We start from the raw sequence: 91,473 nt of genomic DNA, 5'->3' as shown, positions 1-91,473 counted from the left end.
GGATGGAAGAGGCTCGCAATCACCTTGACCGGTTCCAAGCTGTAGTGGCTCTACAGGAACGCGGGCAGAAGCTTGAGTTGAAACTGGCTCCAGGCGCCTCCACATTCGTCGTTCAAAGCTTCGCCGGCTGAGGAGGTGTCCTCGAGGTGCAGGCGGCGTGGCTGGACTGGACAAGAGTCTTACTACGCAAATGGTCCAAGGCTTGTAGCTGAGCCAGAAAAGGCAACATGCCAACTCTTTCCAGGGGCTCGACCCCGTGGCCGCGCGCCGCCTGCTGGCCCAGGCCGGCCTGGCCGACGGCTTCGAGACGACCATCCGTGTCGTCGCCGAGGCGCCCTTCACCGGCATCGCCACCAGCCTGCAGGCCACGCTGGCCCAGGCCGGCATCCGCGCCAGCATCCTGCCGGGCACCGGCAACCAGGTTTACGGCTCCATGCGCGAGCGCAGCTTCGAGATCGTCGTCGGCCGCGGCGGCGGTGGCGCCGAGGCCCACCCGCACTCCAGCCTGCGCGCCCTGGTCTACAACCCCGACAACCGTGACAGCGCACGGCTCAGCAACTTCCAGGGTTGGCGCACTGGCTATGCCGACGCCGAGCTGAACCGCCTCATCGAGCAGGCCCTGCTGACGCCGGACGCCACCGCGCAGGCCGCCCTCTACCGCCAGGCCCAGCAGCGCTTCGACGCGCAGGTCGGGGCCATCCAGCCCATCGCCCAGATGCTCGACACCCAGGTGCTGCGCCGTGCCGTGCACGGCTATCACGGCCACCCCAGCGGCGCGACGCGGCTGCGCGAGGTCTACAAGGAGAGCCACCCATGACGAAGCGGTGGATACGCGGTGGCACGAGCGCGGCGCTGGCCTTGCTCGGCCTGCTGCTGCTGACCTTCATGATCGGCCGCGTGATGCCGCTGGACCCGGTGCTGGCCATCGTCGGCCCCGACGCCGACCGCGCCACCTACGAGCAGGTCTACCGCCAGCTCGGCCTGGACCGGCCGTTGTGGACGCAGTTCGGCCGCTACCTGGGCGACCTGGTGCAGGGCGACCTCGGGCGCGCGCTGCTGACCGGCCGGCCCGTCACCGAGGACCTGGCGCGCGTGCTGCCCGCCACCGTCGAGCTGGCCACGCTGGCCATCCTGCTCGGCGCGCTGCTGGGCGTGCCGCTGGGCGTCTGGGCGGCCAGCAACCACAAGCGCTGGCCCGACCACGTCGCCCGCGTGCTCGGCCTGCTCGGCCACTCCACGCCGGTGTTCTGGTTCGGCATGATGGGCCTGCTGGTCTTCTACGCCTGGCTCGGCTGGGCCGGCGGCATCGGCCGCATCGGCCTGTCGTTTGAAGGCGCCATCCCGCGCGTCACCGGCCTGATGCTGGTCGACACGCTGCTGGCCGGCGACACGGCGGCCTGGCGCAGCGCGCTGCGCCACCTGCTGCTGCCCGCCTGCGTGCTGGGCCTGCACTCCATGGCCTACCTCAGTCGCATGACGCGCAGCTTCATGCTCGCCCAGCTCAGCCAGGAATACATCACCACGGCGCGCGTCAAGGGCCTGAGCCGCCGCCAGGTCGTCTGTGGGCATGCCTTCCTGAACATCCGCGTGCAGCTGCTGACCATCCTGGCGCTGGCCTACGGCGGCCTGCTGGAGGGCGCCGTCCTCGTCGAGACCGTGTTCGGCTGGCCGGGCTTTGGCAGCTACCTGACCGGCAGCCTGCTGCTGGGCGACATGAACGCGGTGATGGGCTCGGTGCTCGTCATCGGCCTGCTTTTCGTCGCCCTGAACCTGACCGCCGACGCGCTCTACCGCGTGTTTGACCCGAGAGCCCGCTCATGACCGCTACCGCCGTTTCCATGGGGGCCTGGCAGGCCTGGCGCCGCGAGACCAGCGCCAGAGCACGCAAGCTGCTGGCCAATCCGCTGACCGCCATCGGCGTCGCCGTCATCGCGCTGCTGGTGCTGGTGGCACTGTTCGCGCCGTGGATCGCCACGCATGACCCGCTGCGCCAGGACCTCGCCGCCGCGCTGCTGCCGCCCAGCCCGGCGCACTGGTTCGGCACCGACGAGTTCGGCCGCGACGTCTTCAGCCGCCTCGTGCATGGCACCCGCATCACGCTGTTCATCGTCGCGCTGGTCACCGTCGTCGTCGGCCCGCTGGGCATGGGCATCGGCGTGGTCTCCGGCTATTTCGGCGGGCGGGTCGACATGGTCTGCATGCGTGTGGCCGACGTCTTCCTGTCCTTCCCCAGCCTGGTGCTGGCGCTAGCCTTTGTCGCGGCGCTGGGCCCGGGCCTGGACCACGCCGTGCTGGCCATCGCGCTGACCGCCTGGGCGCCCATTGCCCGCCTGGCCCGCGCCGAAGCGATGACGCTGCGCAACGCCGACTTCATCGTTGCCGCGCAGCTGCAGGGCGCCTCGCATCTGCGCGTGCTGTGCCGGCATCTGGCGCCGCTGTGCATGCCCTCGGTGCTGGTGCGGCTGACGATGAACATGGCCTCGGTCGTGCTGACAGCCGCCGGCCTGGGCTTCCTCGGCCTGGGTGCTCAGCCGCCGTTGCCGGAATGGGGGTCGATGATCTCCGAAGGCCGCCGCTACATGCTGGACAGCTGGTGGACCGTGGCCGCCCCGGGCGCCGCCATCCTGGCCGTCAGCATGGCCTTCAACCTGCTGGGCGACGGCCTCAACGACGCGCTCGACCCGCGCCAAGCGTCATGACGACTGAACAACAACCGCTGCTCCAGGTCCAGGGCCTGCAAGTGGCCTACGGCAGCCCGGCAGCGCCCGTGCCGGTGGTGCACGGCGTGTCCTTCAGCCTCGGCCGCGAGAAGCTCGCCGTCGTCGGCGAGTCCGGCTCCGGCAAGACCACCGTCGGCCGCGCGCTGCTGAAGCTGCTGCCGCGCCAGGCCCGCATCAGCGCCGAGCGCCTGCAGTTCGACAGCATCGACCTGCTGCAGGCCGGCGAGCGGGACATGGCCGCCCTGCGCGGCCGCCGCCTGTCCATGATCATGCAGGACCCGAAATACTCGCTGAACCCGGTCATGAGCATCGGCCGGCAGATCGGCGAGGCCGTGCAGCGCGGCGCCAAGCTCTCGCGCGCCGAATGCGACGAGCAGGTCGAGGCGCTGCTGGCGCGGGTGCGCATCCGCGAGCCGCGGCGCGTGGCGGCCCAGTACCCGCACGAGGTCTCGGGCGGCATGGGCCAGCGCATCATGATCGCGATGATGCTGGCCCAGCGCCCGCAATTGCTGATCGCCGACGAGCCGACCTCGGCGCTGGACGTGTCGGTGCGCCAGGAGGTGCTGGGCCTGCTGGACGAACTGGTGGCCGAGCAGGGCCTGGCGCTGCTCTTCATCAGCCACGACCTCAACCTGGTGCGGCGCTTCTGCGACCGCGTGCTGGTCATGTACGCCGGCCGCGTCGTCGAGACGCTGGCGGCGGCCGATCTGGCCCACGCGTCCCATCCCTACACGCAGGGCCTGATGGCGGCCCTGCCCAGCCTGCAGCAGCGTCGCGCCGTGCTGCCGGTGCTGCAACGCGACGCGGCCTGGAGCGCGGCATGACGGCGATGTTGTCGGTCCGCGACCTGCAGCTGTCCTTCGGCGAGGGCAAGGAGGCGCGCGTGGTGCTGCACGGCGTGAGCTTCGACGTGGCACGCGGCCAGGCCTTCGGCCTGGTCGGCGAATCGGGCTCGGGCAAGACCACCGTGCTGCGCTGTCTGGCCGGGCAATACCACCACTGGCGCGGCGAGGTGGCCATAGCCGGCCAGGCCTACCGGGGTGAGCGCAGCCTGGCTCACGCCAGCCGCGCGCAGATGGTCTTCCAGGATCCCTACGGTTCCCTGCACCCGCGCCACACGGTGCGCACGGCCCTGGCGGAGCCGCTTCATGTGCACGGGCTGGATCGCGTCGACGAGCGCATCGACGAGGTCCTGCAGCAGGTCGGCCTGCCGCTCGCCTTTCGATTCCGCTACCCCCACCAGATCTCGGGTGGCCAGCGCCAGCGCGTCGCCATTGCCCGCGCCCTCATCCTGAGGCCGCCGCTGCTGCTTCTGGACGAGCCGACCTCGGCCCTCGATGTGTCGGTGCAGGCCGAAGTCCTGAACCTGCTCGCCGACCTGCGGGTGCAGCACGGCCTGACCTATCTGCTGGTCAGCCACGACCTGGGCGTCGTCGCCCATCTGTGCGATCGCCTGGCCGTCATGCAGCAGGGCCGCATCGTCGAGACGCTGAGCCGCGAAACCCTCTGCGAGGGCGGGGCCGAGCATGCCTACACGCGGGCCCTGGTCATGGCCGCCGAGGGCTGACCCTGTTCGATGTTTTGGACCTGAACGTCGATATCGGCGCTAAGTGCAATCCTCGGTGACTGTTCGCAATTCGTTCGCCGGCAAGTTCCACACCGCGCCGCGGTCGCTTAGGCGCTCGCCTCCGTTCGAGTTGCGCGGTGTTTGACGGGCCCAGACCCGACTACACGCGCGTCCGCATCCCCACGTCCCTTGCGGTTGAGGAGGGTTCACCGTCCACTTCTCAGCTCCACTATCTCTTCTCGACGCGGTCAGCCATTCCGTTCGCTGGCGACCGTGAATCCTGGCGCCCCGCTTCCTTGATGGCGAAGTCCGCAGCTTCAACCCCTTGGTTCCTCTCTACGAGCTGCATCACGCGTTCCTTGTCGATGGTCCATTCCTTGAACGGCGTGTCTGGCGGTTGGCTGAGGCGCATCTCCGCAAGAATGGCGCCACGGCTAACGCCACTTTCGAGCCGGCTTTGCCACAGCCTCGCCCATTGGGCAACGGGCTCGTCCGGCATGCTCTGCGCCAGTGAAACCAGCAATTGATGTGCCGCGTCCGCCTGTCCGGCAAAGGCATAGGCCAGCGCCGCGGCGCGGGCGAGCGCGTCGACTTCGCGTGTGGCCTGCCAAGCTGTTGTGACTCCCTCAAGCGCCGCGCCGCCCGGGTCATCGGTTGCGGCCACTTCAGCTCTGAAGGCAGCCAAGGCGGCTTCGGCCGATTGAGGGGACAAGACCCGGGCGCGTTGAAGCTCACTCAGTGCAGCGTGAAGATGGGAGCGCCTGGCGTCGCCCTGGCTCCGCTGGGCAAGGCGGAAGTTCGCCACGCCAAGCAGGTACCGCGCCTCGAAGTTGGCGTCGTCAGCCTGCAGGACGGCATTCAACTGAATCAACGCATCGTGCGGGTCCCCCCAATCGATCTGTGCCCGGCTCAAGGTGAGGCGGGCAAGATCGTCGGTCGGGAATTTGGCCGCCAGGAGGGCGACCTTTTTCAGCAGTGACTCCCCGACCTGCGGGCTCGGACACGACTTCAAAGCGGCATTGGCCAACACGAACTCACCCGCTGCCAGGGGCAGGCTGCGGATGCTCACCCGGGCGTCAGGCAGGGACGGGAGTGCCACCCGGACGGCTTGAAAGCCGCGCAGACCATATCGCCACATCGTTTTACCGATGTCGCTCGTCTTCACGTCGAAGGCGCGTTCGAATGCCGTCGACGCGGAATCCCCATGGCCGGCGATCATGAGGAATCGGTTCAGACGCTTTCGGTTGTCTTCCGACGAGAACATGAAATGAGTCAACAACCAGGATTTCGACTCGAATTCGAGGCGCACACCAGCGTCGCCTGCGTAGTTGCGGGCGTTGGCGATGTGGTGCTGCAGCACGTCGTCGTACTCCAGGCTGTACTGGTGACCGTCGTCGATGAATTTCAGGTACCTGGCAATGCTCTTTGGCACACGGCCAATCACCATTTGCTGTTCTGAAAAGCGCACCGCCGAGAAGTACTGCGCGAAGCCCTCGATGAACATGGTGGGCGTGCGGATGTCGGTGTGTCGGTATAGGAAGTGCCGCGCGTACGCCTCGAAGGCATAGGACAGGCTTTCGTTCAGCGGGGCCTTCTCGAGCTGCGCATCACTGGTTCCGGATATTCGTTCCAGATCGGCCCCGAACCCCTGAACGCCAGACGGGCAACTGCTGTACAGGCCGATTGCATTGGCTGGCAGGCTGCCGTCGACTTCACGCAGCGCTGCGGCCTGGCTGTAGTACAGCGTGAGCTTCGGCCCCTCCTGCTGAATCTGACGAATGGGCAGCGTGTAGATGCGCAGCAGATGATCCAGCTTTTCCAGGTTCTTCAGCAACGCGATGACGTCCTCTTCCCTGGCGTCGGAATAGACGACGAGGTGCGGGCTTTCAGCTCGGAACCATTTGGAGACGTCACCCTTGCGGGCGGCCACCGTCACGCGTTCCAGAGTCTGCGGGGCGGCTTGCTGGGCGCTTGCTGAAGCGCACACCAAAAAGAGGGCGGCGGCGAGTGCGTTCGCCCAGGACCAGTTGCGCATGAAGTTCCTTCCAGATGGTGATTCGGGTGGCTGCCGGCACGGGCTACATCGGCTTGAAGCGCGGCTGGAAGCTCTGGCTCACGGGCAGCGTTGTACGCCCGTCCTTGAGCCGCACTTCCATGCCGCCGAGGCTTCGGTCGACACGCGCGACGTGAGTGAGGTTGATGACGACGGCGCGGTGGATCTGCCAGAACTGCTCCGGGTCGAGTTGCAGCAGCAACTCGCGCAAGGACAGGCGCAGCAGGTATTCGCCTTCCGCAGTGACGGCGCAGGTGTATTTGTTGTCGCTGCGGAAATGGCTCACATCAGCCACCATCACGAGGTGCAGGCGTTCGCCCTGGGAGGCCTGCAGCCAGCGCAGCGGTGCGCCGGGCACGGCCGGCGCTGCGGTTGGCAAGGACGGCGGCGTCCACTGCTGCAACCAGCGCGCGAGTTCGGCCGGCGGCAATTGCAGTCGCTGCTGCAGGCGCTGCACCGTCTCGCGCAGGCGCTCGGTGGCCAGCGGCTTGAGCAGATAGTCCACCGCGCCCTGGTCAAAAGCGGTGACCGCATGCGCGTCGTAGGCGGTGACGAAGACGACGTGACACAGGCCCTTGACGCGCCGCGCCAGCTGCAGGCCGTCAAGCCCGGGCAGGCGGATGTCGACGAAGACGATGTCGGGCCGCAGTTCCAGCACCAGCGCCAGGCCTTGCTCACGGTCCTCGGCCTCGGCCAACACCTGCAACTGCGGCCACAGCTCGGCCAGCCCCTCGCGCAGGCGCTGGCGCGGCAGGGCTTCGTCTTCGATCAGCAGGGCAGTGGGGTGCTTCATCGGGTTTCGGAGCTTTCCCAGGCCAGTTCGATGCGCGCGCAGACGCCGCCTGCGGGGCGCTGTTGAACACTCAGGCGTGCGGCCTCGCCATACAGCCCGGCCAAACGATCGCGAACATCGGCCAGGCCCAGCCCTTGGCCCTGCGCGGGCAACGCCACGGCCGCTTGCAGCCCGACGCCGTCGTCGCGCACTTCAAGCACGAAGCGTTCGCCCTCGCGTCGCGCCTCCAGATCGATGCGTCCGCCCTGCGGCTTGGGCTCGATGCCGTGGCGTACCGCGTTTTCAACGAGCGTCAGCACCATCAGCGGCGGCAGCTTGTGGTCGTTGCAGTCTGGGTGCGCTTGAAGGCCGAAGTGCAGGCGTGCACCCAACCGCGTGGCCATCACGGTGAGGTAGGCGCTTGCCAGCTGGAACTCGCGTTCCAGCGTGCTCATGGGTTGGCGCAGCGAGGGCAAGGCCAGGCGCAGGTAGTCGTGCAGTTCGCCGAGAAAGCGCTCAGCCGTGGCCGGCTGGCTGCGGATGAGCTGCTGCAGGCTGGCCAGCGCATTGAACAGGAAGTGCGGCTCGACCTGGGCCTGCAGCGCCTTGAGTTCGGTCAGGCTGACCTGGCGCGACAGCTCGGCCATCGCCGCCGTGTGCTCGGCGTGCGCCAGGCGCAATGCCAGGGCCTGCTCCTCGCGCCAGCGCCACCAGCGGGTCGGCAGATGCATCAGCAGCGCGAAGGCGAAGGCCGGTAGCCAAGGCTGCCATAGCGCGAGCGGGCTGCGCCATTGCGCCAGGCCGATGCCGGGCAGCAGCAGCGTCCCCGCCGCCGCGCCCAGGGCGGCGGCCAGCGGCACCGCCAGGGGCCACCAGCGCCAGTTGAGCGTGAACCACGCGGCGCTGTAGGCCAGCCAGAGCTGGGCGGCCAGAGGCAGCCAGCGCGCCTGGGGCCAGGCCCAGTGCAGCAGGGCCCAGGCCGCCCAGAACAGCAGGGCAGGGAGGAGGGCGCGGCGCAGCACCTCAGTCCAGCGCGGCATTCTTCAGCGGCGCCGGTGGCAACTTTGCCGTTTCTGCCAGCGCCTGCGCGTAGACGCGCCGCGCCCGCTCCAGGTCGATGCCGATGGGTGTCGTCGTCGGTGCCACTTCAGGGCCGACAACCTCGAAGCGCAGGCCACGCGCCCAAACCTGGCCTTCGCCCACCAGGCCCAGGCCCAGCCCGAGGTGCGTGGCGTCTGCGGGCACGTCCATCACGACGTTCACGTCATGCCAGCCGCCATCCGCCGGTACGCCGCCGCCCATGGGTAGCGGCTTCATTTTGTCGCTTGAGACATTCATGTCGCCGCTCAAATCGCCGAAGCCGTCGCGGAGGTAGAGGCCGGCCCAGCCGCGGACGGCTTCGGCCCTCAGCTCACCGCTGAAGCGAACCCGCTTGCCGGCATAGCCCAGCACCGCTTGATGAGCCGAGGCTGCGCTGATGGGCCCCGGCGTTTTCGGGTAGACCGAACGGATCGTCAGCGTCGGCGCGCCGCCTGCGGCTGGATCGATGCCTACTTCGTAGCCGTTCAGCGCCGCCGCAGCCGTCTTGGTGTCAGTGGGATGGGACATCTGGTGGGCAAACCAACCCTGGGGCATGCGGAGATTGGCGGCGTTGACGCTGAGCACGACGGCGGCCAGCGGCGCGAGCAGGAGGATGCGGAAGTTCATGTCGGTAGTCCTGGGTGACGTCGCTGCGCTTATTGCAGGGACAGGTTTTGGGGAGGCATAGGCGGCCGGTCTTGCGGCAATGCCCTCAACATCTGCTGCACCTTCTGGTGCAGCTCCCGTGCGGCGATGGCTGCCTCGACGCCAAAGCGCTGTGTGCTCAACGGCACGTCCCGGCCCACCACCTCCAGCCGCAGGCTTCTTGCCCAGACCTGGCCGCTGCCGGCCAGGGCGAGGCCGACGCTGACCGAACCGGGGCCATCGGCGGGGATGTCGGCCACCACGCTGACGTCGCACCAGTCCGGGCAACCGGCCGCGCCCAGCGGCGGCGTCTTGTCGAAGTCCGGGTCGACGTGGGCCATGTAGAGCAACTTGAAGCCCGTGGCCACGACCAGGCCGCCCCAGCCATCAAGGCCTGCGGCCTTGACCTGGCCGGTGAAGCGCACGCGCTGCCCGGCATAACCGACGACGAACTGGCCGATGCTGCCGATGTCGCTGCTGGATCCCTTGCCAATGGACTTGACTGTCAGCGCGCGCTGGCCGCTGGCTTCGGTCTCGGGGGCGACGCCGGCTCCATGCGTCATGCCGTCGGGCCACCGATGGCCGGCGCCCGACACCCAGCCGTCGGGCTGGCGCAGGGTTTCGGCGCCGCTGGCGCTCAAAGCCAGCGCCGCCAGTGGCACGGTAAGGAGGGCTCGATAGTCCATCTGTTTGTCCTTGGAGTTGAAGAGGCAGACGCAGTGTGGGCGGGTGCTGCGAAGCCCGCTCGGGCGATGCGACGAGCCAGCGTCGGCGCCGACGAGGCAGGTGCGGCAGCGACAAGCGACTTCGGGGAGCGCCGCGCGCGTCAGTCCTTCGGCGGCGCGGTGATCCTGTCCAGGAAGTCCGCGTGCGACGGCATGGATGACACCGTACGCGAGATCGCGCCGTGCACCGATTGGAGGTGGCGGCGGATCAGCTGCGGGTCCACCAGGTCGACGTACGGGTCGTACCGCTCGGGGTAGACGCCCAGGCCCAGCAGGATCGACGCCCACGACGGCTCGGCAAAGCCTTCCGGTTCGATCACGGCGACGCGGCCGGTCTTGCGGAACAGGTCGATCTGGTGGGCAATATCGTCGGGAATGGGCATGTCGGCGCAGTAGCGCCAGAACTCGCTGTCGCGCCGCTCACCCAGCTTGTAGTGAAGGATGATGAAGTCGCGCACGGACTCGTAGCGATAGGCCATCTGCCGGTTGAACTCGTCCGCCAGCGCCGGCTGGAACGACAGGTCCGGCAGCATGGCCGTCAGGCGGCTGACACCGTCCATGATGAGATGCAGGCTGGTGGATTCCAGCGGTTCCAGGAAGCCTGACGACAGGCCGATGGCCACCACGTTCTTGACCCAGCTCTGCTTGCGTCGCCCGGTGACGAAGCGCTGCTGCCGAGGCTCGTCCAGGGGCTTGCCGTCCAGGTGGCCGAGCAGCGTGCGCTGCGCCTCGTCGTCGCCCAGGTAACCGCTGCAATAGACCAGCCCGTTGCCCGTGCGGTGCTGCAGCGGGATGCGCCATTGCCAGCCGGCGGTGCGGGCGGTCGACCGCGTGTAGGGCGTCATCGGGCCAGCGCGCTCGCACGGCACGGCCAGGGCGCGGTCACAGGGCAGCCAGCGGCTCCAGTCCTCGTAGGGCGACTTCATCGCCCCGTCGATCAGCAGGGCGCGAAAGCCGGAGCAGTCGATGAAGAGATCGCCTTCCACGCGGCGCCCGTCGTTCAGGCGCAGCGCCGTCACAAAACCGTCTTCGGGGCGCGTCTCGACCTGCGTGATGGTGCCTTCGATGCGCTTGGCGCCGTGCCGGAGGGCGTACTCGCGCAGGTAGGCACCGTACAGCGACGCATCGAAGTGGAAGGCGTAGTTGAAGGCATTGGAAGCAGCTGGCTCGCCCGGCGTCGGCGGCATGAAGCGCATCTGCCGGGCCATCACCGTCGCGGTCGACCATTCCTCGTAGGACGGCAATTTGTCGCCCATTGCCTGCAGACGCAGCCAGTAGGCCCACAGCGGCCGGTTGTGGATGGCCGGGCCGAAGCCGCCGAAGCCGTGGAAGAAGCGATTGCCGATGCGGCCCCAGTCCTGGAACTCGATGCCGAGCTTGAAGGTGGCGCGCGTGCGCCGGACGAAGTCGGCCTCGTCGATGCCCAGCATCTGGTTGTAGAACTGGACCGTCGGCAGCGTCGCTTCGCCGACACCCACGGTGCCGATGTCCGCCGATTCCACCAGCGTCACCTCGCAGTGTTGGTCGGGTTGGTCGGGTTGGTCAGGCCGGCACAGCATCCGCGCCAGCGGTGCGGCGGTGATCCAGCCGGCGCTGCCGCCGCCCACGATGACGATCCTCTGCAGTGGACGATTTCGCACCAACAGTCTCCAAAAAAAATACAGATCTGGTCAGTCCAGGAGTTTGCCCTATGTCTCTTTGGTCTTACCAGTTGTACTCTAGTCGCACGGCATCGGAATGCATTCCTGACACACACGGCGCGGTTACCCGTGCGCTCGCCAGCCCTGAAACGCAGTGATCACAGACGCAACGGGGCGGTTTTCTCACCGACCAATAGTTGGTGCAACGGACGAACAAAAGCCGCTGTCAGCGAAGCAAGGCGAGCCCGATCACAAGGGCGCAGGGGCGTTGCAGATGAAGGTCTGCGCCCGGCTGCCTCAGTCAATTCAGAACAGGAGACAAAACGTGACGAAAAAGTTGATTCCGCAAGCTCGGAAGTTGACCGTTGTAGCAGCGTGCGCTTTTTTGGCCGCCTGCGGCGGCGGTGAAGGTGGCGGTGGCGGGGGTGCTGCCGAGGGCCGCTTTCAGGCCATCAGTTTCAAGTATCCGGGCGGCAACACGCTCTTGAATGGGCCGACCACGTTGTCGGCTACCGCGACTTCAGGGCTGCCAGTCAGCTTCCGCAGCGGCACGCCCGCCACCTGCACGGTCGCGGACAACCAAGTGACGCTGGTGGCCGCAGGCGAGTGCCAGGTCATCGCGAGCCAGCCCGGTGGTGCTGGCACGGACGGCACCAGATGGGCTGCTGCAGACGATACGAGCCAGCTGTTCAACGTGTTGAAGCATGCGCAACGCCCGGTGACGCCACTGGGCGTCGTTCTGCGGGCGGCTTCCGCAAGCGTCACGCTGTCAGGCAAGACTGACGCGGGTCTTCCGGCGACTTACAAGTCGACGACGCCCGAGATCTGTACCGTGAGCGGCACGACGCTGACCGTGATGAGCACGGGCACTTGTCAGCTTGGCGTGACGGCGCCGGCCGATGCCTCATATGCGGCCATGGCCGAGACGCCGGCCTTTATTGCAGTCAGTCCACTGCCGCCTTCGGTGGCCCAGTTGCAGGGTATGACTCAGACAGTCGCGCTGGCTTCGGTCGATGCCGGCGGCAATGCCCTGACGTATGCAAGCACCACCCCCGCAGTTTGCACGGTGGCGAGCACCGAGCTCCGCCTGAACGCCAAGGGAATCTGCGCGGTGACCCTGTCCAAAGCAGGAGGCGCTTCCGAGAACTTCCAGGTGATCGTTGATCCGCGTGTGTTCGCCGCCGGCTTTGATTCGGCGGCGAAGCGCACTTCGCAGTTTGGTGAACTCAACTACTCCGCGGGCTTCCCGCTCGCTTGGTGTGGTGGTGGGCCAAATCCGCCGAACTGCAACCTGACGGTGACGGGTTTCTCCGCGACCTTCGGCGTAGACATCAGCAAGGCGTCGAACCCCAACTGGGACGGCTCTACCAAGGACTGGTGGTCTTTCCTCACGGCCGAGATCGGCGCGCCAAGGAAGAAGACCGACTCCGGCTACGACTGGCTTCCTTTCGATGTGAAGACCGAGGACTCGCTGTACATGTTGTTGGCAATAAACCAGCCCGCACTCGACGTAGGAAGTTCTGACAACGAACGTGGTGTGTATGTGCGCATCAAGACCAATCACTTGGTGAAGAAGGGCAATGATGACTGCTATGTGACAGTCTCGGCGCACTTGCGTCCGACATCTGCAGCGCCTTCCGAGTACGTGATCCCGTTCAAGGACTTCGCGGTGACGGACAAGTGCGGCAGCCCTGATCTTCCGCAGACCGAAGGGTGGATGTACGACTGGGGTGTGTCGGCCGAATCGAAGGCAGCTGCGCTCGCCGAAATCCGGGCGTATGGCATTCGCGCGTTGCAGTTTGCGCCTGGCACGGTGAATCTCAAGCGGCCGACGCCGAACGCTGACGGCACTTTGCCCAGCCCGACGGACGCCGGCTACACGCTGAGCACCGACATCACCGTCTATGGCCTGATCACCGTGCAGTGAACACACCGTGGCTTCACTTCAAACAATTGAGAGAGACAAGTCGATGAGAAAGTTCAGAACGACCGCCATCCATCGCGGCATGGTCCACATGATGCTGCTCACCGTGGGCAGCGCAGCTTTGGCGCAGTCGACTGCTGAAAAGCCGCCGAACAACCTGGAAACCGTCGTCATCACCGGCCAGCGCGCGGCACTGCAGTCGGCCCAGAAGATCAAGCAGAACGCCGAGGAAATCGTCGACTCGGTCGTCGCGGAAGAGGCCGGCAAGTTGCCGGACAAGTCGATCACCGAAGTGCTGCAGCGCGTCGTCGGCGTCATCATCGACCGCAACAAGTCGCGTGGCGATCCGGAGCACTTCTCCGTCGAAGGCTCGGGCATCAGCGTGCGGGGCCTCAGCTGGGGCTCGTCGCTGCTGAATGGCCGTGAGTCGTTCTCCGCCGGCTGGCCGGGCCGCGAGCTGAGCTGGGGCGATGTCCCGCCCGAGTTGATGGCCGGGGTGGACGTCTACAAGAACCCCTCCAGCGAGATCATCGAAGGCGGCGTCAGCGGCACGGTGAACCTGCGCACGGCCTTGCCCTTTGACTACAAGGGAACCAAGGCCTACCTGTCGGTGGGCAACAACTACACGCAGCGCTCGGGCAAGAATTCGCCCAGCATGTCGGGGCTGTACACCACCCAATGGAATACGGACATCGGCCGCGTCGGCGTGCTGCTGGACCTGTCGTACAACCACTCCAGCTTCCAGAACGAGAGCATCCAGCTCGATGCCTACTACCCCCGCACAGACCTGATCGCTGGCAAGGTGGCGTGGGCGCCGAAATCGGCCTCGTTCCGCAACAACACCGGCGACAACGAACGCGCCGGCTTCTATGGCGCACTGCAGTGGAAGCAGGGCAGCATGGACTCATCGCTGACCTATTTCGTGTCGGGTGCACGTGAGACGGGCAGCGAGCAGGGCTTCTACACCGGTGTGGAGAATGCCTACAAGTCGACGATCAGCGATGCGAAGTACGACGCCAACAACGTGCTGACCTCTGGCACCTACACCTATCTGACCGGCGCCGGAGCGAACACCTCCCCGCTCGGCGGGCTGGGCCTGCAAATCACGCGCGGCTGGAATCAGAGCAAGTCGCAGACACGTGAACTGGCGTGGAACTTCAAGTGGGCCGTCAACGACAAGTGGCTGCTGCAGAACGACGTCCAGTGGGTTCATGCGAAGAACGATTCGGTCGGCCGCAACCTGCAGCTGGGAACTTTCGCGCCGAGCATGCACATCGACGTGCCAGGAAAAAGCCCCGTGCGCATCGGGTTCGACCAGACCAGCAAGGAGTACCTGGCCAATCCGGACAACTACTACTGGAATCTGGTCATGCCGGGCATGAGCAAGGCAGATGCCGACCTCTACGCCTGGAAGGCAGACGCACGTTACCGTTTTGACGACCCCATCCTGCGTGACATCCGTGTCGGCGTGAGAGCCACCTACCGTGTCGCGCGCCACTACGACGCGTCGGGCCAGACCTGGACGTCCATTGCCGAGCCCTGGGCCGTCAAGCCGAACGTGACGCCCGGCCAGATGCCCCCAGACGATGGCTCATGGCAGTCGCGCGGAAGCTTCGCCTACCTGAAGGACCCACGCTACCAAGGCGTGCCGGTCGAAACGTTCAACTTCGGCAACTTCTATGGCGGCAAGGCGGGCGCCCTGCCCAATATCGTCATGCCGACGATCGGCGCCGTGCGCGACTATCCGAACACGTACAAGACGCTGCTTACCGACTACCGCTACCAGCAATGCCTGGATGGCAAGAAGCTGTACCCATCCGTGACGTGCAATGAGGCGGATTTCAAGAACTACTTCCAGCAGCTGGTTTACGACAACGACCCGTCCAAAACCAGCACGCACAGCGAACAGACCGACGCGGTCTACGCCACGCTGCGCTTCGGTTTCGACGACCTGAAGTTCCCCATCGAAGGCAATGCCGGCGTGCGCGTCGTGCTGACCCGCGACGTCTCGCACGGCTACTCGGTTTTCGAGACGAAATACAGCCAGGACACGCCGCCCCATCTGCCGCGCTTCGACCTCACCGAACCTCTTGACGTGCAGAACCAATTCGTCAAGGTGCTGCCGTCGCTCAACCTGAAGATGAATTTCACCGACAGGTTGCAGGCCCGCCTGGCGATGGCCCAGAGCATGAACCGGCCTGGCTTCAACCAGCTGGGCGAGTACATCAAGCTGTGGCAGGACTACAACTTCGACAAACAGACGGTCACCTACCGTGGAGAGAACACCGGCAACGTCAAGCTCAAGCCCATCACGGCCAACAGCTATGACCTGGCGCTGGAGTGGTACCCGCGTGACGGCCAGTCCATCACGGCCACGGCGTTCCATAAAGACGTCAAGAACGTCATCATGAACTCCGCCTACTCCCGTACCTACAACAGTGAAGCTGGCAATCCGCAGATTTTCCCCATCACGGGTCCCGACAACGTGGGGAAGGCGAAGGTCAGCGGCCTCGAGGTTGCGGGCATGACCTACCTGGACAAGCTCCCGTTCCTGGAAGGCGTGCTGCCGGAATGGGCCAAGGGCATCGGCGTGTCGGCCAACTACACCTACATCGACGCCAAGCAAAGCCTGTACAAGCAGATCTACAACCCCTATTGCGATGCGGGCAGGGCGACGACGAATGGCACGCTGCACCTGTTCGGCTGCGACACCAACGGCCTGCCGTTCAGTGCTCTGCCGCTGCCCTACATGGCCAAGAACGCGTACAACTTCGTCCTGATGTACGACCGTGGTCCGCTGTCGGCGCGGCTGGCCTACAACTGGCACAGCCGCATCCTGCAGTCGGCGGACGCCAATGGCACGCGTGGCGAGGACGCGACGAGCGCCGACCCGGCGCGCCCGGGTGCCCAGGACGTGGGCTGGGGCCTGCCAACCTGGCAGGAGGCATTCGGCCAGTGGGACGCCGGCATGAACTACAGGTTCAGCGACACGCTCAGCATGTCGCTCAACGTGACCAACCTCAACAACGTCATCGTCCGCCAGACGCAGCAGCAGCACATCGGCACGATGGGACGCGCGTGGTTCTACCCTGGCCGCAGCTACTCGCTGAGCGCACGCTACGAGTTCTGACGCGCCCCTGACGCGGCGTCACCTGCATGCCGCCCGGACGGGCTGTCCGGGCGGCATGCCCACTTGTGTGGATCGACGCCGTGCGTGGCCAGAGACGGAAATGATTGAACTCGGCGCAGGTCGTTCAATGCGCCCAAGAACTTGGCAGAGTCTCTATGCAGAAGGTTGATCGCATCGTCGTCGTGGGCGGTGGCAGCGCCGGCTGGATGGTGGCCGCGGCGCTGGTCACCGGGCTGAAAGGCCGCGCCACCGTCGAGGTGGTCGAGTCCGAGGACATCGGCATCATCGGCGTCGGTGAAGCCACCTTCCCGTCCATCCGCAACTACAACCAGCTGATCGGCATCGACGAGCGCGATTTCCTGCGCGCCACCAACGGCACCTACAAGCTGGGCATCCGCTTCTGCGACTGGCGGGACGTTGGCAAGGACTACTTCCACACCTTCGGCCATTTCGGCAACCTGTTCGGCTCGCAGACGTTGTGGGCCCAGCACCGGCGCATGGGCCTGGCCGAGCCGCTGGGCGTGCAGTGCGTGCCCACGGTGATGGCGATGAAGGGCCGTTTCGTGCTGCCCAGCGAGCAGGCGCAGTTCAAGTACGCCTACCACTTCGACGCCGTCCAGTACGCCGCCTTCCTGCGCAATCTGGCCGTGCAGCGCGGTGCCCGCCACACGCTGGGACGCATCACCGACGTGTCACGCCGCGCCGACGGCGGCGTGGCCGCCTTGCAACTGGAGGACGGCCGGCGCATCGGGGGCGACCTGTTCGTCGACTGCTCGGGCTTTCGTTCCCTGCTGTTGGGCCAGGCGCTGGAGGAGCCCTTCGTCGACTTCAGCCACTGGCTGCCCGTCGACGGCGCGTGGGCCTGCCCCACGGAACGGGTCGGCGAGGAACTGGCGCCGTACACCCAGGCCACGGCGCTGGAAGGGGGTTGGGCGTGGCGTATCCCGCTGCAGAGCCGCACCGGTCATGGCCACGTGTTCGCGAGCCGCTTCATCGACGCCGACCGTGCGCGCGAACAACTGCTGGCGCGGCTCGACGGCAAGCCGCTTGGCGAGCCGCGGCTGCTGCGCTTCACGACCGGCCACCGCGAGCGCTTCTGGGTGCACAACGTCGTCGCCATCGGCCTGTCCTCCGGCTTCCTGGAGCCGCTGGAGTCCACCAGCATCTACCTGATCCAGGACGGCATCAGCCGCCTCATGACCCTGCTGACGGCCGGCTGGCCGGTGGACGAGAACGACCGGGCGCTGTTCAACGACGGTGCGGCACGCCGCTTCGCGCGCATCCGCGACTTCATCATCCTGCACTACTGCCTGACCCGCCGCCGCGACAGCGAGCTGTGGCGTCATGTCGCGACGATGGAGCTGCCCGAGACCCTGGCCTTCCGGATGGAGCTGTGGCGTCGCTACGGCGTGCTGCATGAATACGACGAGGAAGGCTTCGACGCCACCAGCTGGCTGGCCATCCACGCCGGCATGGAGCACTGGCCGGAGCGCAACGATCCGGTCTTCGCGGAGATCCCGCCGGAGCGGGCGTTGGCGGCGCTGAATCAGCGTCGCAAAGCCATCGAAGCCTCGGTGGCGCGCATGCCGCAGCACCATTGCACGCTGCTCGAGATGCTGGGCTGATGTCAGCCCGAACTGATCAACCTGAAAGGTGAAGCGCCATGTGGCAGGGGTCGAAATCGCCCGTAGTTTTCCCAGCGGATGGCCGTTTCGCCGTCCCGCATCCTTCCGAATCGAGGCTTCCATGATTGCGCGCGTGCTTGCGCTCCTGGCGCTTGTCCAGGCCTGCGTCTGGTCGCAGCCGAGCCAGGCCGAGAACCCCGTTGTCCAGACCAGCTTCACCGCCGATCCGGCGCCGTTGGTGCACAAGGGGGTTGTCTACCTCTACACCGGGCAGGACGAGGACGAAGCCCGCGACTTCAAGATGCGCAACTGGCGGCTCTACACGTCAACCGACATGTCGAACTGGACCGACAAGGGCGTCGTGGCGTCGCTGGCGACCTTTCCCTGGGCGGTGCAGGACAACGACGCCTGGGCTTCCCAGGTGGTCGAGCGCGCTGGCAAGTTCTACCTCTATGCGTCGGTGAGCGTACCGGGCTGGCCCAAGAGCGTGATTGCCGTCGCGGTGGCCGACAAGCCCGAGGGGCCGTTCAAGGATGCGCTGGGCAAGCCGCTGATCGACAAGGGCGTCGGCTATTTCGACCCCACGGTCTTCGTCGACGACGACGGGCAGGCCTATATGTACTGGGGCAACCCGAACCTGTACTACGTGAAGCTGAACCCGGACATGATCTCCTACAGCGGCGAGATCCAGCAGGCCGAGGGCAAACCGCGCAACTACCAGGAAGGCCCCTGGTTCTACAAGCGCCAGGGCAAGTACTACATGGCCTACGCGTCGGCCTGCTGCCCCGAAGGCATCGGCTACGCCATGAGCGACAAGCCCACCGGCCCTTGGGTCTACAAGGGCGACATCATGGACCACAACACCAACTCGACCGGCAACCACCCGGGCATCGTCGACTACATGGGTGGGTCCTACCTGTTCGGGTTCAACTACCGGCTGAACTTTGCCGACACGCCCATCCATCGCGAACGCCGCTCCGTCACCGTGACCCGGTTCGACTACAACGCGGACGGCACCATCAACATGCTCCCCTGGTGGGACAACGCCGGCGTCGCTCCTCTCAAACCCTTGTCGCCCTACGAACGCGTGGAAGCCGAGACCATGGCGTGGACGTCGCGCCTGAAGCGGGATCGGGATCACCAGTTCGACTGGGCACCTGGCATCAAGACCGCGCGCAATGACAAGGTCGGCATGGTCGTCACACGCATCACCGATCTCAGCTACATCAAGGTCAACGGCGTCGACTTTGGCAGCAAGGGCGCGGCCCGTTTCGTCGCCAATCTGGCCAGTGAGACGGAAGGCGGCAAGATTGAATTGCGGCTCGACAGCGTCGATGGACCGCATCTCGGCACCCTGGCGGTGGCCCGCACCGGCGGCCGCGATCAGTGGCAACAGCAAAGCGTGCCGGTCTCGGGCGCCACGGGCCTGCACGACCTCTACCTCATCTTCAGGGGTCAAGGCGAGCCGACGATGTTTGAGTTCGATCACTGGCGCTTTGAGCGCAAGTGAAGCCTGTGACCCTTAAGCCGCCCCTGATCTCCGTGGTAACCGGGTATCCCGGCGCGAAGCGATTACAGCTGTGACCGGTGGGCGCTCAGCTTTGCAGCCCAATCCAACGATTTCGTGAAGTTTTAGTATGCGCGACCTTTCCTTGCCGGTTATATGTCTGCTATTGATTGTCGGATCAAACAGTGTGCTCGCATCAGCGTCGGAGCAGTGCATTACGCTGCAAGGCGACGCGGGCGGGAAGCGTTTTGACGGCATTGGCATCGTCGATGGGGGCGGGGCTACCTCCGTCTTGTTGAAGGATTATCCGGAACCCCAGCGCAGCCAGATTCTTGATTTGATGTACAAGCCCAGGTTCGGTGCTTCCGTCATCGCGCTGTATGTCGAAATTCCCGGCGACGGCAACTCTACGCAGGGCTCCATGCTCAGTCACATGCACAAGCGCGATGACTTGAACCATTCGCGCGGTTATATGTGGTGGGTGATGCAGGAGGCCAAGAAACGCAACCCGAAACTCTCGCTGGATGCCACTGCCTGGAGCGCGCCCGGATGGCTGGGCGATCAGGGTACGCTGTTTGCAAAAAATGCCGGCAGCGACGAAAAGGGCGACCTCGATTTCTTTTCACAAGACACGGCCAACTACTATGTGAAGTGGCTTCAGGGCCTGCGCCAGGTGTATGGGCTGGAATTGGACGCGATCGGCATTCGCAATGAAAAGGGCGTGAGCTATGACTTCAGCAAGGCGCTGCGCACAACGCTGACCGCGAACGGTTTCAAGTCGACCAAGATTCACGCCTTTGACAACTGGCCGGACGATTGGAAATTCAATTTTGTAAAGGACATGCTGACGGACAAGGACTTGCGCGACTCGATCGACATCATCGGCGCCCATATCAATCCGCCCGAATCATTCACGCCCGCATCGGTGCGCGATTTGGCTGGAAGCCTCAACAAGCCGATCTGGAATACCGAGCAGCACGTATACAAGGCTGGCTACGACGGCCTGATATCGATGGTGCAGGGTTTCAACGAGAATTTTGTCCGCAGCGGCGCCACCAAGGTCGTCAACTGGTATGGCATTGCCGGCTTGTACACCATGACCCCATATTCCGGAGAGAAAGAAGCGGCCATCCGGGCCAACTGGCCTTGGAGTGCGCATTACCAGCTAAACCCCGTGCTTTGGGGTTACGCCCATTACGGTCAGTTCAGCGAAATCGGTTGGAGCTACCTCAATGGTGCTAGTGGCGACCTGACGGCGGGCGGCACTTATGTCACCCTGAAATCGCCAACTGGCGACTACAGCGTCATCCTGGAAACCAAAGCTGCCAAAGCCCCGCAGCAGGTCCGTTTCGAAATTGGCGGCGGCCTGTCGTCGAACAAGCTGGCCGTCTGGCGCAGCAATGAGCAGGAGCATTTCGTACGCCAGGATGATCTCGAACCGGTCAAGGGTGTCGTGACGCTCACCCTCGATCCGCATACGGTCTATTCGCTGACGACCACTCGCGGGCAGCGCCAAGGTGGTTTCGACAAGATCCCGGAGGTCAAGGCTTTCCCCTTCCCCTATTACGAGACCTTCGAACAATACGCCGACCCGAAGCAATGGGGATATTTGCCGCGCTACTTCTCCGACATCAGCGGTGCCTTCGAGTTGACCGCTTGCCCGGGCGGGAAAGGACGTTGCCTGCGTCAGATGACGCCAGTGCCAACGATTTCGTGGGGTCCTGATTGGCAGCCATACACCATCGTTGGCGACGACGCCTGGCAGGACTACGAAGTCAGCGCCGACGTGTACCTGCAGCCTGGCGACGCGGCCGCCGTGATGGGGCGTGTGAACCACGTTGGCACGGGTTTCGGTGTCACGCCGAAGGGCTACTTCGCGCAACTGGACGACAGTGGGCAGTTGCGGTTGGTCGTCGTTCGCGGCAAGGTTGACCCGAAGAAGCTGGAAGGCGACGCCGAGCAGCAGGCCTTGATCAAGGCGCAAAACGACAGCAGTGCTGGTGGCGAAAAAGTGCTCGCGACGGCTCGGTTAGCGGGCATCTCGCCAAATCGCTGGCACAAATTGGCGCTGCGTTTCAATGGTCCCACCATCACCGCCGTCGTCGATGGCAAAGCGGTAGTGAGTGCGATCGACACGCTGTACGGGAAGGGAATGGCGGGTCTGATGGCAGGCGCATCGCAGAACAGGGTCAGCACGCCGTACTTCGACAATGTGCTGATCAACAGACTGGATGGCACGTTGCCGAAGCCAGCGACCGCCATCGCTGGGCAGCGTTCGGTTTATCCAAGCTCGGCGCGGTGAAATTCTGGGATCAATTTCTCCATGACTTTTGAACTGCGCGGGCAGCGCTCTACTGGATCGCAAGCCCGGCGTTCTTGAGGCGGGGCGTTGGGCCGGCGTGGTGCCAGACGCACCCTCTGAGCCGCTATGGCGCCTTCGGGGGCAGGGGTGGAACAGACCACCGAACGCACACGGCATACCGCGTGCGGCGGGTCGTGCGGTCCGTCGGTGTCTTGTCCATCTTGTGCTCCCCCTGGGATCGAATCCGCCCGATGTCGTTCGGCCTACTGTGGGGCCGAAGCAGCGGTCGGCGGGCGGCCGAGCAGCCGGCGCGGGATGTATTGGTAGTCCTTGCCGTCCGGCTTCTTCCAACCCAGCATCAGCGCGAGACCAAAGCCAGGCCCCTGAAAGTAGCGCACACGGAAGTGGCGCAGGCCTTTGGCCAGCTTCAGCGTGTCCATCAGCGGGCTCGCCGCATGGATGCCGTCGTTGTTGATCACCTCCACGCCATCCACGGTAAGGATGGCCCCGTCGTCAGACAGCAGCATGAGATCCATGGTGATGTCCTGCGGGATGTTGACGGTGAAGCGGATGTCCAGCCCGAACCATTCGTTGATGTCCAGGCCCGGGAAGCCGTCGCGGAAGTCACGCGGTGTGATGTCGAGCTGGGCCAGGCAAACGGTCTTGATGGGTTTGCGCCGGCGCATTTCATTCACGGACGTGGTGCCTTCGCGCAGGCGGTAAACCTCAGCCACCATCGGCCGGTCCGGCGCGTCTCCACATTCGTCAAACAGTTTGGCCGGCGCCGCGCTGCTGGCAGCCGGGGCGGCCGCCGCAAGCGGCGCAGGGGGCGGCGGCACCGGCACAGGCACAGGCGGCGGGGGCGGAGGCAGAGGCGGAGGCGGAGGCGGGGGTGGCACGGGTTCGACCTTGCGTACCTCGATCACCGGGAGCTCGGGTATGACCGGAGGCGCCAGATCGGGCATCTTGGGCGGCAGCGGCGGGGGCTCGGGAGGCTTCGATGCCGTCTTGGGCTGGATGATTTTCATACCCGTGATGGGGGGCTTCTTTGGCGGCGGCACCTGTGAGCGCCACGACAGCACCGCTATCAGCAGCAGCAGATGGAAGATCACCGCAATGGTCAGCGCGTAGCCGTTGAACCGGCGGCCCCATCGCGGCGGCTGTGCAGGTTCGGCGGTCGGCGGAGCGGGATCGTGAGAGGGCGAGGTCATAAGTTGTTTTGTGACGTTCGGCTGTTGTCCGGCAGCCTGTAAGACTTGTCGGCGCTCAGAAGATCTCGATCACCGTCGCAGCAGGCGCAAGGCCGTCGCTGACGGCGCGCAGCGTGGCGCGGCCGCCGTCCCCGGCCTTGCCGGTGGACTGCAGGATCACCTGGGCCTGGCCGTTGAACACGCTGCGCTGCCAGGGTGCGGCCGGTGTGGTGGTGCGCAGCGTGGCCCAGCGGCGGCCACCCTGCGCGCCGTCGAACAGCGCGCGCGTGCCACCGGCCGGTGTCGGGAAGACGGCGGTCAGCGTGGCCTCGGCGCCCGCAGTCGGGTCCAAATCGATGACCGCCATGCCAGCCTCCTGTCGCACCGAAACCGGGCGGCCGTCGAGATGGAACTGCACGCCCGGCGCGATCTCGCCCAGGAGCAGCACCTGGCGTTCGCCGGCGGGCGCCTTGCATGTGATGGTGGCCTGCACCACGTTCCAGGCACTGTCGGCGGGCTGCTGCTCCGGCGGAACCCAGGCGAAGGGGTCACGCCAGCCGGCGTCGCCGGTGCCACCTGTCCCGGCCATCAGCGCGGCCGCCTCCTCGGGCCGGGCGATGCTGCGGTGGCGCCAGCGCGTGGCGGCTGCGTAGCGATGCAGTTCGGTCGGTCGGTCGGCCTCGTGCGAGCCGGGGTCACCGTTGCCCATGCCGATGAGCCGCACCGGCCCGCTGGCCTCGAACGCGACGCGGTGGGCCGCGGTGGGAACGACGCGGCCCTCGCGGTCGACGACGTTCACGGTGACCACCGCGACATCGTCACCGCCGGCGCGCAGCCGCGCGCGGTCGACGGTCAGCCGCACCGCGGCGCCGTCGCCCGTGGTGGCCACGGTCTGCGTTGTGACGAGTTGGCCGGCTCGGTAGCCGCGCGCCACCAGGCTGCCCGGCGCGTAGGGCACGCTCCACTGCAGGTGGCCGTAGCGTTGCAGCGCCTTGCGGCCGAGCGAGCTGCCGTTCAGCAGCAGCTCGACCTCGTCGGTGTTGGCGTAGACGCGCACGTCGACGGGCTGGCCTTCGCGACCCGGCCAGTTCCAGTGCGGCAGCACGTGCACCATGGGCTCGGCAGTCCAGGCGGCCTTCAGGTACTGGCCGCTGTCCTTCAGCGCGCCGGTCGTGTCCATCATGCCGAACTGCGACGAGACGGCGGGCCAGCCGAAGGGCGTGGTCTCGCCGCGGTAGTCGAAGCCGGTCCAGAAGAACACGCCGGCCAGGAAGGGGCGCTCGGCGTTGAAGCGCCAGGCCTCCTCGATGCTCGAGGTCGAGTCGCCCCCCGAGCGCTTGTCGTAGGCGGCGATGTGCACGCGGGCCGGGTCGTCGGTGTAGATGCCGCGCGTCGCGTAGGTCAGGCCTTCCTCGGTGACGACCGATGCTCGGTCGGGGAAGCGCCGGTGCATCGCGTCGATGTCATGCTGGCCCTTGTAGTTGAAGCCGATGACCTGCGAGCCGACCGATGTGCCCTCGGCCTGGCCCGAGCTGGAGGCGGCCAGCGTTGCGGGCCGGGTCGGGTCCAGGCGGCGCACGATGGCCTGCATCTGCTGCGCCAGGCGCGTGCCGATCTCGGTGTTCTCGATGGCCCATTCCTCGTTGCCCACCGACCACAGAATCACCGACGGGTGGTTGCGGTCGCGCCGCACCATGCGCTCCAGCTCGTCACGGATCTGCGGCGCAGTGCCCATCATGCGGTGCTCGTCGATGACAAGGATGCCGAGCCGGTCGCAGGCATCCAGCAGCTCGGGCGTCGCCGGATGGTGTGCCGAGCGGATGGCGTTCACGCCCATGCCCTTGAGCATCTTCAGCCGCGCCTCGTGCATGGCGTCGGGCAGGGCGATGCCGATGCCGGCATGGTCCTGATGGTTGTTGACGCCGTGCAGCTTGACGTGGCGGCCGTTGAGGAAGAACCCCTCGTTGGCATCGAAGCGGATGGTGCGGATGCCGAAGGGCGTGTCGATACGGTCGACGACCTCGGCGCCGCGCTTGACGAGGGTCGTCAGCGTATAGCGCTGCGGCGTCTCCAGTGACCACAGCTGCGGCGCTTTGACGCTCAGTCGGGCTGTCACGTCCAGGCTGGCGTCGGCGGCCACGCGGCCAGTCGGCACGCTGGCGCGGGCGACGATGCGGCCGGCGGGGTCGCGCAACTCGTGTTGCAGGCTGAAGGACTCGGCCGCATTGCCGCCGTTGCGCACCGTGGTGTCGACGGCCACCTCAGCGTGGTCGCCGGCGACGGTGGCGCGCACGAAGCTGCCCTGGGGCGCCACGTGCAGCGGCGCCGTCTGCGTCAGCCAGACATGGCGGTAGATGCCCGCGCCTTCGTACCACCAGCCCTCCGGCGTGGTGGCGTCCACGCGCACCGCGACGACGTTGCGCCCGCCGAAGTTCAGGTAGTCGGTGATGTCGACGTTGAAGCTCGAGTACCCGCTGGCCTCGTGGTGCAGGTAGTGGCCGTTGACCCAGACAACGCTGTCGCGGAACACGCCATCGAACTCCAGCGCGATGCGCTGGCCGCGCGCCGACGCGGGAACGGCCAGCTCACGCCGGTACCAGCCGATGCTGTTCTCGGGGAAGCCCCGGCCGATGGCCTTGGAGCCGTGCGCCGGACTGCCGTGCGAGCTGAACGGCAGCTCCACGGCCCAGTCGTGTGGCAGGTCGACGCGGCGCCATGGCCGGTCCTCGAAGTCCGCCGCAGCGGGGCCGTCGCCAAMGCCGGCTTTGGCGAAGAAGAACGACCGCGTGCCGTGGTCGAAGTCCTTCGCCGGGTCTTGTGCGTGGCCCAGCGCGAAGCGCCAGCCCTCGTCGATGCGGGTGCGCTGGCGCGCGCCGTCCGCAGCGCTGGCGCTGCCCACGGCGAAGGCCAGTGCGAGGGCCCAGAACACCCAGGAAAAGAGGGAAGCTTGTCTCATGTTGATGTTTGACGTTGGGATCATGGTTTGCTCGGATTCGCTTCGGCGGCCCGGCGCGGCCAATGCAGCAGGACGCGCGCCTGGTTGCGCACGATGGTGAGTTCGACGCGCGGGCCTGCGGCCAGCAGCGACTGCAGGGTCGCGACATCGCTGATCGGTTGCTGGGCGGCGCTGACGATGACGTCGCGTGCCTGCAAGCCGGCGGCCGCGCCGACGCTGCCTGCCTCGACCGCCAGCACGATGAGGCCGGCCTTGTCGCCGAGGCCGGCGGCCGACTGCTCTCCCAGGGTCTCGACGGGCTTGAGGCTCAGGCCCTGCAGTTGCACGGCTTGCAGCGTTGCAACCTGGCTCAGCGCCCGGGGCATGGGGAATTCGGGCTGCTCCGCCAGCGCCTTCAGCCGCGCCGGCCGCACGCCGAAGTCATCCATCGGGAAGTTGACGAAGCCGGCGCGCGCGGCAAGTGCCGCGTTCGTGACCGTGTAGTCGCCACGTTCCGGCGCGGCGAAGCGCGGGTCACCGGCGACCGAATCGGCGTCGGTGCCGCGGGCCTGGGCGGCTCGCAGGTCGGCCTCGGCGATGAAGAGGTTGCGGTTGACGCTGCGCCCCCAACGCTTGATCTCCACCGGCTGGTGCGCCCCCATGACGAGGTTGGACTCGAACACGTCACCGCCGTTGTCGAACCACACATGCGGGTGGAAGCTGCCGCCCACGAGGATGTTGTTGCGCACGATGCGCTGGAAGCCCTCGCGCAGCTTGAGCCCACCGGCCAGCATCAGGTTCTCTTCGATGACGTAGTTGGAGGCGCCGTCGTCCAGGTCCACATCCCAGCCGTGGTCGCAGCGCCAGCGGTTGCGACGCATGACGATGGGCTCCATGGCATCCAGCAGCGCCAGCACGGGGTAGGTAGCCGCCCGGCGGTCCATCTCGGCGCGGTCGGGGTGCCAGAAGCGATCGCGGCCCCAGCTGTTGAAGCTGCCGTGGTCGCCGGTCAGGCGCACGGTGTCGAACACGTCGTTGTGGGTGATGCGGTGGCCGCCCCAGGTGCCGTCGCCGATGTTGATGCCGGCCCGCGGCATGCGGTAGATGCTGTTGTGGTCGACCGTGATGCGCGCGGCCATCGCGATCTGCACGCCGGTGGCCTGGCGGTCGATCTGGCCGATGTCGTGGATGAGGTTGTCGCTCGCCTCGGAGTCCTTGGGATAGGCGTCCGACTTCGGGCCGGGCGTGCGGTCGATGGCTGCGACGTCCAGCTGCTCGTGGTACTCGAACAGCGGTGAACGCACGGCCTCCGCCCGGCCGACGAAGGCCACGGCCGTGCCGCCGATGTCGTGGATGTGGTTGCCCGAAACCGTCACGCGCTGTACGCGCCCACTGACGACGATGGCGTGGCCGCCGAGGTCGATGAACTCGGAGCCCTCAATGCGAACGTCGCCGGCGTTCTCGATGGTCACGGCACCGACGCGATGGAACTTCCAGTCCGAGCGCAGCAGCGGCTCGGTGGCCTTCAGGAAGGTGGGCTCCGTTTCCCGGAACACCAGGTTGAGAACCCGAACGTGCTGCACCTGAGCCTTGCTGCCCTCTATGCGGATCAGGGCTTCTTGCGCGCTGCCGCGAAAGCCTCGTGCCGGCGGCCGTTCGCCAGCCAGTGGCTTGAAATAGAGCCAGCCCTCGCGGCGGTCGTGGAACCACTCGCCAGGCGCGTCCAGCTCTTCCAGCACGTTCTCGACGTAACGGTCCTTGTCGCTCGGCGTCATGACGCGGTTGTTGGCGAGCTGTTCGCCATGGAGGAGGCTGCCGTCGGGTTTCTTGCCGAGAATGGGGATCTGCAGCCCGCCCCAGCCATAACCATGCAGCGCATGCAGCACGGCGCCTTGCGGGTCATGCCAGCGCGCCAGGCGCTCGGGCGACGTGGCATCGGCGGCGCCGCCAAAGCCCGGGTTTGCCGGGTCAACATTGGGGTAGCGGGCGCGCACCAGCGCGTGCTGCCCCAGCCACAGGCGCTGGAACGCTGCGCCAGCGAACCGGGCGCGCCAGAGGCCGTCCTTCCAGCGCTCCCAGCGCAGTGCCGGCAGCGACGTCGCGCCGCTCAGCACGGGCTGGGCACCCGGCGCCGCGGCGAGCACGAAAGGCTCGTCTGCCGTGCCCGACAGCGCCTCATCAATGACGATGGGCGCCGACAGCTGGTAGTTGCCAGCAGCCAGTTCGATGCGGCGGATGCGCTTGTCGGTCCGCGCCCGCTGCAGGGCGGACTCCAGCGACTTGGCGTCCTTCACGGTCAGCGCATCGGCCTGGGCGCCGCAGACCAGAACCGCCAGAGTGAGCAGCAGTGACTTCATCCGCATGACGGACCCGGCAGCGACTCGGTCATCCGCGTCGGGTGGCAGGCATTCACCGTCCCCGTCATGGCGCGGCCTTGATGCGCACCATGATCACGCCATGCGGCGCCACCTTGCCGCCGTAGCTGCCGCGCACGCCCTTCGTGACCTTCTTGCTCCACAGGTCCTTCACGTCGGCCTTCTGGTCGACGGGCAACTGGAGCTGTTCCCAAGCCACCTTCATGTCGGCCGGCGTCTTGCCGCGGTTGAACAGCACTGCGGCGTACTCGCCGCCTGCCAGCGGACGGACCCAGACCTCGAGGTCGCCTTGCTTCAGCGCGCGGCAGCCTTGCTGGCCCAGCGGATCCTGGTCGACGGCGATGACGTCCTTGTTGGTGAGGATGCGCAGCGTGTCGGCGTCCATCTTCGACAGGTCGTTGCCAGCGATCAGCGGCGCGGCCAGCATGGCCCACAGCGAGAAGTGCGACTCGTACTCGGTCGTCGTCATGCCGCCGTTGCCCACTTCCAGCATGTCAGGGTCGTTCCAGGCATTGGGCGCCGACTGGCCACCGCGCGCGGCTTGCATGTCCAGGATGTTGGTCATGCCATTCCCCTTGTCCTTCGTGCTTTCCCAACCGTCGTAGATGTCATGGGTGGTGCGCCACAGGTGGCCCACCGTCGGGCCCCAGCGCTCGGGATGGTCGGTGCCCCATTCGCAGATGGAAAACACGATGTCGCGACCGGACTCGCGCAGGGCCTTGGCCATGACGGTGTAGGCCGCCTCGGCGTTGCGGGTGCCGGTGTTGCACCAGTCGTATTTCAGAAAGTCCACGCCCCATTTGGCGTACTGGCTCGCGTCCTGGAACTCACGGCCTGCGCTGCCCGGGCGACCGGCGCAGGTCAGTGAGCCGGCATCGGAGTAGAGGCCGAACTTCAGGCCCTTGGCGTGCACATAGTCGGCCAGTGCCTTGATGCCCGACGGGAAGCGCTCGGGGTCGGCCTGGATGTTGCCGTCGGCATCGCGGCTCTTCTGCCAGCAGTCGTCGATGACGATGTACTGGTAGCCGGCGTCCTTCATGCCGGACGCAGCCATGGCGTCGGCCTGCTGGCGGATCAATTGCTCGCTGACGTTGCAGTCGAACTTGTTCCACGAGTTCCAGCCCATCGGCGGGGTCGGCGCGACATTGGGCTTGGGAGCCTCCAGCTTCAGCGTCCCGTCGGCGTGGGCGGGCGTGATGGCGATGAAGCAGAGCAGCGCGACGGTACGAGCGGCGCGTCGGATGAGGTGGTGCATGCAGAGATTCACTTGAAGGGGATGGGAAGAGCGCCGTTGAGCGGTGCGTCGAACGGACGTCGGGCTCAGCGCCCGTAGCGCCGCGCTGCCGACTCCAGCGGCCAGTCGTCGGTGCGCAGGGGCGGTAGGGGCAGGCCGTCGCCGCCGACCACATTGGCTTCGCTCGCGTTGTTGACCCAGGCATAGCGCGCAGCGACAGGCGACCGCACAGCGGCGCCGCGCAGCACGATGCGGTCGCCGTCGAAGCGGGCTTCGGCCGGCACCCAGCGCCGATCGGCGCCCGCTAGGTAGAAGCCGCGCAGCGGCTCGCCGGTGCGTGCCGTGCGCAAGCCGCCGGCGGTGGTGTCGAAGCGCAGCTCGAATTCGCCGCCTTTCGACTGATGGCCGATCAGGCGAGGGCCCGTGGCCGGGGCGGTGCGCAGGCCCAGCTCGTGCATCGCCAGCGCGGCCAGGCGTTGGCCCACGGTGCGCTTGTTGCGCGGGTGGATGTCGATCGCATCACCCACGTCGATCGCCGTGGCCATGCCGGTGTGGGGCAGGGCCAGGGCCGCGGCCTGGCTGGCGCGCAGTTCGGCCCAGCCGTTGCCGTCGGGCCGGTTCTCGGCCATGGGCCGCCACGAGGCCAGTTGCACGAAGAAGAAGGGCAGCTTGGCATCGCCAAATTGGTCGCGCCAGTCCTGGATGAGGCGCTTGAAGCCGTCGGCATAGGCCGCCGCGCGCCCGGAGTTTTCCTCGCCCTGATACCAGAGCACGCCGCGCACGGACAGGCCTTGCAGCGGTGCGACGAGGCCGTTGTGGCCCAGGGCCGGGGCGTTGTTCGCCACGGGGCCGCCAGCCACCACGAGCTTCTCGACGCGTGCCCGCCAGGGGCCGACGAGCGACACGGTGCCAGCCGCCGTGTCCAGACGCAGGTCGGCGGCCTCGCCATGGATGCCGCCGCCACCGCCGGTGTCGGTCACCCGCACGGCGATCCAGTTGGCGCCCGCGCGCAGCAGGCCGGCCGGCAGTGTGTAGTGGCGTGCCTGCTCCCAGCCGCACTGGCCGCCGACCTTCTGGCCGTTGACCCAGACCTCGTCGCAGTCGTCCACCTTGGCCAGGTGCAGCTGCGCCGCTCCCGCGGCCTGGGCGGCTTTCAGCTCGACACGCTTGCGCATCCAGACGACGCCGTCGACATCGGCCAGTCCTTGGCCTTCCCAGTTGCCGGGCGCCTGCAGCGTGGGCCAGTCGGCGTCGATGTCGGCAGCGGCAGACCAGCCCGAGGCGTCCGCACCCTCCACCGGCAGACCCTTCTGCCAGGCGGCGATGCGGGGCAGCATGCGCTGGCCCAGCGCCGCGGTGAAGGCAGCGTTGTCGGCCGGCAAGGCGCGCACGGCGGGGGCGAGGTCGGGGTCGCGCAACGCCGCGTCGCGGCTCATCCAGGTCTCCAGCATGGAGCCGCCCCAGGCGGTGTTGATCAGACCGATGGGCACGCCTTGCACGGCCTGCATCTGGCGCGCGAAGTGGTAGCCGATGGCGCTGAACTCGGCCACGCGACCGGGCTCCGCAACGACCCAGGGCGCGGGCGCGATGTCGGCTTCGGGTTGCACGCTGGCGCGCAGCGGCACGCGCAGGTGGCGCAGCTGCGCGTTCTGCGGCGAGGCCATTTCCTGCGGGCCGGTGTCGGTCTGCGCCAGCGGCCACTCCATGTTCGACTGGCCGCCGAGCAGCCAGACGTCACCGACCAGCACGTCGTTCAGTACGACGGTCTGGTCGCCCTTGACGACGAGGCGGTGCGGGCCGCCGGCCGGCAGCGGCGCGAGCTGCACTCGCCAGCGGCCATCGGCGCCGACGCGGGCCGTGCCGCTGCGGCCGCCAAGGTCGACGCTCAGCGTCTGGCCGGGCGTGGCCTGGCCCCAGAGGTTCAGCGGGCGGTCGCGCTGCAGCACCATGTGGTCGCTGAACACTTCGGCCAGGCGCACGTCGGCCTCGGCGGTGGCGGCCAGCAGGGCCAGCAGCAGAGCGGAGGTCTTCTTCTTCATCGGGTTCGTTCTCGTCTCTCGGGGGCCATCTTCAATTCCGGGGTTCCAGCATTTCCACGCCAAGCGCCTCCAGCTTCAGCGTCTTGTCCCAACGCTGGCCGCCCAGCACGCCCTGCATCGCGCCGCTGATCGGCACGTCCACCGGCGTCCAGTTGGTGTTGACGTAGAGCACGCGGCCGTCGACGGCGCGGGCGTACACGCCGTCCGGCGTCTTGGGGCCGGGCGCTATGCCCAGCTCGGTGTAGAGCTGGTGCAGCAGCGGCTTCATGATCGGCGCCTGCGCCGTGGTGGCGACGTAGACGGCCCGGCCCTTGCCGAAGCTGTTGACCGTGATCGCCGGGGGCTGGCCGTCGAAGTTGCTGAAGCGCGCCAGCACCTGGGCGGTAGAGGGCTCAAGCACCTCGAAGTGGTTGACCGTGCCCTTGATCTCCTCGTCGCCCAGCTTGACCGTGCCAACCCAGTCGTAGAACTCGTTGGTGCGCAGGCCGAAGACGTCGGTCAGGCCGGCGGGTTTGGGCGTGGCGTGCCATTGGTTGTTGTCGTCCACCTTGGCCGACTGCGCCGTCATGACGACCGTGCCGCCGTCGGCGACGAACTTGCGCACCGCTTCGGTGGCGGCCTTGTCCAGCAGGTACATGCCCGGCAGGATGATCAGCCGATAGCGGCTGAGGTCCTCGTACGTGAGCTTGATGACGGCCACGTCGATGTTGTCCTTCAGCAGCGGCTCGAAGGCGCCGTGCGCCTGTTTGATGTAGGGCGCCTTGATGTACTGGCGCACCGTGTTGCTCGGGCCGTTGGGGCTGGTGGCATGCACGTTGTCGAAGGAATAGGCGATGGCCACCTTGGGCTCGACCTTGCGCGGGAAGCCGAGCTTCTCCAGCTTGGTGTAGTCGCCGGCAATGCGGGCCCATTCGGCCAGCCGCCACGAGGGTCGGTCGTCATGGTCGATCAGGCCCCACAGCGCCTGCTCCTCGCCGCCGAGGTGGCTGTTGAAGGTCCAGGCGAGCGCGGCCTGTCCGCCCATCAGCAGCACGAAGTGCGCCCACATGCGCGACCAGCCCTTGCTGCCGTAGGAGCCGCCGCCCCCGGCCGTGAACTCGTTGAACCAGGTGGGCACCGTCATGCCGCCCTTGATCAGCGCCGCCTCCCAGCCGCCGTTGATGGCGTCGCCGGCATAGAAGCCCATCGCGCCGAAGGTGGTGTGATCGCGGTAGCTGCCCAGGTAGTCGAAGCCCTTGCGGCCGGACCAGTCCCAGTAGTTGGACAGCACCGGTTTGTCCGGCGTGTGCTTGCGTCGCACCGCCTCCCGGTCGGCCAGCGTGGCGAGGGTCATGTCGGACCAGAAGCGCCGCAGGTCGAGGTAGCGCTCGGCGGGCCCAGGGCCGTCGGCCAGGGGCAGGCGCACCTCGTCCCACTGGCCGACGCGGCGCGACCAACGCTGCGTGGCCCAGGCCTTGTTCAGCGTCTCGATGCTGCCGTAGCGCTTCTTCAGCCATTCGACGAAGCGCTTGCGGTCGGCCTCGGAGTAGGACATGAAGCCGTTGCCGATCTCGTTGTCATAGCCCACGGCGAGCACGGCGGGGTGCTTGGCATAGCGCTTGACCAGCGTGTCGGCCATGCGGGTGGCCAGGCGCCGGTAGTCCGGGTCGGCGGTGTTGTCCATGTAGCGCTCGGCCGGCGCCAGGCGCGTGCCGGCCTGGTTGACGATGTCCACACCGGGGTACTTGTGGTGCAGCCACATCGGTGCCGGCGCGCCTGGGATGTCGAGGATGACCTGGATGCGGGCGGCATGCACCTCGGCCATCACGGCGTCGAAGTGCTTGAAGTCGAACTTCCCCTCCTCGGGCTCGAAATAGTCCCAGGCCAGGTCGCCCATGCGCACGACCCTGAAGCCGGACTGCTTCATCAACGCGACGTCGGACTTCACCTGTTCCAGCGTGCGGTCCACGGGCTGGTAGTTGACCCCGGCGAACAGCCGGCCGGCGCCGGGCCAGTCTGGGCGACCTTGCGGGCTCTTGGCGTCCTGGGCCAGGGTGGGTTGAAGGGTGGCTAGCGCGAGGGCGCAGGCCAGCAGGGTCCTCTTCATGGTGATCGTGTCTCGTGTTCTTTGGAAAAGTGGAGCGCCAGGCCGCGGCCGTCGTACTGCGCGGTGCGCGTCTGCTCGCTCTGGTCTGACGACGCCATCAGGCGAACGTTCAGCTCGCGGCGCGCGACCATGCCGGGGAAGCGACCCTGCCGGACGCCGACATGCAGCGTGCGGCGCGCGTTGTCCCAGCGCAGCGCGGTGGTGGCGCGCTCGCCGCGTTCGTAGCGGTAGGTCTCGCCGTCGTCGTCGTAGAGGATGAAGCTTGCGTTGGCGCCGGGGTAGATGCGGATCTCCCACGGCGCGTCGTGGTCCTGGCCGGTGTGCTCGACGACGGGGCCCAGCGGCACGACCGAGCCGGCGCGCACGAACAGCGGGAACTGGTCCAGCGTGTAGTCGCGCTCGACGCGGCCACCGCCGGTGTGCTGCTTGCCGGTCCAGAAGTCGAACCAGTCGCAACCCGCCGGCAACAGCGTGGCCTGGCTCTGGTCGATCTTGCGCTGGGCCTCGGCCGCCTCGCGCCGCTGGGCGGGCGTGCGCCAAGCCAGGCGCAGCACGCGGCCGCCGCCTGCCTGGAAGAAGTCCACGCGGACCTTCAGCACCTGGCCTTCGCGCAGCATCATGACCTGACCCTTGAAGCGGGCGGCGCCCATGGCCCAGTCGTCGACGGCCAGCTTGTCGTCCAGCCACATGCGGAAGCCATCGTCGCCCTCGACGCCCAGTTCGTACTCGCCGCTCTCCGGCATGGTGATCTCGCCTGTCCAGCGCACCGAGAAGTTGCTCAGGCCCTTCAGCCCCGGTGGGATGCTGCCCAGCGGCGGATCGGGCCAGTGGTGGGCCACGACGGTGTCGACAGTGCGGCTCGCCGGCTTTTCGAAGTTCATGCCGTCGAAGTACTCCAGCACCAGGCCGCGCTGGCCGTCGGGGGTGCGCAACTGCGTGGCTGGCACGGTCAGCGGCGGCGGGGCCTCGGGATGGAACATGGCCCGCGTGATCGGCTGCACCAGGAAGGCGGGGCCGAACATGTAGGTGTCGTCGACCTTGCGCAGCGCCGGCTGGTCGGGGAAGTCCATGGCCAGGCCGCGCATCATCGTGTAGCCGTCCTGCGTGCTGCGCCAGGCCAGGCCGTAGAGATAGGGCAGCAGGCGCATGCGCAGCTGCGCGGCGCTCAGCAGCGAGACGTAGACCTGCGGGTCCATCATCTTGAACAGGTAGGGCTCGCGGTCGACGTTGGTGCCATGGATGCGGTAGACCGGGTTGAAGATGCCGAACTGGTTCCAGCGCGCGTACAGCTCGCGCCAGGACGGGTTGTGCTGGCCGCCGCCGTAGTTGACGAAGAAGCCGCCGGTGTCCTGCGTCCAGTAGGGCTGGCCGGCCATCGCGACGTTGAGGCCTCCGGCGATCTGCGCACGGAACGTGGTCCAGGAGGCCGTCGTGTCGCCGGACCAGGACATGGCCGCATAGCGCTGCTGCCCGGCCCAGGCGGAGCGCGTCAGCGTCAGCACGCGCTTGGCCGCGAGGTCCTTCGCGGCGCGCTGGCCCTCGTAGACGCCGCGCGTCGTCACCAGCGTGTAGACGTTGAGGTAGCGCGTGGTGTCGCCCATCGCGGTCATGCCCAGCTTCTTGATGTCGGCCTCGACCTCGCGCGCGTCGTGGGCGGCGCCGCCAACCTCGACCTCGGTGCCGTCCATCCACAAGGCATCCACGCCGATGTCCAGCAGCCCCTTCTTGGCATGCTTGAAGTAGATGCGGCGACCCTCGGCGCTGAAAGCGTCGTAGATGCGCGCCTTCTTGGAGATCCAGTGCAGCGGCTCGAAGCGCAGCTTCTTGGCATCCAGCTCGCGGGCCAGGTCCGTGTCGTTGCCGACGCTCGGCCAGATGGAGGCCATCAGCTTGACGTTGAGCTTGCCGTGCAGCTCGCGCGCCATGCCGGCGGGGTCGGGGAAGCGCTCGGCGTCCCAGACCATGCCACTCCACTTGCCGTCCCAGACACCGTTCTTCTCGCCACCCCAGTATTGCCAGTCCTGCACGATGTAGTCGAGCGGGAAGTGGTCGGCGCGGAAGCGCTTGACGACGTCCAGCAGTTGCTGCTGGGTCTGGTAGCGCTCCTTGCTCATGAACAGCCCCAGGGCGGCCTTGGGGAACATCGGCGCGCTTCCGGTCAGGTGGCGGTAGCCGCGGATGACGGCGTCCATGTCGGGGCCAGCCGTGAGGTAGTAGTCGGCGCCGGCCGGCGCGCTCTCGGCCGTGAAGCTCATGCCCTCGGGCCGGTCGCGGAACGTCATCTTGGAATAGACGTCCAGCAGCAGGCCCCAGCGCCGCGTGGACACCAGGAAGGGCACGACGATGCCGATGTTGGTCTGCACCATCAGCACGTCGCGGCCGCGGTAGTCCATGTAGGGCTCGTCGTACTGGCCCAGGCCGTAGAGGGACTCGTCGGGCGTCAGCGTGAAGGTCTGCGTCAGCGTGTAGCTGGGGCTGCCGGCGATCTCGACTTGCTTGAGTTCGATGGGTGCCTGCTCGCGCTCGCGCGTCAGCAGCCGGCCGTCGGCGGCGAAGAAGGCCAGCGCCCCGCTGCGCTTGTCCACCGTGATGCGCAGGCCTGCGCCGGTGAGCGCGAGCTGGTCGCCGGTCTCCTGCACGTCGAAAGCAACGGCTTGCGGCCGCGCCACGACGACGAGGCTGGGCTGGGTGGTGTGGGCCTGGCCGAGGTGGGCGGCGACGCGTACCAGGCCCGGGCCGTAGAAGAGCACGCTCTTGGTCAGCCCGCTAGAGCGGAACTGCAGGCCCTCGGCGACGCGCCGCCAGCCGAAGCCGTCAGGTGGCCCGTCCATGGGCAGGGCGCGCAGCTGCCCAGCGGCATCCAGCGCCGAAGGATGGGAGACGGCCTTGCCGGTGGGGGCCGCCTGCGCACCCGCCGCAGTGCAGACCATCAGGCCGAAGAGGTCTCGACGTTTCATGGCAACTCGCAGTCAGGTGTTCAAGCGCAACGCACGAGCCGCGCGCCATGGGGTGGGATGGTGAGCTGGCGGGTGCCTGCGGGCAGGTCCGCACGCGCCCAGCAGTCGCGGCTGGCGTCGGGCAGCCATGCCGGCAGTGGCACCTGCCATGGCGCTTCGCCGGTGTTCAGCCACGCCGCCCAGGTGCCTTGCGGGCCGGTGCAAACGAAGCGATGGCCCCGTGCCACCGAGTGCCACTCGCGTGCCCCGGGCACGCGCAGCAGCGCCAGCACCTCGGGGTTGGTCACCAGGCGCAGCGTCCAGTCGTCGAGCTTGCGCAGATCGTTGCCGAGGATGAGCGGGCTGCGCGCGCAGGTCCAGGCCGTGAGCATCATCAGTTGCTCGTCACGCGTGAAACCGGTTTCGCGCTCGCCGCGGCCTTGCTCGTCGTAGTTGCGCAGGCCGATCTTGCCGACGGGCAGCATGTCCGCATCGGGCCAGGCGCCTGCGCGGGCGTGCGGCGCCCACTTCACCAGGTTCACGAGGTTGTCGCGCAGCTGCGGCCAGGTGTCCCAGAAGTCGTTGCACACGCGCCATTGGTTGGCATGCGCCTGCAGGTGCGCCGCGTGCTCCAGCTGCGACGGGCCGGGCGACAGGCTCAGCACCATGGGCCGGCCGGTGGCGTCGATGGCGCGGCGGATCAGCTCCACTTCCTTCGCCTGGTAGTTCGGGGCGGCGATGTCGTCCACCTTGACAAAGTCCACGCCCCATTCGGCCAGCTGGGCAAACCAGGCGCGGTACCAGTCGAAGGCGCCGGGGTGCTCGGGCTTGACGCCGCACATGTCGGTGTTCCAGGCGCAGGTCGAGCCGGCGTTGGCCACCTCGTTGCAGCGGTACTTGCTGCCGGCGATGGGCAGCTCCAGCCCGACCGCCTGGCGCGGAATGCCACGCATGATGTGCACGCCGAAGCGCAGGCCCATGGCGTGCACCTGGGCGGCGAGCGGCGCGAAGCCACGGCCGCCGGCGGCGCTGGGGAAGCGATTGGGCGCGGGTTGCGGGCGGCCGTTGCCGTCCAGCACCAGCGGCGCGAAGTTCCGGTACCACCCCGACGTGGCGCCTGCCTCGTACCACTGGATGTCGACGGTGGCGGTGTCGTAGCCGAAGGGCAGGAAGCGCTCGGCCAGGATGCGTGCGTTGTCCAGGTACTCGGCTTCGGTGACGCTGGCGCCGAAGGCGTCCCAGCTGTTCCAACCCATGGGCGGCGCGGGCGCCCAGGCGTGGAAGGGCAGGCCGGGCTCTGGGGCGCCCACGGCGGAGGTGTTGGCGGCAGGCGCGGGGGCAGCAGCCGCCGACCCGCCGGCCACGGCAGCCAGACCGGCGCCTGCGACGGTGCGCACGAAGCTGCGGCGGCCGGGTTCATCGGGCACGGTGCCCGTCGACGTTTTCTTGTTCATGGGCGATTGAAGAAAGGAGATGAAGGAGACGGAGGTTCAGTTGCTGTACAGCAGGCCCCGGCCGGTGCCGCTGAAATAGATGCGGCCATAGACGTTCTGGTCGGCCGCCAGCGCGCCGATGCCGCCGAACTGGTGGGCGTCGTCGTTGAAGCGCGACCAGGTGGCGCCGCCGTCGTCGGAGCGGTAGACGCCCCAGACGCCACCCACCACGCCCACCACATAGACCGCCGCCGAGTACGTGGCGCCAGGCTTGGCCTTGCCCAGGGCCACCGCCGAGGCGCCCTGCACGTCGGCCCATGGGTTGCCGACAAAGATCGACGCGAAGTTGCTGAGCTTGGCCCAGGTCGCGCCCGAATCGGTCGAGTGGTAGACGGCGTTGCCGTCGGCCAGCCAGAGGTCGCCCTCGGCATTGGGGTTGACCGCCAGCGAGGTGTTCCCGAAATAGTTGGGCGCCAGCCCCGCGGCCACCGAGCCGGGGCTCAGCGTGAACGTGTGGCCGCCATCCGTCGAGACGTAGACCTTGCCCGGCGTGCCCCACCAGTGACCACCGGAATCGTAGGCATAGACCTTGTTCGGGTTCTTGCGATCTGCGGCCAGGCGGTAGGCGCGGGGGTAGATGCTGTTGATCGCCGGCAGATTGGTCGGCACCCAGGTGGCGCCGTTGTCCGTGGTGTAGGACGGCACCGAATAGCCGGGCGCCCAGACCGCCTTGTTGCGCGCCGTGACGGCGATGCTCGCTTCTCCACCCTTGTTGTCCGCGACGCCCGTCGGGTAAGTGGCGAACTTCGCCCAGGTCTTGCCGCCGTCGCCAGACGAGTAGCCGAAGCCGGTGCTGGTACCGAGGACAACGCCGATGGAGGCGATGTATTGCGGGTCGGCCCACGCCATGTCGGCGGCGAAGCCGTTGCTCCAGCTGGTACCCGGCGTCAAGGTCGGCTTCGTCGCCAGATTGGTGTGCACCCAGGGGCCGACGTCGCCCGAACTGTTGATCAAGGTGTACGTGGCGCCGGCCGGCGGCGTGGCCAGGCCGAGAACGGCAGTCTCCTCCAGACCGTCGATCGCCTCGTTCCAGCTCGGCGTGGCCGAGGAAGCGTTGCGCGTTTCCCAGATGCCGCCGCCATGGACGTGCAGCACGCGGTCGGGGTTGGACGGATCGATCTCGACGTCGTCGGGCCAGCCCCAGAAGGAACCGTCGGCCGGCGTGCGCGGCATGGTGGCCGCGATCTCGCGCCAGGTCTTGCCGGCGTCGCTTGACCACTGAATGGCCTGCTGACCGCTGTAGTTGCCCCAGGTGTTGGTCACACCCAGCGCAATGCGGGTGGTCGAGCCGGTGCCGGAGACGGACAGTCCGCCGAGGCCAAGGCCCGTTCCGGTCCCGCCGCTGTTCGGGTCTTTCAGCAGGGTCCAGTTGTTGCCGTCGAACTTGTAGAGCCGCGCGGGGCCGCCGGCGCCTGGCCCGGAGTCCTGGGTGAACACGACATAGAACATGCCATCCGCAGCGCGCACCATGTGCGGGATGTGATAGCCGGTGACCGGCGTCGAGATCGCGGTCCACGACGTGCCGCCATTGGTCGACTTGTACAGGTTCGAGCCCAGGCCCGCTGCCTTGACGTAGTGCGGGGCGATGGGCGCGTAGATCGTCTGCGTGGCCGAGCCGCTGCCCTTGCTGCCGGTGTCGTAGACGAGCGTCTCGACGCCCATCGCGGTGCCGCCGTTGGCGTTGAGCTGGTCCGCGGTCATCTTGAGGGTCGACAGCGACGTGACCTGGGCCCAGGTGAGGCCCGAGTCGATGCTCTTCCACAGGCCGGCCGTGCGCGAGCCGTAGAACAGCGTCGACGGTTTGTTGGGGTCGACCATCAGGCGTTCGCCGATGGCCCGGCCGGGATTGTTGCCACCCAGCGGGAAGGGCAGGGCGACGTAGGTCCAGTGGTCACCGCGGTCGCTGGAGATGTACAGGCGGCCATTGCCTTCGGACACGTACATGCCGGCGGCCATGTAGACGAGCTGGTCGTTGTTCGGATCGACGGCCATGCTTTCGACGCCGTGGTACCGGGCTTCGGCTGCACCGAAGCCCGGGCCATCAGTGATGGGCACCCAGGACGCAGCGGCCTGGTTCCAGCGGTAGGCGCCGCCGATGTCGGTGCGCGCGTACAGCAGGTTGGCGGTGGTCGGATGGAAGACGAGGCCGGTGACATAGCCGCCACCGCCCCACTTCACGCTCGCCCAGGTGGTGCCGTCGGCCGGAGCAGGAGCGGGTGCAGGAGCCGGAGCCGGAGCCGGAGCCGGGGCAGGGGCCGGAGCCGGGGCAGGGGCAGGGGCAGGTGTGGGCGCGGGTGCTGGCGCGTCGCCACCACCGCCGCCACAACCCGCCACCAGGGTCGCGGTGACGATGGAGAAAACGGAGAGTTGTTTGCTGTACTTCATGGCGAAAAAGGCGTGTGGTTCGTTGACGGGGATGGCGCGGTGGCGCTGATCACGAGGCAGGGCAGGCGTTCATTTCTTGAACAACACGCTGATGGCGTTGGGGGCGGTGGCGGTGATCAGGCCCAGCCGATAAGGCAGCTCGATGTATTCATACGTCTTGCCTTTTTCCAGATCCAGGCCCTGGAAGAGGAACCTCAGCGGCAGGCAGGGGTCGATGCTCAGCGTCTGGTCGATGCCGTCGCGGATCATTTCGCCGTGGGACACGCCTTCGGACCAGATCCGGCCGTCGAACTTGACGTTGTCGGTGCCAGCGAACAGGTTCATCGGGGCGCCGGGAACGGGTTGCCAGGTGCCGTCCAGGCGGTCGGCGGTCCAGGCCCGGAAATACCTGCCCTTGGGCCCCATCGCCTCGATCAGCGTCAAGTACTGGTCGGTGCCGGTGATCTTGTAGGTGTTGCTCGCCTCGAACATGTCCTCGAGCTTTTCCTTCATGACGACGACGGGGTCGGCGAAGCCCTGAGGGAAGCGCTCGATCGTCGTCTCACCGCGGTAGAAGCTGCCGTTGTCGCCCGTGAAGAAGAGATGGCACTTCCTGTCGTCGCAGATGTTCCAGAAGTCCAGCCAGGTCGCATTGCCCTTGGCGTCCTTCACGCTCGCCGGCACGTTTGCATAGAAGGGCTTGGGCGCCGTCCACGACAGGGGGTCGGCGATGTTGCTGCTCGTGGAATACAGCGGGTCGCCGCCCTGGTAGATCAGGTACCAGAGCTTGTGCGGCGCGAAGTAGAAGACCTGGGGTGCTGCGCGATAGCCGGGCCCCATGGGCGACTTGTCCAGCATGAACTGAGGGGCATTGGGAGCCTCCTGCCAGTTCGCAAAGCTCGTGTAGGCCAAGCCCCAGCCGTTCTTCCCGGCCGTGGTCATGAAGACGTGATAGCGGCCGTCGTGATAGACGATGGTCGGGTCTTTGACGCCCAAGATGTCCGTCCGGTCAGCCGGCGGCTTGATCAAGGGCTCGCTGGATTTCCATTCAAAAGCGACGGCCGGTGCCGGTGCCGGTGCCGGTGCCGGTGCTGGTGCTGGTGCTGGTGCTGGTGCTGGTGCGGGTGCGGGTGCCAGGGCCGGCGTCGCGCCACCACCGCCACAGCCAGCCACCACGGTCGCGGTGACGATGGAGAGAACGGCGAGTCGTTTGCTGAACTTCACGGGCGAAGACCGGAGCTGGTTCGTCGATGTCATGGCACTGCGACGCTGGTCACTTGGCAGGCAATGGCTCCAGCACCACGGCGGCGCCGCCAGCCGCGGCCAGCGACAGGCTCAGCACGTCCTTGCGGGTCACCTTGCGCTCCGTGCGGCGCACCTCGCGCACGACCTCGCCGTCCTGCCAGATCTTGGCGCGCCAGTTGCCGGCCGGCAGGAAGCCGAGCGAGACCTTTTGCGTGCGGGCCTGGTCGCCCGTCATCGCGCCGATGTACCAGGTCTTGCCCTGGCGGCGCGCCAGCACGATGCCCTGTCCCGGCTCGCCGGAGAGGAAACGGGTCTCGTCCCAGGCGGTCGGCACGCGCTTGATGAAGTCGAAGCCCGGCTCGCCGCGGTAGTTCGTGGGGTCGTCCGACACCATCTGCAGCGGGCTGTCGTAGACGACGTACATCGCCAGCGCCTGGCCGCGCGTGTTCTGCACCAGCGGCATCTCGGCGCGGACCTCGAAGGTGGCCGGTGTCGCGTTGCGGAAACCCCCGGGCGTGTAGTCCATCGGGCCGACCAGCATGCGCGTGTACGGCAGGGTCACGTTGTGGCTGGGGGTGGTGCGCGTGGTCATCTTGCTCCACTCGGCACCGAGCACGCCCTCCTGCGTGATGTAGTTGGGATAGGTGCGCTGCAGGCCGGCGGGCACATAGGCGCCGTGCAGGTCCAGCAGCAGCTTGCGCTTGGCGGTGGCGGCGGCAATGCGCTCGTAGAAGTCCACCACCTGCTGGTCGTCACGGTTCATGAAATCGACCTTGACGCCCTTGATGCCCCAGCGGACGTAGGTGTCCAGCACCTCGTCCATGCGCGCGTCCACATGCACCCAGTGGGCCCACAGCAGCAGGCCGACGCCCTTGGCTGCGGCGTAGCGCGCGAGTTCGGGCATGTCGATGCCCTTGGCCGGTCGCGTGATGTCGGTCTCCGGGCTGGCATCGCAGCAGCCGCTCGGGCCCGAGGCCCAGTTGGCGTCGATGAGGTAGTAGGGGAAGCCGGACTCGGCGGCGAAGTCGATGAAGCGCTTGTAGGCGCCCAGGTCGGGCTTCATGCCCACCAGCGGGCCGGACCACCAGTCCCATGCCGCCTTGCCGGGCTTGACCCAGCTGAAGTCGCCTTGCGGTGCCGGGTTGAGGTTGCCGACGAGGTGGGACTCGATCAGCTTGCCGGCCTGGTCGGCCATCATGACGGCGCGCCAGGCGGTCGTCAGGCCAGCGGTCGAGACGAAGGCGGGGCCGGCGCGTCCCGGCACGCCGGACAGGTGCAGGCGCAGTGCGTTGCCCTCCTGCCGCAGTGACGCGCCGGTGTAGCCCTGCAGATTGGCCTGCGTGATGGCGTAGTGCGTGCGGCCCGACGGCGTGGCGCAGACCACCGGCACATCGTAGGCGACGCCGGGCTTCAGCTGCGAGACCTTCAGGCGCTCGAACGCCTGCTCGTGCGAACCGTCGGCCGGCGTGACCAGGCACGACGGGTCGCCGGCCGGCGCGAAGGCCGTGCGTTCGCCGCGCAGCTTCACGGGGCCGGTGTCCTCGAGGCGGTAGCGAAAGGCGACGCCGTCGTCGTAGGCGCGGGCATCGATGAAGACGCGGCGGCCGGCGCCCGCCTCGCGGAAGGTGAGCGTCGCGCCACGGTAGTGGTCGCGGGCCGTGGCCGCCTTCGTGGCGACGAGGGGAATGACGCGGTCTTCGGCGACGTCCTGGCGCGACTCCAGCGTCAACGCGCCGAGGGCCTGGCCTTCCAGCTCCAGCCCCAGGGGCGAGGGCGCGATGACGGCTTCGCCGCGGCGGCTGACGCTGAACTGGCTGCCGTCGTCGGTGATGCGCAGCGCGACGCGGCCATCGGGCGAGGCGATGACGGCGTCGGCCGCCTGGGCGCCGGAAGCCGCCAGGGCCAGGACGGCGGCGGCAACGTGGGTGGTGGTCTTCATGGAGGTGTGGGTTGTGTTGGTCTTGTCTTCATGCCGTGAAGAGAGCGTTCATCCAAGGCGTACCTCGGTGGCGCGGCCGGTGTAGATCACCTCGCGCATCGGTGTGGATTGCAGCGTCGGCCCGCCGTTGCCGATGCGGTGGATGCGCAGGCGCTTGGTCGTGCGCATGCCCGCGAAGCGCCCGCTGCGCGACGCTAGGCGCAGCACGCCGCGGCGGTCGTCCCAGGTCATGCGGATCACGCTGAACCCGCCCTTCTCGTAGGCGTAGTCCAGGCCGCCGTCCTCGTAGAGGTCGAAGGCGCCGTCGGCGCCGGGTACGACGTAGAGGTCGAGCACCTCACCGGTGGCTTCGGCGGTGGACTGCAGCACCGGCCCGAGCGGCAGGATGCTGCCCGCGCGCAGGTGCAGCGGCACGCGCTCGAGCGGCGACGCCACGTCATGCGTGCGGCCACCGGCGCGCCGTTCTCCTGTCCAGAAATCGACCCAGCCGCCGGCGGACTGAGGCAGGTACACCGGCCAGCTCGACACCTCGGGCGCCAGGACCGGCGCCACATGCAGGGCGCGGCCGAACATGTAGCTGTGCGCCTGGTCCAGCGCGTCCTGATCCTGCGGGAAATCGAACACGAGCGGGCGCATGATCGGTGCGCCCTTCGCATGGACCTCGTGGGCCAAGCTGTAGAGGTAGGGCAGCAGCTGATAGCGCAGCTCCAGATACTGGCGCGCCACTGCCTCCACCGTGTCGCCATAGCGCCAGAACTCGGTGTTGGTCATGTAGCCATGCACGCGCTGCAGCGGCAGGAAGGTCGCGTACTGGAACCAGCGGATCAGGCGCTCGTGGTAAGCCTTGTCGGTGTACTGGCCGTCGCCCGGGCGGAAGAAGCCGCCGGCGTCGACCGTCCAGTAGGCATAGCCGGCGGCGGCCATGTTGAGGCCCGCGGGGATCTGCCGCTTGAGCGTGTCCCAGTCGTTGCCGATGTCGCCCGACCAGGTGGCTGCCGCATGGCGTTGCTGCCCGGGGAAGGCCGAGCGCGTGAGGATCATCACGCGCCGGTCAGGCGCCGCCTGGCGCTGGCCCTCGTAGACGGTGCGCGTGACGTGCCACGGATAGGCCAGGCGCACGCGCTCGCCGCGGCCTGCCGCTGTTCGCCGGCCCACGAGGTCGTCGTTCTCGGGCTCCGTCGCGTCCTGCCACCAGGCGTCGATGCCGAGCTTGAGCAGGCGTTCGCGCTGGTTGTTCCAGTAGAAGGCGGCGGCCTTCGGGTCGAAGAAGTCGACCCAGTCGGTCTGGTCGATGTAGTGGCCGGCGGCTGCGGTGCTGCGGCCGAGCTCGGTGTCGCGCCCGATCTTGGCCCACACCGACAGCATGAGCCGCCCGTTCAGGCCGTGCACCTCGCGCACCAGCGCGGCGGGATCGGGGTAGTGGGCCTCGTCGAAGCGCATCGCGTTCCAGCCGTGGCGGCCCCAGTACTGCCAGTCCTGCACCATCACGTCGACGGGCAGCTTGCGGCGGCGGAACTCGCGCAGCGTGTCGACGATCTCCTGCGACGAATGGAAGCGTTCGCGGGTGTGGATGTAGCCATAGGCCCAGCGCGGCATCATCGGCGTGGCGCCGGAGATCTCGCGGTAGCCCTCGAACACCTCGTCTGCGCTGGGGCCGGCGATCACGATGTAGTCGATGGCATCGGCCACCGGTGAGCGCCACGCGGTGCTGGCGCGCACGGCGCCGAAGCGCAGGGAGGGAGAGTCGCCGTCGTCGGCGTTGACGCGCACCTGATGCTCGCCTGCCGGCAGCTCGACGACAAAGCCAGCCGTCGGCGGCAGCCAGTGGTTCGCGATCTCGACGCAGGACTTGCCGTCGATCTCCACGGAGTGGCGCGAACCCATAGCGCGGCCGACATCGAGGAGGAATGCGAAACGGCCAGCCACTTCCGTTCGGAATCTGCCTTCAAAGCGCGTCAGGTTTCGCACGACCTGCGCATTGCCCGTGGTCGTCGTCACATCCACGACTTCGGCCCTGTTCTCTGCCTTGACACGACTCATTGCCACCCGCTGCTCAGGCATGTTCAGCTCGGCCATGCCGTTGTTGTGCCAGAGCAGGCCGTAGCCTCGGCTGGACAGCATGAACGGCAGGCTGATCTGCGTGTTCACCTGCGTCAGGCGGCGCGGGTGGCCGCGCAGGTCCATGGCCCCGTCCTGGAAGCAGCCGGTGCCATAGAGCCGCTCTCCCTCAGGTGACTCGAACACCTGCTCGGCGATGAACACGGCCTCGTCGCCCAGCCGCGACGGCGTCAGCCGCCGGCTGCCCGGCGCTTCAGCGAGCAGCAAGGCGCCGTTGCGGTCGAAGAAGCGCAGCGCCCCGGTGCCGTTGTCCACCTCGCAGCGGATGGCCGGCAGTTCCAGGCGGATAGCGTCCGCGCCCGGCGTCTGCTTCATGAGAGGCTTGGCGCGGCCGGGCAGCAGCGCGAGGCTTGGTGGCGGCGCCTGCGTTATGGCCGGCGTTGTGGCCTGCGGAGGAAGGAAGCGCACGCGCAGCGCCCGGTCGCAGAGCCCGCTGATCCGCAGCGTGCCCTGGGGTGTCGTCAGCACCCATTCCGCGGCTAGCGATGGCTGGGTGCGGCGGGTCGCGACGCCCTCAGACGCCAGGTTGCCGGCGGCGTTCGCCACGCTAGAGGAGGCCATTGCGGCCGTTGCTGCCGCAGCGCCCAGCGGGGTGGCGGCAGCGGCGAGGGCGGCCTGCAATGCCTCGCGCCGGGAGAGCGTGGGTTTGGTGTCTTTCATGCAGTCAGGCCGTTGCCGCGGATCTTCACCACCACGGCCGGCGAGCCGGCCAGGCCCTCGGGCAGCTTGACCTCCAGTCCCTTGCGGGTGCGCTTGAAGGGCAGGCTGTCGCCGGAGCCCACGGCCTCGATGCGGTCGATGGCGCCTGGCGCCACGTTCGAGTCCTGGGCCAGCGTCTGGATGCGCAGCACGCCGTCCTTGGGCCAGCCCAACGCGATGGCGTAGAGGGCGCCGCCCTTGGTCGTGAAGCGGATGTCTTCGGCCGTCAGCGGCTTGGAGTTGCCCTCGCTGAACATGCCACTGCCCACCTTCGTCGGGCCTTCGCCGAAGGTGCGCCAGGGGCGCGTGCCGTAGATGGCCTCGCCGTTGCGCGCCATCCAGGTGGCGATCTCTTCCAGGATCTTGCGCTCGTCGGCATCGATGGTGCCGTCGCCGCGCAGCGGCACCGACAGCAGCAGGTTGCCGTTCTTGGAGACGATGTCGCACAGCCGATGGATGACCGTGCTGGCGGGCTTGTACTGGTGGTTGTCGAAGAGGGAGCGGGCGTAGTGCCAGTCGCCCAGGCAGGTGTCGGTCTGCCAGGGCAGCGGCTCGATGCCATCGCGAAAGCCCCGCTCCACGTCCTCGACAACGCCGGCGCGCCACTCCGGCGGCATCACCTTGGCGTTGAGCACGGCTTCCAGCTTGCCGCCGTTCCAGGCCATGCTGGCGTTGTAGTAGTGGGCGGCGATGTCCAGCCCCGCCTGGCCTAGCGGCAGGCCGTGGTTGTCCATGTAGATGAGGTCGGGCTTGTAGCTGTCGATCAGGTCGCGGCAGCGCAGGTACCACGAGCGCGTGAAGGCGAGGTTCTGAAGCGGCGGTTTCTCGTCCCAGTAGTAGGTGTTCTGGTCATGCCAGGCTTCGACGCTGCGGATGGTCTTGAAACCGTCGGGCATGACGATGTTGCGGCCCGTGTAGAGGTCCTGCGGGTCCAGGCCTTCCCACCATTTGCCCTTGCCGTCGGCCTTGGTCAGGTGGAAGGCGTCGTAGCGCTGGCCGGCGTAGGGGCCTTCCGCGTCATAGCCGTAGGCCGACTGGTACCAGTGCCAGGCATGGGCACCGTGGTTGCTGACGCCGAAGCGCAGGCCGCGTGCGCGGGCGGCCTTTTCCCAGGTGCCGACGATGTCCTTCTTCGGGCCCACGCGCATCGTGTTCCAGCCGTGGTACTTGGAGTTGAACATGTCCTGGTTGTCGTGGTGGTTGGCCAGGGCGACGAAGTACTTGGCGCCCGCCTTCACGTACAGGTCCATCAGCGCTTCGGGCTCCCAGTTCTCGGCCTTCCAGCGGTTCTGGATCTCCATGAAGCCGGACTTCGTCGGGTGGCCGTAGGTCTTGATGTGGTGGTCGTACTGCCAGTTGCCCTGGATGTACATGCGCCGGGCATACCAGTCGCCCATCTCGGGCACGCATTGCGCGCTCCAGTGGGCCCAGATGCCGAACTTGGCATCGCGGAACCAGTCGGGCGTTTCGTAGCCGTCGACGAGGGAGTCCCAGTTCGGCTTGAAGGGAGTAGGCGCGGCCTGCGCGGCCGGCAGGCCGGCGGCGCCCATGGTGGCGGCCGTGGCTTGCAGCAGCGAGCGGCGGGATAGTTTCTGTGTCATGGCTTGCTTTCAGGGAAATCGGGGGCTGCTCAGGCCAGACCCGTGCCGCGCACCTTCAGCGCGACTGCAGGCGTGCCGGCCAATCCTTCCGGCAACTGCACCTCCAGCCCTTGCGGGGTGCGCTTGAAGGGCAGGCTGCCGGTGGAGCCCACGGCTTCGACGCGCTCGATCACGCCCGGCGCCAGCGCCGAGTCCTGCGCCAGCGCTGCAATGCGCATGACGCCGTTCTCCGGCCAAGCCAGCCCGATGCCGTAGAGCGCACCGGCCTTGGCTGTGAAGCGGATGTCCTGGGAGGTGAAGTTCTTGAGTTGGCCTTCGCTGAACATGCCACCGCCGACCTTCGTCGGCCCTTCACCGAAGGTGCGCCACGGCCGTGTGCCATGGATGGCCTCGCCGTTGCGGCCCATCCAGGCGGCGATGTCTTCCAGGATCTTGCGTTCGTCGGCATCGATGCTGCCGTCACCGCGCAGCGGGATGGACAGCAGCAGGTTGCCGTTCTTCGAGACGATGTCCACCAGGCGGTGGATGACGCTGGCGGCTGACTTGTAGCCGTGGGCGTCGAAGATGCCGCGGTTGTAGTGCCAGTCGCCGATGCAGGTGCAGGTCTGCCAGGGCAGCGGCTCGATGCCGGCGCGCTGGCCCCGCTCGAGATCCTCCACCACGCCGCCACGCCATTCGGGTGGGAGCTCCTTGGCGTTGATGACAGCCTCCACCTTGCCGCCGTGCCAGGCCATGCTGGCGTTGTAATAGTGCGCCGCGATGTCCAGGCCGGCCTGGCCGAGCGGCAGGTGAGAGTTGTCGAAGTAGACGAGGTCGGGCTTGTAGCTGTCGATCAGGTCCCGGCAGCGCAGGAACCACTGGCGAATGAACGCCGGGTTGTTCGGTGGCTCCACGTCTCTCCAGGTGTAGTAACTGCGCTTATGCCATTCGGTGACGGCGGCCACGGTGCTGATGCCGTCGGGCATCACCCTGTTGGGGCCCGTGTAGAGGTCCTGCGGGTCCAGGCCTTCCCACCATTTGCCCTTGCCGTCGGCCTTGGTCAGGTTGAACGCGTCGTAGCGCTGGCCAGCCAACGGGCCTTCGGGGTCGTAGCCATAGGCAGGCGCCAACCAATGCCAGGCACGCGACGAGTGGTTGCTGACGCCGAAGCGCAACCCCTTGGCGCGGGCCAGCTTGGCCCAGGTGCCGACGATGTCCTTCTTGGGCCCGACGCGCACCGAGTTCCATGCGTGGTACTTCGAGTCGTAGGCGTCGAAGTTGTCGTGGTGGTTGGCGAGCGAGACAAAGTACTTCGCACCCGCCTTCACGTACAGGTCCATCAGCGCTTCGGGGTTCCAGTTCTCCCCCTTCCAGCGGTTCTGCATCTCCATGAAGCCGACCTTCGTCGGGTGGCCGTAGGTCTTGACGTGGTGGTCGTACTGCCCGCTGCCCTGCATGTACATATTGCGGGCATACCAGTCGCCCGTCTCGGGCACGCATTGCGCGCTCCAGTGCGCCCAGATGCCGAACTTGGCGTCGCGGAACCAGTCGGGCGTGCGGTAGCCGTCGACGAGGGAATCCCAGGTCGGCTTGAAGGGCGTGGGCGCCGCCTGCGCAGCGGGCAGGCCGGCGGCGCCCATGGTGGCGGCCGTGGCTTGGAGCAGCGAGCGGCGGGAAAGCTTCTGTGTCACGGCTGGCTCTCAGCGAAAAGCGCGGCCGCTCATGCGAGGCCCGGGCCGCGCACCTTCAGCGCGATCGCGGGCGTGCCGGCCAGCCCCTCGGGCAGCCGCACCTCCAGCCCTTGCGGGGTGCGCTTGAACGGCAGGCTGTCGGTGGAGCCCACGGCTTCGACACGCTCGATCACGCCCGGTGCCAGGCCCGAGTCCTGCGCCAGCGCGGTGATGCGCATGACGCCATTCGTCGGCCAGGCCAGCCCGATGGCATAGAGCGCACCGGCCTTGGTGGTGAAGCGGATGTCCTGGGCGGTGAAGGTCTTGATCTGCCCTTCGCTGAACATGCCGCCCCCGACCTGCGTCGGCCCTTCGCCGAAGCTGCGCCACGGCCGTGTGCCGTGGATGGCTTCGCCGTTGCGGCCCATCCATTCGGCGAGCCCGTCCAGGACCTTGCGCTCGTCGGCATCGATGCTGCCGTCGCCGCGCAGCGGGATGGACAGCAGCAGGTTGCCGTTCTTCGAGACGATGTCCACCAGGCGGTGGATGACGCTGGTGGCCGACTTGTAGCCATGCCGGTCGAAGACGCCGCGGTTGTAGTGCCAGTCGCCGATGCAGGTGTCGGTCTGCCAGGGCAGCGGCTCGATGCCGGCGCGCTGGCCACGCTCGACGTCCTCGACGACGCCGGCGCGCCATTCGGGCGGGATCTCTTTGGCGTTGAGAACGGCCTCCAGCTTGCCGCCGTGCCAGGCCATGCTGGCGTTGTAGTAGTGCGCCGCGATGTCCAGGCCGGTCTGGCCGAGTGGCAGGCGCGAGTTGTCGAAATAGACGAGGTCGGGCTTGTAGCTGTCGATCAGGTCGCGGCAACGCAGGAACCATTGGCGCGTGAACGCCGGGTTGTGCGGCGGCGCCTTCTCGTCCCACACGCGGTCGTTGTGTTCATGCCATTCGTTGGCGGTGCGCATGGTGCTGATGCCGTCGGGCATCACCATGTTGCGGCCCGTGTAGAGGTCCTGCGGATCCAAGCCTTCCCACCATTTGCCCTTGCCGTCGGCCTTGGTCAGGTTGAAGGCGTCGTAGCGCTGGCCGGCCAGCGGGCCTTCGGGGTCGTAGCCATAGGCAGGCGCCAGCCAGTGCCAGGCATGCGCCGAGTGGTTGCTGACGCCGAAGCGCATGCCCCTGGCGCGGGCTGCCTTGGCCCAGGTGCCGACGATGTCCTTCTTGGGACCGACGCGCACCGAGTTCCACGGGTGGTACTTGGAGTCGTAGGCGTCGAAGTTGTCGTGGTGGTTGGCGAGCGAGACGAAGTACTTGGCACCGGCCTTGGCGTACAGGTCCATCAGCGCCTCGGGCTCCCAGGCCTCGGCCTTCCAGCGGTTCTGCATCTCCATGAAGCCGACCTTCGTCGGGTGGCCGTAGGTCTTGACGTGATGGTCGTACTGCCAGTTGCCCTGCAAGTACATGTTGCGGGCATACCAGTCGCCCATCTCGGGCACGCATTGCGCGCTCCAGTGCGCCCAGATGCCGAACTTGGCGTCGCGGAACCAGTCGGGTGTGCGGTAGCCGTCGACGAGGGAGTCCCAGGTCGGCTTGAAGGGAGTGGGCGCGGCCTGGGCAGGCAGGCCGGCGGCCCCCATGACGGCAGCGGAGGACTGGAGCAGTGCGCGGCGGGAAAGTTGCTGATTCATGGTGCTCAGGGTTTGAGTGAATGGGGAGCGTCGGCCGGCATGCCGTAGACGATGCCGCGGCCCACGGTGCTCATGTAGACCAGGCCTTCGATGTTCATGTCGCCCATGACGAACTCGCCGTTGCCCGGGCCACCGAACTGATGCGCGTCGTCGTTGATGCGCTGCCAGGTGGCGCCAGCGTCGGTGGAGCGGTACACGCCGAGCGGCTTGCCCTGCGGCGAGCCCCAGATGAAGACGGTCGGGTAGGGCGCGCCGGCCATCGCCTTGCCGAAGCCCACGGCACCGCAAGAGGCGATGTTGGAGAAGGTGGTGAACGTGCGGCCTGAGTCGGTCGAGCGCGCCAGGCCGCCTTCCTTCAGCGCCACCCAGACGTCACCCTCGCGCCCCGGCGCCACGCGCACCAGCGACGAGCCCTTGGGCGCAAGCGTGGCGGTGGCGGCAAAGCTGGCGCCGCCGTCGGTGCTCACGCGCACGGTGCCGCGGTCGTAGGCGTAGAACTTGGCCGGGTTCACCGGGTCGCCCACCGGCCGCACCGGCGCGTCCTCCAGGCCGCGCACTGCGGTCCAGACGGGCTTGGCTTTGACGAAGTCGGTGGAGCGGAAGGTGAGGTGCTTGCCGTCTTCCTGGCGGAAGCTGTGCAGCAGCGCGGCGCCGTCGGCCGACAGCGCCAGCGTGCCGTAGCCACCCTGCATGCCGGCCACCTCGGTCCACGTGGTGCCCGTGTCCGCTGAGCGATACATCTTCTTGCCACCCACGCGCACGACGACCGCGGTGTTGCTGCCGGCGACCGCGAGGCCCGAGGTCGAGCCCAGGCGGGGTTCGTGGATGGGCGCAAAAGCGTCGAGCTTTTGATGGCGGAAACCGTCGTAGTCGGCGATCACCGACAGCAGCGGGCCGCCGGGCACGCTGACGGCAACGTTGGGCACGGTTTCCTCCAGCCCCTTGACGGTGAAGGTCCAGGTGGCCGGCTTGGCGTCGATGTCGGCGGTGCGGAACACGCCGTTGCCGGAGGTGACCCAGACGGCGCGGGTGTCGAAGGGGTCGAACTCGATGGAGCCCGTCCAGTGGATGGCGTAGGCGGAGATCCAGCTGACGCCGCTGGTGTCCATGGCGAAGCCGCGCTCCACCACGTCGGTCCAGCTGAGGCCGCCGTCGTCGGTCACGTAGAAGCGGTCACCGGCGTTGGCGCCGCCCTGCGGCATCCAGGTGTTGATGGTGGAGATGACCAGCCGCTTCGCGTTGGCGGGATCGACTGACACGCCCGAGAACGCGCGCTTGACGCCCTTGGGCGTGACGTTGGTCCAGCCACCGCTGGCGACCTGGTACTTCCAGACCTGGCCGGCCGTCAGTGGCTCCGGTGGGTTCAGCTTCTTCCAATCGCCATGCGGACCCGAGCCGTCGCCATAGCTGATGTAGAGATGGCCGTCGCGGGCGAGCGTTGCGCGCTGCGGGATGTAGGCCGAGGGCGCATCGGCCACCGGCTTGAAGCTGGCGCCGGCGTCGTCGCTGCGGAAGAGGTTGGGGCCGACCGAGCCGAAGCGCGACACGCCCACGAAGACGCGCTGCGCCACGCCCCTCGCCACGCTGGTCGGGTCCAGCAGCACGAAGCTGATGCCGGTCTCGTTGGGCGTGGTGGTCACGGGTAGAGCGTCCACGCGCTGGAAGCTGGCGCCGGCGTCGAGGCTCTTGAACAGGCCGTTGGTGCGCGAGCCGACGTAGAGGACGTTGCTGTCGCCGGGGTCGACCTGCAGCTTCTCGCCGTTGCTGCGGCCCAGACCGTTGCCGTTGGCGCGGAAGAGGTGGCTCACGTCGGTGACGCGGCTGAAGGTGGCGCCGCGGTCGGTGGAGCGCAGCACCGCCGTCTTGCCGCCGCTGAAATAGGGCACGCCGGCCAGCAGGTAGACGACGGCGCTGTCCTTGGGATCGAGTGCCAGGGCGTCCACGCTCAGCAGGCCCACGTCGGCCTCGGACACGCCGTCGAGCAGCGAGGTCCAGCGCGCTTGCGCGGCGTCCCAACGGTAGGCGCCGCCGACGTCGGTGCGGGCGTAGATCAGGCCGCGCTCGGTCTTGCTCGGCACGATGGCGGCCACGTAGCCACCCCCGCCAATCGCCAGGCTGTCCCAGCGGTAGGGCTCGGCCTGGCTCAGAGAGGCCAAAAGCGCCAACGCCGTTGCCAGCAGCGGACGCCAGAAAGGCTTGGTTCGTATCAGTTTCATCTGGGTCGACGCCATCACGCGCGCCTTAAAGCAGGAAACACCGGGTCGTGAACTCACGACCCGGTCTACGTCGTCACATCACTTGGCGTTGTCGACGATGGCCTTGATCAGTTCAGGGAAGTACTGCGCACCGGTGTAGCGGTTGAACAGGCCGAACTGGTGGTCGGCGTCATAGCCGTTGTCCCACCATGTCGGGACGAGGCCGTGCTGGAAGGCCGACTTGGTCACGTACTTGGTCCAGGCGGTGCGGTAGGTGCCGGCCGGGTCGTACTCGGACTTCAGGATCGCGCCGTACTCACCCATCAGCACCGGCATGCCGGCGTCGACGAAGCGGGTCTTCAGCTTCTGGAACTGAGCGTCCACGTAGGCTTCATTGGCCCAGGTCTCGGTCACGGCCGGGTTGGTCGCGGTCGCGCCCCACTGCCAGATGTTGCTGCCGCCGTCGAGGGCGAAGTGGTACGGATCGTAGAAGTGCACTTCCAGGAACATCCGATTGGTCGCGGAGTCGTTGGGCTTGATGAAGCCGTTGTAGGTCGAGTCGATGTTGGTGTTGAAGCCCTGCACCACGAGATGGCGCTTGGCGTTGTTGCCGCCCGTGGCCCGCACCGTGTTGACGAACACCTGGTTGAACCCGTTCTGAACGGCCTGGTACTCGGCCGTCGGCGGGCCATAGTCGCCTGCGACCATGACTTCGTTGGTGCCGGCGAACAGCAGGTAGTCGTCGTAGTTCTTGAAGTTGTTGGCGATCTGCGTCCACAGCTTGGCCAGGCGCGCGTTAGCGCTCGCTTGGTAGGCGTAGGTCGGGATCAGCCAGCTGCCTTCATGGTGCGTGTTCAGCACGACGTAGAGGCCGGCGTTGCGGGCGTAGCCCACGACCTCGGTGACGCGCGCCATGAAGGTCGGGCTGATGTTGCCGTCGGCGTCGGCGTACTGGTTCCAGCTGACGGGAAGGCGTATGGTCTTGAAGCCGGCCGCCTTCACCGCGCTGATCAGTTGCTGGTTGATCAGCGGGTTGCCCCAGTTGGTCTCGTTGGGCGAGGCGTCCAGCGAGTTGCCCACGTTCCAGGCGGGCGACATCAGCTGCGACAGCTGCACGCTCGTCAGGTCGCGCATGGAGCCGGGCACGGTGATCACGAACGCCTGCGTGGTCTTGGCGCCGCAGCTGTTGGTGTAGGTGGCGGTGGCCGTGCAGCTGGCGGCGGGCGTGATGGTCTGCTCGCGTGCCGAGCCTGATGTGCCGCAGCCGCTCCAGCCCCACGAGCCGCCGGTGACAGGCTGCGGGCCGAGGATGGCCGAGTTGCCTGCGGTGACGGTGGCCGACGACGTCTGCGTCCAGGAGCCATTGACGCTCACATAGGGCGTGATGGCCGTCGGCGTGCAGGCCGTGCCGCGCGTGGCGCTGGCCGAGCCGGAGTTGTAGCTGCCGGCGCTGGTCGTGAACTTGACCCAGTACCAGTAGGGCGTGCCGGTGTTGGCCGAGCCGTCGGCGTAGGTCCTGGCGCTGCTGGCCGGTACCGCGATGCGGCTGCGGCCGTTGGGGTCGGCGTCGGTGTCGCGGTAGACCTCCAGCCGCGAGACGTTGCCGCTGACAGTCCAGTTGAGCTGGTTGTTGTTGGCCGAGCCGTTGGCGGTCAGGCAGACGGTGGCGCCGCCGCCGCTGCCGCAGCTTTGTGCCTGCGCGAGGGTGCCTGCGCTCGCGCCGAAGGCGAGCAGCAGTGCGGGTATCAAGGTTCTCATGTTCTACCTTTCAAGGTTGAAAGTGCTCGGCCGGTTGTCTCCTCCGGATGCGAGCGTTGTAGGAGGCCGGCCCAGGGTCTGGGCACGGCCTCGACGACAGTGATGAATGGAACGGCAGGCCCGGCGTCTGGATTTGGACGCCGGCCTGCCGAACCCTCGATTCAATTGCTGTACAGCATTCCTCGACCGGTGCCACTGATGTAGATGCGGCCGTAGATGCCTTGATCGGCCGCCATGACGCCAATGCCGCCGAACTGGTTCGCGTCGTCGTTGAAGCGCGTCCAGGTGGCGCCGCCGTCGTCGGAGCGATGCACGCCCCAGACGCCGTTGCTGACGCCCACGACGTAGACCGCAGCCGAGTACGGGGCGCCCGCCTTGGCTTTGCCCAGTGCCACCGCAGAGGCGCCCTGCACCTGCGCCCATGGGTTGCCGACGAAGATCGACGCGAAGTTGCTCAGCTTGGTCCAGGTCGTGCCCGAATCCGTCGAGTGGTACACGGTGTTGCCATCGGCAAGCCAGAGGTCGCCCTCGACGTTGGGGTTGACCGCCAGCGAGGTGTTCCCGAAATAGTTCGGTGCCAGCCCCGCGTTCACCGAACCCTGGCTCAGCGTGAAGGTGTGGCCCCCATCGGTCGACGTGTAGACCTTGCCGGGCGTGCCCCACCAGTTGCCACCGGAATCGTAGGCATAGACCTTGTTCGGGTTCTTGCGATCGGCAACCAGGTGGTAGGCGCGGGGGTAGATGCTGTTGATCGCCGGCAGATTGGTCGGCACCCAGGTGGCGCCGTTGTCCGTCGTGTAGGACGGCACCGAGTAGCCGGGTGCCCAGACCGCTTTGTTGCGCGCGGTGATGGCGATGCTCGCTTCCCCACCCGTGTTTTCCGCCGCGCCCGGTGCGTAGGTGGCGAACTTCGCCCAGGCCTTGCCGCCGTCGCCGGACCACATGCCGTAGGCGGTGTTGTTGCCCAGCACGACGCCGATGGTGGCCATGTACTGCGGATCGGACCACGCCATGTCGGCGGCGAAGGCGTTGCTCCAGCTGGTGGCCGGCGTCAGCGTCGGCTTGGTCGTGAGGTTGGTGTGCACCCAGGCGCCGACGTCACCCGTGCTGTTGATCACGGTGTACGTGGCACCGGCCGGCGGCGTGGCCAGGCCCAGGACGGCCGTTTCCTCGATGCCGTCGACCAGCTCGTTCCAGCTCGGCGTGGCCGAGGACGCGTTGCGGGTTTCCCAGACCCCGCCGCCAGTGACGTGCAGCACGCGCTCCCGGTTGAGCGGATCGATCTCGACATCGTCGGGCCAGCCCCAGAAACCGCCATCGGCCGGCGTGTGCGGCATCATGGCCGCGATCTCGCGCCAGTTGCGGCCGGCGTCGTCGGACAGCCGGATGATCTGCTGACCGCTGTAGTTGCCCCAGGTGTTGGTCACGCCCAGCGCAATGCGCGTGGTCGCGCCGGTGCCGGAGACCGACAAGCCACCGTAGCCAGCGGAGTCATTGCTGTTGAGCAAGGTCCAGTTGCTGCCGTCGAACTTGTAGAGGCGGGCGGGACCGCCGGCGCCCGGGCCGGTCTCCTTGGTGAAGGCCACATAGAACATGCCGTCAGCGGCGCGCACCATGTGCGGGATGTGATAGCCGGAGATCGGCACCGCGACCGGGGTCCACGAGGCGCCGCCGTTGCTGGACTTGTACAGGTTCGAGGCCAGGCCGGCTGTCTGGACGTAGTCCGGCGCGATGGGCACGTAGAGCGTCTGCGTGGCCGTGCCGCTGCCCTTGGTGCTGGTGTCGTAGACGACCGTCTCGACGCCCATTGCGCTGTTGATGCCCAAGGCATTGACCTGGTCCTGGGTCAGCTTGGCGCTCGACAGCGACGTCACCTGCGCCCAGGTGAGGCCGGAGTCGGCGCTCTTCCAAAGGCCGGCTGTGCGCGTGGCGTAGAACAGCGTCGACGGCTTGTTGGGGTCCACCATCAGACGCTCGCCGATGGCCCGGCCCGGGTTGTTGCCGCCCAGCGGGAAGGGCAGGGCGACGTAGGTCCACTGGTCACCGCGGTTGCTGGAGATGTACAGGCGGCCGTTGCCCCCGAACGTGTACATGCCGGCGCCCATGTAGACGCGTTGGTCGTTGTTCGGATCGACGGCCATACTTTCGACGCCGTGGAAACTGGCCTCGCCGCCACCGAAGCCCAGGCCGTCGGTGATGGGCACCCAGGACGACGTCGGTTGGTTCCAGCGGTAGGCGCCACCGATGTCGGTGCGCGCGTACAGCAGGTTGGGAGTCGTCGGGTGGAAGACGAGGCCGCTGACATAGCCGCCGCCGCCGAACTTCGTGCTCGTCCAGGTACCCACCTTGATGGAGAACGTCTGCTGGGTCTTGGCGCCACAGCTGTTGGTGTAGGTGGCGGTGGCCGTGCAGGCCGCAGGCGGCTGGATGGTCTGCTCGCGCGACGCACCGGCGGTGCCGCAACCGCTCCAGCTCCACATGCCGCCGGATGTCGGCTGCGGGCCGAGGATGGCCGAGGCGCCGGTCTTGATGGTGGCCGATGCCGTTTGCGTCCACGCACCGTTGGCGTTGATGTAGGGCGTGATGGCCGTCGGCGTGCAGTTGGCGCCAAGCGTCGCGTTGGCCGAGCCGGAGTTGTAGCTGCCCGCGTTGGTCGTGAACTTGACCCAGTACCAGTAGCGCGTGCCGGTGTTACCCGAGGCGTCGTTGTAGCTCCTGGCGCTGCTGCCCGGCACGGCAATGCGGATTCGGCCGTTGGGGTCGGCGTCGGTGTCGCGGAAGATCTCCAGCGACGTGACGGCGCCACTGACGGTCCAGCCCAGCTGGACGTTGCTGGCCGTGCCGGTGGCCGTGAGGCAGACGGTGGCGCCGCCGCCGCTGCCGCAGCTTTGCGCCTGGGCGAGCGAACCTGCGGTCGCGCCGAAGGCGAGCAGCAGGGCTGGTATCAAGGTTCTCATGTTCTACCTTTCAGTGAAGGTGCTCGGCCGGGTTGTCTCCACCGGACACGAGCGTTATGGCGGGGCGTAGTTCAATGCGTGGAGCTACATCCCGACAACGACGATGGATTTGGGTGGCGGCAAGGGATCAATGGATCAAGCATCCAGGCGGCGGTAGGTGAAGCGTTTCATGCGCACCTCACCGGCGCCGGCGGCAAACAAGGCCAGCCGCAGGCTGTGGAGGCTGTCGAAGGTGTTCTGGTGCATGACGGAGACCTGCTGCAGCCAGGGGTTGGGCATCCAGCAGCCGTCGCTGGTGGCGTGATGGAAGCTGACCAGATGGCGGCGATGCGTGAGCCTCAGGCGGTGATGGCGGCCCTGCACCGGTTGCTGCATCCAGCGATGCGCCTGGCCGTAGCTGTAGGTGTGCATGCCGTCGCCGTCGATGCCGATGCCGACGAAGCCGCGTGCGTCGTGAAAGAGGGCGAGGCCGCCCTGCGCGTCGCCGCTGATCTCGAACTCGAGTTCGGCCTCGTAGGCGTGGTCACCCACGACGCAAGTCAGCGGTGAGCAGTCGGCCAGGCTGCTGCCCTTGCCGGCGAGCAGAAGGCCTCGGTCGCCATGGCGTGCGCGCTGCAGCTCGTCCGGCCCGGCGTCGAAGAAGCTCCATTGGTGGCCGATGCGCTGGCCGCTGAAATCGTCCGACAGCGCCGGCACGCCCGGGCAGGGTTGGGCCCAGCGAGGCTTGCGCTGGGGCCGACCGAGCGCGCTGCCGCGGGTACGGAACCAGCCGTCGCGACCCCATTCGATGGGCTGCAGCAGTGGCTGGCGTCCAAGGGTGCGGTGCCCTTGTTCGTGGCCGTGGCAGGCCAGCCACCAGTCGCCATTCAGCCCCTCCACCAGGCTGGCATTGCCACTGATGGACCAGGTCGCGTCGGCATTCTTGAGCGGGTTGAACGGACAGTCCTCCCATGGACCGAAGAGGGAGGACGATCTGGCGACCGTGAGGACGTGCTCGCCTGTCTGAGCGCCCGCGCCTGCGGATGCACGCAGCAGATAGAAGTGCCCTTCGCGCTGGATCAGCCGCGGGCCGGATGACGTGAACACTGCCTGCCCGGCGTCATGCTCGGTGAGTGCTGGCGTGTGAGCGTGGACAGGTCCGCCCACCGTCGCGAGGCCGTCGTCGGTCAGCTGGATGCGGCGTACGCCATTCACGAACAGGTGGCGGCTGCCGTCCTCGGCGACGACGTGGCTGGCGCCGAAGCAATCCGTCAGTCCGAGATCGATCGGGTCGCTCCAGGCGCCGGCAATGTCATCGGCCTGCACGACATGGATGGCCGCGCGACCGGCCTGCAACGCGGCCAGGTAAAGGAAATAGCGCCCGTCGTGCTTGACCAGGTCCACGGCCCCCACCGTGCCGATGGGGCGGGTCAGCGCAATACCGACCGGTGACCAATTCACGAGGTCCCGCGAATGCCAGATCACGGGGCCGGGTGTGAACTGCAGCGACGAACAGGCCAGGTAGTAGTCGGCGCCGTCTTTCAGGATGCAGGGATCGGGGTGGTCACCGGGCAGGACGGGATTGAGGAAGGTTCCGTCACCCAGGTCCGGTCGACGCTGCGCATGGGCGCTTGCACCGTGCGACGCGACCGAAGGTGTGACGAGCTCAATCATGGTCATGCGCCAGGCGTGAAATCGGCGGCGCCCAGATGGGCATGGCCGCGTTCATCCAGCTTCGCCGTGACGCGCTGGCCGAGGTAGCGCAGCGCGACGCTCGCCTTGGCCGGCCCGCGCAGGCGCACCCGCGTCAGTCGGCCAGCCTTCCAGTCGACATCCAGCTCCAGCCCGCCATGCGCCCGCACGCCGTGCAGTCGGCCCTCGGGCCAGGCTTTGGGCGCGGCGGCCAGCAGATGCACCTCGCCGCCCCAGGACTGCACGATCATCTCCAGGATGGCGGCGGCACCGCCGAAGTTGCCGTCGATCTGGAAGGGCGGGTGGGCGTCGAACATGTTGGGGTAGGTGCGCGCCGGCCCCAGCAGGCCTTGCAGGACCTTGTAGGCCCGCTCGCCGTCGCCCAGGCGCGTCCACAGTGCCAGCCGCCAGGCGGTGGCCCAGCCGGTGCTTTCGTCGCCTCGGGTGTTCAGCGTCTTGCGGGCGGCCTGGGCCAGTGCGGGTGTGTCGCGCACGTTGATCTGCTCGCTGGGGTAGACGGCGTAGAGGTGCGAGACATGGCGGTGCTGCTGGTCGGTGGCCGACGCATCCCAGTCCTCCAGCCATTCCTGCAGTTGGCCCTGCGCGCCGATGCGATCGGCCGGCAGGCGGGCTCGCGCCTTGCGCACGGCAGCGGTGAATGCCGGGTCGTCCTCGCCAAGCTGGGCCTGCGCCGCAATGGCCGCGTCGAACAGGTCGCGCAGGATCTGGCGGTCCATTGCCGGCCCGGCGCACAGTGCGATGTCGGCGTGGTGGTTGTTCTCCGGCGACTGCGACGGGGAGGTGACGAGGCCGCGCCCCTTGCGGTCTTCGACCAGCGTGTCGAGGAAGAACAGCGAGGCACCCTTGAACAGCGGCACGAGTCGGCGCAGCATGGCCGGGCTCGGGTTGTACTGGTAGTGCTGCCACAGCGTCGTGCACAGCCAGGCGCCGCCCGTGGGCCACATTCCCCACAACGGGCCATCGATGGGCGCAGTGGCACGCCACAGGTCGGTGTTGTGGTGCGCGACCCAGCCGCGCGCGCCATAGCTGTTGCGCGCCGTACGCGCGCCGGTGACGGCGAGGTCCTCCACCATCTTCAGCAGCGGCTCGACGCACTCGTCCAGGTTCGCCGGCCCGGCGGGCCAGTAGTTCATCTCCGTGTTGATGTTGATCGTGTACTTGCCTTCCCACGGTGGGTGCAGCACCTCGTTCCACACCCCTTGCAGATTGGCTGGCTGGCTGCCCGGCCGCGAGGACGACAGCAGCAGGTAGCGCGCGTACTGCACGTACATCGCCGCCAGCGCAGCGTCAGGCTGCCGGGGTACGCCCTTGATGCGGGCGTCGGTGGTGCGGGCACCCGCCTCGTGGCCACCGAGGTCGATGTGCAGGCGGCGGAACATCGCACGGTGGGCCTTGAGATGGTCGTCGCGCAGCCGGGCGAAGGGCTTGCGCGCGGCGGCGGCGGTGCGCTGGCGCACGGCGGCCACCGGGTCGCCGCTGGTGTCCTGCCGGTTCACATAGCTGGTCTCGCCGGAGACGACCAGCGTCAACCGGCGCGCGCCGCGAACGCGCAGCCGGTCGCCGCTGGCCTCGATGTGGCCGTCGCCCACGGCCTGCACGCGCAGCGCAAAGCGCAGCTGACCGGGGATGCCGAACGCCTGGACATTGCGGCCCTCGACCAGCAAGGCGTCGCTGCCGTCCGCTCGCACAGCCAACGACGCCGGCCGCTTCTCGGCGTTCAGCGATTCACGGTGGTCCCAGGGTGCGCCGACGAAGACGACGCCATCGGCGTCGTACCTGGTGTCGCCGAAGCCGCCGTAAGGCTGGTAGTCAGCGTGGCGGTAGCCGAGGTCGAGGTCGATCGTGCCATCGCCCTCGATCTCCAGCCGAATCACCGTCACCTGGTCCGGCACGCTGCAGAAGGTCTCGCGCCGGTGGCGGCCGCCGCCGTCGATGAAGGTGGTGACAGCGATGGCGCTGTCGAGGTCCAGGCTGCGGCGATAGCGCGCTGCGGCTTTCACACCGGGGAAGTCGAGCAGCAGGTCGCCGGCGCCGCTGAAGGGCATCTGCTTGATGGGCTTGCCCATCAGCGCCTCGGAGACGAGCTCGTTGGCCTCCTTCCAGCGCTCCTGCTCGATGAGGCTGCGCACCTGGGGCAGCGCCTCACGGAACTTCGGGTTGTCCGGCACGTAGGGGCCGCCGCCGTAGAGCGTGTCGATGTTGAATTGCAGCCGCTCCTGCGCGGGGCGGCCGAAGACCATCGTGCCCAGGCGGCCGTTGCCGAGCGGCAGCGCCTCGATCCATGGGCCGGCGGGCTGGTCGTACCAGAGGCTCAGCGCATCGGCGCTCACGCCGGCGGCGCCGGCCTGCACCCACTGCGGCAAGGCTGCCAGGAGGGAGGTGAGGGCGGGCGCCAGGGTGGAGGCGGCGACGAAGCCGCGGCGGGTGGTCGGGGTAATGTCCATGGGATCAGGGCCGCAACGGACCCTCCTTGAGGAGCTTCTGCAGCGTCGGGGCCATCGCCCGCTGCCAGAGACCGTAGCCCTTCTCGTTGGGATGCAACAGGTCGGGCATGACGTCCTTGCCCAGCGTGCTGTCGGCGTTCAGCAGCGCGGCATTGATGTCGAGAAAGTGGACGTTGCGGCCGTCGGCATAGCCGGCGACGAGTTTGTTGACACGCTCGTTGATGCCGCGCAGGAAGTCGTCGGGCTTCTCGCCGCGCGGGAAGATGGCCAGCAGCAGCACCTGGGTGCCGGGCAGGCGCTGGCGGATCTCGTCGACCAGGCGCTTGATGCCGGCCGCCGTGGTGGCCGGGCTCTCGGCGCGGTGGCCGGTGTTGTTGGTGCCGATCATCAGCACGGCCACCTTGGGCGCAATGCCGTCGATCTCGCCATGCTGCAGCCGCCACAGCACGTTCTCCGTGCGGTCGCCGCCAAAGCCCAGCGCCAGGCCGTTGAGCCCGGCGTAGTGGCGCTGCCAGACCTCGCGGCCGTCCTTCTCCCAGCCCTGGGTGATGGAGTCGCCGATGAAGACGATCTGGGGCGCCGTGCCGGCTTCGACGAGCTTGCGCTTCTCTTCGAGCTTCTCCTTGTGGCGCGGCAGCCACCAGTCGACGGCCCAGGACTCGTCGAGCATCGCCGGCGTGACGGACTCCGTGCGGTAGTCCGGGCAGGCAAGACCTGGCTTGGCCGCCTGCGTGATGCGAACGTTGGCCACGCTGACGCGCCCGCTGCCGGTGCTGTCGAGCGCAAACGGCAGCCTGATCTTGGAGAAGTCGGCGCCCTCGCGCGTGAAGCAGCTCATGGGCAGGGCGATGTGCTGCCAGCCCTTGCCGGCGGCGGCGCGTGCGGGTGCGATGAGGTTGACGCTGCGCTCGCAGCCGTCGCCGCAGGCCACCTTGGCGCGCACGCCGCCCTGGGCCAGCTCGCCGACGTCGAGGTCGAACTCCAGCGTGCCGCCGAGGTAGGGCCGCAGGTCCAGCGGCTGGCGCGACTCGAAACGCAACGTGGCCTGCCAGAGGTCCTTCCAGTCCAGCAGCACGGCCTCGCGTTTGCCGGCGCTGCTGAGCGTGCTGGCGCCCAGTGTGCTGGCGCGGGCGTACTCGGCCGTGGGAGCGGGTACGACGACGCTGTCACCACCCAGCTCGGCCTGGGCCTCCCAATGGCCGACGACGGTGCGCCAGGCGCTTGGCGGGGCCGGCAGGATGGTGATGTCCGGCGCCGTCTGCGCCAGGGCGCCGAAGACCGACGTGGTCAGCAGCGCGCCCAGGATGGCCTTGCGAACGCCGCTCACTTGTAGCGCCCCATCTTGACCGTCAGCACGCGTGGGTTGGCGACGAAGTTCAGGCCCCAGTCGTCGTCGCGTTGGACGAGGCGGGGCGGTTCGGTAGCGAGGGATGCGAAAGAGGCAAACAGGCAGAAGGCGGTGACGCTGGCGACGCGCTGGCTGGCAAGGGAAATCTTCAGCATGGCTGTTTTCGGGAATGACCGTGGCTACAGCCAGAGAGGCGCGCGTGCGGAAAGAGGGCCGTACGCATGCCGAAGATGGCCGCCCCTGCGGCCACTGCTGAAACTGCAATGCGGCGGTGGTTGTTCACCTGCGTCTCCTGTGGCGCGCCTGTACCGAGCGCTCTATGGGCTTGCCTTCCTGACGGCTCAACCCGCTGCCGAAGTGCGCGCGGGGCGACAGCGTTGTCAAAAGCTGTACGGTTCGCGCTTGGGTATCGGCAGCAGTGGTCAAACCAATTTGGTCTTGCCACTTTGCCACATCCGAAAATCGGTCTTACCGGTGCATACCCGAATACCTGTCGTCCTCCGGCATTGACGCCCTGCGGATCGAAATCAACTGTTTGCGATAACATTTGGTCTGTCCACTTTGTCAGGGAAGCAACATCCAAATGCCAAACCCCCACCGCGCCGGCGAAGTGCGTCGGCAATATCAGCTGGTCGCCGACAGGGTCCGTGCGCTGATCGAAGAGGAGGGAATCACCACGGGGTCCCGCCTCCCGGCAGAGCGTGAACTGGCGCTCCAACTCGGCGTTTCGCGGCCATCGCTGCGCGAGGCGCTGATCGCGCTGGAGATCGACGGCCGCGTGGAGATCCGTGGCGGTTCGGGTGTGTATGTCTGCACACCGCCACCGGATGGTGAACTGGCGACGTCGGCCCTCGGCGAAAGCCCAGCGGAGCTGGCGCAGGCGCGCGTCGTGGTGGAGAGCGCCATCGTCACGCTCGCAGCGGCGCGGGTCACGAAGGCGTCCCTGCACCGGGTCGAGGACGCGTTGAACGCGATGCGGGAAGACCATGCGAATGGCCGCAAGCCCGTCGAGTCGGACCGCCGCTTTCATCAGAGCATTGCCGAGATGGCCGGCAACTCGGTATTGGTCGGCATGGTGGGAACGCTCTTCGATGGCCGGCACACCCCCATCGCGTCACGCATGAGCGGGCGGACCGAGAGCACTCACACCTGGCAGGCCGCTCTTTCCGAGCACGAGGCGATCTACCGTGCGCTGGAGGCCCGCAATCCTCAGGCCGCGGCCGCCGCCATGTGCAACCATTTGCAGGCCTCGCTGGGCCGCTGGGTCGGCGAGAGCAACGGGGCCGTCTGAAGCCTCGCTGCTGCAAGGCAGTTGGGGGCTTCTGCCCATCGGCGGGGGCGCTATCGATCTTCGCCGAAGAGTCGGCCTGCACGGTCGCGCGTCACATCACGGCGCCGAGCTGCCAGGGCACGAACTCGTTGTCGCCCAGGTCGTGTGTTTCGCTGAGCGTCGCGCGGCCCGAGGCGGTGTCCAGCATCAGGCGAAAGAGCGCCTCGCCGGCTTCGGCGACGCTCTGGGTGCCGTCCACGATGCCGCCGGCGTTGAAGTCCATGTCCATGCGCATGCGTTCGAACAGCGGCGTGTTCGTCGCCAGCTTCAGCGACGGCGTGGGTTTGCAGCCATAGGTCGACCCCCGGCCGGTCGTGAAGCAGATCAGGTTGGCGCCACCGGCCACCTGGCCCGTGGCCGACACGGGGTCATAGCCCGGCGTGTCCATGAAGACGAGGCCGGCGGTCTGCACGGGCTGCGCATAGCCAATCACGTCCATCAGCGTGCTGCTGCCGCCCTTGGCAACCGCCCCCAGCGATTTCTCGAGGATGGTGGTGATGCCGCCGGCCTTGTTGCCGGGCGAGGGGTTGTTGTCCAGCTCGGCGCCGTTGCGGGCTGCGTAGTCCTCCCACCAGCGCAGGCGGTCCAGCAGTCGCTGCGCCACGTCGGGTGATGCGGCACGGGCGGTCAGCAGATGTTCGGCGCCGTAGATCTCAGGCGTCTCCGACAGGATGGCCGTACCGCCGTGGCGCACCAGCAGATCGACCGCCGCACCGAGCGCCGGATTGGCGCTGATGCCTGAATAGCCGTCGGAGCCGCCACATTGCAGCCCCACGACCAGCCGGGAGGCAGCCGCGGTCTGGCGGCGCGCCAGGCCGGCTTCGGCAGCCAGTTCGCGCACCAGCGCCTGGCCGCGCTCGATCGCCTCCCGGGTGCCGCCTTGCTGCTGGATGGTCAGGCTGCGCATGCGCGCCGCGTCGCCGATGCCATCGAGCAGCGCGCCGACCTGATTGACTTCGCAGCCGAGTCCGACCACCACCACCGCGGCGAAGTTCGGGTGGATGGCATAGCCGCGCAAGGTGCGCCGCAGCAGCTCCAGGCCTTCACCCGCGCCCATGCCGCAGCCGCTGCCGTGCGTGATGGCGACGACGCCGTCGACACCGGGCAGCGCCGAGCCGCCTTCGAAGGCGCGAGCGATCCCCTTGCAGACGCTGGCCGAACAGTTGACGCTGGATATCACGCCGATGTAGTTGCGGGTGCCGACGCGGCCGTCGGCCCGCACATAACCTTCAAAGCTGGCGGCCTCGTGCAGGCCGAAGGCCGGAGCCGCGCGGCCTTCAGCTGGCGATGGCGGCAGCGCTGCGGCCATGCCGAGGTTGTGGGCGTGGACGTGCTCGCCGGCCGCGATCGGGGCGCTGGCCACGCCGATGGGCTGGCCGTACTTCAGCACCGGCTCGCCGGCCTGGATGGCCCGCAAGGCCACCTTGTGGCCGGCGTCGATCGAGTCCGTGACATTCAGCGCTATCCCATCGGGGCGAGCGACCTCGGTTCCCGGGGACAGGCGAACGCGTGCCACCGCGACGTTGTCGCGGGCATGCAGCACGATCAGCGCGTCTGCTGGCAGCAATTCAGTCGACATGGAAGACGCATTCCATGGCCGCCCAATGCTCGCCGGCGGCGCGGCTTTCCAACGGAAGTTGGCAGGGGCTGCAGAAGGTCCACCAGCGGCGGGTTTCGACGTCGGCGGCGATGGCCGCCATGTCGGCCTCGTAGTCGCTGCCGTGGTACTCCCAGTAGCCGAACAGCAGGTTCTCCGGCTCGCGCAGGAAGATGCTGTAGTTGCGAATGTTGGCGAGGGCCAGGCGGGCCAGCACGGCGGGCCAGACGGCGGCGTGCAGGCGCTTGTACTCGGCGATGCGGCCCGGCTCGATGCCGATGACCATGCCCATGCGTTGCATTGCGTGTTCCTTGTTCAGTGGGCGGCGAGCGCGGCCCGCAGGCGCGGCTGAGGCAGCCCGGGCACGTGCTCGCGCGCGAGGTCGACGACCGGTTGCAGGCGCCGTGCCTTCTTGAGGACGTGGTTCTGGGCGATGTCGGCCAGGCGGTGGGCCAGGAAGGGGTTGAGCAACCGGTCGCGCAGCACGGCGAGGTAGTCGCGCGCCTCTTCGCCTTGTCCGAGCGCTTCGAACACCGGCAGCACCTCCTGCTCCCATGCCTGCTCGAGCGGGTTGCGCAGGGTGGGCTCATGCATGGCTTGACGCACGGTCATGTCGGCGGCGAGACGGGCCGTCAGCCACCCCTCGGCAAGCAGGGTGTGGCCGAGGTTGAGCAGGAACAACTTGAGCCGCTCGTAGCGGGCGAGGTCATCGGTGAGGATGATGTCGGGATGGCGGCAGGGCAGCTGCAACCGCGGCTGGGACTCGACGGCCCACAGTGCATACGGCTCGGCCACGGCGCCCACGGGCTCCAGGGCTTCCGAGACGATGCGGTCCACCAGCGAATTGCCCCAGACCGGCTGTGTCTGCAGCCAGTCGACGAAGGCGGGCGCGCATTGCCATGCCCGCGCCAGCGCCACGACCAGCTCGCGCAGGGCATCGCCGTTGCGCGACACCAGTTCGCAGGGCAGCAGCGTCAACTCGGCGCCCGGCCGAGCCTGCCAGCGATCGTGAAGCAGCACAAGCAGCTTGGCGGGGAAAGAGGCGGGCGCCGTGGCGCCGTCGGCCAGCAGGCCCGCGGCGTCTTCCGGCGCCAGTGCCCAGCCACCGTCGCCGGTGTTGGAGACGATCACCTGCACCGGCCCGCGGGCTCGTGCGCGCACGGCCGTCCAGTCGTCGGCGGCATGGAAGGCTTCACGCACGGACCTGCAGGTCTTGCGGGACTCGACGGGTTGCCCGTCGGACAGCCCGCGCACCACGACGTCGAATCCTTCGGCACGCGCCAGCGCCTGCGTGCGCATCGTGCTGGCCGGGTTGCCGGTGCTCTGCACGACCGTGATGCCGCCCAGTGCCTCGCCGCGCTCGGCCGCTTCGCTGACGAACAGGTCGACATGCGCCTGCAGGAAACGGCTGGTGCCGAACTGCAGGATCGGCTGGCCTTCCCTCGTTGCCGGATTCAGCATTCGACGATGGCCTTGATGACGCCTTCCGCTGGGTCAAGCAGGCGCGGGAAGCCGACAGGTACTTCAGCCAGCGTCATGCGGTGAGTGGCGAGCGCCGCGTCGGGCACCAGGCCCTCCCGCATCGCCTTCATGACCGTCTCGAAGTCTTCCGTCGTGGCGTTTCGGCTGCTGAGCAGCGTGGCCTCGCGCTTGTGGAATTCGGGGTCGGAGAAGCGGATGTCACCCTGCACGATGGACACCAGCACGTAGCGCCCGCCGTGGGCGATGAAGCGAAAGCCCCGTTCCATGGCACCGGGGTTGCCGGTGGCATCGAACACCACGTCATAGAACTCGCCATCGGTGAGTGCCGACAGCTGCGCCTCGTCGCCCTCGCCGAGCGGCACGGCCGCAGCCACGCCGACATGCTTCAGCGCGAAATCGAGCCGGTCTTGGCGGCCATCCAGGGCCGTGACGACCGCGCCGCGCAGACCGGCAAAGATCATTGCGCCAATGCCGATCGGGCCTGCACCCACCACCAGCACGCGCTGGCCGGCGGCGACTTCGCCGCGCCGCACGGCATGCGCACCGATGGCGAGGAATTCCAGCATGGCGGCCTGGTCCAGCGTGATGTCGCCTGCCTTGCCAACGAAGCGCTGCGGCACGCTGACATATTCGGCGAAGGCGCCGTCGCGATGCACGCCCAGCACCTGGATGCGCACGCAGCAGTTGGTCTTGCCCTGGCGGCAGGCGATGCAGTGGCCACAGGACAGATAGGGCATCACGTAGGCCGCGTCGCCTGGCTTCAGCCCACTGTCCGCGTCGGCTTCCTCCACGATGCCGGACAGCTCGTGCCCCATGACGCGGGGGTAGTTCAGATAGGGCTGGTGGCCCGTGAAGATGTGTAGGTCGGTGCCGCACACGCCCACACGCTTGACGCGCAACAGCACCTCGGCGGGGCCGCGCTCCGGGCGCGGGCGGTCGTGGGCGACGAGGATGCCGGGGGATTCGCAGGAAACAGTCAGCATGGTGCTAGTCAGTCAAGGCAAGGCGGTAGATGCGATTGGCATTACCCCCGAAGAGCGCACGTAGGTCGTCAGGCTGGGGAATGGGTTGAAACTGGTGAGCCAGCTGGTGGGCGAGCTGCCACCAGTCGGCGTAATCGGCGGCCAGGCGCAGCACCGGCCAGTCGCTGCCCCACAGCAGGCGCTGGGGGCCGAACAGCGTCCACAGTGCCTGGGCGTAGGGGTGAAGCGCTGCGGCGTCGCGGCGCTCACCGGCCTCTGTCAGCAGACCCGAGAGCTTGCAATGGACCTGGGGGAGGGCGGCCAGCGCGGCCACGTGGGTTTGCCAGGGCTCGATCTCGCCGCGTGCGATGAACGGCTTGGCTGCATGGTCGATGACGATGCTCAAGCCTCGATGGCGCTCGGCGAAGCGGCGCAGCCCGGGCAACTGCCGCGGCAGCACGAGCGCGTCGAACACCAGGCCGTGGCGCTGCATGGCCTCGGCGGCCGGGTCACAGGCGGGGTCGGCGATCCAGTCGTCGTCCGGCAAGTCCTGCAGCATGGGGCGCAGGCCCTTGAGCAGTGGGTGGCGGGCCAGCGCGTCAATCTGCGCGGCCGCATCCGCCGCCTTGAAGTCGACCCAGCCGACGACACCCTTCACCCACGGCGTGCGCTCGGCCACCGACAACATCCAATGCGTGTCAGCCACGCTGGGCAGCGATTGCACGAGCACGGTGGCATCGACGCCGGCTGCCTGCAATTGGGGTGCCAGGTCGTCGGGGCCGAAGTCACGGTGGATGGCCTGCAGCGAAGCCGGCGGCCACTGGCACTCGCGGTCGACCAGGCGCCAGAAGTGTTGATGTGCGTCGACCCTCATCAGTCGTCCTGCGGGCCGCTGTCGGGCAGGGGCGCGTTGCCGGCGATGAGGCCGCGGCCACGCAGTCGGTGCCAGAGCTCGCGCGGGATGGCGCGAGCCATCCAGGCGGCGTTGGCCGCCACCTGCTCGGGCGAGCGCATGCCCGCGAGCACGCTGGTGACGGCCGGATGCGCGAGCGGGAACTGCAGGGCCGCCGCCTGCAGCGGCACCCCGAACTCCGCGCAGGTGGCGTCCAGGGCCCGGGCCCGGCGCATCACCTCCGGTGGCACGCTGCCGTAGTTGTACTTGGCCTGGCCGGCCAGCAGGCCCGAGTTGAAGGGACCGCCGATAACCACGCCGACGCCGGTCGCCGCGCAATGGTCCAGGAAACCGAGGCTGCCCTGCTCAAGCAGGGTGTAGCGGCCGGCCAGCAGCACGCAGTCCAGCGCTGCGGCGGCCAGTGCCTGCTGCGCCACTTCCCATTCATTCACACCCAGGCCGATGGCCTTCACGACGCCCTGGCTGCGCAGCTCCTCCAGGGCGCGAAAGCCGCCGCCCGTGGTCAGCGCGTGCCAATGAACGTCGTGCCCGTCGCCGTGGGTCAGGCGGCCGATGTCGTGCACCAACAGCATGTCGATGCGTGCCAGCCCCAGGCGCTGCAGGCTGTCCTCGAAGGAGCGCAGCACGCCGCCGTAGCTGTAGTCGTACACCGGGCGGTAGGGCAGCGGGTCGGCCCAGTCGTCACTGCCGGCCGCCACCGTCGGGTCGGCATGCATGACGCGCCCGACCTTGGTGGACAGCACAAAGCTGTCGCGCGGGTGGCGTGACAGGAATTCGCCCACGCGGCGCTCGCTGCGCGTGTAGCCGTAGAACGGGGCTGTGTCGAAATAGCGGATGCCGGCGCTCCAGGCGGCCTGCAGCGTCGCGGTGGCCGTGGCGGTGTCCACGGCTTCGTACAGGCCGGCCAGCGCGGCGGCGCCCAGGCCCAGCGTGGTCAGCGGCAGACCGGCGCCAGGAAGGGAGCGACTGGGAAGGCGGTTCATGTGTTGCAGTGAAAGTCGTCGCAGGTTCACTTCAGTACAGGACGGCCTTGGCCTCGGGCGACTGCAGGTTGGCCTTGCTGACCCACACGACACCGGTGTCGCGGAACTTGGACACGGGCTTCTTCTGCAGCACGTCGGACACGGTCTTCACGCCGAGGTAGCCCATCTGGAAGGAGCTCTGCACCGCGATGCCCGCGAGCGTGCCGTCCTGGACGAATTTCTGCAGGTCCTGGTTGCCGTCGAAACCGATCGCGACCAGCTTGCCCGCGCGGCCGCTCTGCACCAGGGCGCGGCCCATGCCGACGGCGGTGGGCTCGTTGGCGCCGAAGATGGCTTTCAGGTCCCGATGGGCAGCCAGCACGTCGGTGGTCTGGTTCATGGCGGTCGCCATCTGCGACTGCGAATAGAAGGGCCCGACGATCTCGAGCTTGGAGTTCGCCTTCAGATAGCTCGTGAAGGCGCCCACGCGGCCGACCTCGGAGCCTGCGCCCGCCACGAAGGACATGACGGCCACCTTGCCGGTGGTGCCGATCTTGTCGATCAGCTGCTTGGCACAGAGCTCGCCAGCGGCGCGGTTGTCCGTTGTCAGGAAGGATTGGTAGTAGGGTTTGCCGGCCTCGGACACATGGGAGTCGATCAGCACGACCGGGATGCGCGCTTCCCAGGCCTTCTTGATGACCGGTACCAGCGCGTCGGGGTCCGAGGGGGCCAGCACGATGCCGGCGACACGCCGGTTGATCGCGTTCTCGACGAGGTTGACCTGGTCGGCTATTGCCGATTCGCTGGCCGGCCCGGAGAAGGTCAGCGTGTGGCCTGGAATTTCCTTGATGGCGGTCTCGGATCCCTTGTTGACGTTTTGCCAGTAGGTCGAGTTGGTCGTCTTGACGATGACGGCGATCTCGCCGGCCTGGGCTGCGGCACCGAGCAGGGCCAGGCAGGCGCTCATGAGCGCGTGGATCAAATGGCGGGGCATGGAATGTTTCCTGGGGATGGAACCGGTCTTCAACGCCGGTTGCGGAGTTGGTCGATCCAGACGGTGACGAGGATGACCAGGCCGATGATGATTTGCTGCGTGAAGGACGAGACGCCGTTCATGTTCAGCCCGTTGCGCAGGATGCCGATGACGAACGCGCCGATGAGCGTGCCGGAGATCGTGCCGACGCCGCCGAGCAGCGAAGTGCCGCCGATGACGGCCGCCGCGATGGCGTCAAGCTCGTACATGACGCCCTCGTTGGGTTGCGCGGTGACGAGGCGGGACATCAGCACGCAGCCGCACAGACCGGCCAGCGCGCCCGAGGCGACGTAGGCGAACATCGCGACGCGCCCGACATTCACACCCGACAGCCGCGCCGCCTCGCTGTTGGAACCCACCGCGTGCAGATGCCGCCCGAGCGTGGTGCGCCGGAGCAGCATGCCGGCCGCGATGGCCAGCACGATCATCAGCAGCACGGGGTAGGGGATGCCGGGAAAGACGACGTCGGGGAAGCCCTGTTCGTCGATCTTCTCGATGCGCCACAGCGCGCCGTTGCCGAGCGCGCCGAAGGCCTCGCCCAGGCCCGAGATGGCTCGCGCGTCAGTGAGCTGCAGCGCGACACCGCGCGCCACCAGCATCATGCCCAGCGTGGCGATGAAGGGCGGCAGCCGCAGCCGCGTCACGCACAGGCCGTTGATGGCACCGCACAGCGCGCCGACGACGACGCCCAGGACCATGGCGGGCGCCACCGGCATGCCGCTCTTGACCAGCATGCCCGCCACCACGCCGGACAGGGCCAGCACCGAGCCGACGGACAGGTCGATGCCACCGGTCAGGATCACCAGCGTCGCGCCGATGCCCAGGTAGACGATGGTGGTCACCTGCAGCGACACCGTCATCGCGTTGCCGACCGAGAAGAAGGCGTTGCTCGTCAGCGAGAAGACGAGCATCAGGATGAGGAGGCCCGTCAGCGCGGCGAATTTCTGGATCAGATCTTTCTGGCGGTCGTTCATGTAGTCGGTTCAAGGAGGGCCGCGCTGCGCATGGCCGGCTCGGAGGAGCCGACCGAGGCATGGCGAATGACGTCGTGCTGGCTGCACTGGCGGGTCTCCAGCATGCTCGCGAGCTGGCCCTGGCGGAACACGGCGACGCGGTCGCTCATGCCGAGGACTTCGGGCAGCTCCGAGCTGATCAGCACGACGCCGACGCCCTCGGCCGCCAACCGGTCCATCAGCGCGTAGATGGCGTACTTGGCGCCCACGTCGATGCCGCGCGTCGGTTCGTCGAAGAGGATGACCCGGGCCTGGCGGAACAGCCATTTGGCGATGACCACCTTCTGCTGGTTGCCGCCCGACAGCAGCCGGGCGATCTGGTCCGGCGACGGTGTGCGGATGGCCAGCTCGGCGATGTAGCGCTCGGCGGTGCTGCGTTCGCCGGCCGCGTCGATGAAGCCCAGGCCACTGGCCAGCGCGCCCAGGTTGGCCAGCGTGATGTTGTGGGCCACGCTCATCTTCACCGCCAGCCCGTGGGCCTTGCGGTCTTCCGAGACATAGGCGATGCCTGCGGCGATGGCATCGCGCGGCGAGCGGATGTCCAGCCGCTCGCCGGCCAGTTCAACCTCGCCACCGTCGACCGCATCGGCGCCGAACAGCGCGCGCGCAACCTCGGTGCGGCCGGCGCCCACCAGGCCGGCGAAGCCGAGGATCTCGCCGCGCCGCAAATCGAAGTTCAGTGGCCCGAAGACGCCCTCGCGCCGCAGGCCGCGCACACGCAGCAGCACTTCGGAGGAAGGCTGCCGCGTCGCCGGCGGGAATTGCTGGTTCAACTCGCGGCCCACCATCAAGCTGACGATCTCGTCGATGGAGGTCTCGGCCCAGAGGCGCGTCGCGATGTAGTGGCCGTCGCGCAGCACGGTGACCCGGTCGACGATCACATCCAGCTCGTCGAGCCGGTGCGAGATGTAGACGATGCCCACGCCTTCGCGCTTGAGGTCTTGCACGACGTTGAGCAAGCGCGTCGCGTCGGCCTCGCCCAGCGAGGAGGTGGGCTCGTCCATGATGAGCAGCCGCGCCTGCATCGATAGGGCCTTGGCGATTTCGACCATCTGCTGCTGGGCGATGGACAGGGTCGAAACCTCGGCGTCGGGATCGATATCCACGCCCAGGCGCTGCAGGCAGGTGCGAGCCCCTTCGCGCTGCCGGGCGCTATCGACGAACCAGCCGCGGCGCGGCTCGCGGCCGAGCCAGATGTTTTCGGCCACCGTCAGGTGGGGCACCAGGTTGAGCTCCTGGTGAATCATGACGATGCCCAGGGCCTGCGCATGGTGCAGCCCCTGGATGCGCACAGGCTCGCCATCGATGTGGATCTCGCCTTCGTCGGGGGTGTAGACGCCGCTCAGGATCTTCATCAGCGTCGACTTGCCGGCGCCGTTCTCGCCGCAGATCGCATGCACTTCACCGCCGCGCACGTCCAGCGCCACGCCCGACAGGGCGGTGACGTTGTCGAAGCGTTTGCAGACGCCCTGCATGCTGAGCAGGGGCGAGGGCGGCGAGGAAGCGGAGAGCGCGGGCATCGCGGCGGGGAGGGCGCGTTGGAATGGCAAAGTTTGCGGTCTTGCCACTTTGCCATAAGTTTGTTATTTGGTCAGACCAGTGCTTACCCGTGGTCGTGACGCTGGGGAAGGATCGTCTCTTTGGTGCTGTTTGGTCTTACCAAAACTTCGTTCCGGCGAAAAAGCCCGCGTCCAGCATGGATGCCTGAACGCCCGGTTTTCAGCGGTATCGGTTCAGCACTGACGCCAGCGAGCCGTCCACCATCATCCGGTCGATGGCCTTGTTCAGCGGCTGCAGCAGCGCCGGCTTGCCGGGTGTCAGCGCGCAGCCCAACTGGTAGTGCTCGACTTCAAGGATCTCACGCAGTCCGGCCTCCGGGTTGAGCCTGACGTAGTAGGCCAGCGCGGCGCGATCCGTGACCGCGTAGCGCACACGGCCGAAAGCCAGCCGGCGCAGGTTGGTCTCGGCATCGGCAACGTCTTCCCGCCGGATCTGCTGCCGGAATGCCGAGACGAGGGCGGGATAGTGGTAGCCCAGGACCGTACCCAGCGGCTCGTCCGCCAGCGTCTGGAGCTGCGCCACGGCGGGGGCGTTCGCGCCCGCCGCGATGATCCCCGTGCCCGACAGGAAAAGACGCGTCCAGAGCAGCGTGCCCTCGAGCCACTCGGGTTTGACGTAGCACAGCAGATCGGCAGCCCCTGACGCCACGGCGGGGCCTGCGCGCTTGCTGGGCAGCGGCACGAACACCGGCTTGAGGCCCAGGCGCTGCGCCAGCAGTTCGCCGAGTTCCTTGAGCACGCCGTCGACAGGCTTGTCCTCTGCCATCCTGAGCATGGGCATGGATTGGCTGGTCGGCGCGACGATGCGCAGCGACTGCGGCTCGGCGGCCTGCGCGGCCGGGTGCGCTGCCATCAGTGCCAGGATCAGCGTCCACCGCTGCCATCGCCGCTTCGGCGCGTCGACGTGGAGAGCGGCTTGCTGCGTCATGGCATCACCGGGCTGGCCGGCGTCAGCCGCCCTTGCGGCGGTTGTAGACGTCGAAGACCACGGCGGCCAGCAGCACGACGCCCTTGATGACCTGTTGCCATTCGATGCCCACGCCGAGGATGGACATGCCGTTGTTCATCACGCCCATGATGAAGGCGCCGATGACCGCGCCGAGCACCTTGCCGACGCCGCCCGACGCCGAGGCCCCGCCGATGAAGCAGGCGGCAATCACGTCGAGTTCGAAGCCCAGGCCCGCCTTGGGCGTGGCCGTGTTGAGGCGGGCCGCGAAGACCAGGCCGGCGAGCGCTGCCATGACGCCCATGTTGGCGAAGCACAGCAGCGTCAGCTTCTCCGTCGGCACGCCGGACAGCCGCGCGGCGCGTTCGTTGCCGCCGAGGGCGTAGACGCGCCGGCCGAGCGTCGTGCGCTGGGTCAGGAAGACGTAGGCGCCGATCAGGGCACCCATCAGCAGCAACACGTTGGGCAGGCCCTTGTACGAAGCCAGCAGCCACACCAGCGCAGCCAGGGCGCCCGACTGGGCCAGCAGCCGCAGGCTGAACAGCGCCGCCGGCTCCGGTGCCGCGCCGCGCGCTTCGGACTTGCCGCGCGCGGCCAGCTCCCGCCAGGCCAGCCAGGCCACCAGGCCGAAGCCGATGACGAGCGCGCTGAGGTGGTGCTCCTCGCCCCCTGGCCAGTCGGGCAGGAAGCCGCTGCTGAGGAGCTGGAAGGTGTCCGGGAAGGGGCCTACGGACTGGCCGCCCAGCAGTGCCAGCGCCAGGCCCTTGAACACCAGCATGCCGGCCAGGGTGACGATGAACGAGGGGATCTTCAAATAGGCGACGAACCAGCCTTGCAGAGCGCCGATGAGCGCGCCGGCGACCAGGCAAACGGCGGCGGATGGCAGCACCGGCCAACCCCGCTCGACCATCAGGATGGCCGCCAGGGCGCCGATGAAGCCACAGATGGAACCCACCGACAGGTCGATGTGGCCGGCGACGATGACGAGCAGCATGCCGAGGGCCATGACCACGATGTAGCTGTTCTGCAGGAACAGGTTGGTCAGGTTCAGCGGCTGCAGCAGGGTGCCGTCGGTGAGCACCTGGAAGAACCCCATGATGCAGACCAGCGACAGCAGCATGCCGTAGTCGCGCAGATGCGATGCGAGGAAGTTGCGCAGGGACGAAGAAGGCATGGCGATGGTTTTCAATGGGTGCCCACGAGGGCGTGCATGACGGTTTCCTGGGTGGCGCCGGCGGCCGGCATCTCGGCCACCAGCTCACCCTCGTTCATCAGGTAGAGGCGGTCGCACATGCCCAGCAGTTCGGGCAGCTCGGACGAAATCATCAGGATCGAGCGCCCCTGGGCGGCCAGGCTGGCGATCAGGCTGTAGATCTCGAACTTGGCGCCGACGTCGATGCCGCGGGTGGGCTCATCCAGGATGAGCAGTTGAGGGTCGGTGAACAGCCACTTGGCCAGGACGACCTTCTGCTGGTTCCCGCCCGAAAGGTCGCCGACGGGCTGCTGGACGCTCGCGCAGCGGGTGGCCAGGCGCTGCCGGAAGTCATTCGCCACCGCGTTGTCCCGGGCCTCGTCGATGACGCCAAAGCGGGAGATGCCTTCGAGCCGGCACAGGCTGGTGTTGCGGGCAATGCTCTCCCGCAGCACCAGCCCCAGGGCCTTGCGGTCCTCGGTGACATAGGCCAGGCCGGACTTGATGGCCCGCCGGACGGTCGAGACGTCGACCTGCTGACCGCCCATCCAGGCGGAGCCGCGGATGCGCCGCCCCCAGGAGCGGCCGAACACGCTCATCGCCAGCTCCGTCCGCCCGGCGCCCATCAGGCCGGCGATGCCGACGATCTCGCCGCGGCGCACGTTCAGGTTGACGCCCTTGATGGCTTCGCGGCCGACGTGAAGCGGGTGCTCGACCCACCAGTCGCGCAACTCGAACAGGATCTCGCCAGGATTGGGCTGCCGCTTGGGATAGCGATCCTGCATGTCCCGCCCGACCATGGCGCGAACGATGGCGGCTTCCTCCGGCGGTGCTTCGCTGCAGTCCATCGTGGCGGTGGTCGAGCCGTCGCGCAGCACCGTGATGGCATCGGCCACTTCCGCGATCTCGTTGAGCTTGTGGGAGATCAGCACGCAACTGACGCCGTTGCCGCGCAGCCGTTTCAGCAGGTCGAGCAGGGCGGCGCTGTCGTCCTCGTTGAGGCTGGCCGTGGGCTCGTCGAGGATCAGCAGCTTCACGTCCTTGGCGAGCGCCTTGGCAATCTCCACGAGCTGCTGCTTGCCGACGCCGATGTCCTTCACCAGCGTATTCGGAGACTCTTGAAGGCCGACCCGATGCAGCAGCTCGACGGCCTGGTCGTTGGTGCGAGCCCAATCGATCACGCCGCGCCGGGCGCGTTCGTGCCCGAGGAAGAGGTTCTCGGCGATGGAGAGTTGCGGAATCAACGCCAGCTCCTGGTGGATGATGACGATGCCGAGCGCCTCGCTCTGCCGTATGCCGGAGAAGTGCTGCGGCTCCCCGGCGAACCGGATCTCGCCTTCGTAGTCCGGGTGCGGATAGACCCCCGAGAGGATCTTCATCAACGTGGACTTGCCGGCGCCGTTCTCGCCGACCACCGCGTGGATCTGCCCATGCTGGACAACCAGGTCGACATGCCGGAGGGCGACCAGGCCATGGAACTTCTTGCCGATCCCGCGCATCTCCAGCAGCGGGGCGGGCTGATTGTCTAAGGTTGCCACGTCAGCTGCCCCTTGAGGGCTGGGCGGGCCGAGCGCCGGGCCGCTCCCAAGCCGGCCCGCACTGGCGATGTGCTTGCGGTTCGACGCCGCAAGCATCGCCGTCCCCGCGGGGGACCGACCAGACTCGCTCGCGTTCAGCGACGCGAGGTTGGGCGAGGGGCAGTTTCACTTCAGCTGCCCTTCCTTGTAGTAGCCGCTGTCGACGAGCACCGGCTTCCAATTCGTCGCGTCGACCGCCACGGGCTTGAGCAGATACGAGGGCACCACCTTGACGCCGTTGTTGTAGGTCTTGGTGTCGTTCACCTGCGGTGTGCGACCGCTGAGCACCGCATCGACGAGGTCGGCCGTGACCTTGGCCAACTGGCGGGTGTCCTTGAAGACGGTGGAGGCCTGGTCGCCGCGCAGGATGGCCTTGACCGACGGCAGGTCGGCGTCCTGTCCCGTGATGACCGGCATCGGCTGGCTCGGCGTCCCGTAGCCCACGCCCTTCAGCGAAGAGATGATGCCGATCGACAGGATGTCTGCAGGCGACAGGACCGCGTGCAGCTTGTCCTTGCCGTAGAAGGCCGACATCAGGTTGTCCATGCGCGCCTGGGCGGTAGCGGTGTCCCAGCGCAGGATGCCCACCTTCATGGCGCCCAGCTGCTTGCTGCGCACGACGAGCTTGCCGCCATCCAGATAGGGCTTCAGCACGCTCATGGCGCCGTCGTAGAAGAAGCCCGAATTGTTGTCATCGGGCGAGCCGGCGAACACCTCCAGGTTGAAGGGCCCCTTGCCCTGCTTCAGCCCGAGCCGGTTGACGATGGACTCGGCCTGCAGCACGCCGACCTGGAAGTTGTCGAACGTGGCGTAGTAGTCGACGTTCTTCGAGCCGCGGATCAGCCGGTCGTAGGCGACGACCTTGATGCCCTTCTCGGCGGCCTTCTGCAACACGCCGGACAGCGTGGTGCCGTCGATGGACGCGATCACCAGGGCCTTGGAACCCTTGGTGACCATGTTCTCCAGCTGCGCGAGCTGGTTCGGGATCTCGTCATCGGCGTACTGCAGGTCGACCTGGTAGCCCAGCGCCTTGAGGCTCTTGACCATGTTGTCGCCGTCGGCGATCCAGCGCTGGGAGCTCTTGGTGGGCATCGCGATGCCGATGGTGCCCTTGCCTTGTGCCAGCGCGGCGGCACAGGGTGCGAGCGTCAGCAAGACGCTCAGTCCGAGAAAGGTGATGCGGCGCATGTTGTCTCCGTGTTGTGTTTGGGTGCGACGGTCTGCTCAGCGAAAGATTCGCTGCGCGAAGTGATGGAGGTTTTCTGCCCAGCTCTCGCGGTCGTGCGCATGGGCATCGACGTGCCAGATGTGCGGGATGCCGCCGTCACGCAGTGCGCGGTGCAGCGCCTGCGAGACGCTGATCAGCCCGTCCTGGCGACCGCAGGACAGGTACAGCAGCTTCAGCTGGCGGCGCGCGCTGTCCGCGTCGGGCAGCAGTTCGGCGGCGGGTTTCGTGTTCGGTGCGGACGAGAAGCCACCGACCCAGCCAAAGGTGTCGAGGTGGATCAGTCCGATGTTCAAGGCCTGGCCGCCGCCCATGGAAAGGCCCGCAATGGCGCGGTGTGGTGCATCAGCGAGCGTTGAATACCTGCCATCGACTGCAGGGATCAGCGAGCGCAGCAGATCGGCCTCGAAGCTTGAGAAGGCGGCGATGTGCCCGGGCGTGAACGCCTGGTCCGGCGGCGGCGGACCGTCATCGGCGCGGGCCCGGCCGTTGGGCATGACGACGATCATGGGCTCGGCCGCGCCCGATGCGATCAGCTTGTCGAGGACGACGGTGGCGCGAACGTAGCCGCTCCACTCGTGCTGGTTGCCGCCGATGCCGTGCAACAGGTAGAGGACGGGATAGCGACGATCCGAGGCATAGCCGGCCGGCAGGTAGACCACCGCCTTGCGCCGGGTCTGCGTGACGGCCGACTCGTAGCTGAATTCCTGCGTCTGACCATGGCGGATGTCCGGGCTCTCGTCTGCGAAACCCTTCGGCGGTGCGGCGAACGCCGGCACGTCGTCAGACGCCAGCACCACGGCCCGGTTGAGGTTGGCGCGGGCTTCCTTCGTGCCCGCGGCCGGCTCGCCCTGCGCATTGACGGTGGCTGCAACGATTGCCAGGCAGACGGAGGCCACCAGCCTGGCGAAGCACTGACGCGCGGCGGCAACGTGGGGCGCTGTCAAGCGCCCACCTTTTTCAGGCTCAACAGCACGACGTCATGGCTGCGCAGCTTCACGTTCAGCGTGACTGTGCCGGCTGCGCCGACCACCAGCTCGCGTTGCAGCTTGGGCTTGTCCGTCGTCAGGCCTTGCAGCGTGGCGAGCTGCTTGGCATCCAGGTTCTTGGGCGAGCCCATCTTCAGATAGGCGGTGTGGGCGTCGTTGATCTCGTAGCCGGTGCGGCGCTGTGTGAGCGTGTAGCGGCCGGGCGGCAAATGGCGCAACTCGATGGTGGTGGTGCCCGCGTCCCTGGCCGGCTGCGGCTTGCTGAAGAAGCTGCGGTTGCTGGCCTTCTGGTCCGGGAGTCGCCAGTTCCACACCAGGGCCTGGACCTGCTCGCCATTCGTCGCGGCCCAGCTGAATTCGTCGCTGCTGGGGATCTCCTTGCCATCCAGCCGGGCCAGGGCGGCGAGGTATTTGTAGGCGAACCACACGGGCTTCCTCACGCCTTCGCGCGTCATCATGCCGAAGCCGCCGTGGAAGGGCGCGTCCGGCGGGCCGGGTTCCTCGAACAAGTCGCTGTAGACCCAATAGCTCATGTGCTGGGCCAGGCCTTGCGTCTGCTTGAGCTTGGTGAGCACATAGGGCGCGCTCATGTAGCTGTCGTGCACGAGGTCGCGTGGGTTGTAGCTGCTGCTCCATTCGGTGAAGAACAGCGGCAGGCCCGGCAGGTGCGAGGCCTCGATCTCCTTGCGCACGCGCCGCACGTCGCCCACGATGGCGTCGGGCGACTTGGACAGCACGCGGTCCTCCTTGCCGAACTCGTCCAGGTAGCCTTCATCCACGCCGTAGGTGTGCGTCGTGACGAAGTCCACCGGCGTGCCGGTCGCCTTCGCATGCGCGAGGAACTCGGGCACCCACCAGGCGCCGGCGGTGGCCGGGCCACCCACGCGCAATTGCGCGTCGATGCCCTTCATGGTCTTGGCCGTGCGGGTGTAGAGGTCGAAGTAGGCTTGCCTGTCGGCCTTCTCCCAGAAGCCATCGAGATTGGGTTCGTTCCAGACTTCGAAGTACCAGCTGCGCACCTCCTTCTCGCCATAGCGCTGCAGCAGGTGGCGCGTGAAGGCGTCGATCAGCGCGACCCAACCGGTGGGCTCGGGGTGAGAGGTGTTGCCGGCCCAGTAGAAGACCTTCAAGTCCGACGTCTTCAACGCCAGCGGCGTGAAGCCCAGCTCGACGAAGGGCTTGATGCGGCGCGCCAGCATCGCGTCGTAGAGCTTGTCGATGTTGGTGAAGTCGAAGACGAGGTTGCCTGCGGCATCGCGCGTCACCGTCTTGAAGACGTCGTGGAAGATGGCGTGGAAGCGCAGGTAGCGGAAACCCAGCTCGTCGACGGTTGTCTTCAGCTGTGCGAGTGCGTCTTCGCGGTAGGTCGTGCCGGGGTAGTCAGCGCCGACGCAGTGGTCGAAAAAGCGGTCCAGCGGCTGCTTCGCTTCGGCCAGGTCGAGCACGATGCGGCGCTGCTGCGGCGCAGCGAATGATGCGGTGGTCATGAGCGGCAGGGCAGCAGCAGCCAGCATCTGGCGGCGGCGCAGGGAGCGGAGCGAAGTCACGTCGTGAGTCCTCTGTAGACAAAGTTGCGGGCGCACGTCGCCGGCATCGGCGCTGCGCTTTCCGGCCTGGCAGCGGCCTTCATTTTTTGCATAACTCGCTGATGGCGTTCGGCGCGGTGGCGGTGATCAGGCCCAGCCGATAGGGCAGCTCGATGTATTCGTACTTCTTGTTCTTTTCCATGTCCAGGCCTTGGTAGAGGAATTTCAGCGGCTGGCAGGGGTCGATGCTCAACGTCTGGTCGACCCCATCGCGGATCAGTTCGCCATGGGACACGCCTTCGGACCAGATCCGGCCGTTGAACTTGACGTTCTCAGTGCCGGCAAACATGTTCATCGGGGCGCCGGGAACGGGTTGCCACTTCCCGTCCAGGCGATCGGCTGTCCAGGCCCGGAAATACCTGCCCTTGGGCCCCATCGCCTCGATCAACGTCAAGTACTGGTTCGTGCCAGCAATCTTGTAGGTGTTGCTCGCTTCGAACATGTCATCGCGCTTCTCTTCCATGACGACGACGGGCTCGGAGAAGTCCTGAGGGAAGCGCTCCATCGTCGTCTCGCCGCGGTAAAAGCTGCCGTTGTCGCCAGTGAAGAAGAGATAGCACTTCTTGTCGTCGCAGATGTTCCAGAAGTCCAACCAGGACGCATTGCCCTTGGCGTCTTTGACGCTTGCCGGGATGGTCGGGTAGAAGGGCTTCGGTGCTGTCCACGACAGGGGATCGGCGATGTTGCTGGTCGTGGAATACAGTGGGTCGCCGCCCTGGTAGATCAGATACCAGAGCTTCTGCGGCGCGAAGTAAAAGACCTGGGGTGCTGCGCGATAGCCGGGCCCGATGGGGGACTTTTCGAGCATGAACTGAGGGGCGTTGGGGGCCTCCTCCCAGTTCGCAAAGGTCGTGTAGGCCATGCCCCAGCCGTTCTTCCCGGCCGTGGTCATGAAGACGTGATAGCGGGCGTCGTGGTAGACGATGGTCGGATCCTTGACGCCAAAGATGTTCTTCGCGTCGGCGGGCGGCTTGATCAGCGGCTCGCTGGATTTCCATTCGAAAGGCTGGGCCAGCTTCGCGGGTTCTGCAGCATGAGCGAGGGTGCTCAATGTCAGGCAGGACGCAAACCAGAGTGCGTTGAAACCGTCAAAGGAAGACTTGGGGTGGCGCATGATTTCTGCGATGGATGTTTCAGGGGAATCGGTGCGTGACAGCGTCATACCTGCCCCCGGGTGGCTTCGAGCTCGCCGCGGATCTGCAGCATGCGTCGCTCGGTCAACTCAAAGCGGGCGAGCGAGATCAGCGCCAGCACCAGGCCGATGACCGGAACGCCCGACAGAAGAAGGCGCATCGTGAAGATCGCCTGTGGGTCCTGCACCGCCTGCTTGGCATCGAAACCGGTGAACTGCAGGATCCAGCCCGAGGCGCCCACGCCCAAGGCGATGCCGAACTTGGAGATCCACGACTGGCAGGCCGAGAACGAGCCCTCGCGGCGCTGGCCCGTTTGCAGTTCGTCATAGTCGACGATGTCGCCCAGCGTGGAGCCATAGATCATCCAGAAGCCCGCGCCGGTGAAGGCGACCAGGCCGCAGGCGAAGAGCTGCAGGTAGGGCCGCGCGGGGTCGTACAGCCACCAATCGCCGATGAAGGCGCAGATGGCCAGGCTCAGCGCAGTGGCCATCGCCACATGCTTGCCCTTGCGACGCGCGAGCATCGCGAAGAACGGAATGCCCGCGAAGCCGAAGACGGTGCCTGACACGCCCATGGCGGTGTTCCACTTCGCGCCCAGCGCGATGTCGCCCTGGCAGACGTAGTAGACCGTGGTGTAGTACCCGAGCGTCGACACCATGGCCGTGCCGATGCCATAGGCCAGCATCATGCCGAGAACGCGGCGGAAGGGTTTGCAGCGCAGCGTGCGCCACAGCGTGTCGGCAAACGGGATGTGGGTCTGCGTGCGCGAGACCAGCTTCTCGTAGTAGCGCTCGCGCACCATCAGGAAGATGGCAATGGACACCGCCACCATGACGGCGCCGAGGATGGCGCTGTAGGTCTGGGCGCCGCGCAGGATGTCGGGCTTGCCGTTGGCGCCGTTGAAGATCGCCAGCGTCGTGAATTGGGCGGCGAAGAACATCCCCAGCTCGGGCACCTTCTGGATGACGGCGCGGACAGCCATCACGGACGTGCGCTCGTGGTAGTCCGGCGTCATCTCCGCGCCCAGGCTGTTCCAGGGCATGTTGAAGCAACTCATGATGGGCACGTAGATCACCGTGCTGACCAGCATGAAGATGAAGTACTGCGTGTCCGTCCAGCCCCTGCCCACGGCGAACATCAGCGGCAGGCCGATACCGGCGAGCACGCCGCCGACGAGGATGAACGGTCGGCGCCGGCCGTAGCGTGTGCGCGTGTTGTCCGAGAACCAGCCAAAGATCGCGTCCGAGCCGGCGTCGATGAAGATCTTGATCATCTGCACCGTGGAGATCAGGCCGGGTGCGACGCCGAGGAAGATGTTGAAAACCTGGAAGGCCAGCGACGGGTAGAGCCAGTGGCCCCACATGTCGAGGATGGAGCCCAGGCCGAAGCCGATCTTCTGCCGTATGGGCAGGCGGTCCGCCGCGGGCGGCACGACGCGCTCAAGGTGAAGGGTGCTCGCGTTCACAGGATGCACCGCTCGCGAATGATGTCGGCGTAGTACAGGGCCGACAGCTTGGGCGTACGCACCTGCGTCGCGTAGTCGCAATGCACGATGCCGAAGCGGCGCTGGTAGCCGTCTTCCCACTCGTAGTTGTCGATGAAGGACCACAGGAAGTAGCCGTGCAGCGGCACGCCGTCGGCTATGGCGCGATGGGCTTCGCGCAGGTGGTTGCGCAGGAAGTCGCGGCGGTGCAGGTCCAGCACCTCGCCGTTCACCACCGGCTCGTCGTTGTAGCCACAGCCGTTCTCGGTGATGTAGAGCGACGCGTGGCCGTAGCACTCGTGAGCGAAGCGCGTGGCCCAGTAGATGGACTGGGGTGCGATATGCAGCCAGGGGCTGTCGGCCTTGGGATAGTTGGCGGGCAAGGGCACGGCCTCCCAAGACTTGCCGGAGGCGCCGTTCCTGCTGGCGCGCACATAGGTGCCGGTGTAGATGTTCAGGCCGAGGTGATCGGTGGGCAGGCTGATGAGGTCGAAGTCGCCGCTCTCGACCTGCGGCGCATCGGCACCAGCACGAGCCAGGTAATCGGCCGGGTAGTGGCCGGCATGCATGGCGCCCAGCACATGGGCATTCTTCTCCATGAACCAGGCCTTGGCAGCGGCGATGTCGGCCGGCGTCTCGGTGACGGGGATGCAGACATCGCAGTTGTCGGTGAGGCCGACGACGGCGCCAGCGCCGCCGAACTCGCGCACCGCGCGCACGCCGTGGCCATGGCAGAGCAGGGCGTGGTGGAAGGTCTGGTTGACGACGGCCGCGCTCTCCTTGCGGCCTGGCGCCTTGGTGCCATAGCCATAGGCCAGCTGGGTGAAGCAGCGGATCTCGTTCATCGTGATCCAGTGCTTGACCTCACCGGCGAAGGCCTTGACGACGGTGTCGGCATAGCGGCCGAAGGCGTCGACCGTCACGCGCGACGTCCAGCCACCGCGGTCCTCCAGGGCTTGCGGCAGGTCCCAGTGGAACAGCGTCACCCAGGGCTCGATGCCGTGCTTCTTCATGCTGGCGAAGAGGCGGTGATAGAAGTCCAGGCCTGCCTGGTTCAGCTCGCCGTCGCCGTTGGGGTAGATGCGCGGCCAGGCGAGCGACAGGCGGTAGTACTTCAGCCCCAGCGAGGCCATCAGCGCGAAGTCCTCGTCGAAGCGGTTGTAGTGGTCGCAGGCGACGTCCAGCGTGTCGCCGTCGTGGACCTTGCCGGGCTCGCGGCAGAAGCGGTCCCAGATGGATTCGCCCTTGCCGTCGGTGAAGGCGGCGCCCTCGATCTGGGGCGCTGCGGCGGCCACGCCGAAGATGAAATCGGCGGGGAAGGGGCTGGAGTAGGTCAGTGCGGTCATGGCGTCCTGGGGCAGGGCGGCTGTGTCGCACTGGCTCAATCGAAAGAGCGGTACATCGGCTTTCATCGCAGAGGCTTCAGCCGCAGAAGCGATTGACGAGGTTCTCGAAGACTTCCTGGCGGCCGGAGACCGGCGCCACATCCGTGTTCGCAATGAGCACCTGCTCGGCCAGGTCGGCGAGCGTGCGGCGGCCTTGCAGGATGTCCTGGCCGGCACTCGTGTCCCAGCCGGCGTAGCGGCTGTCCACAGCGGCCTTCAGGCGGCCGTCGTTGATCATCTTTTCGGCGATCAGCAGGGCCTGGGCGCAGACGTCCATGCCGCCGATGTGGCCGTGGAAGAGGTCGGCCGCGTCGATGGACTGGCGGCGCACCTTGGCGTCGAAATTCAGGCCACCCGAGCCCAGGCCGCCGGCCTGCAGCACGTGGTACAGCGCGATGGCCGTCTCGGGCACGTTGTTGGGGAACTGGTCGGTGTCCCAGCCCAGCTGCGGGTCGCCGCGGTTCATGTCCAGGCTGCCGAGGATGCCCAGTGCGCCGGCGGTGGCGATCTCATGCTCGAAGCTGTGGCCCGACAGCGTGGCGTGGTTGGCCTCGATGTTGACCTTGACCTCTTTCTCCAGGCCATAGCGCACCAGGAAGCCGTAGACGGTGGCGGTGTCGAAGTCGTACTGGTGCTTGGACGGCTCGCGCGGCTTGGGCTCGATGAGGATGGCGCCCTTGAAGCCGATCTTGTGCTTGTACTCAACCACCATGTTCAGGAAGCGGCCGAGCTGGTCCATCTCCTGACCCAGGCGCGTGTTCAGCAGCGTCTCATAGCCCTCGCGGCCGCCCCACAGCACATAGTTCTCGCCGCCGAGCTTGAGGGTGGCGTCCATCGCGTCGCGCACCTGCAGGGCCGCCATCGCGAACAGCTCAGGGTTGGGGTTGCTGGCCGCACCGCTCATGAAGCGGCGGTGGCTGAACAGGTTGGCCGTGCCCCACAGCAGCTTCAAGCCGGTGGCCTGCTGCTTCTCGCCGAGCACGTCGACCATGCGCAGGAAGTTGTCGTGGCTCTCGCGCGGCGTGGCGCCTTCGGGGGCGACGTCGCGGTCGTGGAAGCAGTAGTAGGGAACACCGAGCTTGGCGAAGAACTCGAAGGCCGCGTCGGCCTTCAGCTTGGCCAGCTCCATCGGCGAGCCGCCCTGGAACCAGGGGCGCTCGAAGGTCGCGCCGCCGAAGGGATCGAGACCGGTCCAGACGAAGTTGTGCCAGTAGCAGGCGGCGAAGCGCAACTGCTCTTCCATGCGCTTGCCCAGCACGATGCGGTCCTTGTCGTAGTGCTTGAAGGACAGGTCGTGGGGACTGTCGGCGCCCTCGAAACGAATGGGCGCGATGTGGTTGAAGTAGCTCGTCATGGTTGGAGGTCAGGCGCCGCGCAGGCGGCGGTAAAGGTCACGGAAGCGCGCCAACCGTGGGGTCAGCAGCGCATGGCGTTCGGGGTTGGGGGTAAAGCGGGCGGCGATGTCGGGGCGGGTGCAGACGGTTTCGACGCTGCCGCCGGTTGCAAGCCAGCCGAGGCGCGCGGCGCCGAGGGCGCCACCGGCTTCGCTGCCGGCGTGCACGACGATCTCGACGTTCAACGTGTCGGCGATCAGCTGCGCCCAGTAGGCACTGCGCGAACCGCCGCCGACGAGGGAGAGTTGCTGCACTTCGGTACCGGCCGCGCGCAGCGCGTCCAGGCCGTCCGCAAGACCGAAGACGACGCCTTCGAGCACGGCGTAGGTGCAGTCGGTGCGTGTCGTGTTGGCCTTCAGACCATGGAAGACGCCCGAAGCAAACGGGTCGTTGTGCGGTGTGCGCTCACCGGCCAGGTAGGGCAGGAAGATGGGCGCGTTGACTGCGCTGTCATTTGGCGAAGAAGAAAGTTCGGCCAGCAGCGTTGCCTCATCGGCGCCAACGAGCGTGCAAAACCAGCGCAGGCAGCTTGCGGCCGACAGCATCACGCTCATCTGGTGCCAGCGCTCGGGCAGGGCATGGCAGAAGGCGTGCACGGCCGATGCCGGGTTGGGGCGGTAGCGGTCGTTGACGACGAAGATCACGCCCGACGTCCCGAGCGAAATGAAGCCATCACCCGGCTGCGTCGCGCCAATGCCGATGGCGCTGGCGGCGTTGTCACCCGCGCCGCCGGCAACGATCACGTCAGCGCCCAGGCCCCAGGCCTTGGCCAGTTCAGGCTTGAGCACGCCACTGGGTGCATTGCTCTCGACGAGGCGCGGCATCTGCGCACGCGTCAGTCCGCAGGCGGCGAGCAGCTCGTCGGACCAGTCGCGGCGCGCCACGTCCAGCCACAGCGTGCCGGCGGCGTCGGACGGCTCGGAGACCTTGTCGCCGGTCAGTTGCAGGTGCAGCCAGTCTTTGGGCAGCAGCACGCTGGCGACGCGTGAGAAGACCTCGGGCTCCTGCTTCTTGACCCACAGCAGCTTCGGGGCGGTGAAGCCTGGCATGGCCACATTCCCGGCAATGGCATGCAGGCGTGGCGCCTTTGCTTCAAGTTCCACGCATTCGGCGTGGCTGCGGCCGTCGTTCCACAAGATAGCGGGGCGCAGCACGGCATCTGCCTCGCCGAGCAGCACGGCGCCGTGCATCTGGCCTGACAGGCCGATGCCGCGTACGGCGGCAAATTCGGCCGGGTGGGCGGCTCGCAGGTGGGCAACGGCCGCATCCGTCGCGCTCCGCCATTGAGCGGGATTTTGCTCAGCCCAAAGTGGTTCGGGACTGGACAGCGTGAGCGGGCTGCCCGCTGTGCCAACGATTCGGCCAGTGCCATCCAGCAGCAGCAGCTTTACCTCAGAGGTGCCGAGATCGATACCCAGGTACATCAGTGAATCTCCTGCACGGAACTGACTGCAGTGCCGACGTGTTGCGTGGACAGGGTAGGGCGCGTCAGACGGTGGCGCACCAGCGCCGCTGCGCCGATGGCCACGGCATTTGCGCCAAATCGGCAGGTGCGGACACCAGGCACGGGTGAACCGCCCGCAACGGCATTGGCATTCAATGCAGCGAGAGCAGGCTGCAGAAAAGGATCGCCGAGCTCGATGACGGAGCCGCCGAGAACAATGCTGCCAGGGTCATACGCCGCCGCAAGGTTCACCAGCAGCATGCCCAAATGGTGGCCAGCGGAGGCCACCGCCTTCACTGTTTCCGGGTCTTGCTTCGTTAGATGAGCGCGGACCTCTTCGAGCGAACCAAGACGTGCGCTGCTGCCGTCGCCACGCTGGATGGCGCGTGTCGCGATCAATGCCTCCGCGCAACCACGTCGACCGCATGAACAGCGAGGCCCGTTGAACTGCAGCACCATATGACCGACCTCGCCTGCATAGCCGCGGCTCCCCGTTTGCAGGCGGTCTCCAACGATGACACCCGCTCCAAGCCCCTGATTGATGGAGACGTAGATCAACGGGTCCGAATCTGGCGTTGGGTTGAACTCCAGTTCACCCAGCGCGGCCGCGTCGGCCTCGTTCTGAACGAATAGCGGTGTGCCGGCAAGCCAGGTCTGCCGCAGCGCATCGGCCAACAGTGTTGCAAAGGGCAGGTTGCGCCAGCGGAGGTTGGGCGCGAACTTGACGGCGCCGCGCGCCTCGTCGACGCCGCCTGGCAGCCCGATGCCGATGCCGAGTAAGCGCTGCCCGGCGCTGAAATGCGAGTGCAGGCCTTCCAGCGCGCCGGCCAGGCTCGCAATGCAGCTCTGCGCCGTGGGACTGGGGCCGTAGGGAGCGACGCTGCAGGCGTGGACCGTCCCGGTCAGCGACGTGGCCACGACGCGTGCCGACTCGATACCGACCTCGGCACCAATAAGCAGCAGGCGCGTTGGGTCGATGAACAGCGGCGTGGGGCGGCGGCCCATGTCGCCTGTGGCAACGACCTCCCGCTCCATCAGCCAGCCTTCGGCCAGCAGACCGCGGACGAGAGCGCCGACCGTGGAGCGGGTGAGGCCAACGGCCGTCGCCAAGGCAGCGCGCGACAGTCCTGGCTGGGCGCACAACTGCCTCACAACAGCCATGCGGTTCATTCGCTTGAGCTGTTGCTGGCTGCCGCTCGTTTCAGCTTCCACGTCTTGCCCCCCTTTTGTGTTCTATTGGTCCGACCAACAAAGTTATGTTCAAATGTTGGTCTGACCAATATTAGTTTGGACGGCGCACAAAGTAAATAGGCTCTGTTGCCGGTGTCGACCGATGTGTCGCTCGTTCAAGGAAGACTGATTCATGAAGTTCACTGACGGACAGTGGATGCTTCAGCCAGGCGTCGCCGCGCACTACGCGGCCGAGGCCTATGGCGTTGAAGTCCACGAAGACCGCCTCGTCGTGCTCGCCACGACCCGACCCATCAAGCACCGTGGCGACACGCTGCAAGGCCCCACGTTGACCGTGACGCTGAGCTCGCCGCTCGAGGGGGTGATCCGCGTGAGCGTGGAGCACTACGTCGCATCGACCGCGCCGCGCCTGCACATCCCCATGGTCGGCGCCGGCAAACCGGCCGTGCAGATCGTCAACGGCGAGACCAAGGCCACGCTCACGTCCGGACCGATCTCGGTCGACGTCAAGAAGGGCGACGGCTGGGCGCTGACCTTCCGCGAAGGCGACCGCGTCCTCACCAAGAGCGACTGGCGTGGCCTGGGCTACATCCAGTACGCGGGCAAGGGCAATTACGTCCACGATCAGCTGTCGCTGGCGGTGGGCGAGAACGTCTACGGTCTCGGCGAGCGCTTCACGCCCTGGGTCAAGAACGGCCAGATCGTCGAGAACACCAACAAGGACGGCGGCACGGCCTGTGAGCAGGCCTACAAGAACGTGCCCTTCTACCTGACCAACCGCGGCTACGGCGTGCTCGTCAACGAGGCCGGCCCGGTGTCCTTCGAGGTCGGCTCGGAGAAGGTCGCCCGCGTGCAGTTCAGCCGCGAGGGCGAAAGTCTCGACTACTGCGTCATTGCCGGCCCCACGCCCAAGGAAGTTGTTGGCCGGTTGACGGCGCTGACAGGCCGCTCGCCACTGCCGCCGGCCTGGAGCTTCGGCCTGTGGATGACGACCTCGTTCACGACGCAATACGACGAGGCCACAGCCACCCACTTCATCGACGAGATGGCGCGCCGTGACCTGCCGCTGGCCGTCTTCCACTTCGACTGCTTCTGGATGCGCGAGTTCCAGTGGTGCGACTTCGCCTGGGACCCGCGCGGCTTCCCCGAGCCCGAGGCCATGCTGGCGCGCCTGCATGCCAAGGGCCTGAAGATCAGCTTGTGGATCAACCCCTACGTGGCGCAGAAGTCGCCGCTGTTCGCTGAAGGCGCCAAGAACGGTTACTTCATCAAGAGAACCAACGGCCTCACGTTCCAAACGGATCAGTGGCAGCCCGGCATGGCCATCGTGGACTTCACGAACCCCGCCGCCAAGACCTGGTACCAGAGCCACCTGCGCCGCCTGATCGCCCAGGGTGCTGAC

Annotated in this window: 61 protein-coding genes and 1 pseudogene; 13 read left to right on the top strand and 49 right to left on the bottom strand. The window is 67.3% G+C overall.

What is annotated here, in order from left to right:
• Positions 1 to 256: 256 nt before the first annotated feature.
• Genes AC1D29_RS28535 through AC1D29_RS28515 form a run of 5 tightly spaced genes read left to right on the top strand, consistent with a single transcriptional unit; the run spans position 257 to position 4,287 of the window.
• On the top strand, positions 257 to 817 hold the full coding sequence (locus AC1D29_RS28535) for a hypothetical protein (protein WP_477903972.1): 561 nt from the start codon (positions 257 to 259) through the stop codon (positions 815 to 817).
• The gene (locus AC1D29_RS28530; protein ID WP_477903970.1) at positions 814 to 1,821 is read left to right on the top strand and encodes an ABC transporter permease; all 1,008 of its coding nucleotides are present in this window, start codon (positions 814 to 816) and stop codon (positions 1,819 to 1,821) included. The genes AC1D29_RS28535 and AC1D29_RS28530 overlap by 4 nt, the downstream gene beginning before the upstream one ends.
• Complete coding sequence (locus AC1D29_RS28525) at positions 1,818 to 2,699, top strand: ABC transporter permease (RefSeq protein ID WP_477903965.1); 882 nt, start codon at positions 1,818 to 1,820, stop codon at positions 2,697 to 2,699. Before AC1D29_RS28530 ends, AC1D29_RS28525 begins: the two co-directional genes overlap by 4 nt.
• On the top strand, positions 2,696 to 3,544 hold the full coding sequence (locus AC1D29_RS28520; protein ID WP_477903963.1) for an ABC transporter ATP-binding protein: 849 nt from the start codon (positions 2,696 to 2,698) through the stop codon (positions 3,542 to 3,544). Before AC1D29_RS28525 ends, AC1D29_RS28520 begins: the two co-directional genes overlap by 4 nt.
• 5 nt (positions 3,545 to 3,549) lie before the next feature.
• Positions 3,550 to 4,287, top strand: coding sequence for an ABC transporter ATP-binding protein (locus AC1D29_RS28515; RefSeq protein WP_477903976.1), 738 nt, complete (start codon positions 3,550 to 3,552; stop codon positions 4,285 to 4,287).
• Positions 4,288 to 4,516: 229 nt separating this feature from the next.
• Here AC1D29_RS28515 and AC1D29_RS28510 read toward each other — a convergent pair whose 3' ends face one another.
• The 6 genes from AC1D29_RS28510 to AC1D29_RS28485 form a co-directional block, all read right to left on the bottom strand.
• A complete protein-coding gene (locus tag AC1D29_RS28510) occupies positions 4,517 to 6,322 on the bottom strand; it encodes a hypothetical protein (RefSeq protein ID WP_477903961.1) in 1,806 nt (601 codons plus the stop codon).
• A 43-nt stretch (positions 6,323 to 6,365) separates the two neighbouring features.
• A complete protein-coding gene (locus tag AC1D29_RS28505) occupies positions 6,366 to 7,133 on the bottom strand; it encodes a LytR/AlgR family response regulator transcription factor (RefSeq protein ID WP_477903959.1) in 768 nt (255 codons plus the stop codon).
• Complete coding sequence (locus AC1D29_RS28500; RefSeq protein WP_477903957.1) at positions 7,130 to 8,152, bottom strand: sensor histidine kinase; 1,023 nt, start codon at positions 8,150 to 8,152, stop codon at positions 7,130 to 7,132. The genes AC1D29_RS28505 and AC1D29_RS28500 overlap by 4 nt, the downstream gene beginning before the upstream one ends.
• Entirely contained in the window at positions 8,136 to 8,819 is a 684-nt protein-coding gene (locus AC1D29_RS28495) for a hypothetical protein (protein WP_477903955.1), read from the bottom strand. The genes AC1D29_RS28500 and AC1D29_RS28495 overlap by 17 nt, the downstream gene beginning before the upstream one ends.
• A 29-nt stretch (positions 8,820 to 8,848) precedes the next feature.
• Complete coding sequence (locus AC1D29_RS28490; protein ID WP_477903953.1) at positions 8,849 to 9,523, bottom strand: hypothetical protein; 675 nt, start codon at positions 9,521 to 9,523, stop codon at positions 8,849 to 8,851.
• Between the two features lie 140 nt (positions 9,524 to 9,663).
• Positions 9,664 to 11,202, bottom strand: a complete 1,539-nt coding sequence (locus AC1D29_RS28485; RefSeq protein ID WP_477903951.1) for a tryptophan halogenase family protein — start codon at positions 11,200 to 11,202, stop codon at positions 9,664 to 9,666.
• Positions 11,203 to 11,527: 325 nt separating this feature from the next.
• Between AC1D29_RS28485 and AC1D29_RS28480 the strand changes: the two genes are divergently transcribed.
• From AC1D29_RS28480 to AC1D29_RS28460, 5 genes are all read left to right on the top strand, one after another.
• The gene (locus AC1D29_RS28480) at positions 11,528 to 13,129 is read left to right on the top strand and encodes a hypothetical protein (RefSeq protein ID WP_477903949.1); all 1,602 of its coding nucleotides are present in this window, start codon (positions 11,528 to 11,530) and stop codon (positions 13,127 to 13,129) included.
• Positions 13,130 to 13,172: 43 nt separating this feature from the next.
• On the top strand, positions 13,173 to 16,256 hold the full coding sequence (locus tag AC1D29_RS28475; protein WP_477903947.1) for a TonB-dependent receptor: 3,084 nt from the start codon (positions 13,173 to 13,175) through the stop codon (positions 16,254 to 16,256).
• A 155-nt stretch (positions 16,257 to 16,411) separates the two neighbouring features.
• On the top strand, positions 16,412 to 17,881 hold the full coding sequence (locus AC1D29_RS28470) for a tryptophan halogenase family protein (RefSeq protein WP_477903945.1): 1,470 nt from the start codon (positions 16,412 to 16,414) through the stop codon (positions 17,879 to 17,881).
• 133 nt (positions 17,882 to 18,014) lie between these two features.
• Positions 18,015 to 19,391, top strand: coding sequence for a glycoside hydrolase family 43 protein (locus AC1D29_RS28465; RefSeq protein ID WP_477903943.1), 1,377 nt, complete (start codon positions 18,015 to 18,017; stop codon positions 19,389 to 19,391).
• 127 nt (positions 19,392 to 19,518) lie between these two features.
• Positions 19,519 to 21,690 carry a 3-keto-alpha-glucoside-1,2-lyase-like domain-containing protein gene (locus AC1D29_RS28460; RefSeq protein ID WP_477903941.1) on the top strand — a complete coding sequence of 724 codons (2,172 nt, stop codon included), beginning with the start codon at positions 19,519 to 19,521 and terminating at the stop codon, positions 21,688 to 21,690.
• Positions 21,691 to 21,953: 263 nt separating this feature from the next.
• Here AC1D29_RS28460 and AC1D29_RS28455 read toward each other — a convergent pair whose 3' ends face one another.
• The 10 genes and pseudogenes from AC1D29_RS28455 to AC1D29_RS28410 form a co-directional block, all read right to left on the bottom strand.
• A complete protein-coding gene (locus tag AC1D29_RS28455) occupies positions 21,954 to 22,901 on the bottom strand; it encodes a PA14 domain-containing protein (protein ID WP_477903939.1) in 948 nt (315 codons plus the stop codon).
• Between the two features lie 55 nt (positions 22,902 to 22,956).
• Positions 22,957 to 25,836, bottom strand: a complete 2,880-nt coding sequence (gene galA / locus AC1D29_RS28450; protein WP_477903937.1) for a beta-galactosidase GalA — start codon at positions 25,834 to 25,836, stop codon at positions 22,957 to 22,959.
• Positions 25,837 to 25,856: 20 nt separating this feature from the next.
• Positions 25,857 to 28,172: a right-handed parallel beta-helix repeat-containing protein gene (locus AC1D29_RS28445; protein WP_477903935.1), complete on the bottom strand. Its 2,316-nt coding sequence runs from the start codon at positions 28,170 to 28,172 to the stop codon at positions 25,857 to 25,859.
• A 64-nt stretch (positions 28,173 to 28,236) separates the two neighbouring features.
• Entirely contained in the window at positions 28,237 to 29,445 is a 1,209-nt protein-coding gene (locus tag AC1D29_RS28440; protein ID WP_477903933.1) for a glycoside hydrolase family 27 protein, read from the bottom strand.
• A 65-nt stretch (positions 29,446 to 29,510) separates the two neighbouring features.
• On the bottom strand, positions 29,511 to 31,463 hold the full coding sequence (locus AC1D29_RS28435; protein WP_477903931.1) for a sialate O-acetylesterase: 1,953 nt from the start codon (positions 31,461 to 31,463) through the stop codon (positions 29,511 to 29,513).
• 31 nt (positions 31,464 to 31,494) lie between these two features.
• Positions 31,495 to 33,549: a beta-galactosidase gene (locus AC1D29_RS28430; RefSeq protein ID WP_477903929.1), complete on the bottom strand. Its 2,055-nt coding sequence runs from the start codon at positions 33,547 to 33,549 to the stop codon at positions 31,495 to 31,497.
• A complete protein-coding gene (locus tag AC1D29_RS28425) occupies positions 33,546 to 36,506 on the bottom strand; it encodes a glycoside hydrolase family 31 protein (RefSeq protein ID WP_477903927.1) in 2,961 nt (986 codons plus the stop codon). The genes AC1D29_RS28430 and AC1D29_RS28425 overlap by 4 nt, the downstream gene beginning before the upstream one ends.
• 20 nt (positions 36,507 to 36,526) lie before the next feature.
• Complete coding sequence (locus tag AC1D29_RS28420) at positions 36,527 to 37,939, bottom strand: hypothetical protein (protein ID WP_477903925.1); 1,413 nt, start codon at positions 37,937 to 37,939, stop codon at positions 36,527 to 36,529.
• Between the two features lie 36 nt (positions 37,940 to 37,975).
• Positions 37,976 to 40,156 (bottom strand): dockerin, encoded by a 2,181-nt coding sequence (locus tag AC1D29_RS28415; RefSeq protein ID WP_477903923.1) that lies wholly within the window; start codon positions 40,154 to 40,156, stop codon positions 37,976 to 37,978.
• Between the two features lie 276 nt (positions 40,157 to 40,432).
• Positions 40,433 to 41,386 (bottom strand): annotated as a pseudogene (locus tag AC1D29_RS28410) (glycoside hydrolase family 62 protein); the annotation flags it as partial.
• Positions 41,387 to 41,406: 20 nt separating this feature from the next.
• Between AC1D29_RS28410 and AC1D29_RS28405 the strand changes: the two are divergent.
• Positions 41,407 to 41,529, top strand: coding sequence for a hypothetical protein (locus tag AC1D29_RS28405; RefSeq protein WP_477903978.1), 123 nt, complete (start codon positions 41,407 to 41,409; stop codon positions 41,527 to 41,529).
• 86 nt (positions 41,530 to 41,615) lie between these two features.
• Here AC1D29_RS28405 and AC1D29_RS28400 read toward each other — a convergent pair whose 3' ends face one another.
• From AC1D29_RS28400 to AC1D29_RS28345, 12 genes are all read right to left on the bottom strand, one after another.
• Positions 41,616 to 43,526, bottom strand: coding sequence for a glycoside hydrolase family 97 protein (locus tag AC1D29_RS28400; protein WP_477903921.1), 1,911 nt, complete (start codon positions 43,524 to 43,526; stop codon positions 41,616 to 41,618).
• 48 nt (positions 43,527 to 43,574) lie between these two features.
• The gene (locus AC1D29_RS28395) at positions 43,575 to 46,304 is read right to left on the bottom strand and encodes a glycoside hydrolase family 31 protein (RefSeq protein WP_477903919.1); all 2,730 of its coding nucleotides are present in this window, start codon (positions 46,302 to 46,304) and stop codon (positions 43,575 to 43,577) included.
• Positions 46,301 to 47,944 carry an alpha-L-fucosidase gene (locus tag AC1D29_RS28390; protein WP_477903917.1) on the bottom strand — a complete coding sequence of 548 codons (1,644 nt, stop codon included), beginning with the start codon at positions 47,942 to 47,944 and terminating at the stop codon, positions 46,301 to 46,303. The genes AC1D29_RS28395 and AC1D29_RS28390 overlap by 4 nt, the downstream gene beginning before the upstream one ends.
• Before the next feature lie 29 nt (positions 47,945 to 47,973).
• On the bottom strand, positions 47,974 to 49,614 hold the full coding sequence (locus AC1D29_RS28385; RefSeq protein ID WP_477903915.1) for an alpha-L-fucosidase: 1,641 nt from the start codon (positions 49,612 to 49,614) through the stop codon (positions 47,974 to 47,976).
• Positions 49,615 to 49,643: 29 nt separating this feature from the next.
• Complete coding sequence (locus tag AC1D29_RS28380) at positions 49,644 to 51,281, bottom strand: alpha-L-fucosidase (RefSeq protein WP_477903913.1); 1,638 nt, start codon at positions 51,279 to 51,281, stop codon at positions 49,644 to 49,646.
• Positions 51,282 to 51,286: 5 nt separating this feature from the next.
• On the bottom strand, positions 51,287 to 53,497 hold the full coding sequence (locus AC1D29_RS28375; RefSeq protein ID WP_477903911.1) for an exo-alpha-sialidase: 2,211 nt from the start codon (positions 53,495 to 53,497) through the stop codon (positions 51,287 to 51,289).
• Between the two features lie 78 nt (positions 53,498 to 53,575).
• Positions 53,576 to 55,234 (bottom strand): glycoside hydrolase family 5 protein, encoded by a 1,659-nt coding sequence (locus AC1D29_RS28370; RefSeq protein WP_477903909.1) that lies wholly within the window; start codon positions 55,232 to 55,234, stop codon positions 53,576 to 53,578.
• 161 nt (positions 55,235 to 55,395) lie between these two features.
• Positions 55,396 to 58,191, bottom strand: coding sequence for a WD40/YVTN/BNR-like repeat-containing protein (locus AC1D29_RS28365; RefSeq protein WP_477903907.1), 2,796 nt, complete (start codon positions 58,189 to 58,191; stop codon positions 55,396 to 55,398).
• 135 nt (positions 58,192 to 58,326) lie between these two features.
• Positions 58,327 to 59,850: a family 43 glycosylhydrolase gene (locus AC1D29_RS28360; protein WP_477903905.1), complete on the bottom strand. Its 1,524-nt coding sequence runs from the start codon at positions 59,848 to 59,850 to the stop codon at positions 58,327 to 58,329.
• Complete coding sequence (locus tag AC1D29_RS28355) at positions 59,847 to 62,327, bottom strand: glycoside hydrolase family 95 protein (protein WP_477903903.1); 2,481 nt, start codon at positions 62,325 to 62,327, stop codon at positions 59,847 to 59,849. The genes AC1D29_RS28360 and AC1D29_RS28355 overlap by 4 nt, the downstream gene beginning before the upstream one ends.
• A 4-nt stretch (positions 62,328 to 62,331) precedes the next feature.
• A complete protein-coding gene (locus AC1D29_RS28350; protein WP_477903901.1) occupies positions 62,332 to 63,654 on the bottom strand; it encodes a GDSL-type esterase/lipase family protein in 1,323 nt (440 codons plus the stop codon).
• On the bottom strand, positions 63,651 to 63,830 hold the full coding sequence (locus tag AC1D29_RS28345; RefSeq protein WP_477903899.1) for a hypothetical protein: 180 nt from the start codon (positions 63,828 to 63,830) through the stop codon (positions 63,651 to 63,653). Before AC1D29_RS28345 ends, AC1D29_RS28350 begins: the two co-directional genes overlap by 4 nt.
• A 428-nt stretch (positions 63,831 to 64,258) precedes the next feature.
• Between AC1D29_RS28345 and AC1D29_RS28340 the strand changes: the two genes are divergently transcribed.
• Entirely contained in the window at positions 64,259 to 64,966 is a 708-nt protein-coding gene (locus AC1D29_RS28340; protein ID WP_477903897.1) for a FadR/GntR family transcriptional regulator, read from the top strand.
• Positions 64,967 to 65,057: 91 nt separating this feature from the next.
• Here AC1D29_RS28340 and AC1D29_RS28335 read toward each other — a convergent pair whose 3' ends face one another.
• The 21 genes from AC1D29_RS28335 to AC1D29_RS28235 form a co-directional block, all read right to left on the bottom strand.
• The gene (locus AC1D29_RS28335; RefSeq protein WP_477903895.1) at positions 65,058 to 66,584 is read right to left on the bottom strand and encodes a UxaA family hydrolase; all 1,527 of its coding nucleotides are present in this window, start codon (positions 66,582 to 66,584) and stop codon (positions 65,058 to 65,060) included.
• Positions 66,574 to 66,903 (bottom strand): L-rhamnose mutarotase, encoded by a 330-nt coding sequence (locus AC1D29_RS28330; protein ID WP_477903893.1) that lies wholly within the window; start codon positions 66,901 to 66,903, stop codon positions 66,574 to 66,576. Before AC1D29_RS28330 ends, AC1D29_RS28335 begins: the two co-directional genes overlap by 11 nt.
• A 14-nt stretch (positions 66,904 to 66,917) precedes the next feature.
• On the bottom strand, positions 66,918 to 68,063 hold the full coding sequence (locus tag AC1D29_RS28325) for a mannitol dehydrogenase family protein (RefSeq protein WP_477903891.1): 1,146 nt from the start codon (positions 68,061 to 68,063) through the stop codon (positions 66,918 to 66,920).
• Complete coding sequence (locus AC1D29_RS28320; RefSeq protein WP_477903889.1) at positions 68,057 to 69,067, bottom strand: zinc-binding alcohol dehydrogenase family protein; 1,011 nt, start codon at positions 69,065 to 69,067, stop codon at positions 68,057 to 68,059. The genes AC1D29_RS28325 and AC1D29_RS28320 overlap by 7 nt, the downstream gene beginning before the upstream one ends.
• A 4-nt stretch (positions 69,068 to 69,071) precedes the next feature.
• Positions 69,072 to 69,920, bottom strand: a complete 849-nt coding sequence (locus AC1D29_RS28315) for an amidohydrolase family protein (RefSeq protein WP_477903887.1) — start codon at positions 69,918 to 69,920, stop codon at positions 69,072 to 69,074.
• Positions 69,920 to 70,942: an aldo/keto reductase gene (locus tag AC1D29_RS28310; protein WP_477903885.1), complete on the bottom strand. Its 1,023-nt coding sequence runs from the start codon at positions 70,940 to 70,942 to the stop codon at positions 69,920 to 69,922. The genes AC1D29_RS28315 and AC1D29_RS28310 overlap by 1 nt, the downstream gene beginning before the upstream one ends.
• Positions 70,943 to 70,973: 31 nt before the next feature.
• Positions 70,974 to 71,915, bottom strand: coding sequence for a substrate-binding domain-containing protein (locus AC1D29_RS28305; protein WP_477903883.1), 942 nt, complete (start codon positions 71,913 to 71,915; stop codon positions 70,974 to 70,976).
• A 29-nt stretch (positions 71,916 to 71,944) separates the two neighbouring features.
• Positions 71,945 to 72,928, bottom strand: coding sequence for an ABC transporter permease (locus tag AC1D29_RS28300; protein ID WP_477903881.1), 984 nt, complete (start codon positions 72,926 to 72,928; stop codon positions 71,945 to 71,947).
• Positions 72,925 to 74,487, bottom strand: a complete 1,563-nt coding sequence (locus tag AC1D29_RS28295) for a sugar ABC transporter ATP-binding protein (protein WP_477903879.1) — start codon at positions 74,485 to 74,487, stop codon at positions 72,925 to 72,927. Before AC1D29_RS28295 ends, AC1D29_RS28300 begins: the two co-directional genes overlap by 4 nt.
• Positions 74,488 to 74,686: 199 nt before the next feature.
• Positions 74,687 to 75,454, bottom strand: a complete 768-nt coding sequence (locus AC1D29_RS28290; RefSeq protein WP_477903877.1) for a substrate-binding periplasmic protein — start codon at positions 75,452 to 75,454, stop codon at positions 74,687 to 74,689.
• A gap of 22 nt (positions 75,455 to 75,476) precedes the next feature.
• Positions 75,477 to 76,646 carry a multiple monosaccharide ABC transporter permease gene (gene mmsB / locus AC1D29_RS28285; RefSeq protein WP_477903875.1) on the bottom strand — a complete coding sequence of 390 codons (1,170 nt, stop codon included), beginning with the start codon at positions 76,644 to 76,646 and terminating at the stop codon, positions 75,477 to 75,479.
• A gap of 11 nt (positions 76,647 to 76,657) precedes the next feature.
• Entirely contained in the window at positions 76,658 to 78,163 is a 1,506-nt protein-coding gene (locus AC1D29_RS28280) for an ATP-binding cassette domain-containing protein (protein ID WP_477903974.1), read from the bottom strand.
• A gap of 204 nt (positions 78,164 to 78,367) precedes the next feature.
• Positions 78,368 to 79,429, bottom strand: coding sequence for a multiple monosaccharide ABC transporter substrate-binding protein (gene chvE / locus AC1D29_RS28275; RefSeq protein WP_477903873.1), 1,062 nt, complete (start codon positions 79,427 to 79,429; stop codon positions 78,368 to 78,370).
• A 36-nt stretch (positions 79,430 to 79,465) separates the two neighbouring features.
• Positions 79,466 to 80,413, bottom strand: coding sequence for an alpha/beta hydrolase (locus AC1D29_RS28270; RefSeq protein ID WP_477903871.1), 948 nt, complete (start codon positions 80,411 to 80,413; stop codon positions 79,466 to 79,468).
• Positions 80,410 to 82,002, bottom strand: coding sequence for a GH39 family glycosyl hydrolase (locus AC1D29_RS28265; RefSeq protein ID WP_477903869.1), 1,593 nt, complete (start codon positions 82,000 to 82,002; stop codon positions 80,410 to 80,412). Before AC1D29_RS28265 ends, AC1D29_RS28270 begins: the two co-directional genes overlap by 4 nt.
• Positions 82,003 to 82,081: 79 nt before the next feature.
• Positions 82,082 to 83,203, bottom strand: a complete 1,122-nt coding sequence (locus AC1D29_RS28260; protein ID WP_477903867.1) for a glycoside hydrolase family 62 protein — start codon at positions 83,201 to 83,203, stop codon at positions 82,082 to 82,084.
• Positions 83,200 to 84,639: an MFS transporter gene (locus tag AC1D29_RS28255; protein ID WP_477903865.1), complete on the bottom strand. Its 1,440-nt coding sequence runs from the start codon at positions 84,637 to 84,639 to the stop codon at positions 83,200 to 83,202. The genes AC1D29_RS28260 and AC1D29_RS28255 overlap by 4 nt, the downstream gene beginning before the upstream one ends.
• On the bottom strand, positions 84,636 to 86,003 hold the full coding sequence (locus AC1D29_RS28250) for a GH1 family beta-glucosidase (RefSeq protein WP_477903863.1): 1,368 nt from the start codon (positions 86,001 to 86,003) through the stop codon (positions 84,636 to 84,638). The genes AC1D29_RS28255 and AC1D29_RS28250 overlap by 4 nt, the downstream gene beginning before the upstream one ends.
• A 76-nt stretch (positions 86,004 to 86,079) precedes the next feature.
• A complete protein-coding gene (gene xylA, locus AC1D29_RS28245; RefSeq protein WP_477903861.1) occupies positions 86,080 to 87,396 on the bottom strand; it encodes a xylose isomerase in 1,317 nt (438 codons plus the stop codon).
• Positions 87,397 to 87,405: 9 nt separating this feature from the next.
• Positions 87,406 to 88,860 (bottom strand): xylulokinase, encoded by a 1,455-nt coding sequence (gene xylB, locus AC1D29_RS28240; protein ID WP_477903859.1) that lies wholly within the window; start codon positions 88,858 to 88,860, stop codon positions 87,406 to 87,408.
• A complete protein-coding gene (locus tag AC1D29_RS28235; RefSeq protein WP_477903857.1) occupies positions 88,860 to 90,092 on the bottom strand; it encodes an ROK family protein in 1,233 nt (410 codons plus the stop codon). The genes xylB and AC1D29_RS28235 overlap by 1 nt, the downstream gene beginning before the upstream one ends.
• Positions 90,093 to 90,243: 151 nt before the next feature.
• Between AC1D29_RS28235 and yicI the strand changes: the two genes are divergently transcribed.
• Positions 90,244 to 91,473: alpha-xylosidase (gene yicI / locus AC1D29_RS28230; protein WP_477903855.1), on the top strand; the 1,230-nt coding region annotated here is incomplete at its 3' end.

The sequence above is a fragment of the Roseateles sp. P1_C6 genome (assembly GCF_056406315.1).
Note: the sequence above shows the minus strand (reverse complement) of the source record. Positions and strands in the feature narration are given on the sequence as shown.

Bases quoted from the DNA above. Each gene is read 5' to 3' on its own strand.
- AC1D29_RS28530 (WP_477903970.1), top strand. From the start codon at position 814: ATGACGAAGCGGTGGATACGCGGTGGCACGAGCGCGGCGCTGGCCTTG.
- AC1D29_RS28525 (WP_477903965.1), top strand. From the start codon at position 1,818: ATGACCGCTACCGCCGTTTCCATGGGGGCCTGGCAGGCCTGGCGCCGC.
- AC1D29_RS28520 (WP_477903963.1), top strand. From the start codon at position 2,696: ATGACGACTGAACAACAACCGCTGCTCCAGGTCCAGGGCCTGCAAGTG.
- AC1D29_RS28515 (WP_477903976.1), top strand. From the start codon at position 3,550: ATGTTGTCGGTCCGCGACCTGCAGCTGTCCTTCGGCGAGGGCAAGGAG.
- AC1D29_RS28510 (WP_477903961.1), bottom strand. From the start codon at position 6,322: ATGCGCAACTGGTCCTGGGCGAACGCACTCGCCGCCGCCCTCTTTTTG.
- AC1D29_RS28505 (WP_477903959.1), bottom strand. From the start codon at position 7,133: ATGAAGCACCCCACTGCCCTGCTGATCGAAGACGAAGCCCTGCCGCGC.
- AC1D29_RS28500 (WP_477903957.1), bottom strand. From the start codon at position 8,152: ATGCCGCGCTGGACTGAGGTGCTGCGCCGCGCCCTCCTCCCTGCCCTG.
- AC1D29_RS28495 (WP_477903955.1), bottom strand. From the start codon at position 8,819: ATGAACTTCCGCATCCTCCTGCTCGCGCCGCTGGCCGCCGTCGTGCTC.
- AC1D29_RS28490 (WP_477903953.1), bottom strand. From the start codon at position 9,523: ATGGACTATCGAGCCCTCCTTACCGTGCCACTGGCGGCGCTGGCTTTG.
- AC1D29_RS28475 (WP_477903947.1), top strand. From the start codon at position 13,173: ATGAGAAAGTTCAGAACGACCGCCATCCATCGCGGCATGGTCCACATG.
- AC1D29_RS28470 (WP_477903945.1), top strand. From the start codon at position 16,412: ATGCAGAAGGTTGATCGCATCGTCGTCGTGGGCGGTGGCAGCGCCGGC.
- AC1D29_RS28460 (WP_477903941.1), top strand. From the start codon at position 19,519: ATGCGCGACCTTTCCTTGCCGGTTATATGTCTGCTATTGATTGTCGGA.
- AC1D29_RS28455 (WP_477903939.1), bottom strand. From the start codon at position 22,901: ATGACCTCGCCCTCTCACGATCCCGCTCCGCCGACCGCCGAACCTGCA.
- AC1D29_RS28445 (WP_477903935.1), bottom strand. From the start codon at position 28,172: ATGAAGTCACTGCTGCTCACTCTGGCGGTTCTGGTCTGCGGCGCCCAG.
- AC1D29_RS28440 (WP_477903933.1), bottom strand. From the start codon at position 29,445: ATGCACCACCTCATCCGACGCGCCGCTCGTACCGTCGCGCTGCTCTGC.
- AC1D29_RS28435 (WP_477903931.1), bottom strand. From the start codon at position 31,463: ATGAAGAAGAAGACCTCCGCTCTGCTGCTGGCCCTGCTGGCCGCCACC.
- AC1D29_RS28430 (WP_477903929.1), bottom strand. From the start codon at position 33,549: ATGAAGAGGACCCTGCTGGCCTGCGCCCTCGCGCTAGCCACCCTTCAA.
- AC1D29_RS28425 (WP_477903927.1), bottom strand. From the start codon at position 36,506: ATGAAACGTCGAGACCTCTTCGGCCTGATGGTCTGCACTGCGGCGGGT.
- AC1D29_RS28420 (WP_477903925.1), bottom strand. From the start codon at position 37,939: ATGAACAAGAAAACGTCGACGGGCACCGTGCCCGATGAACCCGGCCGC.
- AC1D29_RS28400 (WP_477903921.1), bottom strand. From the start codon at position 43,526: ATGAAGACCACCACCCACGTTGCCGCCGCCGTCCTGGCCCTGGCGGCT.
- AC1D29_RS28395 (WP_477903919.1), bottom strand. From the start codon at position 46,304: ATGAAAGACACCAAACCCACGCTCTCCCGGCGCGAGGCATTGCAGGCC.
- AC1D29_RS28390 (WP_477903917.1), bottom strand. From the start codon at position 47,944: ATGACACAGAAACTATCCCGCCGCTCGCTGCTGCAAGCCACGGCCGCC.
- AC1D29_RS28380 (WP_477903913.1), bottom strand. From the start codon at position 51,281: ATGAATCAGCAACTTTCCCGCCGCGCACTGCTCCAGTCCTCCGCTGCC.
- AC1D29_RS28375 (WP_477903911.1), bottom strand. From the start codon at position 53,497: ATGAAACTGATACGAACCAAGCCTTTCTGGCGTCCGCTGCTGGCAACG.
- AC1D29_RS28370 (WP_477903909.1), bottom strand. From the start codon at position 55,234: ATGAGAACCTTGATACCCGCACTGCTGCTCGCCTTCGGCGCGAGCGCA.
- AC1D29_RS28365 (WP_477903907.1), bottom strand. From the start codon at position 58,191: ATGAGAACCTTGATACCAGCCCTGCTGCTCGCCTTCGGCGCGACCGCA.
- AC1D29_RS28360 (WP_477903905.1), bottom strand. From the start codon at position 59,850: ATGACCATGATTGAGCTCGTCACACCTTCGGTCGCGTCGCACGGTGCA.
- AC1D29_RS28355 (WP_477903903.1), bottom strand. From the start codon at position 62,327: ATGGACATTACCCCGACCACCCGCCGCGGCTTCGTCGCCGCCTCCACC.
- AC1D29_RS28345 (WP_477903899.1), bottom strand. From the start codon at position 63,830: ATGCTGAAGATTTCCCTTGCCAGCCAGCGCGTCGCCAGCGTCACCGCC.
- AC1D29_RS28340 (WP_477903897.1), top strand. From the start codon at position 64,259: ATGCCAAACCCCCACCGCGCCGGCGAAGTGCGTCGGCAATATCAGCTG.
- AC1D29_RS28335 (WP_477903895.1), bottom strand. From the start codon at position 66,584: ATGTCGACTGAATTGCTGCCAGCAGACGCGCTGATCGTGCTGCATGCC.
- AC1D29_RS28330 (WP_477903893.1), bottom strand. From the start codon at position 66,903: ATGCAACGCATGGGCATGGTCATCGGCATCGAGCCGGGCCGCATCGCC.
- AC1D29_RS28325 (WP_477903891.1), bottom strand. From the start codon at position 68,063: ATGCTGAATCCGGCAACGAGGGAAGGCCAGCCGATCCTGCAGTTCGGC.
- AC1D29_RS28320 (WP_477903889.1), bottom strand. From the start codon at position 69,067: ATGCTGACTGTTTCCTGCGAATCCCCCGGCATCCTCGTCGCCCACGAC.
- AC1D29_RS28315 (WP_477903887.1), bottom strand. From the start codon at position 69,920: ATGAGGGTCGACGCACATCAACACTTCTGGCGCCTGGTCGACCGCGAG.
- AC1D29_RS28310 (WP_477903885.1), bottom strand. From the start codon at position 70,942: ATGAACCGCCTTCCCAGTCGCTCCCTTCCTGGCGCCGGTCTGCCGCTG.
- AC1D29_RS28305 (WP_477903883.1), bottom strand. From the start codon at position 71,915: ATGCCCCGCCATTTGATCCACGCGCTCATGAGCGCCTGCCTGGCCCTG.
- AC1D29_RS28300 (WP_477903881.1), bottom strand. From the start codon at position 72,928: ATGAACGACCGCCAGAAAGATCTGATCCAGAAATTCGCCGCGCTGACG.
- AC1D29_RS28295 (WP_477903879.1), bottom strand. From the start codon at position 74,487: ATGCCCGCGCTCTCCGCTTCCTCGCCGCCCTCGCCCCTGCTCAGCATG.
- AC1D29_RS28290 (WP_477903877.1), bottom strand. From the start codon at position 75,454: ATGACGCAGCAAGCCGCTCTCCACGTCGACGCGCCGAAGCGGCGATGG.
- mmsB (WP_477903875.1), bottom strand. From the start codon at position 76,646: ATGCCTTCTTCGTCCCTGCGCAACTTCCTCGCATCGCATCTGCGCGAC.
- AC1D29_RS28280 (WP_477903974.1), bottom strand. From the start codon at position 78,163: ATGCGCGGGATCGGCAAGAAGTTCCATGGCCTGGTCGCCCTCCGGCAT.
- chvE (WP_477903873.1), bottom strand. From the start codon at position 79,429: ATGCGCCGCATCACCTTTCTCGGACTGAGCGTCTTGCTGACGCTCGCA.
- AC1D29_RS28260 (WP_477903867.1), bottom strand. From the start codon at position 83,203: ATGACGCTGTCACGCACCGATTCCCCTGAAACATCCATCGCAGAAATC.
- AC1D29_RS28250 (WP_477903863.1), bottom strand. From the start codon at position 86,003: ATGACCGCACTGACCTACTCCAGCCCCTTCCCCGCCGATTTCATCTTC.
- xylA (WP_477903861.1), bottom strand. From the start codon at position 87,396: ATGACGAGCTACTTCAACCACATCGCGCCCATTCGTTTCGAGGGCGCC.
- xylB (WP_477903859.1), bottom strand. From the start codon at position 88,860: ATGTACCTGGGTATCGATCTCGGCACCTCTGAGGTAAAGCTGCTGCTG.